The 115,343-nt window shown below is 27.9% G+C and carries 103 protein-coding genes, 3 tRNA genes and 1 other annotated feature (2 of these 107 only partly in view); of the genes, 67 read left to right on the forward strand and 39 right to left on the reverse strand.

Features of this window, described 5'->3' with window-relative positions; all coding sequences use genetic code 11:
• Positions 1-1,807: the 5' portion of a chromosome segregation protein SMC gene (gene smc, locus JRV97_RS06735; RefSeq protein ID WP_280997411.1), read on the reverse strand. It extends 1,736 nt beyond the left edge of the window; the window shows 1,807 of its 3,543 coding nt (coding positions 1-1,807); it begins with the start codon at positions 1,805-1,807; its stop codon lies beyond the left edge, outside the window.
• Positions 1,808-1,939: 132 nt separating this feature from the next.
• On the opposite strand from smc, the gene JRV97_RS06740 reads away from it, so the two are divergent.
• Genes JRV97_RS06740 through JRV97_RS06750 form a run of 3 tightly spaced genes read left to right on the forward strand, consistent with a single transcriptional unit; the run spans position 1,940 to position 4,658 of the window.
• Positions 1,940-2,281: a DUF1292 domain-containing protein gene (locus tag JRV97_RS06740; RefSeq protein WP_280997413.1), complete on the forward strand. Its 342-nt coding sequence runs from the start codon at positions 1,940-1,942 to the stop codon at positions 2,279-2,281.
• Positions 2,282-2,302: 21 nt separating this feature from the next.
• The gene (locus tag JRV97_RS06745; RefSeq protein ID WP_280997415.1) at positions 2,303-3,307 is read left to right on the forward strand and encodes a bifunctional 5,10-methylenetetrahydrofolate dehydrogenase/5,10-methenyltetrahydrofolate cyclohydrolase; all 1,005 of its coding nucleotides are present in this window, start codon (positions 2,303-2,305) and stop codon (positions 3,305-3,307) included.
• A 1-nt stretch (position 3,308) separates the two neighbouring features.
• On the forward strand, positions 3,309-4,658 hold the full coding sequence (locus JRV97_RS06750; protein ID WP_280997417.1) for a hypothetical protein: 1,350 nt from the start codon (positions 3,309-3,311) through the stop codon (positions 4,656-4,658).
• Between the two features lie 354 nt (positions 4,659-5,012).
• On the opposite strand, the gene JRV97_RS06755 is transcribed toward JRV97_RS06750, so the two are convergent.
• From JRV97_RS06755 to JRV97_RS06770, 4 genes are read right to left on the reverse strand one after another with little or no spacing between them, the layout of a single operon-like run.
• Positions 5,013-5,444 carry a hypothetical protein gene (locus JRV97_RS06755; protein WP_280997419.1) on the reverse strand — a complete coding sequence of 144 codons (432 nt, stop codon included), beginning with the start codon at positions 5,442-5,444 and terminating at the stop codon, positions 5,013-5,015.
• 19 nt (positions 5,445-5,463) lie between these two features.
• Entirely contained in the window at positions 5,464-6,573 is a 1,110-nt protein-coding gene (gene prfB / locus JRV97_RS06760; RefSeq protein ID WP_280997421.1) for a peptide chain release factor 2, read from the reverse strand.
• A gap of 4 nt (positions 6,574-6,577) precedes the next feature.
• Complete coding sequence (gene secA, locus JRV97_RS06765) at positions 6,578-9,028, reverse strand: preprotein translocase subunit SecA (protein ID WP_280997423.1); 2,451 nt, start codon at positions 9,026-9,028, stop codon at positions 6,578-6,580.
• A gap of 8 nt (positions 9,029-9,036) precedes the next feature.
• Complete coding sequence (locus JRV97_RS06770) at positions 9,037-10,383, reverse strand: hypothetical protein (protein ID WP_280997425.1); 1,347 nt, start codon at positions 10,381-10,383, stop codon at positions 9,037-9,039.
• Between the two features lie 101 nt (positions 10,384-10,484).
• On the opposite strand from JRV97_RS06770, the gene JRV97_RS06775 reads away from it, so the two are divergent.
• Positions 10,485-11,954, forward strand: a complete 1,470-nt coding sequence (locus tag JRV97_RS06775) for a GGDEF domain-containing protein (protein WP_280997428.1) — start codon at positions 10,485-10,487, stop codon at positions 11,952-11,954.
• A 270-nt stretch (positions 11,955-12,224) separates the two neighbouring features.
• The gene (locus tag JRV97_RS06780) at positions 12,225-12,386 is read left to right on the forward strand and encodes a hypothetical protein (RefSeq protein WP_280997429.1); all 162 of its coding nucleotides are present in this window, start codon (positions 12,225-12,227) and stop codon (positions 12,384-12,386) included.
• An 87-nt stretch (positions 12,387-12,473) separates the two neighbouring features.
• On the opposite strand, the gene JRV97_RS06785 is transcribed toward JRV97_RS06780, so the two are convergent.
• The 4 genes from JRV97_RS06785 to alr are packed head-to-tail and all read right to left on the reverse strand — an operon-like array spanning position 12,474 to position 17,748.
• Positions 12,474-13,367, reverse strand: a complete 894-nt coding sequence (locus JRV97_RS06785; RefSeq protein ID WP_280997430.1) for a D-alanine--D-alanine ligase — start codon at positions 13,365-13,367, stop codon at positions 12,474-12,476.
• Entirely contained in the window at positions 13,357-15,603 is a 2,247-nt protein-coding gene (gene topA, locus JRV97_RS06790; RefSeq protein ID WP_280997431.1) for a type I DNA topoisomerase, read from the reverse strand. Before topA ends, JRV97_RS06785 begins: the two co-directional genes overlap by 11 nt.
• Positions 15,603-16,640: a 3'-5' exoribonuclease YhaM family protein gene (locus tag JRV97_RS06795; RefSeq protein ID WP_280997432.1), complete on the reverse strand. Its 1,038-nt coding sequence runs from the start codon at positions 16,638-16,640 to the stop codon at positions 15,603-15,605. Before JRV97_RS06795 ends, topA begins: the two co-directional genes overlap by 1 nt.
• Position 16,641: 1 nt before the next feature.
• The gene (alr, locus tag JRV97_RS06800) at positions 16,642-17,748 is read right to left on the reverse strand and encodes an alanine racemase (RefSeq protein WP_280997433.1); all 1,107 of its coding nucleotides are present in this window, start codon (positions 17,746-17,748) and stop codon (positions 16,642-16,644) included.
• A gap of 142 nt (positions 17,749-17,890) precedes the next feature.
• On the opposite strand from alr, the gene JRV97_RS06805 reads away from it, so the two are divergent.
• The 19 genes from JRV97_RS06805 (at position 17,891) to fliD (ending at position 40,877) form a co-directional block, all read left to right on the forward strand.
• Positions 17,891-18,220 carry an ArsR/SmtB family transcription factor gene (locus tag JRV97_RS06805; RefSeq protein WP_280997434.1) on the forward strand — a complete coding sequence of 110 codons (330 nt, stop codon included), beginning with the start codon at positions 17,891-17,893 and terminating at the stop codon, positions 18,218-18,220.
• 2 nt (positions 18,221-18,222) lie between these two features.
• Entirely contained in the window at positions 18,223-19,131 is a 909-nt protein-coding gene (locus JRV97_RS06810) for a cation diffusion facilitator family transporter (protein WP_280997435.1), read from the forward strand.
• Positions 19,128-19,769, forward strand: coding sequence for a lactate utilization protein (locus JRV97_RS06815; RefSeq protein WP_280997436.1), 642 nt, complete (start codon positions 19,128-19,130; stop codon positions 19,767-19,769). Before JRV97_RS06810 ends, JRV97_RS06815 begins: the two co-directional genes overlap by 4 nt.
• Positions 19,766-20,257: a hypothetical protein gene (locus tag JRV97_RS06820; RefSeq protein WP_280997437.1), complete on the forward strand. Its 492-nt coding sequence runs from the start codon at positions 19,766-19,768 to the stop codon at positions 20,255-20,257. The genes JRV97_RS06815 and JRV97_RS06820 overlap by 4 nt, the downstream gene beginning before the upstream one ends.
• Positions 20,254-20,754: a hypothetical protein gene (locus tag JRV97_RS06825; protein ID WP_280997438.1), complete on the forward strand. Its 501-nt coding sequence runs from the start codon at positions 20,254-20,256 to the stop codon at positions 20,752-20,754. The genes JRV97_RS06820 and JRV97_RS06825 overlap by 4 nt, the downstream gene beginning before the upstream one ends.
• A gap of 397 nt (positions 20,755-21,151) precedes the next feature.
• On the forward strand, positions 21,152-21,913 hold the full coding sequence (locus JRV97_RS06830; RefSeq protein ID WP_280997440.1) for a flavodoxin family protein: 762 nt from the start codon (positions 21,152-21,154) through the stop codon (positions 21,911-21,913).
• On the forward strand, positions 21,906-22,331 hold the full coding sequence (locus JRV97_RS06835) for a MarR family winged helix-turn-helix transcriptional regulator (protein WP_280997442.1): 426 nt from the start codon (positions 21,906-21,908) through the stop codon (positions 22,329-22,331). The genes JRV97_RS06830 and JRV97_RS06835 overlap by 8 nt, the downstream gene beginning before the upstream one ends.
• Before the next feature lie 23 nt (positions 22,332-22,354).
• Positions 22,355-24,553, forward strand: coding sequence for an ABC transporter ATP-binding protein (locus JRV97_RS06840; protein ID WP_280997444.1), 2,199 nt, complete (start codon positions 22,355-22,357; stop codon positions 24,551-24,553).
• Positions 24,550-26,403 (forward strand): ABC transporter ATP-binding protein, encoded by a 1,854-nt coding sequence (locus JRV97_RS06845; RefSeq protein ID WP_280997446.1) that lies wholly within the window; start codon positions 24,550-24,552, stop codon positions 26,401-26,403. Before JRV97_RS06840 ends, JRV97_RS06845 begins: the two co-directional genes overlap by 4 nt.
• 108 nt (positions 26,404-26,511) lie before the next feature.
• Positions 26,512-27,399, forward strand: coding sequence for a 16S rRNA (cytosine(1402)-N(4))-methyltransferase RsmH (gene rsmH / locus JRV97_RS06850; RefSeq protein ID WP_280997448.1), 888 nt, complete (start codon positions 26,512-26,514; stop codon positions 27,397-27,399).
• A 13-nt stretch (positions 27,400-27,412) separates the two neighbouring features.
• On the forward strand, positions 27,413-27,688 hold the full coding sequence (locus JRV97_RS06855; protein ID WP_280997450.1) for a hypothetical protein: 276 nt from the start codon (positions 27,413-27,415) through the stop codon (positions 27,686-27,688).
• A gap of 4 nt (positions 27,689-27,692) precedes the next feature.
• Positions 27,693-29,396, forward strand: coding sequence for a penicillin-binding transpeptidase domain-containing protein (locus tag JRV97_RS06860; protein ID WP_280997452.1), 1,704 nt, complete (start codon positions 27,693-27,695; stop codon positions 29,394-29,396).
• Complete coding sequence (locus JRV97_RS06865) at positions 29,371-30,333, forward strand: DNA polymerase III subunit delta (RefSeq protein ID WP_280997453.1); 963 nt, start codon at positions 29,371-29,373, stop codon at positions 30,331-30,333. The genes JRV97_RS06860 and JRV97_RS06865 overlap by 26 nt, the downstream gene beginning before the upstream one ends.
• A 4-nt stretch (positions 30,334-30,337) precedes the next feature.
• A complete protein-coding gene (locus JRV97_RS06870) occupies positions 30,338-31,429 on the forward strand; it encodes an HD domain-containing protein (RefSeq protein WP_280997455.1) in 1,092 nt (363 codons plus the stop codon).
• 73 nt (positions 31,430-31,502) lie between these two features.
• Entirely contained in the window at positions 31,503-33,671 is a 2,169-nt protein-coding gene (locus tag JRV97_RS06875) for a sodium-translocating pyrophosphatase (protein WP_280997457.1), read from the forward strand.
• Between the two features lie 29 nt (positions 33,672-33,700).
• Entirely contained in the window at positions 33,701-37,684 is a 3,984-nt protein-coding gene (locus tag JRV97_RS06880) for a GGDEF domain-containing protein (RefSeq protein WP_280997459.1), read from the forward strand.
• Positions 37,685-37,698: 14 nt separating this feature from the next.
• Positions 37,699-38,538, forward strand: a complete 840-nt coding sequence (locus JRV97_RS06885) for a PHP domain-containing protein (protein WP_280997461.1) — start codon at positions 37,699-37,701, stop codon at positions 38,536-38,538.
• Between the two features lie 74 nt (positions 38,539-38,612).
• Positions 38,613-38,993, forward strand: coding sequence for a flagellar protein FlaG (locus tag JRV97_RS06890; RefSeq protein ID WP_280997463.1), 381 nt, complete (start codon positions 38,613-38,615; stop codon positions 38,991-38,993).
• Between the two features lie 18 nt (positions 38,994-39,011).
• Complete coding sequence (fliD, locus tag JRV97_RS06895; protein ID WP_280997465.1) at positions 39,012-40,877, forward strand: flagellar filament capping protein FliD; 1,866 nt, start codon at positions 39,012-39,014, stop codon at positions 40,875-40,877.
• 20 nt (positions 40,878-40,897) lie between these two features.
• On the opposite strand, the gene ribF is transcribed toward fliD, so the two are convergent.
• Complete coding sequence (ribF, locus tag JRV97_RS06900) at positions 40,898-41,788, reverse strand: riboflavin biosynthesis protein RibF (protein ID WP_280997467.1); 891 nt, start codon at positions 41,786-41,788, stop codon at positions 40,898-40,900.
• A gap of 40 nt (positions 41,789-41,828) precedes the next feature.
• Positions 41,829-42,851: a 6-phosphofructokinase gene (locus JRV97_RS06905; protein ID WP_280997469.1), complete on the reverse strand. Its 1,023-nt coding sequence runs from the start codon at positions 42,849-42,851 to the stop codon at positions 41,829-41,831.
• A 180-nt stretch (positions 42,852-43,031) separates the two neighbouring features.
• On the opposite strand from JRV97_RS06905, the gene JRV97_RS06910 reads away from it, so the two are divergent.
• From JRV97_RS06910 to JRV97_RS06995, 18 genes are all read left to right on the forward strand, one after another.
• A complete protein-coding gene (locus tag JRV97_RS06910; protein WP_280997471.1) occupies positions 43,032-43,502 on the forward strand; it encodes a chemotaxis protein CheX in 471 nt (156 codons plus the stop codon).
• Positions 43,499-43,792 carry an AtpZ/AtpI family protein gene (locus tag JRV97_RS06915; RefSeq protein WP_280997473.1) on the forward strand — a complete coding sequence of 98 codons (294 nt, stop codon included), beginning with the start codon at positions 43,499-43,501 and terminating at the stop codon, positions 43,790-43,792. Before JRV97_RS06910 ends, JRV97_RS06915 begins: the two co-directional genes overlap by 4 nt.
• A gap of 286 nt (positions 43,793-44,078) precedes the next feature.
• A complete protein-coding gene (gene atpB, locus JRV97_RS06920; protein WP_280997475.1) occupies positions 44,079-44,903 on the forward strand; it encodes a F0F1 ATP synthase subunit A in 825 nt (274 codons plus the stop codon).
• Between the two features lie 57 nt (positions 44,904-44,960).
• Positions 44,961-45,257, forward strand: a complete 297-nt coding sequence (locus tag JRV97_RS06925) for a F0F1 ATP synthase subunit C (protein ID WP_047267521.1) — start codon at positions 44,961-44,963, stop codon at positions 45,255-45,257.
• Positions 45,258-45,301: 44 nt separating this feature from the next.
• Positions 45,302-45,793, forward strand: a complete 492-nt coding sequence (gene atpF, locus JRV97_RS06930; protein WP_280997480.1) for a F0F1 ATP synthase subunit B — start codon at positions 45,302-45,304, stop codon at positions 45,791-45,793.
• Positions 45,790-46,344 (forward strand): ATP synthase F1 subunit delta, encoded by a 555-nt coding sequence (atpH, locus tag JRV97_RS06935; protein WP_280997482.1) that lies wholly within the window; start codon positions 45,790-45,792, stop codon positions 46,342-46,344. Before atpF ends, atpH begins: the two co-directional genes overlap by 4 nt.
• Positions 46,345-46,349: 5 nt before the next feature.
• Positions 46,350-47,867 (forward strand): F0F1 ATP synthase subunit alpha, encoded by a 1,518-nt coding sequence (gene atpA / locus JRV97_RS06940; protein WP_280997484.1) that lies wholly within the window; start codon positions 46,350-46,352, stop codon positions 47,865-47,867.
• A 14-nt stretch (positions 47,868-47,881) separates the two neighbouring features.
• Positions 47,882-48,718, forward strand: a complete 837-nt coding sequence (gene atpG / locus JRV97_RS06945; RefSeq protein WP_280997486.1) for an ATP synthase F1 subunit gamma — start codon at positions 47,882-47,884, stop codon at positions 48,716-48,718.
• A 17-nt stretch (positions 48,719-48,735) separates the two neighbouring features.
• The gene (gene atpD / locus JRV97_RS06950) at positions 48,736-50,145 is read left to right on the forward strand and encodes a F0F1 ATP synthase subunit beta (protein WP_280997488.1); all 1,410 of its coding nucleotides are present in this window, start codon (positions 48,736-48,738) and stop codon (positions 50,143-50,145) included.
• An 11-nt stretch (positions 50,146-50,156) separates the two neighbouring features.
• Positions 50,157-50,552 carry an ATP synthase F1 subunit epsilon gene (gene atpC / locus JRV97_RS06955; protein WP_280997490.1) on the forward strand — a complete coding sequence of 132 codons (396 nt, stop codon included), beginning with the start codon at positions 50,157-50,159 and terminating at the stop codon, positions 50,550-50,552.
• A gap of 405 nt (positions 50,553-50,957) precedes the next feature.
• Positions 50,958-52,253: a radical SAM/SPASM domain-containing protein gene (locus JRV97_RS06960; RefSeq protein ID WP_280997491.1), complete on the forward strand. Its 1,296-nt coding sequence runs from the start codon at positions 50,958-50,960 to the stop codon at positions 52,251-52,253.
• A gap of 39 nt (positions 52,254-52,292) precedes the next feature.
• Positions 52,293-52,457, forward strand: a complete 165-nt coding sequence (locus tag JRV97_RS06965; RefSeq protein WP_280997493.1) for a hypothetical protein — start codon at positions 52,293-52,295, stop codon at positions 52,455-52,457.
• 103 nt (positions 52,458-52,560) lie between these two features.
• Complete coding sequence (locus tag JRV97_RS06970) at positions 52,561-52,761, forward strand: hypothetical protein (RefSeq protein WP_280997495.1); 201 nt, start codon at positions 52,561-52,563, stop codon at positions 52,759-52,761.
• Between the two features lie 85 nt (positions 52,762-52,846).
• Positions 52,847-55,366 (forward strand): WD40 repeat domain-containing protein, encoded by a 2,520-nt coding sequence (locus JRV97_RS06975; RefSeq protein WP_280997497.1) that lies wholly within the window; start codon positions 52,847-52,849, stop codon positions 55,364-55,366.
• A 166-nt stretch (positions 55,367-55,532) separates the two neighbouring features.
• Entirely contained in the window at positions 55,533-55,742 is a 210-nt protein-coding gene (locus JRV97_RS06980; protein ID WP_280997498.1) for a hypothetical protein, read from the forward strand.
• Between the two features lie 62 nt (positions 55,743-55,804).
• Positions 55,805-58,354 carry a WD40 repeat domain-containing protein gene (locus tag JRV97_RS06985; protein ID WP_280997499.1) on the forward strand — a complete coding sequence of 850 codons (2,550 nt, stop codon included), beginning with the start codon at positions 55,805-55,807 and terminating at the stop codon, positions 58,352-58,354.
• A complete protein-coding gene (locus tag JRV97_RS06990) occupies positions 58,351-59,163 on the forward strand; it encodes an ABC transporter permease (RefSeq protein WP_280997501.1) in 813 nt (270 codons plus the stop codon). The genes JRV97_RS06985 and JRV97_RS06990 overlap by 4 nt, the downstream gene beginning before the upstream one ends.
• Before the next feature lie 11 nt (positions 59,164-59,174).
• Positions 59,175-59,897, forward strand: a complete 723-nt coding sequence (locus tag JRV97_RS06995; RefSeq protein WP_280997503.1) for an ABC transporter ATP-binding protein — start codon at positions 59,175-59,177, stop codon at positions 59,895-59,897.
• Positions 59,898-60,094: 197 nt separating this feature from the next.
• Here JRV97_RS06995 and JRV97_RS07000 read toward each other — a convergent pair whose 3' ends face one another.
• The 11 genes from JRV97_RS07000 to JRV97_RS07050 form a co-directional block, all read right to left on the reverse strand.
• Positions 60,095-64,828 (reverse strand): DNA-directed RNA polymerase subunit beta', encoded by a 4,734-nt coding sequence (locus JRV97_RS07000; protein WP_280997505.1) that lies wholly within the window; start codon positions 64,826-64,828, stop codon positions 60,095-60,097.
• Between the two features lie 23 nt (positions 64,829-64,851).
• Positions 64,852-68,460, reverse strand: coding sequence for a DNA-directed RNA polymerase subunit beta (rpoB, locus tag JRV97_RS07005; protein WP_407081542.1), 3,609 nt, complete (start codon positions 68,458-68,460; stop codon positions 64,852-64,854).
• Positions 68,461-68,571: 111 nt separating this feature from the next.
• Positions 68,572-68,952 carry a 50S ribosomal protein L7/L12 gene (gene rplL / locus JRV97_RS07010; protein WP_407081543.1) on the reverse strand — a complete coding sequence of 127 codons (381 nt, stop codon included), beginning with the start codon at positions 68,950-68,952 and terminating at the stop codon, positions 68,572-68,574.
• Between the two features lie 30 nt (positions 68,953-68,982).
• Positions 68,983-69,531, reverse strand: a complete 549-nt coding sequence (gene rplJ, locus JRV97_RS07015; protein ID WP_280997509.1) for a 50S ribosomal protein L10 — start codon at positions 69,529-69,531, stop codon at positions 68,983-68,985.
• Positions 69,532-69,540: 9 nt separating this feature from the next.
• Positions 69,541-69,681 (reverse strand) — a sequence feature (ribosomal protein L10 leader region).
• Positions 69,682-69,701: 20 nt separating this feature from the next.
• A complete protein-coding gene (rplA, locus tag JRV97_RS07020; RefSeq protein ID WP_280997510.1) occupies positions 69,702-70,403 on the reverse strand; it encodes a 50S ribosomal protein L1 in 702 nt (233 codons plus the stop codon).
• Between the two features lie 14 nt (positions 70,404-70,417).
• On the reverse strand, positions 70,418-70,846 hold the full coding sequence (gene rplK, locus JRV97_RS07025) for a 50S ribosomal protein L11 (protein WP_280997512.1): 429 nt from the start codon (positions 70,844-70,846) through the stop codon (positions 70,418-70,420).
• 47 nt (positions 70,847-70,893) lie between these two features.
• Positions 70,894-71,952, reverse strand: coding sequence for a transcription termination/antitermination NusG family protein (locus tag JRV97_RS07030; protein WP_280997514.1), 1,059 nt, complete (start codon positions 71,950-71,952; stop codon positions 70,894-70,896).
• Positions 71,953-71,975: 23 nt separating this feature from the next.
• Positions 71,976-72,203, reverse strand: a complete 228-nt coding sequence (gene secE / locus JRV97_RS07035; RefSeq protein WP_129408785.1) for a preprotein translocase subunit SecE — start codon at positions 72,201-72,203, stop codon at positions 71,976-71,978.
• A gap of 75 nt (positions 72,204-72,278) precedes the next feature.
• Entirely contained in the window at positions 72,279-72,443 is a 165-nt protein-coding gene (gene rpmG / locus JRV97_RS07040; protein WP_047267463.1) for a 50S ribosomal protein L33, read from the reverse strand.
• A gap of 36 nt (positions 72,444-72,479) precedes the next feature.
• A tRNA-Tyr gene (locus tag JRV97_RS07045) sits at positions 72,480-72,566 on the reverse strand.
• A gap of 19 nt (positions 72,567-72,585) precedes the next feature.
• Positions 72,586-72,661 (reverse strand) — tRNA-Thr (locus JRV97_RS07050).
• A 318-nt stretch (positions 72,662-72,979) separates the two neighbouring features.
• Here JRV97_RS07050 and arcA point away from each other — a divergent pair.
• The 6 genes from arcA to JRV97_RS07080 all read left to right on the forward strand — a co-directional run bounded on the left by arcA (position 72,980) and on the right by JRV97_RS07080 (position 79,530).
• On the forward strand, positions 72,980-74,182 hold the full coding sequence (gene arcA / locus JRV97_RS07055) for an arginine deiminase (RefSeq protein WP_280997518.1): 1,203 nt from the start codon (positions 72,980-72,982) through the stop codon (positions 74,180-74,182).
• Between the two features lie 30 nt (positions 74,183-74,212).
• On the forward strand, positions 74,213-75,622 hold the full coding sequence (locus JRV97_RS07060) for a basic amino acid/polyamine antiporter (protein WP_280997520.1): 1,410 nt from the start codon (positions 74,213-74,215) through the stop codon (positions 75,620-75,622).
• Between the two features lie 82 nt (positions 75,623-75,704).
• The gene (locus JRV97_RS07065; RefSeq protein ID WP_280997523.1) at positions 75,705-77,432 is read left to right on the forward strand and encodes a CehA/McbA family metallohydrolase; all 1,728 of its coding nucleotides are present in this window, start codon (positions 75,705-75,707) and stop codon (positions 77,430-77,432) included.
• Positions 77,433-77,601: 169 nt separating this feature from the next.
• Positions 77,602-78,303 (forward strand): hypothetical protein, encoded by a 702-nt coding sequence (locus JRV97_RS07070; protein ID WP_280997525.1) that lies wholly within the window; start codon positions 77,602-77,604, stop codon positions 78,301-78,303.
• A 22-nt stretch (positions 78,304-78,325) separates the two neighbouring features.
• The gene (locus JRV97_RS07075) at positions 78,326-78,970 is read left to right on the forward strand and encodes a hypothetical protein (protein WP_280997527.1); all 645 of its coding nucleotides are present in this window, start codon (positions 78,326-78,328) and stop codon (positions 78,968-78,970) included.
• Positions 78,970-79,530 (forward strand): hypothetical protein, encoded by a 561-nt coding sequence (locus JRV97_RS07080; RefSeq protein WP_280997529.1) that lies wholly within the window; start codon positions 78,970-78,972, stop codon positions 79,528-79,530. Before JRV97_RS07075 ends, JRV97_RS07080 begins: the two co-directional genes overlap by 1 nt.
• Before the next feature lie 438 nt (positions 79,531-79,968).
• Here JRV97_RS07080 and JRV97_RS07085 read toward each other — a convergent pair whose 3' ends face one another.
• Positions 79,969-81,216 carry an IS256 family transposase gene (locus JRV97_RS07085; protein ID WP_280997532.1) on the reverse strand — a complete coding sequence of 416 codons (1,248 nt, stop codon included), beginning with the start codon at positions 81,214-81,216 and terminating at the stop codon, positions 79,969-79,971.
• A gap of 205 nt (positions 81,217-81,421) precedes the next feature.
• On the opposite strand from JRV97_RS07085, the gene JRV97_RS07090 reads away from it, so the two are divergent.
• From JRV97_RS07090 to JRV97_RS07130, 9 genes are all read left to right on the forward strand, one after another.
• Positions 81,422-82,147, forward strand: coding sequence for a sensor histidine kinase (locus JRV97_RS07090; RefSeq protein WP_280997534.1), 726 nt, complete (start codon positions 81,422-81,424; stop codon positions 82,145-82,147).
• A 4-nt stretch (positions 82,148-82,151) separates the two neighbouring features.
• The gene (locus JRV97_RS07095) at positions 82,152-82,880 is read left to right on the forward strand and encodes a LytR/AlgR family response regulator transcription factor (protein ID WP_280997536.1); all 729 of its coding nucleotides are present in this window, start codon (positions 82,152-82,154) and stop codon (positions 82,878-82,880) included.
• A gap of 13 nt (positions 82,881-82,893) precedes the next feature.
• Positions 82,894-83,646 carry an ABC transporter ATP-binding protein gene (locus JRV97_RS07100; protein ID WP_280997538.1) on the forward strand — a complete coding sequence of 251 codons (753 nt, stop codon included), beginning with the start codon at positions 82,894-82,896 and terminating at the stop codon, positions 83,644-83,646.
• A 10-nt stretch (positions 83,647-83,656) separates the two neighbouring features.
• The gene (locus JRV97_RS07105) at positions 83,657-85,261 is read left to right on the forward strand and encodes a hypothetical protein (RefSeq protein ID WP_280997540.1); all 1,605 of its coding nucleotides are present in this window, start codon (positions 83,657-83,659) and stop codon (positions 85,259-85,261) included.
• Between the two features lie 152 nt (positions 85,262-85,413).
• On the forward strand, positions 85,414-85,956 hold the full coding sequence (locus JRV97_RS07110) for an NUDIX domain-containing protein (RefSeq protein ID WP_280997542.1): 543 nt from the start codon (positions 85,414-85,416) through the stop codon (positions 85,954-85,956).
• 48 nt (positions 85,957-86,004) lie between these two features.
• Positions 86,005-86,937 carry an AAA family ATPase gene (locus tag JRV97_RS07115; protein ID WP_280997544.1) on the forward strand — a complete coding sequence of 311 codons (933 nt, stop codon included), beginning with the start codon at positions 86,005-86,007 and terminating at the stop codon, positions 86,935-86,937.
• A gap of 8 nt (positions 86,938-86,945) precedes the next feature.
• Positions 86,946-88,190 carry a DUF58 domain-containing protein gene (locus JRV97_RS07120; RefSeq protein WP_280997546.1) on the forward strand — a complete coding sequence of 415 codons (1,245 nt, stop codon included), beginning with the start codon at positions 86,946-86,948 and terminating at the stop codon, positions 88,188-88,190.
• Positions 88,191-88,205: 15 nt separating this feature from the next.
• Positions 88,206-89,573, forward strand: coding sequence for a hypothetical protein (locus tag JRV97_RS07125; protein WP_280997548.1), 1,368 nt, complete (start codon positions 88,206-88,208; stop codon positions 89,571-89,573).
• A 174-nt stretch (positions 89,574-89,747) separates the two neighbouring features.
• Complete coding sequence (locus JRV97_RS07130) at positions 89,748-89,885, forward strand: hypothetical protein (RefSeq protein ID WP_280997550.1); 138 nt, start codon at positions 89,748-89,750, stop codon at positions 89,883-89,885.
• Between the two features lie 10 nt (positions 89,886-89,895).
• Here the strand turns inward: JRV97_RS07130 and JRV97_RS07135 are convergent, their stop codons facing one another.
• The 3 genes from JRV97_RS07135 to JRV97_RS07145 are packed head-to-tail and all read right to left on the reverse strand — an operon-like array spanning position 89,896 to position 90,911.
• On the reverse strand, positions 89,896-90,216 hold the full coding sequence (locus JRV97_RS07135) for a DUF190 domain-containing protein (RefSeq protein ID WP_280997552.1): 321 nt from the start codon (positions 90,214-90,216) through the stop codon (positions 89,896-89,898).
• Entirely contained in the window at positions 90,213-90,590 is a 378-nt protein-coding gene (crcB, locus tag JRV97_RS07140; protein ID WP_280997554.1) for a fluoride efflux transporter CrcB, read from the reverse strand. Before crcB ends, JRV97_RS07135 begins: the two co-directional genes overlap by 4 nt.
• A gap of 48 nt (positions 90,591-90,638) precedes the next feature.
• Complete coding sequence (locus JRV97_RS07145) at positions 90,639-90,911, reverse strand: HU family DNA-binding protein (RefSeq protein ID WP_129408800.1); 273 nt, start codon at positions 90,909-90,911, stop codon at positions 90,639-90,641.
• Positions 90,912-91,142: 231 nt separating this feature from the next.
• Here JRV97_RS07145 and JRV97_RS07150 point away from each other — a divergent pair.
• Positions 91,143-91,219 (forward strand) — tRNA-Asp (locus tag JRV97_RS07150).
• Between the two features lie 168 nt (positions 91,220-91,387).
• Here JRV97_RS07150 and JRV97_RS07155 read toward each other — a convergent pair.
• The 4 genes from JRV97_RS07155 to secG form a co-directional block, all read right to left on the reverse strand.
• The gene (locus JRV97_RS07155) at positions 91,388-92,950 is read right to left on the reverse strand and encodes a hypothetical protein (RefSeq protein ID WP_280997557.1); all 1,563 of its coding nucleotides are present in this window, start codon (positions 92,948-92,950) and stop codon (positions 91,388-91,390) included.
• Positions 92,951-93,063: 113 nt separating this feature from the next.
• On the reverse strand, positions 93,064-94,068 hold the full coding sequence (locus JRV97_RS07160; protein WP_280997559.1) for an S-layer homology domain-containing protein: 1,005 nt from the start codon (positions 94,066-94,068) through the stop codon (positions 93,064-93,066).
• A gap of 84 nt (positions 94,069-94,152) precedes the next feature.
• Positions 94,153-95,343, reverse strand: a complete 1,191-nt coding sequence (gene tyrS / locus JRV97_RS07165; RefSeq protein WP_280997561.1) for a tyrosine--tRNA ligase — start codon at positions 95,341-95,343, stop codon at positions 94,153-94,155.
• A gap of 7 nt (positions 95,344-95,350) precedes the next feature.
• Complete coding sequence (secG, locus tag JRV97_RS07170) at positions 95,351-95,590, reverse strand: preprotein translocase subunit SecG (protein WP_280997563.1); 240 nt, start codon at positions 95,588-95,590, stop codon at positions 95,351-95,353.
• A gap of 196 nt (positions 95,591-95,786) precedes the next feature.
• Between secG and JRV97_RS07175 the strand changes: the two genes are divergently transcribed.
• A complete protein-coding gene (locus JRV97_RS07175; protein ID WP_280997565.1) occupies positions 95,787-95,999 on the forward strand; it encodes an FmdB family zinc ribbon protein in 213 nt (70 codons plus the stop codon).
• A 42-nt stretch (positions 96,000-96,041) separates the two neighbouring features.
• Here the strand turns inward: JRV97_RS07175 and JRV97_RS07180 are convergent, their stop codons facing one another.
• The 3 genes from JRV97_RS07180 to JRV97_RS07190 form a co-directional block, all read right to left on the reverse strand.
• Positions 96,042-96,395, reverse strand: a complete 354-nt coding sequence (locus JRV97_RS07180) for a S1 RNA-binding domain-containing protein (protein ID WP_407081577.1) — start codon at positions 96,393-96,395, stop codon at positions 96,042-96,044.
• A gap of 69 nt (positions 96,396-96,464) precedes the next feature.
• Entirely contained in the window at positions 96,465-96,680 is a 216-nt protein-coding gene (gene rpmE / locus JRV97_RS07185; protein ID WP_047265630.1) for a 50S ribosomal protein L31, read from the reverse strand.
• 105 nt (positions 96,681-96,785) lie between these two features.
• A complete protein-coding gene (locus JRV97_RS07190; RefSeq protein ID WP_280997570.1) occupies positions 96,786-97,553 on the reverse strand; it encodes a metallophosphoesterase in 768 nt (255 codons plus the stop codon).
• Between the two features lie 165 nt (positions 97,554-97,718).
• Between JRV97_RS07190 and JRV97_RS07195 the strand changes: the two genes are divergently transcribed.
• Together JRV97_RS07195 and JRV97_RS07200 are read left to right on the forward strand one after the other, a co-directional pair.
• Positions 97,719-98,792 (forward strand): tetratricopeptide repeat protein, encoded by a 1,074-nt coding sequence (locus JRV97_RS07195; protein ID WP_280997572.1) that lies wholly within the window; start codon positions 97,719-97,721, stop codon positions 98,790-98,792.
• Positions 98,761-99,270: a prepilin peptidase gene (locus JRV97_RS07200; RefSeq protein ID WP_280997574.1), complete on the forward strand. Its 510-nt coding sequence runs from the start codon at positions 98,761-98,763 to the stop codon at positions 99,268-99,270. Before JRV97_RS07195 ends, JRV97_RS07200 begins: the two co-directional genes overlap by 32 nt.
• Here JRV97_RS07200 and JRV97_RS07205 read toward each other — a convergent pair.
• Genes JRV97_RS07205 through JRV97_RS07230 form a run of 6 tightly spaced genes read right to left on the reverse strand, consistent with a single transcriptional unit; the run spans position 99,205 to position 106,231 of the window.
• Entirely contained in the window at positions 99,205-99,903 is a 699-nt protein-coding gene (locus tag JRV97_RS07205; protein WP_280997576.1) for a pseudouridine synthase, read from the reverse strand. The two genes, JRV97_RS07200 and JRV97_RS07205, sit on opposite strands and share 66 nt — an antisense overlap.
• Positions 99,903-100,832, reverse strand: coding sequence for an ABC transporter ATP-binding protein (locus tag JRV97_RS07210; protein ID WP_280997578.1), 930 nt, complete (start codon positions 100,830-100,832; stop codon positions 99,903-99,905). Before JRV97_RS07210 ends, JRV97_RS07205 begins: the two co-directional genes overlap by 1 nt.
• 8 nt (positions 100,833-100,840) lie before the next feature.
• Positions 100,841-101,290: an SsrA-binding protein SmpB gene (gene smpB / locus JRV97_RS07215; protein ID WP_280997580.1), complete on the reverse strand. Its 450-nt coding sequence runs from the start codon at positions 101,288-101,290 to the stop codon at positions 100,841-100,843.
• A complete protein-coding gene (disA, locus tag JRV97_RS07220; RefSeq protein WP_280997582.1) occupies positions 101,287-102,378 on the reverse strand; it encodes a DNA integrity scanning diadenylate cyclase DisA in 1,092 nt (363 codons plus the stop codon). Before disA ends, smpB begins: the two co-directional genes overlap by 4 nt.
• 14 nt (positions 102,379-102,392) lie before the next feature.
• Entirely contained in the window at positions 102,393-103,733 is a 1,341-nt protein-coding gene (gene radA / locus JRV97_RS07225) for a DNA repair protein RadA (RefSeq protein WP_280997584.1), read from the reverse strand.
• The gene (locus tag JRV97_RS07230; protein ID WP_280997586.1) at positions 103,733-106,231 is read right to left on the reverse strand and encodes an ATP-dependent Clp protease ATP-binding subunit; all 2,499 of its coding nucleotides are present in this window, start codon (positions 106,229-106,231) and stop codon (positions 103,733-103,735) included. The genes radA and JRV97_RS07230 overlap by 1 nt, the downstream gene beginning before the upstream one ends.
• Before the next feature lie 388 nt (positions 106,232-106,619).
• Here JRV97_RS07230 and JRV97_RS07235 point away from each other — a divergent pair, with 388 nt between their 5' ends.
• From JRV97_RS07235 to JRV97_RS07260, 6 genes are all read left to right on the forward strand, one after another.
• A complete protein-coding gene (locus JRV97_RS07235) occupies positions 106,620-107,885 on the forward strand; it encodes an ArsB/NhaD family transporter (protein WP_280997588.1) in 1,266 nt (421 codons plus the stop codon).
• 15 nt (positions 107,886-107,900) lie between these two features.
• Positions 107,901-108,446: a macro domain-containing protein gene (locus JRV97_RS07240; protein WP_280997589.1), complete on the forward strand. Its 546-nt coding sequence runs from the start codon at positions 107,901-107,903 to the stop codon at positions 108,444-108,446.
• Positions 108,447-108,455: 9 nt separating this feature from the next.
• The gene (locus tag JRV97_RS07245; RefSeq protein WP_280997591.1) at positions 108,456-109,052 is read left to right on the forward strand and encodes a hypothetical protein; all 597 of its coding nucleotides are present in this window, start codon (positions 108,456-108,458) and stop codon (positions 109,050-109,052) included.
• Positions 109,053-109,162: 110 nt separating this feature from the next.
• Entirely contained in the window at positions 109,163-110,512 is a 1,350-nt protein-coding gene (locus tag JRV97_RS07250; RefSeq protein WP_280997593.1) for an FAD-dependent oxidoreductase, read from the forward strand.
• A 501-nt stretch (positions 110,513-111,013) separates the two neighbouring features.
• Positions 111,014-115,240, forward strand: coding sequence for a PolC-type DNA polymerase III (locus JRV97_RS07255; RefSeq protein WP_280997595.1), 4,227 nt, complete (start codon positions 111,014-111,016; stop codon positions 115,238-115,240).
• A gap of 9 nt (positions 115,241-115,249) precedes the next feature.
• Positions 115,250-115,343, forward strand: partial view of a response regulator gene (locus tag JRV97_RS07260; protein WP_280997597.1) — the 5' end (the start) only. 188 nt of this gene lie beyond the right edge of the window; only the first 94 of its 282 coding nucleotides appear in the window; the start codon lies at positions 115,250-115,252; the stop codon falls past the right edge of the window.

Genomic DNA, 115,343 nt, shown 5'->3' on the forward strand with positions numbered 1-115,343 from the left:
ATTTTATAAGGTCGACGATATAACCATAAAAACCAGGTTCGTTTTCCAATTCTTTATATCTTCTAATTCTAGAAGATATCAAATCAAGTGGCAGAAATGTAACTCTACCAGCTTTTTCTGCTTTTAAATAATTTATATATGAAGATATATGACTTGAGTTTTTTACAACAACATTTTGTAATCTATATCCTGCAACCATCGTTACTGCAGTTTCTAATTCTTCTGGAACTTCAATTAAATTTAAAACAACATCAATCAAGTTTTCCTCTTTATGAAATGCTTCAAAAAGTTTCTTTATCGCAAATGAAAATCCTTCATATTCTGTAATTTGTACAGAAAGATTTTGAATTTTTCTTTCAGTTAAATCTTTTTCGTGCTTTAATTTTTGTAGATAATTATAAGTATTGGTTAATTGTGAATGTAAATCTTCGACGAAATTCTTTTTTTCATATATCTGGCTTTTTAGTTCTTCTTCTTTTTTATTCATAGAATCTAATTCTGTTTCAATTTTTCTTAATTCATCTTCTAAAGATTTTATGCGCTTTTCAAGATTTGATTTTTCAGTATGTAAAAACTTTAATCTTTCTTCTTTATCTGCTAATTCATTAATTAATTTATTCTTTTTATTTTCTAAATCTTTTAAATAATGGTTTGCTTTTTTGATATTTTCCTTTAATTCAGTTAATTTATTCATCTCTTCTGAAATAGAATTTTCAATTTTCTTTTTTTCATCTTCTACATTTTTTATTTCTTCTATATATTTTTCAATTTCATTATTATATTTGCTGAGTAAATCTCTAACTTCTTCATACCTTTTTTCATTTTTTTGAAAATCTTCTTCAAATTTTTTCTTTTCCCAGTCTTTTTCAACGATTTTTGAATTTAATTCATTTATTTCTTTCTCAAGGTGAGATTTCATTTCTTCGTAAGACTTTAATCGCTGTCTGAAGTTTTCGATTTTTTCACCGTATACAGAAAGTTGCTCTTCTTTTTCTTCAATTTCTTTTTTTAACTCTTTATATAATCTCTCTACTTCAAAACTTTCAGAAAGATAAATTTTAATTTGTTCTTTATTTTCTTTAATAGAATTTTCAATTCCCTTTATTTTTTTGTCTATATCAAGATTTTTTGCGCCAAAATATTTAATTCCAATGGATTTTAATTCTTCGTTATATTCAACATATTTTTTAGCCCTTGAAGCTCTATTTGAAAGAGAACGGACTCTTTTTTCAACTTCATACAATACGTCGTTTAATCTTTCTAAGTTTTCTTTTGTTTGATTTAACATTTTTAAAGCAATTTCTTTTTTATTAAGGTAGGTTTTGATACCAGCAGCATCTTCTATAATTACTCTTAATTGGTCAGAGGAAGCGGAGACAAGTTCTCTTACCTGGTCCTGAGAAATTATTGAATAAAATGATTTACCTACGCCGGCACCACCAATAACTTCAAAAATATCTTTTAAACGAGCATTCCTATTATCAATTTTATATTGTATTTTTCCATCAGCAGTTAGTATTTTTCCTATAGTTCTAATTTTTCCATTATCGTCTTTTATCTTTAAAAAAACTTCAGCTTTCTTGGCAGGTGGAAATTTTTCTGATCCACTAAAGATGACATCAGCTTTTTCTGATATTCTAATTTGTTTTGAAGACTGTTCCCCCAGTAACCATCTAATAGCATCAACAATATTAGATTTTCCAGACCCATTTGGTCCGACTATACTGACAATATTGGAATTTAAATTTAATGTTGTATTTTTTGCAAAACTTTTAAAACCCTTAATTCGCATTTCCAATAAATTCAAAGCTATGACCCCCTTACATCTTTTTATATTATATCATATTTATACTTTTTAGACACCATAATTTCATATTTATACTTTAAAATTAAAAATATAATATTAAATACGATTATTATCGTATAAGGAGGGTAAATTATGGAAAGATTAGAATTTTTTACAATTACTGGTGAGGATGGAAATGAATATAACTTTATGTTTATTGAAGAGTTAAAAATTGATGGGGAAAAATATTGGATATGTTATGAAGCATTTAAAGAAGAAGATAGCGAAGATATTGTTTTAGGAGATACTGTAGCTTTTAAGGTTAATGAAAATAATGGTGAATTATTCCTTGATGCTGTAGAAGATGATGAAGAGTTAGAAAAAGTAGAAGAAGAATGGAAAAAGATTATGGAAGATATTGATATTGATGAAAATGAAGATTTTATAATGCTTGATTCTGAAAATGATATCATAGAAGAAGATAAAGATAACTGATTGATGATATTTTAGGGGGTGTTGGAGTTAAATAAAGAAAAACTATTTGATATTAAATTTTTAATAGAAAATTTTGATAAACCTATTTTTGAGAAAAATATAGAATTATATAAAAAAAATAATATTAAACCACAACTGGTTTGTATTTTAACATCAGACGATCCAGGAAGTATTTCTTATGCAAAGGGAATAAAAAACATATGTAAAAAATATAATGTTAATTCTATTTTAGAGAAATGCGAGAGTAAAGATGAGTTAGAAGAAAAAATAAATTATTATAACAACGATAATGGCACTAATGGCATTATCATTATGTACCCTACACCATATAATATAAAAGATACATACTTTATGAATCTTATATCTACAGAAAAAGATGTTGAAGGGTTAAACCATGAATATATGGGGTATTTGGTTCAACATGAATTTTATAGCGATAAAGAAAGTTTAAGAAAATTAATTATTCCACCAACTGCAAAAGGGATATTATACGTTTTAAAAAGAAATTATCTTGTATATGAAAATTATTATAAAAGTTATGGAAAGTATCCCGATGATTTAAAAGAAAATCCATTTAAATTAGAGGGAAAAAAGGTTGTAGTTATCAATGATTCATTAGCGGTAGGACGTTCATTGGCTTTAATGATGCTAAATGAAAATGCAAGTGTTAGAGTATGCCAAAAGTATACAGATTATGATGATATTTTAAAGTTTGTATCCATATCGGATATTATAATTTCTGCAGTGCCTTCAGAAAAGTTTAGAATTCCAACAAAATATATTTCAAAAAATTCTATAGTTTTTGATATAGCTTTTGAAGGGAATTTTGAATATCCAGATGTTTTTGATAAGGTGTATAAAATATCTCCAAAATGGAATTTAGTCAAAAAAGGAAATAGGATAAATGATATGACACTACATAGATTGATCTCCAATTTATTTTATCTGGTGAATAGAAAATTACCAAATGATGATTTAATAGAATTGAAAAAATTGGAAAAAAGAGTTCAAGAGGTGGGGGTTTGAGATGAAAAAAATATTTTTAATTATATCAATAACTATAATTTCTTTAATTACATATGGTTTTGGTTTTTCTCTAAAAATAGATGACAATATAAATAATGTAAAAACATATCAGGGAATTACATTTAAAGTTTATCATAATTATGAGGGATTTACATTTTTAGGAGAACTTAATGCATATAATGATGGTAAGTATAAATCATCTATGGGAGATACATATTATAAAGGATTTTATTTTTATATGAAAAATGGTGGAATAATATTAGATTTTGATAGGTATAAATTTTCATTTGGCAGATTACAACATTATGATATTGTAAACACACCTTATTCATTATTTATATCATCAAAAGGGTTACCCGCAGTTATACTTGATTTCAGTTATGAGGATGATAATTTTTTCTATGAAACTCGTTATATTGAATTAAATAGAGAATCAGCTTTTGGCTATCCTGATAGAGGAGCTAATTTGAAAGCTTATGGTATAAAATTTGGAAATTTTAGATTTGCATATGAAGAATCTGCAGTATATGTAAATACATCTTTTGATATTGAATATTTTGTAAATATAATACCAAATTTTTTTGTTCAATATGTTAATATTTCTTATGGAAAACCATGGACTCATGGGTATAATGCAAATTCTATAATGGGATTTTCTCTGGATTATACAGATGAAAACAAGTATTTATATGGTCAAATACTTGTTGATGATATAAATACAAATAGAATATTTGCTCCAGATTCATATCAAAACCCAGATAAAATTGCATGGAGTTTTGGTGGAAATATCCAAACAGAATATGGAAAATTTGGATTGTATAATGCTGGGGCAACAAAATATACATTTCAACCTTCTGGAAACGGCTCTAATCTATATTATGGATACACATATTACCCAGATGTAACCTATAATTATGATGGGGAAAAAGTAATATTGCCTGAAGAAAATTATATAGGATATTATAATGGAGAAAATAATTTAGCTTTTATGGGAACATATATTAACAATATAAAAGGCATTAATATTAATGGCTCACTTGAATATGTTATATCTGGAAGTAAATCTCCAGCAAACCCATGGGGTGAATATGCAGTGTGGAGTGAAGGTGGGCAAGGGACACATTTCTTAGACGATGATATACTTGAAAACAAGTATGATTTCAATCTTAATGTTGATTATATGTTTTATGGATTAAAAATATATAATGGATTGAATTTAAGATATACAAAAAATAAATTGGAATTAGTTGATACTGCCGAAACAGATAATTATGACATGAAGCTATTTAAACCATCAAATGAAAATGAATTTTATTATAATATAAAATTAGGTGTAGAATATAGCTTTTAAAAAAATCCCCTGAGATTAACTCAGGGGATTCAGTTTGTAGACAAAATCAAAAACAAATACAAAGTATTTTCAAAAATAATATTCACTCATACGGAAAATTCTAAAACCTCAAAAATGCTCATGGACATATTTTTAATACGAAGCATTAAAAATAAATAAAGGTTTTTATATTAAAAAAATATAATAATTAATATAGGTTTGAAATAGAGCAATTATTTTAGTTTATAATATTTAAAATTTCGCGAAGCGAAAGTTTGGGAATTTTCAAGTATTCGCTCATATTATTTTTTTAGAAAATACTTTGTCAACAATCTAAATCCCTAAGTATATCAGGGTATTTTTTACTTATTGATTTTATATTGAAAAATTTTTCCAATTTTCTGTTTTCATTCTTTTTTCAATTTCATAAGTATCTTTTATTTTCTTGTGTGTAGGGCTTTTTATAAGATTCCATGTATAATCTATTAGTTTTGAAATTATAAGGAAATATGAAATTTTCTTAGAATAATATTGAGAAATGCCTATTAGATAATAATTTATAACATATACTACAAGGGCAGCTGAAATCAAATTAAGAAAATTTAACAATCGTTGAAATGTTCTTTTTTCTATAGTTATGCTTATTATTTCTTGAAATTTTAAATATGTATAAAATGGAAGAATAAAAAGCATCAAATATAAATAAGTGATATTATTTAATTTAATTTTGAGATAAAATTTATAAAAAATCACTATAAATATATATTCAAAAGCCAAAAAAGAAAGTTTGCTAAAAACTTTTTTCATCCCATCCCCCCAACTGTTTTTATTCTTCTTTATTTAATTTAGCAAAATATAGTAGTTCTGCTTCTATAAATCCGTCTAATTCTCCATCTAAAACAGCATCGGCATTTGAAGTTTCATAATTTGTTCTATGATCTTTTACCATTTTATAAGGATATAACACATATGATCTTATTTGATTTCCCCACGATATATCTTTCATATCACCCATAAGCTTAAGCTTTTCTTCCATTTTTTTTCTCATTTCGAGTTCAAATAATCGTGCTTTTAAGATTTGCATTGCAGTAGCTTTATTTTGGTGTTGTGATCTTTCATTTTGACATGCAACAACTATACCTGTCGGTAAATGTGTAATTCTTACAGCTGAATCCGTTTTGTTAACATGCTGGCCACCAGCTCCCCCTGCCCTGAATGTATCTATTTTTAGATCATCTGGTCTGATTTCTATTTCAATGTCTTCATCTAATTCCGGAGTTACTGAAACAGAAGCAAATGATGTATGTCTTCTGTTAGCGGCATCAAAAGGAGAAACTCTTACAAGTCTATGAACTCCTGATTCATACTTTAATTTTCCGTAAGCAAAAGAACCATTTATTTTTATAGTTACGCTTTTTATGCCAGCTTCATCACCTGGTAAATAGTCTATTATATCTATTTTGTATGAATTTTTTTCAGCCCATCTGGTATACATTCTTAACAACATATCGGCCCAATCATGAGATTCAGTTCCGCCAGCACCTGGGTGTATTGTTAAGAATACATTGTTTGAATCATATTTCCCAGATAATAGCATGGCTAATTCAAATTCTTTAACTTTTTTTTCTATTTCTTGTAGTATTTCAAGTGCTTGATCATCCATTGTAGGATCTTCTTCACCAAATTCCATTGCAACTTCAAGGTCCTCAAATAATCTTTGAAGATTATTAAATTCTTCCCTTTCATTTTTTAAATGCTGCAATTCTCTTGAAATCTTTTCAGCCCTTTTTTGATCATTCCAGAAATCAGGGTTTGTCATTTCATTTTCAAGTTCATTTATTCTATCATTTGTTTTTTCTATATTAAATAGTTTTTGTAAATTTTTGAATTTTTCATGCAATTCTTCTATTTTGACTTTAACTTCGTAATCAAGCATTGTTTCACCTCTTTACTCTAATTCTTTTATGTGTTTTTTTCTTTTCTTTCCTTTTTTCAGCCCTATTAATAACACTGCCGTCATTATGAACAAAATTTAATTGATTAATTTTTTTCTTTGTTTCTTCTTCTTCTTTTGAAGTATCAACTTTTATAATTCTCAATAAATAAGATACTGTATCATCATAAATTGTATTTATTAATTCTTCAAACAAAATATAAGATTCTTTTTTAAATTCCATAGCAGGATCTTTTTGCCCATAGGCCCTTAAACTAACAGCTTCCTTTAGATGTTCAATAGCTTCAAGGTGTTTTCTCCATCTTTCATCAATTATTCTTAACATTATAAATTTAGCAATTTTCTGAAATTCTTCTCCAAATTCGTCCTTTTTAGAATGATATTTATCCCATAATATTTTAAATACCTTATCTTTGCATTCTTCAATATTAGCATAATCAATTTTTTCAACGACACCAAAAGCTAATAATTTTTTTGATAGGTCTTCTTTGTCCACTAACTCCTCTTCATTAATTGAAGATTCTACTAATCTATCTACAACGTCTTCAAATATTTCTTTCAAGTGTTCATCATAATCATCCCGGCCAAGAATCCAATCTCTATGAGAATATATAGAAGCTCTTTGATAATCCATAATTGAATCAAGTTCAAATAATCTTTTCCTTATAGAGAAATGAATTCCTTCAACTCTTTTTTGAGCATCTCTTATTATTTTGCTCAATATCCCATGTTCTATAGGTTGCCCGTCTTCAATTTTTAAAGTATTCATTATATTTTTTAATTTATCTCCGCCAAATAATCTTAATAGGTCATCTTCGAATGAAAGGAAAAATCGTGATTCTCCAGGATCACCTTGCCTTCCCGAACGTCCTATTAATTGATTATCGATTCTTCTACTTTCATGTCTTTCAGTACCAATAACATATAGGCCACCTAATTCAACAACGCCTTCACCTAATTTGATATCTGTACCTCTACCTGCCATGTTTGTAGCTATTGTTATCATGCCTTTTTGTCCAGCTTGAGCTATTATTTCAGCTTCTTTTTCATGATATTTAGCATTTAACACATTATGTGGAATGTTTTCTTTTTTTAGCATATGACTCAATAATTCACTCGTTTCAATAGAAGTTGTACCAACCAACATAGGTTGCCCTTTCTTGAATCTTTCTTTTATTTCATTGATAACAGCGTTCCATTTTTCTTTTTGGGTTTTATATATTAAATCATTTTTATCTTTTCTAATAACAGGTTTATTTGTTGGAATAACTACAACTTCACAATTATATATTTGTTTGAATTCATCTTCTTCAGTTTTTGCTGTACCAGTCATACCTGCTAATTTTTCATACATTCTAAAGTAATTTTGAAATGTAATTGTAGCATAGGTTAATGACTCTTCTTTAACTTTTACACCTTCTTTTGCTTCAATTGCCTGATGTAACCCTTCGCTATACCTTCTTCCGTGCATTAATCTTCCGGTGAATTCATCAACTATAATAACCTCGCCATCCTGAATTATATAATCTTTATCTCGTTTAAAGTAATGTAAAGCTTTTAAAGCATTTAATGTGTGGAATAAAAAGTGAATGTTTTTAGGATCATATAAGTTTTCTATGCCTAACATTTTTTCCAATCTGGATATTCCATCATCAGTGAGGATTACAGCTTTACTTTTTTCATCTAATGTAAAATCTTCATCTCTTCTTAATTTTCTAGCTATTGATGCAAATTTGGTGTATAGATGCGAAGGTGTATCAGATGGACCAGAAATAATTAAAGGAGTTCTAGCTTCATCAATTAAAATACTATCAGCCTCGTCAACTATTGCATAGTGATGCCCTCTTTGTACCTTGTCATTTAAGTCATAAACAAGGTTATCTCTCAAATAATCAAATCCAAATTCATTAGCTGTTCCATAGGTAACATCGCATTGATAAGCTCTTTTTCTTTCCTCATTTTCCATACCAGCTTGAATAAATCCAACGGATAATCCTAAAAATTCATATATTGGTCCCATCCATTGGGCATCCCTTTTTGCAAGGTAATCATTATGCGTAGCTAAATGAACACCTTTTCCAGTTAAAGCATTTAGGTATACTGGTAATGTTGCAACTAATGTTTTACCTTCACCTGTTTTCATTTCAGCAACATTACCTTCATGTAATGCAAGTCCACCCATTAATTGAACATCAAAATGTCTCATTTTTAAAACTCTTTTTGCTGTTTCTCGTACTACTGCAAATGCTTCAACCAGAATATCATCTAATGTTTCACCATCTTTGAGTCTTTTTTTAAATTCGTCTGTTTTTAATTTCAGCTGTTCGTCGCTTAATTTTTCGATTTGTTCTTCTAAAGCATTTATTTTTTCAACGATTTTTTTGTATCTGTTCAGAATTCTTTTATTCTTGTCAAAAATTTTTGTTAAAATACTCATTTGAACACCTACCTTAATATAATTTTCTCAATAAATTTATTATTATCAGAAGCATTTATTATTATAAATTCTCCTGGAACAGAATTACCGATATATTCTTCAAAAAATGAATTAATGTTGGAATACCATAGATATAATATATTTTTAGGTATATCATTTGATTCAAATATTTTTATACTTGAGAATTTCCTGGAATTTACAATTAAATATTTCATTAGTGATGGAGATATTGATGAGATAATCATTTTGTTTTCATTTACATATAAATATAATGGTGAATTGACATTTTTATAGTAAATACTGTAATAATAATAATTTCCCAGAATTTTTTTTTCGATACCCCAATGTTTTATTTTTTCCTCTATTTTTTCCAGATTTACCTTTCCAGGAATAATAACGGATAAACCATCACCTTTTCTGGAAAAATACTCACTTAAATATAAATCGCCATTATTTTTAATAGTAGATAAAATATATTTTAGAGAATCCTTTGAATAATTATCTTCGGGAACGAAAATTTTCGAAATGAAATCATATATTTCAGATGGCGAATTAAGATTTAAGAAAATTAATGAGTCACCAAAAATTTTATATCCACTGTCAAATTTTGAAATATTTATAATTTTTAATGTGCTTTCAATATTAATAATTATCTCTTTATTAGAATAATTAATTCTTATGTTGCCCGAATCATTTTCAGAATATTTTGATATATATATTTTTTGAAAAGGTTCAATTAAGTAATTGAATTTTTTATTTTTAAAAGAAGCATATATACTATCTTTAATTTTTAATTTTAAAGAATTGAAATCATCAAGCAATTTAAATATTTTTTCAAGGGAGATATTATTATTATATAGAATAATATGACCGCCAATAAAATATATTTTTAGATTGAGATCTTTTATAAAATATTCCCCATTTATATATTCTACCTTATAACTAAAAAGATTTTTTATCAAATTAATTAATTTTTCTTGATTATTGTAATCTGTTATTATATAACCATTAAAATTTTTCAAGAATTTGATGATATCCTGTATAGGATTTATCCAGAAAAAATTTTTAATATTAAATGAATTATTGGATATAATCAAAAAATTTGACGAAATTAGATTTTGTGCATCGTTTATTTCATCTTTATTTAAATTTTTAATTAAATAGTCATATAAAGATTCCTGGCCTGCGCCTTCATTTGAATATAAATATCTAAAAAAAGAAACATTATTATATAAATTATGGTAAAATAATTTTGGATTATGAAAATAAAAATAAAAATCATAATTATTTAATAAATTAAAAGGAAAAGTGAATATTTGAAATAGCAAAAATAAAAATAGTAATATTTTTTTCATAGAATCACCCCATTTTCTGTTATAATAAATTATAGCAGAAAAATTTTTTTTAATTATTTTTTTCTTAAAAATTTAATTACAATTTAAATAAGGTGATAATTATGGAGATTGATGTTCAAGAAAAATTAAAATTATATGAAAAACATATAAACAGTACTCAATTTGATATAGGCTTTTATTTTTTAATTGAAAATATCAGTAAGTTTATAGAATCGATAGATGTAAATATTTATATTTGTGAAAATCCGAATTTTGTTCCCGAGAATCTATTCAAAATTATCAGGATATCAAGAATTTTTAATTTTCTTAGAATAAGAAAAATAGTAATTTTAAAAGGGGTTAAAAGGCAGCGAGTAGAATTAATGTATAAAGAAAAAAACTTAAAATTAAATTATGAATTATTATTAAAATCGGAAAGCGAAATAATGTATTATATAATATCAAAAGTATCTCCTTTGATTTCATTAGAAATGGTTTCAACTTTATTAAAAGGCAGTGGATTATCATATATAATGCTTAATTCAAGAACTTTTTTGGAAGAAGCAGCTAAAAAAGAAACAAATGTAGATAAATTAATATATATTTATTTAACAGCAATTACTGTAAATATGGGGGGAGCTTTTAATAGGGCAATATTATTTCGAAAAAAAGGTGATAATTATGAAGTTTTTAGAGCGTTGGGGTTTAAAGATGAAAAAGAAGCACATGAAGTCTGGAGATATATGGAAGAGATTAATATAGATTTTGAAGAAAAAATAAAAAGTTATAAAAGTAGTAAATATTTTAGTTCATTGGAAAAAGAAATAAAAACATTTAAAATAAATAAAAAAATTATATCAAAAAATCCGTTATTTGAGGAAATGTTAAACTCTGGTAAAACCATCCATATTCCTGTATCTGTTTTACCTGTTGAAATTTCAGATGCTTTAAATATTATTGGAGAATGTGCAATTTGTTCTTTAAAAACTGGAAATAAAGATTTTGGTTTCGTGGTAGCAGATAACAGATATAATCTTAAACCTATTTCAAGAGATCAATTATATATTTTAGATTATTTTTCAAAACAAACAGTAATTTTGTGGGAAAATAAATTATTTATCGATGCTTTAAAATTTGAAGCAGAAAAAGACTTTTTAACAGGTTTTTATAATAGAAGAAGTCTTGAAAAATATATAGAAACATTAACCTTATCTGCCAAAGAAGATATAGGAATTGTTTTTATAGATTTAGATGACTTTAAAATGATTAATGATACTTTTGGGCATGATAAAGGAGATGAAATTATACAAATATTTTCTAATATAGTATTGAAAAATATTAGAAGAGAAGATAAACCTTTTAGATATGGCGGAGATGAATTTGTTTTAATTTTTGATTCAATAAATAGTGAAAATTTATTTAACATTATTTCTCGGATAAATAATGAGTTTGAAAAAGAAACAGGATATACATTTTCGTCTGGTGGAACTATTTGCAAAGATTCATCTGAAATATATCAATGTTTGAAAAAATCCGATGACTTATTATATGAAATAAAAAAATCTTCTAAAGGTAAAATATTAATCAAATAACCGGATTTTTGACAAACTTTATATTATACAAAATATTTTATTGATAATTTGAAATAATATTTATTTTTATTAAATATAATTCATCAATCGTTCGATAAATTAATTTGTTATTAAATTATTTTATATATTAAGTAAAATAACTATATATATATATTGATTTATGTTTTTTTTGTTATAATAACATTAAGATTAGAATAATTTAACTTTTAGGAAAGAATATAAGGCCGGCCTCATAACTTACTATTATTATGAAAGAGTGGTGGGGATAAGATGGATTTTTTCTTAACAGGGTTTTTGAATATTTTGAATTTGATTTTTTCCATTGTAATTTTAATTGTAGTAATAAAATTGTCTTATATTATAATGAAACTACCATTAAAAAACAAAAGTGATGAAAACCACAAAATAAAAGATAATTTAGCAAACAAGTGAAATAAATTGATAAAGCAAAAACTCTCTGAAAATCACAGATATTTTAGTCAATAATCAAATAAAAAACAATATCTGACATCCAGGGTGTCAGATATTATTTTTTATCAATATGTCTATTAAATTTTCAAATGATAAACCATAAGCATAAGCGGATTGAGGTAAATCACTCAATTCTGTTAATCCAGGGATAGTATTAGCTTCAAGTATATAATAATCATTTTCTTTCACAATAGCATCTATCCTGGCAAAATCCTTTAATCCTATATCTTTAAATATTTTTTTAAAATCATTTTTGATTTTTTCTTCTAATTCTTTATTGAGATTAGCAGGGACTTCGAATTCAGTTAATCCTTGAGTATATTTTGCTTCATAATCATAAAATTCTTTTTTTGGTTTAATTTCAAGTATTGGTAATACAATAATTTCTTTGTTTTTTTCTATGATACTTACAGATATTTCTCTACCTTTTATGAATTTTTGAACTATCATTTCACCATAATTTTTCAATTCTTCAATAAGAAATTTTTTGTATTCTTCAATATTATGGCAGATATGTATTCCCAAACTTGATCCGCTTTTTCTTGGTTTTATTATTAGTGGAAATTCAAAAGGTGGATCTATATATATTTTAGTTGACACATAATCAGGAATAGAAAAATTTTTCCCGATTTTTTTCATGAAAATCAACTTATCAAATGTTTCTTCAGAAACCTTAGAATTGGAACCAATATATTTACCACCTAAACTTTCCAATTTTTTTTGTAGAGCTCCATCTTCACCTTCATATCCATGAACCACATTAAAAACTAAATCTATTCTTTTGTGTTCTTTTAGAAACTTCTCAAAATCATATTTTAAATCATATTTAAAAAGAGTATAACCAAGATTTTTAATAGCTTTTTCAACATTTTTAGCACTTTCTATTGAAACTTCTCTTTCATTTGAATTTCCACCATATATTAATGCGATATTATAATTCATTCAACTCACTCTCTTTAAAATATTTTTTTTCTTCAGGGCAATATAGCATTTCTTCTTTATTTTTTCTTTTATAGAACAAAGGTCCATTACACGATGGACATCTATAATCAGAAGGTTCATCCCAGAACATTTCACCACATTCTGAACATTTAAAGTATATTTTACCTTTTTTGCTTTTGAGTTTATGAACAACACTGCCACATTTAGGGCATTTTCCTCTTGCTGGCAATGGAGCGGTATATTTGCATTCTGGATAATTTGAACATGCGATGAATTTACCAAATCTACCGCTTTTTATAATCAAATCTCCACCACACTTAGGGCATTTTTCTCCAGTTTTTTCTTCTTTACCTTTTTCAGTAGAAGATATGATTTCTTCATTTATGTATACATTGTTTTTTAAAGTTACACCCAAAGCTCCTTTAGGAATACTTTTGTTATCTCCACATTTTGGACATTTCAAAAACAAACCATATCTTCCAAATTGTAATTCCATTTCAATATTACATTTAGAGCATTTTATATTTGATTTATAGTAAAAATCAAGTGCTTTTTCTTTCATTTTTTTCTCAGTATCACTAAGAAATTTCTCGAAATCTTTATAAAATTCAGTTAATACATCTTTCCAGTTGATTTCTCCTGATTCCACTTTATCTAATTTTTCTTCCATATTAGCTGTAAATTTTATATCAACTATTTCTGGGAAATTCTTTTCAAGTAAATCAGAAACAATGAATCCAACGAGTGTTGGTATAAGATTACTTTTTTCTTTGATAACATATTTTCTGTTTAATAATGTGGTTATAATTGTGGCATATGTAGAAGGTCTTCCGATTCCCTTTGCTTCCATCTCTTTTACAAGTGAAGCTTCTGTATATCTTGAAGGAGGTTTTGTTTCATCTTTATCGAATTTTAATTCAACAGGTTCTAATATACCTATTTCCGGTAATTCATATTCTTTTTCGCTAGTTGAAGATTGCCAAAATTTTTCAAATCCATCGAAAATTCTTTTTCTACCAACTGCTTCAAATGTATATTTTTTTGAATTATCAGTAATAGTGTATGTTTTTTCTATATATTTTGAAGAGGATGATTGAGAAGCTATAAATCTATTCCAGATTAATGTATATAATTTTAATAAATCACCTGTGATTAATTTTTTTGCTTTAGTAGGATCGATAAAAACATCGGTTGGTCTAATAGCCTCATGAGCATCCTGGATTTTTTTCTTTGATTTTTTAACTTTGAAATTACCTGTATAATCTTTTCCAAAGTTAGAATTTAAATATTCAAATGCTTTCTTTTGTGCTTCTTCAGAAATTCGCGTAGAGTCTGTTCTCATATATGTAATAAATGCTATAGGTCCTTCTGAGGTTTCAACACCTTCATATAATTTTTGGGCAATTTGCATTGTTTTTTTAGAAGACCATCCAAATTTTGAAATTGCACTTTGTTGTAAAGTGCTTGTAATAAATGGTTGTGGAGGATTGCGTTTTGTTTCTTTCTCCTCCACTTTATCAATTGAGTAAGTTGCACTTTCTAATTCTTTTAATATTTCATCTTTTTTCTTTTCATTAATGCTTTCTTTTTTGAATTTTTTTCCATTTATTTTTACAAGTGGGATATCTTGATCAGCGTATTTTAAAAAAAATTTATAAAATTCTTTTGGTTTAAATTTAAAAATTTCTCTTTCTCTGTCAACTAAAATCTTTAAAGCAGCAGATTGAACTCTACCAGCACTAGTGTTATAGTCTTTTAATATTCTCCATAATATAGGGCTGATTTTATACCCAACTATTCTATCTAAAATTCTTCTTGCTAATTGTGCTCCAACTTTCTTATCATCTATTTTTTTTGGAGATTTAATAGCTTCTAAAATTGTATTTTTAGTGATTTCAGAAAATACAATTCTATTTTCTTCTGAATCGCTTAAACCCAATATATTACTTAAATGCCACGCTATTGCTTCTCCTTCTCTATCCATATCAGGTGCAAGGAAAACTTTTTTCCCTTTTGTTACTTTTTTAAGTTCTGATACAACTTTTTCTTTTCCGGGCATTAATTCAAATTCTGGTTCAAATCCATTTTCTATATCGACACCAAATTTTTTCTGAGGTAAATCACGAATATGACCTTTTGAAGCAACCACTTTATAATCAGATCCGAGATATTTTTCAATAGTTTTTGCTTTTGCAGGAGATTCAACTATAACAATATTTTTAGCAGTTTTTGGCATTATTTATCCTCCGTTTTTGTAATTTTTATTTTCCTACCAAGATTTTTATGATAATCTGTCCAGTGTTCATTATTTGATTCTTCTATATGACTTCTAACCTGTTCAACTTTTGAGCTCAGGTTATCAGCAAAATGAAGTATAAACGCTTCAATGGTTTTAGGGACAATTGGACTTCCCCATTCTAATTCTCCATGATGTGATGCAATCATATGTAAAATTTCATTTAGTATATGTTTTGGAAAATTACTTATTTTTTTAGCATAATCGGAAACCATATGAATACCTATAGCAATATGTCCAATTAATTCACCTTCGTCTGTTTTTTCTATTCCGGATGGTGTAATTTTATATTCTTTTGTTTTCCCTATATCGTGAAGTAGCGCTCCCGCTATTAATATGTCTTTATTTACCAGGTTTTTATAGTTATTTGCAATGCCATTACATAATTTTGCAACATCGATAGTGTGTTCTAATAATCCATGCTTATATGCATGATGAACATTAATTGCGGCTGGAGCATATGAAAATGAGTCTGCAAATTTTTTATCTTTTATAAAAATATATTTTAATAATTCTTTTATATATTCATTGTTTATACTATCAATTATTGAAAATAATTCATTTTTTAATTGTTGAATATTTTTAGAAGAAGTTTTGATGAATTTTTCTGGATTTATTTCATTTTCATTTAGCTTATAGATTTCATAATTTTTTTCTACATTTAATTGTAATCTACTTTCAAAAACTACAATTTTTCCTTTTACACGAATTATATCTCCAATATTAATTTTTTCTGAATTTTCTCTGGCATTAAACCAATCAATAGCTCTTAATGTGCCGCTTTTATCACCTATTGTGAAAAGTAAAAACTCTTTTCCATCTTTTGTTGTTTGAAGTCGTTTGCTCAGAACTTTACCTTCAATTTCTTTGTTGTCATTCGGTTTAAGGTCTGAAATGTAAACATCTTCAATCATTTTATCGAATATTTGTCCTTTTTCTTTTAACAGGTCACCCAGGTTTACACCGTTATTTTTCATTTTATTCCTCCTCTATATAAATACGTGGAACTCTTTTTGTGATTTTTGACGTAATATCATAATTAATTGTTCTTGATAAATTAGCTAACTCTTCAGCAGATATAAAATTTTCATCTTGTTGTCCTATTAAAACAACGTCTTCTCCAATTTTTACATTTGGAATTTGAGTTGTTTCAACTACGAATTGATCCATACATACTCTACCTATTATATTACATTTTTTTCCATGAATCAATACATAACCCTTATTTGATAATTGCCTGAAATAACCATCAGCATATCCTACAGGAATTGTTGCTATAGGGATATCTTTTTTTGTAAAATATGTTCTTCCATAACTTACACTTTCACCACTTTTTAATATTCCAACTCTTGCAACGGTGCTTTTCCAGGTTAAAACAGGTTTTAACCCTTTTTCGGCTTTTATATCAGATGGTTGTAATCCATATGTAGCAATTCCAGGTCTTACATAATCGAGTGCATATTCAGGGAAATATAAAGAAGCTGCAGAATTACAAATATGTTTTATTGGTATAGAAATATTCGAATTTTCTATATATTTAACAGCTGAGATAAATTTTTCATATTGTTCTTTAACAAAATTATCAAGATTATCTGCTGTAGCAAAATGTGAATATGCACCATGAATATTTATATTATATTCTTTTGTTAGTTTAATAATATCATCAATTTCTTCGGGGTTTATACCCATCCTATTCATACCGGTATTTATATTTAAATGAAATTTGATTTTACTGATATTTTTTCCAAAATAATCAATTAATTCTTTTAATTGATTTAATGAACCAAGCGTATATATATATCCTTCAATATTGTCTTCAATACTTTTTGGAGTAGCATAATTAAATACAAGTGTTTCAATATTTATGCCATTTTTCCTTATTTCAATACCTTCACCTAAAAAAGCTACTGCAATAAAATCAACACCATAATTATAAGCAGCTTTGGCAAGTGGAACAGCCCCATGACCGTAACCATCAGCTTTCAAAACAGGAATTATATTGCTTTTTGTTCTTTGTTTAATTAATTCTAAATTATGAATATAATTTTTAATATTTATTTCTACAAATGTTTTTCTATCAAACATTACTGCACCCCCTGTTTAAATTAAAAGCAATATAATAATAAAGGAAAAAAGTTAAAAAAAAGTTACGAAATTTCTTGACAAATAGAAAAAAAGATGATATAGTTTATATATGTATAAGTGTTCATATATAGGAGGTGTTTATATGGAAGATTGTAATGAGAAAGAGTTTATTAATAAATTACCAGAAAGGGAATTGATTCTAAACGCTGTTGAAATGTATAAAATATTTGCTGATGAAACAAGATTGAGGATATTGTTAGCTTTATTAGAAAATGAACTTTGTGTATCGAAGATAGTATCTATTGCGGGTATTTCTCAATCAGCGGTTTCTCATCAACTTCGTATTTTAAAACAAATGAATATTGTAAAATATCGCAAACAAGGGAAAAATGTATTTTATTCTTTAAAAGATGAACATATAGAAAAAATTATAAATATGGTTTTTGAACATTTAAATGAGAAAGGAGAATGAATATGTCAAATCATAGTCATCATGAACATCATCACCATCATCATGGGAATGATTTAACAGATAAAAAGTTATTATTTTCTGTGGTATTTAATTTTATTATAACTTTATCAGAAATATTAGGTGGTATATTTTCGCATAGTTTAGCTTTAATTTCTGATTCACTACATAATTTAAATGATACTATGGCAATACTTCTAAGTTATGTTGCAAGAAAGATATCAAAAAGACCAAAGGATGAAAAAAGAACATATGGATATAAAAGAGTGGAAATTTTAGCAGCGTTTACAAATACTCTTTTTTTATTTGCTGTAGCAATATTTTTAATAGTAGAAAGTATAAAAAAATTTTATAAACCTGAAATAATAGATGGAAGATTAATGCTTATTATTTCGATAATAGGATTGGCTGGAAATCTGATAACAGCGATATTGTTATTTAAGGAATCAAAGGAAAATTTAAATGTAAAAGCAACATTTGTACATATTGCAAGCGATACATTATCTTCGGTAATGATTATAATTGGAGCTATTTTTATTTATAAATATAATTGGTATATTCTGGATCCGATTTTTACTATGTTGATAAGTGCTTACATACTTTTTGAGGGATATCATATATTAAAGGAAAGTACAAATATTTTAATTCAAGGTACTCCTGATAGTATGGAATTAAATAAAATAAAAGAAGAACTTGAAAAGTTGAATTATGTTGAAGATGTTCATCATATACACGTATGGACAACAGATGGTCAGGATAAATATCTTGAATGTCATATTTCTTTAAAAGAGAATGAGAATTATAATTTAGATGGATATTTAAAAGAAATAAATCATATTTTGAATGAAAAGTTTGGAATAATTCATAAGACAATTCAATTTGAGAAAAAGTTGTGTAAGGAGGGAGAAAAGTGAGAAGAGAATTATGGGATTGGAAATATCAAAAATTAGGGGAGAAAGTTGTTGAAAGTTTGAAAAGAAAAAAACATGAAGCATATTTAGTTGAAAAAAAAGAAGATGTAATTCCATTGTTAAAAAAAATAATGAAAGAAAATTCAACAGTAGCAGTTGGTGGAAGTTTGACATTATCAGAATGTGGAGTTTTAGATTTTTTAAGAAAGGAGAATTTTAATTTTTTAGATAGATATAATGTAAAGTCAAAAGAAGAGTTGGAAGAAATTTATTATAATATGTTTAGAGCAGATTATTTTTTATGCAGTGCAAATGCTATTACTGAGGATGGGAAGATTGTTCAATTGGATGGAAATGGTTCAAGAGTAGCTCCCATGATTTTTGGACCAAAAAATGTAATAATAGTAGCGGGAATGAACAAAGTTGTACCGGATTTAGAAAGTGCAAATAAAAGAATAGAATATATTTCGCCGATGAATTCAAAACGTCTAAATTTTGATACACCATGCACATATACAGGTAAATGTGATGATTGTTTATCGCCAGAAAGAATATGTATTCATAGAGTTATAGTAGAAAGTGGGGTAAGACATCCAGGGAGATTTAAAATCATTTTAGTAAAAGAGGATTTGGGATTATGAGTAATTTGATTTTTGGATTTGGATTATTGATATTTGTAATAATACTTTATGTTTATTTATTTAAAAGCAAAGGAAAAAAGGAATTTAAGAAAGCTGTGAAAAAAGGAAATAAAAACCTTATTCAAAATTCTATTAGAATATTTTCAATATTTTTAATTATAGGAATTTTACAAAATTTTCTCTCTCCAAAACAAGTTGGTGATTTTTTATTGAATTTTTCTGGGGTGAAAGGTATAATAACAGGATTATTTACTGGAGCAATAATGATGGGGCCTCCAGCTTCAGGATATCCTATTGCTCAATATCTATTTGAAAATAATGCGAGTGTATCTCTTGTTTCATCGTTTTTGCTTTCCTGGGTTATGCTTGGAATAATTTTTATAACCTATGAATTGCAAAATTTTGGAAAGAAATTTACTATTGTGCGAAATCTCTATTCAATAATATCAATAATAATTATCGCATATTTAATGGAGTTGATATTATGAAAAATTTTATAAAAAATTATAAAGTAGAAATAATCATTTTTTTAATAGCAATAATACTAATATTTTTCAATCCAGATAAAGCAATACTTGGAATAAAATATGCAGTAAAAACATTTTTATATCTTTTGCCTATTATTGTAAGTGTAGCTTATTTAACAGGTTTTATTTCTGAAATAATACCAAAACAAACAATAAAAAAATTTGTAGGAAAAGAAAGTGGATTTAAAGGAAAATTATTAGGTGGTATTTTTGGTACTTTAATGATAGGACCAGCATATGCTTTTTACCCTTTTTTCGCAGAATTAATAAATAATGGTGCGAATATTGGGGTGATTGCAGTAACAATTGCTGCCTGGTCCATTAAAATTCAATGGTTACCATTTGCATTATCAATATTGGATATAAAATTTGTTTTGTTGTTGAATCTATTTATAATAATTTATGCATTTTCAAGTGGATATATTATGGAGTTGTTTTTTAAAAGTAAAAAATTATAAAAAACTAAAAGCAGACTGTTGACAAAATAAAATATGAAAAAATAATGTGAAAGAATCCTTGAAAATTCCCGAAAAAATGTGAATGGAGCCTGACAATTTTGCATGGATGCAAAATTGAGCGAAACCGAACATGGATGTGAGTTTGAGCGCCAGGCAAGAACGAACATTTTTGAGGAATAAGAATTTTCACTGGATGAATGAATATTATTTTGAATATTTTATTTTGTACTTTGTATACAAACTAAAAGTGATGATATTTTTATCATCACTTTTTATTTTTAATTACAAAGAAATATTTTAGAAATAAAAATAATATAAAATTATTTCGTATGCGAAATATTTCTATACAAAATATTTGAATACAAAATTTATAAAAAAATAATTATAGGAGGTTAATATGAAAATAATTGCTATTAATTCAAGTATGAGAAAAGGAAGAACATACGAATTATTAACTAATATAGGTAAAAAACTTGATTATGATTTCGAAATAATTAATCTTAAAGATTATAAGATTAATTATTGTTTGGGTTGTGAGGTCTGTATAAAAAAAGATTATTGTGTAATCAAAGATGATGTTGAGAAATTAAAAGAAAAGTTAATTAATGCAGACGGGATAATAATTAGTACACCAGTATATATTGAAAATATTTCAGGGGCATTAAAAACCTTCTTTGATAGAAATTGTAAATGGGTACATAGATCTGAGTTAATAGGTAAACCAGTATTATTAGTTTCTACCACTGCAGGTAGTGGTTTAAAAGAAGTTTTAAATTATTTAGAAAGTGTTGTTATTTCATGGGGTATGAAGCCTTGTGGGAAAATCGGTAGAAAAATACAAGAAAAAAAAGATGTGTCATCAGAAGAATTACAACTTTTTATTGATAATATTGAAGGTAAATCTAAAAAAGAAATAATAAAATTATCTAGACTTATTAGATTTCAAGTTCAAAAAGCAATGTCAACAAATTTATTAGATTTAGATAAACATTTTTGGGAAAAAAACGGATTAATAATTAAAAGTTATTTTTATGAAGAAAATACAAAAATCAATCCAATTTCCAAATTTATCTCAAATCAATTTGGAAAATTTTTATCTAAAAAAATAAGGGAAAATGCTCAAAAAGTAAAAATACAAGGCGGTGATAAAATTGGATAAGACGTATGAAATTATTGTCTTATTTAAAGAAATAAAAGAAGCAGTAAAGAAAACGATGGTTACAAGTTTTAAGGATGTTGATATTACATCATCTCAATGGTTGGTATTGGGTGTATTATTAAAAAACGGTAAAATGACTATGAGTAAGTTAAGTAAATATGTTGGCTTATCAAATAGCACTGTTTCTGGTATAGTAGATCGATTAGAAAGACAAGGATACGTTGTGAGAATTCGTGATGAAAAAGATAGAAGAAAGGTTTATGTTAAAGTTACAGATAAGTTTAATGAAGTAGCTAAAAAAAGTCATATGAGTATTGAAAAGAGTATTGAAAAAAAATTAAAAAATATATCAGAGGAAGATATAAATAAAGTAATAGAAGGATTGAAAATTCTTAAGAAAATATTTGAAGAAAAATAAAATAATGAAAAGGAGTAGATAGAATGCTAAAGATTATAAAATATTTAAAGCCATATACATTTTTTCTTATATTAGCGGTTCTATTACTATATATTCAGGCAATGACAAATTTAGCTCTTCCAGATTATATGTCTGAAATAGTAAATGTTGGTATACAACAAAATGGGGTACAAGATACTATTCCTAAGGTTGTTAGAAGCAGTCAAATGAAAAATCTTTTTTTGTTTATGTCTAATGAAGATAAGAAAAAAGTACTTGAAAACTATGAATATATAAAAAAGGGTAGTGAAAAATATGATATATATTCAAAAGAATATCCAATCTTAGAAAAAGAACCAATATATGTTTTAAAAGATACTGTAGATACCAATGGACTTAATAATATATTTGCTAAATCTTTTTTTGCTGTTCAAGCAATAGAAAAAGGTCAAACAGAAGGCTTAAATATTAATAAAAATAGCAAATTAAATATATTTAAATTATTAATATTTGTTCCTCAACAACAAAGATTGGATTTTGTAAATAATATTTATGAAAAAATTAGTGTCATGGGAGACGAAATGATAAGACAATCTTTAATAATGGCTATTAAAGATGAATATGAAAAGGTAGGAATTGATTTATACAAAGTTCAAAGAAATTATATTTTAAAATCTGGTAGCATAATGCTTCTAATAACTTTAATAGGTGCAGTTGCGGCAATATTGGTGGGATTATTAGCCTCAAAAACAGCAGGCGGATTGGCGAGAGACCTTAGAGAAAAATTATTTACAAAAGTTGAAAATTTTGCTGGAGAAGAATTTGATAAGTTTTCTACAGCTTCTTTAATTACAAGAACAACTAATGATATTACACAGATACAAAATGTTATGGTTATATTAATAAGGATAATGTTTTATGCCCCAATATTAAGTATAGGAGGTATTATTAAGGCTTTAGATAAAAGTGTTTCAATGTCTTGGACTATAGCGGTTGCAGTTATTTCTTTGTTGGGTGTTATTTCTGTTATATTTGCATTTGCACTACCAAAATTTAAGTTAATACAAAAATTAGTTGATAAACTAAATCTTGTTTCAAGAGAAAATTTAACAGGTATGATGGTTATAAGGGCATTTAATACAGATGAAAAAGAAAAAGATAGGTTTGATGAGGTTAATAAGGAATTGACAAAAACATCATTGTTTGTTGGAAGATTAATGTCATTTTTAATGCCTGCAATGATGTTTGTACTTAATGGAGTTATGTTGCTGATTATTTGGGTCGGTGCACATCAGGTTAATAATTTTGATATTCAAGTAGGAGATATGATGGCATTTATGCAATATGCTATGCAAATAATTTTCTCATTTTTGATGATGGCTATGATATTTATCTTTTTACCAAGAGCTTCAGTATCTGCAACACGTGTGGCAGAAGTTTTAGAAACTCAACCATCAATAAAAGACCCAGAAGAACCAAAGACTCTAAATAATAAAGTAAAAGGCGTTGTGGAATTCAAGAATGTATATTTTAAATATCCCGGTGGTGAGGATTATGCTCTGAAAGGTATTAATTTTAAAGCTTTACCTGGACAAATGACAGCAATTATTGGATCTACTGGTTCTGGGAAATCCACATTGGTGAATTTGATACCAAGATTTTATGATGTTAGTGAAGGACAGGTTTTAATAGATGATATAGATGTGAGAGAATTGACACAACATGAATTAAGGGAATATATTGGATATGTACCCCAAAAAACAACATTATTTAGTGGAACAATAGAATCAAACATAAAGTATGGTAATGAGAATTTAAGTGATGAAGAAATGGAAAAAGTTGCTGATATAGCGGAAGCTCTTGAATTTATTAATAAACTTCCGAAAAGATTCAAAGAAGAAGTTTCTCAAGGAGGTGTTAATTTTTCAGGTGGTCAAAAACAACGTTTATCCATAGCAAGAGCATTAGCCAAAAAAGCAAAGATATATGTTTTTGATGATAGTTTTTCAGCATTAGATTTCAAAACTGATTTAAATGTGAGAAGAAAATTAAAATCATATACAAAGGATAGCACTATTATTTTAGTTGCGCAAAGAATTTCTACGGTGATTAATGCAGACCAGATAATAGTGTTAGATAAAGGTGAAATAGTTGGAAAAGGAACACATAAAGAGCTTATGAATACATGTCCGGTTTATAGAGAGATTGCCTACTCTCAACTGTCAGAGGAGGAGTTAGCATGAGTGAAAGAAAATCACAACAAAGACATAGAGGTCCAGGTGGAGGTCCAATGATGAGAGGGCCTGTTGAAAAAGCTAAAGATTTTAAAGGAACAATGAAAAGGTTAATAAAATATCTTTCTCCATATAAAATTCCATTAATTATTGCGATTATATTTGCTATGATAAGTGCCACTTTTTCTATAATCGGTCCAAAGATTTTAGGTAAGGTAACAACAAAAATTTTTGAAGGAATTATGGGTAAAATAATGGGAACATCTAATGGTATAGATTTCATATATATAGGAAGGATTATGTTTATTTTATTGGGGATATATACTTTGAGCGCATTATTTGGTTATATACAGGGATGGTTAATGACAGGTGTATCAATGAAAGTTACTTATAATTTAAGAAAGCAAATTATGGATAAAATTCATAAAATGCCTCTAAAGTATTTTGATGGAACAAATCATGGAGAAATACTTTCAAGAATAACAAATGATGTGGATACAGTAAATAATACTTTAAACCAAAGTTTATCTCAGATAATTACTTCTTTGACAACAATTATTGGAGTTTTAGTAATGATGTTGTCTATTAGTTGGCAAATGACTTTAGTTAGCATTATAATTTTACCTATATCTGGATTTTTAATGATGTTTATTATTAAACATTCACAAAAATATTTTAAGAAAAGACAAGACTTTTTGGGACATGTTAATGGTCATGTTGAAGAGATGTATGGTGGTCATGTAATAATGAGAGCTTTTAATGGCGAAGAGAAAAGTATTAAGAAATTTATTGGAATGAATAAGCAACTGTACGATGCTGAATGGAAATCTCAGTTTTTATCAAGTATGATGATGCCATTGATGAATTTTGTGGGGAATCTTGGGTATGTAGTCGTAGCTGTTATGGGAGGATGGTTTGCAGCAAAAAGAATTATAGAGGTAGGAGATATTCAAGCATTTATTCAATATGTAAGATCTTTTACGCAACCAATTGCACAAGTAGCGAATATTTCTAATGTTTTCCAGCAAACGGCGGCAGCTGCAGAACGTGTGTTTGAATTTTTAGATGAAGAAGAAGAAATCGAAGATGCGGAAATTCCATTAAAAATTGATAATATTAAGGGTAAGGTAGAATTTAAAAACGTAAAATTTGGATATAATCCAGAAAAAATTGTTATAAAAAATTTCTCAGAAATAATTCAACCTGGTCAAACGGCGGCTATAGTTGGACCCACTGGCGCAGGAAAAACAACACTTGTAAAATTATTAATGAGATTTTATGATGTTAATGATGGGGTTATTTTAATAGATGACCAGGATATTAGAAAATTTTCAAGAAAAGATTTAAGATCGATATTTGGTATGGTTTTACAAGATACATGGCTATTTAATGGAACTATCATGGATAATATAAGATATGGAAGATTGGATGCGACGGATGAAGAGGTAATTGAAGCTGCAAAAATGGCTTATGTTGATAGTTTTGTTCATGCGTTGCCTGGTGGATATAATATGGTTATAAATGAGGAAATGAATAATATATCACAAGGTGAAAAACAGCTTATAACAATTGCTAGGGCATTTCTTGCAAATCCAAAGATTTTAATATTGGATGAGGCTACCAGCTCTGTGGATACAAGAACAGAAATAAAAGTACAGGAAGCTATGGATAGATTGATGAGAGGTAGAACAAGTTTTGTAATAGCTCATAGATTATCCACAATAAGAAAGGCTAATCTTATTATTGTTATGAATGAAGGAGATGTTATAGAACAAGGTACTCATAAAGAATTGCTAAAGAAAAACGGATTTTATGCTGAATTATATAATTCTCAATTTGAAGTTGCGGAGGAAATATAATAAGGAGCCATATCTGGCTCCTTAATTTTTCCTTAAAATTATTTTGGATTCTTTTGTTTTTTGGAGTATATATGATATAATTTTTAAAAAAGGATTGCGAGGTGTAATATGCGCAAATATGAAGATTTTCATAAGAGTGTAATGGTTAATGAGGTTTTAGAAAACTTAATAACCAAAGAAGATGGAGTTTATGTTGACTGTACCACAGGTGAAGGTGGTCACATTAAAGCAATTTATGAAAAAACTAATGGAAAAGCTAAGATAATAGGTGTAGATTTAGATTATGAGGTTCTTGAAATAGCAGAGAAAAGATTGAAAGAGATTACAGATGATATAGAATTTTTCAAATCATCATACAGAGATATAGACATTGTTTTGCATGGTTTAGGAATAGAAAAGGTTGATGGTTTTTTAATGGATTTAGGCGTTTCAACTTTTCAATTAAAAGGAGAAAATCGAGGTTTTACTTTTATGCAGGATGAACCATTAGATATGAGAATGGATACTGATTCTGATTTTACAGCATGGAATGTGGTTAATGAATATTCGGAAGAACAGTTATCTAAAATTATTTTTGAGTATGGTGAAGAATTTAAATTTGCAAGGCGAATAGCCAGAAGCATAGTAAATTCAAGACCAATTAATACTACATTTGAGCTTGTAGATGCAATAAAAAAAGCATTACCTCCAAAAGAAAGATATAGAAGGAGAAGGCATTTTGCAACAAAAACATTTCAAGCTATTAGAATAGAAGTTAATGGAGAATTTGACAATATTAGAACTGCTCTTGAAAAATTTCCGGAATTTTTAAATGAAGGTGGGAGAATTTGTGTTATTTCATTTCATTCTTTAGAAGATAAAATTGTTAAGAATTTTTTTAGAAATCACGAAAAATTAAAGCTTTTGACAAAAAAGCCGATATTACCTACAGAGGAGGAAATAAATGAAAACCCCAGGGCAAGGAGTGCTCGTATCAGGGTGGCTGAACGGATTTAAAGGGGGCTAAATTATGGAAAAACGTCTTAAGTTTTTACCAGCAATAAATCAAAAAACATTGCAAAAAGCAAAAGGGTTATCCATGACTTTTGTTATTTTTTCTTTTTTGATTATAATGATGATAGGGTTTATAGTCGCAACATTAAATTTTGGTAATAGAATTCAAACTTTGAAGAATAATGTTTCGATTTTGAATTCGCAAATTTCAGATTATCACACCAGAATTCAAACGGTTAATACAGAATTGGATTTTTATAAGCAAGCTCTTCTTGTAATGGAGGAAGATTAATTTTGTGTTTCGCAAACAGATAACCCTTCTCACTATAATAGTTCTATATCTCGTATTAATTTCCTATATTTTATTTTTAAAACCATATGAGATAAATAAAAACTATAAAATAAATGAAAATAGTAAAAAATTAGCGACCTTAATAGATAAAGAAGGTCGCATTATTGCTGTTGACAAAACAATTTATGAAGTCTGGCTGGATTTAAAAACTATGAAAAAAAGAAATAAGTTTGACCAATTAAAGTCTCAATTAGTAACTTTTTTAAAAGAGAGTGATTTTGAAAAACCATATGTTCTTTTAGGAAAATATGATGATATTTTAGAATTAAAAACTTACATACCGGAAAGTATTTTAAGGTATTGTAGAATATATAAAACATATGAAAGAAATTATAATACATCATATGATTTAAGGAAAAATATAGGCGAAAATGGGAAAACTGAGTATGGTATAGAAGCTTATCTATCCAATAATAATTTATTAAATAGCAGGAAAGAAATTAGATTATCATTGGATTTAAGAATGCAAAAAATTGCTTATGAAGAATTGAGAAAAATGATTAAAGTCCAAAATGCTGAGGGTGGGACAGTAATAATAATGGAAACAAAAACAGGAAAAGTAAGAGCTGTTGTTTCTGATTATCCCTGGAATATGGCTTTTATGGGATATATTGAACCAGGTTCTACAATGAAACCTATAATATATTCTATTGCACTTGAGGAAAATTTAATATCACCATATCAAAAATTTTCTTTAACTCCAACAATATCTCCGGTTCCAGGAGTGAATTTTACAATAGGAGAAGCTGAAGGACATCATTTTACCAGTCTTGATGCTAAAGACGCAATAGCATATTCTTCAAATGTTGCTGCTGTTAAAGTGATGAAAAAGATAATGGAGAATTTTTCTGAAGAATGGTTATATAATAAACTTGAACAAATAGGTTTTGGGGAAAAAACAGGAATAGAGTTTAATAAGGAGATTTCGGGTGTTTTTGCCAAGCCAAAAAAGTGGTATAAAATAACTCCTTATCAGATTGCTATAGGTCAGGGAATAGGAGTTACCCCTATTCAATTGGTATCTATTTTTAATGTATTTGCTAATGAAGGCAAATATGTAAAACCAACTTTTTTAGAAAATAAAACTACACAGAGCTATCAGGTGTTTTCGCCTGAAATAGCTAATTTAATGAAAGATTGGTTAAGATATACTATGCTTAAAGGGACTGCTAGAAAAGCATATAAGCCAGGTGTTTTAATAGCAGGTAAGACAGGAACAGCACAAAAAGCTGTTGCTGGAAAAGGATATTCTGATAAGTATTATTCATTATTTGTAGGTTTTTTCCCGGCGTCTAAACCAAAATATACAATTGTCTCTATTATTGACGATCCCAAAAAAGAATATTATGGTGGTGAAGTAGCAGCGCCAGTAGCAACAAATATATTTTTTAGGTTGGAAGAATTTAATTATTCTAATAAAGTAAAAATGATAAAAAATTATTTACCAAATCTTGAAAATAAAAATTTATTAGACGCTTTATTTATTTTGAAATCTCTGGGAGTGAGTGAGGAAAAAATAATATTATCTGGAAAAGGGGATTATGTTGTAAAACAGTTTCCAAATACATCATATGAGATAAATAAATTGGAATATGTAATATTATACCTGGGAGATGGAAAAAATGAAAAAAATATTGATATACGGTGATTCAAATATAAAAAAAGAAATGACTTTAAAAGGTTTGTACAATAAAGAATTAGATATTGTTAAAATTTCTCCTAATTCTCAAGATCCATTGAACGAAATAAAAAGTAACATATTATCAAATTCTTTGTTTGGAGATAAAAAGATTTTAATTATAAAGGATTTTGATAAGTTTAATAAAAAAGAACAGGATGAAATTTTAATGTTATTAAAGGATATATATTCTGATAGTATAGAAAAGTTAATTATTATGAGTAGTACTAAAATAAAATCTAAATTTGATAAAGAAATAGAATGTGTTTTACCAAAACCTTGGGAAGAAGAAAAATGGATGAATTATGTAAAAGAAATTGCACAATTTTTTAACAAAGAGATTAATGAAGACGCAATTCATTATATATTGGAAATATATGGTAAAGATGACAATTATTTATTTGAAGAGATAAAAAAAATATCAATTTATTCAGATGGGAAGATAAAGAAAAAAGATATTAAGGAAATAGGTTTTTTGCATGTAAATGTGGATTTTGAAGAATTTTCATATTTGTTATCTTCTAAAAGAAAAGAGGAAGTAATTGAAATGGCAAAAAGTTTTCTATCTTTACCGGACTTTAATATTATTTTTCTATTAGGCTATCTTTTTAAGTATTTTTTTGATTTATATCGTGTTATAATTAATGTAGAAACGAAAAAAAAATTTAGTTGGCCAGAGGTTCAAAAGATTTCTCAGTTAACAAATGTATCAAAGATGCGGGTAAAAAAGTTTTTAGGAGTAAAATTTAAAAATGAAAAAAATTTTTATGCCAACCATTCTATTTTATACACAAAAAAAGAGATTATGGATATTATAATAAAATTGGAGGAATATGATAGAATGGCAAAAACTGGTGAAAAAAAGGATTTAATTTTATTAAATCTAATTCAGGATATTTGTGGGTGATATTATGAGCCTTGGGGAAAGTATATATGATTTAACAAATTTATTTACGATATACCGTTGGAATAATAGACCAGCATTGCTAAGGTTTACTGAAGCAGATAATGTTTTTCATAGTTTGCTGTTAAATATGATAACAATAGAATTTTTAAACAAAAAAGGGAAAGATTATTCTATTTCAACTAATATAAGAGCAAAAATTTTTAAAGAATTGCCAAAAATTATATTATCGGATATTTCTCTTGATACAAAAAAAAGAATATTATTGAAAAATCAGGAAATGTGGGGAAAAGTACTTGAGAAAAGCTATGAGGAATTAAAAGAAAATAAAATAGTACAATTTTTTGATTCAGAGTATGAGGAAGGGTTTGAAAAATATACTAATTTTATTGATTTGATGGTGTCTTTAAAAGAAATTGAGATTAACAGTAGAATATATCCAGAATATTTTGAGAAACCAAAGCGTGAAACAGAAAAAAAATTAAGAACATTAAGATTAAATTTGCCATATATAAATGAATTGGAAAATATATTAAACTATGTTTTAAAGATATCAACAAGGATGACTACTATGTATAGATGGAACAAAAACCATAGAAATGTAAAAAATTCTGTATCTGCACACACTTTTATGGTTGTTGCAGCTTCAATTATTTTTTATTTTTTAAATAAAAATACAGATGAACAATTACTTGATGAAATAATTATAGCAAGTATATTACATGATTTTCCAGAAGCATTTACAGGAGATGTAATTACACCAACAAAGAAGAAAGTAAAAGGAATGGAAGATATAATTTCAAGAATTGAAGAGGAAATGATTGAAGAATGGCTTAAAGGTGATGAAGATACAGAAAAGATTTTTAAAAGATTTAAAGATTATATGATTAATCCTTTTGAATCAGAATATGGAAGATATGTAAGAGCTTCAGATCTTTTTAATGCCATGCTTGAATGTGCTATTGAAATAAGATCTGGCAATTCACAAATGTTATTTAGAGAGGCATTTTTTAATATGAAAAAAGAATTAAAACAGTTTGATTTTGATTTTATATATGATTTGATAGATGAAATAGAGAAAATAACTTTTTTTAATTAGATTTTATGTTTGTAACTCCCCAATAAAATTGTTTGACATATATAGAAACATAAATAGCGAGGGGAGGGAAATTATGTTATATTACATGCTTATAATACCATTATTGGCATTAAGTTTTGCAGTATTTAATTATTATTCTGTGTTAAAACTTGATGAAGGCACAGAAAAAATGAAAGAAGTTGCTTTAGCTATTCGTGAAGGTGCAAAAACATTTGTAAATCACGAGTATAAAACTGTAGGGTTGTATGTTGTATTTATAACCGTTATTTTGATGATTGTAACAGATATTAATGTTGGAATTGCTTTTATAATTGGAGCAATAATGAGTGGAAGTGCAGGATATGTAGGAATGAAAATGGCTACATATGCAAATGTTCGTGTTTCCAATACGGCAAGAAAAACAAAGAATATAGGAAAAACACTTAAAGTAGCCTTCCAAGGTGGAAGTGTTATGGGGCTTTCTGTTGCAGGATTTGCGTTACTGGGATTAATACTTGTATATATAATTTTTGGTATATGGAAAGGTCAGTTAAATAAAGAAAATATTGTTGTAATCAGAAATTGGTTGGGGATAAGTTACATACCTTTTGCAATGACTATTTCTGGATATGCTCTTGGATGCTCTATTATTGCTATGTTTGATAGAGTTGGAGGAGGTATATATACTAAGGCTGCAGATATGGGGGCGGATTTAGTTGGTAAAACAGAACTGGCATTGCCAGAGGATGATCCGAGGAATCCTGCTACAATAGCGGATAATGTTGGAGATAATGTTGGAGATGTTGCGGGATTAGGAGCAGATTTGTTGGAAAGTTATATAGGTGCAATAATATCATCAGTCATATTGGTATTATATGCAAGCTTTTTAATTTCTAGAGATGTTAAAGAAATTTCATATATAACAACTTTTAAATTAGCATTATATCCACTTTTTTTTACTATATTAGGACTTATTGGTGCAATGATAGGAATATTATATGTAATATTTAAAAAGGGATCTGATAATCCACATAGAGAATTAAATATATCATTATTTTCTTCAGCAATACTTACAATAGTTTTCACATTTTTTTTAAGTATATTGTATTTAAAGGATGTTCCTCATGATGAATTAAAATTAATGAGTTTTAGATATGGTGTTTATTCTCCGTGGTTATCAGCAATAGTGGGTATTTTTTCAGGGATATTAATTGGTTTATTAGCGGAATATTATACCAGCGATAAGTATCATCCAACTAAAGAATTGGCTAAATTTGCTAAAGGTGGACCAGCTATAGTAATATCTAAGGGTATGGCATTAGGTATGAAAAGTGTATTATATCCAGTATTTATGTTGATGTTTGGTATTTTAATAGCAGATTATTTTTCTGGGTTATATGGTGTTGCTATGGCTGCTATGGGAATGTTATCATTTGTTGCGGCAACGGTTTCAGTTGACTCTTATGGGCCTGTTGCAGATAATGCAGGTGGTATAAGTGAGATGGCAGAATTAGAACCTGAAGTTAGAAAAATAACAGATATGTTAGATTCTGTTGGAAATACAACAGCAGCTATTGGTAAAGGATTTGCTATAGGATCAGCAGCATTTGCAGCATTATCTTTGTTTGCATCATTTGTATATTCACAAATAAACCCATCCATGCAAGTGGATTTGAAAAGTTTTTTAAATATTAATTTAATCAGTCCAAGGACTATAGCAGGTGCTCTTTTTGGAGCAGCGTTACCATATTTTTTTAGTGCATATTTAATTGATGCGGTGGTGAATGCGGCTGAAAAAATGGTTGAAGAAATCAGAAGGCAATTCAAAGAAATACCTGGATTGATGGAAGGAAAAAATAAACCGGATTATAATAGATGTATTAAGATCAGTAGTGACGGAGCTTTAAAAGAAATGAAAATTCCTGCTTTAATTGCAGTATTAACTCCATTAATATCTGGATTTATATTTGGAACGGATTTTGTTGGAGGCTTATTAGCAGGAACTACTTTTAGTGGTGTTATGTTAGCAATTTATACCGCAAATTCAGGTGGAGCATGGGATAATGCGAAAAAATATATTGAGAATGGGAATTTAGAAGGCGAGGGAAAAGGAACAGATGCACATAAAGCATCTGTAGTAGGGGATACTGTTGGAGATCCTTTAAAGGATACAGTTGGACCATCATTAGATATATTAATAAAAATAATGGCTGTTACCTCTTTGATTACAGTTTCTATATTTAAAATATATCATTTATTTTAACTTTTATTTTAATTTTGGGAGCGATTGCTTTGGAAGAATTACAGTTTTTTTTGAGAGAAACTCTTTTTGGCAAGGAATATTTAAAGATAATAGATAATAGAACTTTCCGTGTAAGAATCACGGAAAGCTTCTTTTTTCAATATGAGAGATATTTGAAAATATTAAAAACATTAGAATCATTAAATGAGTTTGGAATAAATTTACCAGAAAAAATAGAGTATGATAATGAAAGTTATGCTATAAATTTTGAATATTGGAATGAAGTTCCAATAACAGAAATAGAGATAAATGAAGAAATTTATTATAATATTTTATATACAGTTTTTGATATAGTGGATAGATTGACACATTCTTCTAACCTTATTATTCCATACATTTATTTAGAGGATATATTTATAGATGAAACAAATAATGTTACTATGATTCCATCTATTTTTATTCCTGAAGAAAATGATAAAATAATTATAAATAACAAGAAAAATGAAGATGGAGTTATAGATTTATTGATTAAATTCGCAGTAAAATTATACTCTTTGATGGGTAAAAAATATGAAAAAATCGATAACTTTGTTAATAAGATAAAAAATGAAACCTTTGAATGTGTTCATGACTTGTATAATTTATTAACAAATTCCTTTGATTATACAAATAAAAAAGAGAAAATTAGGATTCCTCATTTTATAAATAGAGATATTGAAAGAGATAAAATTTTAAAAGTTATAGGGAAAAAGCATATTTATATATATGGTAACCAACGTGTTGGTAAAACAAGACTAATAAATTTTATGGAATTTAAGTTTAAAGAATTAGGATATACTGTGATAAAGGCATCTAATATTAAAGATTTATTTCCTGGGGATATTGCTATACCACAAAGCTTAAATGTGTTCTACTTTTTAAAATTGATAGATTTAATGAAAAAAAATCAAGAAGATCTTAAATTAATAATAATAGTTGATGATTATCAGGAGATTGATATTAAATTTAAAAACTTTATTGAAGATATTATTAGTAAAAATTTTGATTTTCCTTTTTCTTTTATTTTACTATCCCACATTTCACCTACTATAAGATTTGAAAACACTGAATATATTAAGTTAAAACCTTTTGATAAGAAAAAAACAGAAATATTATTAAATATATTATTATCGAGTACATTCCTAAAAAAATATCCAGAAATAGTCGATATAGTATATAATTTATCAGAAGGATATCCAGGACATATTTTTCAAATTGTAAAAGATTTGGTAATGTTAAAAATAATAGAAATTGAAGATGGAAAGTATGAGTTTTATCCTGAAAATTTAAAGGATAAAAAACTGATAGATTTAGCTATAGAAAAAATTAAAAGAATTCCTGAAGATATAAGAAAAGACTTAAAATATATTTCTCTCCTGGGTTTTAAATTTAACGAAGATGAAATCAAACACCTTGAAAAATATTTCAAAAAGTCATTTGATATCTCAATTTTATATGCAATTGAAAAAGATATAATTCTTAAAGAAAACAGTGAATATAGATTTTTTAATCTAATATATCAAGATTTATTTCACAATAGTTTATCAGAGGAAGAAAAAAGAATAATTCATGTATATTTATGTCAGAGAAGCGATTCTTTGAAAAAGAAAATATTTCATTTAAAAAGTTCAGGCAAAATAAGAGCAACTATAGCTTTAATTATAAAAAAAATGAAAGAATCTTTATTTAAATGGGAAAATTTGAGTTTTATAGATTATGGTTTTAATGAAATTAAAAATCTTACAGATAATATTCCTTATTCAGCAATAGGAATTTATCTGTCAAAAAAATATTTTTTTAATGAATATAATGAAGATATAAAAAAATATATTGAGTTAATCAGTAAAAGTAAAGTATATGGTTACATAGCATATTTATTCTTAAAGTTTTCAGATAAGAAAACTTTGAATGATATGCTTATTAAGTGGATTAATGATGAAAAAACTACAGACTATAAAAAAGTATTATATATTTATTATTATCTAAATATAAATTTTTCGAAATTAAAAAAAGAAGAAATTTACGATTATTATTTTAAATTTGAAAGTATATTTTCAAAATATGCACACTTAAAAAAATTTAAAACCATTAAAGGTATGCTATTAAATATGCTTGGCATAAAACTTGAAACAGAATTACCGGAACTATCTTTAAAATATTATAATGAAGGGTTAAGTATAGCTTTGGAGGTAAATTATAAAAGATTAATTCAGATAATATATAGTAATATGGCAATACTATATGAAAGTTTAAATTCTAATCTTTCTGAATATTATAATAAGAAAGTTCTTGAAATTTCTGAAGAAATAGGGGATTATCAGACATATAATAGAGTGTTAATAAATATTGCTAATAATAAATTATATAAAGGGGAAATAAAAGAATTTTTTGAAATTGTAAATAGAGCAGAAAAATATTCTAAAATAAATAATGATTTTAATAGTTATATACTTGTAAATGATATAAAAAATTATTATTTTTTATATGCAAAAGATTATTCCAATCTTGATAGTAATATAAGGAAAGTGGAGAATTATATAAAAGATAAGCCATTTTTAAAAAGCAATATAAATGAGGTAAATGATAATATTTACGTATTAAAAGCAATCTTTGAAAAAGATAAAAGCTTTTTTGAGAACAAAAAATATAAAGAATTTATATTAAAAAACGATTTTCTTATTAATCTTTATAAAGTAGTGTTTGAAAGTGATGAAAAAAAGATTTATGATTCATGGATATTTTTTAAAAATAATCCACTGATTTATTTCAAAGAAGAACTAATAAATACAGCTTCTGAAAAAATTGCAAATTATTCTTTTAACGATGAATATGAAAAATGGGCAATAGAATTAATCAAAGAGTTTAAAGATAAAAAACTATCTCTGGCTTTGCTATATGAAGGTTTGGGTTATTTTTATAATGTAAAAAGAGAAAAATTCAAATCTTTAAAGTATATAAGAAAGGCACAAAAAATATATGATGAATTGATGATGAAAAATAAATTTGAAGAAATAAATAAATATTTAATGAATGAATTTAATATTCCAACATTTATATATGAAGAAAATTATTCATTGAAATATAAAAATAATCAGTATAATTATTATAATTTAATTTCAAGGATAAAATCATATGAAAAAATAAATAATCTAATTATAGATTTATTAAAATCAGACTCTCCAAAATATCTTGTGGATAAGATAGGAGAATATTTAAGAGACATATTTCCAATTGATGAAATTTTGATAAGAATAATAACAAATGACTATGAAGTTGAATATAACTTTAATTTTAAAGATGAAAATGAATTGAAAAAAGATCAATTCCTTATAAAACCATTAAAGTTATCATATATATCTGATTATAAAGATTATAAATATTATATATATTTGGCTAATTCTAATATAGAATTGAGTCAAAAAGAAGCTGCAGAAATCCTTGATAATATAATAATTATTGAAGATGTCCTTTACTCTATTCTGGATAAAATAACTCATTATGAGCATAGTATTTTAGATCCATTAACAGCAGCATATACTAGAAGATATATGGAAAATAAATTGAAAGAACTATATGGACTATATGAGAGATATAACTTTGATTTTTCAGTTATATTAATTGACCTTGATGATTTTAAAAAAGTAAACGATGAATATGGACATCAAAAAGGGGACGAAGTATTGGTTGAACTTGTGAAATCTTTAAAAACGCATTTAAGGGATTTTGATATGGTTTGTAGATATGGTGGTGAAGAATTTTTACTTATTTTACCTAATACTAATCTTGATGATGCAAAAAAGATAGCCCAAAGATTATTGAAGGATATAAATAAGGATTTGTTAGAAAACACAAAAATGAATATTACATGTAGTATGGGAGTTTCTTCTATTTCAAATATTACAAAAGAACCAAAATTAAAATTATTAGTGAAAATAGCAGATGAAGCTCTTTACAAAGCAAAAAATAATGGAAAAAATAGAGTTGAAGTTTTATGAGAGGAGTTTAATTTATGTTACTGGATTTGCACTGCCATAGCACTTATTCTGATGGAACGTTATCTCCACGACAACTTATTAAAAAAGCAAAAAATCTGGGAATAAAAATATTTTCTATTACAGATCATGATACCATAAAAGGTCAAAATGAAGCTATTGAATTTGCAAATGAATTAAGTTTAAAATATATTCCAGGGGTTGAGATAAATGCGGAATTTCCAACATTAATGGATATTCTTGGATATAATATAGATATAAAAAACGACTATTTAAATTCAATACTTGAAATTATATATAATAAAAGAATAGAGAGAAATAAATTGATGATAGAATTATTAAAAAAAGAAGGGTTTAAAATAGATATTGAAGATTTAGAGGGTTTATCTTTATATACTATAGGAAGACCACATATAGCAAGAATATTATTAAAGAAAGGATATGGCACATCAGTATCACAGATTATAGAAACATATTTGACAAGAGGGAAATCATGTTATATAGAGAGATTTAAATTTTCGCCTAAAAAAACTATTCGAGCTATAAAAAAAGCTGGAGGATTAGCTGTTTTAGCCCATCCTAAAAAATTGAGATTATCCAACAATCAACTGGAAATACTTGTAAATGAATTAAAAGATTATGGACTTGATGGTATAGAGTGTTTTCATTATTCAAGTGATCCACATTATACAAATTTTCTCATAGATTTAGCAAGAAAAAATGGACTATTAGTTACTGCAGGTAGTGATTATCATGGTTCAAATAAACCTTATGTATCATTGGGTGTTTATGTAGAAAACTTTGTAATTCAAGATACTATTAATTATTTTGTTACAAATTATTATAAAAAAAGCTAATAATTATTCCTTATATGTCCGATATATAAATAGGAAAGTTTTAATCAGGAAAGGATTCCTATGGGGGTGTAATTATGGGAGAAATGAACAGGATAAATGGTGATTTTTCAAGTTTTATAGACTCACTTACTAAAGATGTAGACATTTCAAAAAAAAGCGGTCAAAAAACCACTACAAAGACTAATGTAAACAAAAATCAGGAACATCAAGTATCAAATAATGCTCTCGATACGAGGAATTTATCTAAAGTAATTGAAGAGAAATTAAACAAATTAAAAGAGATATTTAAGGGTGAAGTGAAGTTTGAAGTAAACGATGATATAAATATGATAATTGTTAAAATTGTTGACAAAGATTCAAAAAAAGTTATTAGACAAATTCCTCCAGAAACAGCTGTGAAGATGGCAGAAATGCTGGATAAGCTGGAAGGCATTTTTCTTGATGAACGTGCGTAGATATGGAGGTGAAAAAATATGAGTGAAAATAGTTATCTTGGCTCTTTCCAATTTGGAGGAGTAGCAAGTGGTTTGGATACATCAGCCATTATAGATCAATTAATGTCTGTAGAAAGAAAACCATTAGAAAGACTTCAAAATGAATTCGACACATTACAGCTAAAGCAAAAAGCATGGAAAGAGGTTGACTCAAAACTTAGTGATTTTTGGGACTTCCTTGCAACATTTAAATTAAAAAGTAATTTAATACCTAAAAGTGTTCAGGTAAGTGATGTGAATGTTTTATCTGCTACAGCTTCTACTTCAGCAAGCAATGTTAGTTTTAAGGTTAAAGTTAATTCATTGTCATCCTCAACAGCCCTTACTCCAAATAATACATTAGGAAATATACCTGATTTAACAACACAATACTATCAATTAGATGGTAGAACTACGCCTGTGGCCGGGACATTTACTTTAAAGGCATTGGATTCATCGGGTAATGTATTAGAAAGTACGCAAATTAGTTTTTCTGGTACTGATACAATTGGTGACATAATAAATCAAATAGATACAAATTCAACATATTTTACAGCTTCACTTGATAATGGGAAGTTGAAAATAGAAGAAAAAGCTGGAATGGAAGGAACTGTATCAAAAGTTTTATTGGGAGATTCTTCTGATACAAGTAATTTTGTAGATGTGTTTAATTTAGAGGGTTCAGATTTTGTTCCAGGGGGTGCAACTGCTGGGTATATTGAAAGTACTGTGCACGCTGGTGCAATAAACACATCTAAATTATTATCCGATATAAGTTCAGATGTTGCTTCAGGGATAATAAGGATAAATGGAACAGAAATTACTGTTAGTTCAACAGATACATTGGGAGATTTAATTGCTCGAATAAATGCTTCCAATGCCAATGTAGTAGCATGGTATGATGAAAATGAAGATAAATTGATGATTAGAAATAAAGAGGGTGGCCCCCAATCAATTACTATAGAAGATGGAGATTCAACAGGTAGTAACAAAACTAATCTTTTAGATGATTTATCCTGGGTAGATAATTCAGGGAATTATATGGGGACTATTACGGCAGGTACTGCAGCAAATGTTGGAATTGATTTAGATGGAGATGGAACTGCAGATTTGACAAAAACTACATGGGGAAATACTGTAGAATATAATAATGTAACCTTAAATTTAAAATCAATATCCAGTGGATGGGTGGATGTTCAGGTAACTCAAGATGCAGATGCAACATATGATAAAATAAGTGAATTTGTAGATAAGTATAATGAGGTTATAGGTTATATATATGATAAATTAAATGAAGAACCAGTAAAGGCTGAAAAAGGTCAAACATTATCAGAAGAAGATAAAATGAAGGGTATTTTAAAAGGCGATGAAAATTTACAGGATATTTTTTATAATTTAAGAGATATAGCATATGGGGTTATTTCATGGTCCTCTGATGTGAATGCTGAATATAATTCTTTATATGATATTGGTGTTAATTCTGGTGATGCTGGGGGCTCTTATGAAAATACAATGAAAGGCATTTTACAAATAAATGAAGGCAAACTAAAAGAAGCTATTCAAAATAATGCTGAAGAAGTCTGGAAATTATTCGCTTATGAAGACGATAACAATAAAGGAATAGCAATACAATTTAAAGATTATGTTTGGGATACAACAAAATTTGGTGGAACAATAGATCAAATTTCCGGGACAACTGGTACTATAGGTACCGAAATGAGGGATATTGCGAAAAGAATGACAACTTTGGTTGATCAACTGCAGAGAAAAGAAGCATATTATTGGCAAAAATTTTCAGCAATGGAACAATCAGTGTCTCAGATGCAATCACAAGGTTCGTGGATAGCAAGTGCATTTGCAAAATAAATAAAATAAGGTAGGATTACCTACCTTATTTTATTTATGATTTTTCTTGCATTGTCCTCATCTTTTATCATCTGATTGATAAGTTCTTGCTTTGAATTAAATTTTATTTCTTCTCTAAGGAATTTTAATACCTCAATTTTTACTATTTTATTATATAAATCTCCAAAATAATCTAAAAAATAAATTTCAACTTTAGGTTCAGTTATTTTTTCATTAAAAGTTGGACGAAGTCCAACACTCATTAATCCATAGTATTTATATGAACTATTTTTAATTCCGCCTTTTACTAAATATACACCATAATGAGGATATATTACTTCTTCCTTATATCTTATATTGATATTAGCAGTTGGAAATCCTAATTTGAAGCCAATATGTCTATCTTCATATACAGGGCCTTCGAGTGTCCAATTCCTTCCCAGCAAGTTATTTGCTTCTTCAATATTACCCGATAGCAAAGCGCGCCTAATAAACGTAGAACTTATCCTTGTTTCAGAAGTTTTTATATCTTTTAAAACCTCAACATAATAGTTGTTTTTATGTTGTTCAGCTAGAAGATAGGAAACATCACCTTTTCTTTCTTTCCCAAAAGTAAAATCTTCTCCACAAACAATAGCTTTCATTCCTTCTTTTACGAGAAAATTCAAATATTCTCCATGAGTTATATGTATTACATCAGGTAATTCGAAAATTTCTGTTTCAAAACCCATACTTTGGATTATTTTTTCTCGTTCATATGAAGGTAAAATAACCCCTTTAAAATTCCCAAAGTATTTTGTTGCAGGATATTTCATAATATAAGCTTTTGGGATTAAATTATTTTTTTTAGCAACTTCAAGCGTTTTTTTGAGAATAATTTGGTGTCCTTTATGAACGCCATCGAAAGTACCTATAGTTACTGCATAATTCATTATAAAAATTCACCTCTATAATATAATTTAAATTATCTTATTAATCAAAGAATAATTGAGCTAACTTATAGTATTCAAAAGGTACAAGTTTTTTAGTAGCTACACCATATTCTAGTGGGATAGATACAATTTGATTTCCTTTTAAAGCAACCATTCTTCCAAAATCCTTTTCTTTTACAAGATTCATGGCTTCCACACCATATCTTGTCCCAAGAATTCTATCGAATGCAGTAGGAGTTCCTCCTCTTAATAAATGCCCTAACACAACTGATCTTGTTTCGTAACCTGTTTTTTGTTCAATAATTTCAGCCAAATAATGAGCAATTCCTCCAAGTCTAATATGTCCGAAAGCATCTATAGTAGATTTATCAGCAACCACCTGTTCTAATTCTGTTGGTTTAAATCCTTCTGCTACAGCTATTATCATATATTTTTTTTCTTGCATTCTTTTATTCACATAGTTTACAATTTCATTTATTGTCATTGGAAATTCTGGTATTAATATTAAGTGAGCACCAGCTGCCATACCAGCTTCTATAGTTATCCACCCAGCTTCTCTTCCCATTAATTCAACAATCATGACTCTTTGATGCGATTTTGCAGTAGAATGTAATCTATCAATAGCATCTGCTCCAACATTTACGGCAGTATGAAAGCCAAAAGTATAATCAGTGTTTGAAACATCATTGTCTATCGTTTTAGGAACACCAATAACTGGGTATCCTAAGCTGGACAACCTTGCAGCAACAGACAATGTATCATCGCCACCTATTGCAATTAGTGCATCGAGTTTCATTTCTTTAAAATTTTTTTCAAGTAATTGTCTGCTTTCTTCATCTTTAAAAGGATTAACTCTGGCTGTTCCTAATATAGTTCCGCCTAATATATGAATACCTTCAACATCGTCATTGTCCAATTTTATCATTTCTTTTGTAAGCATGCCTTTCCATCCATTAAGAATACCGTAAGTTTCATAGCCTTCACCTGCAGCATGAACAATACCTCTTATAACTGCGTTTAATCCAGGGCAATCCCCTCCACCTGTCAATATTCCAACTCTCATTTTTTCCCCTCCCTTTTTAAAAAATTTTAAATAAAATAAAGAGATAATAATTATAAAAGATAATAATTATATATATTTAATTATACCAGAAAAATTGTCTATTGAGAAAATTATTATAATGTTGTAATTTAGTTAAAATTATAGTATAATATTTGTGAAATAAATAAAGGAGGATTTTTTATGAATGTAAAAGTTATTAATTCTATATTAGATGCTTTTTCAAAAACCTTTAAAATGGCAACAAATAATATGGATATAGTAATTCAAAAACCTGTTGTAGATAAAGGGGATAATAGATCTTATGAAGTTGTTGTTACTATAGGTTTTATAGGCGATCTTGATGGGAATATTCATATGGGATTGTCTGTTGAATCAGCAAAAGTTATAGTTTCTCAAATGATGATGGGCATGCCTGTTGAAAAACTGGATGAAATGAGTTTAAGTGCTCTGGGAGAATTAGGAAATATGATTTCTGGTTCTATTGCAATAAATTTGGAAAAATTAGGGTATAAGATAAATATTACACCACCATCGATAATGCATGGAAATAACATTATCTTTATAAAAGATGGAATATCGTTGAGATTTCCTATGAATATTGATAATAAATTTTCTGAAGAATTTTTTGTTGTTTTAAAAAGTTCAATATGAAAAATCATAAGATAGATGTTAAGATTTTTGCTAATCTTAACTTAATTCTTTTTTTTGCACTAACGGTATTAGCTAATATATTTATTGGATATTTAATAGGTTATGGGTTATCTTCCTTAACAAATAATGATATTTGGAAGATAGTGTTTTTATTTTTAGGGATAATTTCTGGACTATATAATGGCATAATGGAATTGCTAAAGGAGGCAGAAAAACAGGATAATGAACTCAGAACTAAAAAAGAAGGCAAAAGAGATAATAATAAAAATAATAATTCTTTCGATGATTGAATTTTTAAGTTTGTTATATTTTTATAAAATTACTGCGTTGTTTATTTTTCTTGGTAGTGTCGGAGCGATTGCGGGAATCTTAATGATAACTGAGGAAATTAAAACATTATTAACAAAACCCAAACGTAAAATTTTAAAAGGTTATATAATTAGATACGCTTTTTTTGGTATAATCCTACTTGTTGCAGGGCTTTTTTCAAGTGAAGGTTTATTTTTAACTTTTTTGGGTTTAATGAATATGAAGTTTGCGGCTCTTATTTCACCAAAATAACAGGGAGGAATACATATGACTCAAGGACAGAAAAAGACATTATTAACTCTTTTTTTGATTTATGTGGGATTGGGATTAATTAATTTTATATTTTTCCCTTCAGCAAATTTAGAAGGTGTTGGGTTAAGATGGGTATATTCCTTTGGTGATACTCCAACTTTTTGGAACACTATTAATCCAATGACGGTTATTATGTCAGGTGTTATTATACTAATATTAATTATTTTTGCTGCTGGAGTAAAATTTGAATTAATACCTAATAAAAAACAGGCTTTGGTTGAATCCTTGCTTGGATATTTTTGGGAATTAGTTGAAGATGCTGTTCCAAATCCGAAGTATAGAAAACCGATTTATGTAATTGCGACAACATTATTTTTATACATATTAATAGCCAATCTTTTGTCAGGTATGCCTGGTATAAATGTTTCACCAGTTGGAGACGGATTAAAAGTAGCTTTGTTTACGGATACATGGTATACACCAACATCTGATTTAAATACAAATGCTACATTTGCTGTAATGGTACTTGTTATCAGTCATATTTTTGCAGCATCAGCAAAGGGAATAATTAATTGGTTAAAGATGTTTATTGAACCAACACCATTATTATTACCTTTAAACTTGATTGGTGAATTGGCAAAACCTGTTTCGCATTCGTTGAGGTTGTTTGGAAACATCTTTGGTGGAGGAATATTAGTTTTAATTATTAGTTATATGTTAAAATATTTTGTTTTACCTATATTTTTATGGGGCTTTTTTGGTATTTTTGTTGGATTAATACAGGCATTTGTTTTTTCTTTATTAGCAATAGCATATATGGGGTCTTTGCTTGAAGAATAAATATAGCTAAGAATTTGTAGCATATTATAATAAAATTTTGTAAGGAGGTAGATTAGAATGGCTGTTGAACAAGTAGCACAAGAAATAGTAAAATCTGGAAGTGAGGCTGCATTAGGTACTGGATTGTATTATTTAGGTAAATTTGTAGGTGCAGGTTTAGCTATGGGAATTGGTGCTATTGGACCTGGTGTTGGTGAAGGTACTGTTGGTGCCCATGCTATGGATGCTATGGCAAGACAACCAGAAATGGCTGGTACATTAACTACACGTATGTTATTAGCTATGGCTGTTACAGAATCTACAGGTTTATACTCATTGGTTATTGCGCTATTAATGTTGATCGTATTACCATAATTGTAATTTCGGGGTAAGAATCCCCATAAAAGGGGGTGTAATGAGTGTTAGATTTTAATTTTACATCAATACTTAATTTAGTAGGGTTTACAGTATTAGCATATTTTTTATGGGTTATGCTATATAAACCCTTTTTTGAGATGGCAGATAAAAGAAGGCAAATTGTTGAAAGCGAATTAAATCAATCAGAAAAATTAAGAAAAGAAGCTGAAGAAAAATTACAAAATGCAAATAAGGAATTAGAAGATATAAGAGCGAAAAAAGAAAGTATTATAAAAGAAGCTGAAGAATTAGCAAAAAGCATAGTATCAAATGCTAAAGAAGAAGCAACTGCTGAAAAAGCCAGAATTATAGCTTCGGCAGAAAAAGAAGCAGAGGAAATAAAAGAAGAGGCATTTAAAGATATACAAAATAAAGTGGTTTCACTCTCAATTGCAATTGCTTCAATGATATTAAAGAAAAATGTTGATGAAAAAGTTAATGAGGAAATTGTAAAAAGAGCATTTGAAGCACTTGATAAGGGTGAAAAATTATGAAAAATTCAATATCAGTTGCAACAAGATATGTAGAAGCTTTTTTAGAATATTTATCTGAAGAAAATAAACTGGATAAATTGGATGAATACGTTAATGCTATAAAAAAAGTTATAGATAAAATTCAAGGAGATAAGAAGTTTTATGATTTAATAGGTAATCCTTTGTTGCCAAAGGATTATATTACTATGCAAATTATTAAGGCTTCAGAAATTGAAGATGCTAATTTCAATAAGTTCATTGAAGCTTTAGTATATAAAAAAAGGCAATTAATGTTACCAATGATCTATATATTACTTGAACAAAAGAATAATGAATTAAAGAAATTAATAAAAGTAAAAATGATAACACCATATGAATTAAAAAACAAAACAATAGAAGAATTAAAAGAAATAATCTTCAAAAAAACTGGAAGAAAAGCTATATTGGATTCAGAAATAAAAGAAGATTTAATAGGTGGAATGCAGTTACAATTAGAAGATAAAGTATTTGACTATTCTATAAAAGGTATGCTGGAAAAAATCGGACGCGAGTACGCTTCCAAGCGGGGGTGATTTGTTTGAGAATAAATCCTGATGAACTCGAAAAAGTTATTGAGGAACGTATAAAATCATATGAATCAGGTGAAATAAAGGAAGTTGGATGGATAATTCAGGTTGGTGATGGTATTGCCAGAGCATATGGTTTAAAAGATGCTATGGCAAGTGAATTAGTTGAAATCCATACCGATACTGGTGATGTTGTAAATGGTATGGCATTAAACCTTGAAGAAGATAATGTTGGTATAATAATTTTAGGTGATTATAGGCTTATAAAAGAAGGGAATAAAGTTGTTAGAACAGGTAAAATTGCAGAAGTTCCTGTTGGTGAAGAGCTATTAGGAAGAGTTGTTAATCCACTTGGAGAACCATTGGATGGTAAAGGGCCAATAAATGCAAAACACACAAGACCAATTGAATTTAAAGCCCCAGGTGTTGTTTTAAGAAAACCTGTCGATACACCATTACAAACAGGTTTAAAAGCTATTGATACAATGATTCCTATTGGAAGAGGACAAAGAGAATTAATTATTGGCGATAGGCAAACAGGTAAAACAGCTATAGCCATTGATACAATAATAAATCAAAAAGGTAAAGGTGTTCACTGTATTTATGTTGCTATTGGGCAAAAAGCTTCAGCGGTTGCAAGAACAGTAGCAAAATTAGAAGAATATGGTGCTATGGAATATACAACGGTTGTTGTGGCTAGTGCAAGTGATCCAGCATCATTATTATATTTAGCTCCTTATGCTGGTGCTGCAATGGGAGAATATTTTATGTTTAATGGTAAAGATGCATTAGCAGTTTATGATGATTTGTCAAAACATGCTGCAGCATATAGGGAATTATCTCTTCTTTTAAGAAGACCACCAGGACGTGAAGCTTATCCTGGAGATGTTTTCTATTTGCATTCAAGATTGTTGGAAAGGGCTGCTAGATTGCATGAAAATTATGGTGGTGGATCATTAACAGCTTTACCAATAATTGAAACTCAAGCAAACGACGTTTCTGCATATATTCCAACAAACGTTATTTCTATTACAGATGGACAGATTTATCTCGAACCATCATTGTTCTATGCAGGCCAAAGACCTGCTGTAAATGTTGGTTTATCCGTTTCAAGGGTTGGTGGAGCTGCTCAAATTAAGGCTATGAAACAGGTAGCTGGTAGTTTGAGGCTTGACTTGGCTCAATACAGAGAATTAGAAGCATTCGCTCAATTTGCAACTGAATTAGATGAATCTACAAGAAAGCAATTAATCAGAGGTGAAAAACTTTCTGAGTTATTAAAACAGGGTCAATATGTTCCAATGGAAGTTGAAGATCAAGTAGCAGTTGTTTTTGCAGGTGTAAATGGATATCTTGATGATATACCAACACAAAGCATTAGTAAATTTGAGAAAGAATTCTTACAATTCTTAAAATCAAATAGACCATCAATTTTAGAATCAATAAAGACAAAGAAGAAAATTGATGATGACTTAGATAAGGAGCTTAGAAAAGCTATTGAAGACTTTAAAGCAGCTTTTCAAGCTTAAGGTGGTGACATCTTATGAGTCGTGGAAAATTAAGGATTCTTAAACAACGCCGTGCATCTACACAATCCACAATGAAAATCACAAAAGCTATGGAAATGGTAGCTGCTGCAAAAGCTAATAAAATAGTTAAAGAAATTACGGCGTTAAAGGATTATGCTCATTATGCAGAGAAAATAATAAAAAAAATATCTCCTGTTGAGGATAGTATATATACGTCAAATAATAAAGGAACTTTAATAGTAGTAATAACTCCTGATATGGGATTATGTGGAGCTTTTCCTATTGAGTTGTCCAAAATGGCTATTGATTTATCAAATAAAACAAAAGATTTTGTTGGATTTTATAATATAGGTTCTAAAGGAGAAATAGAGTTAAAACAAACAGGCAATTTGTTACTATCCAGAACTAAATTATATGATGTTCCAAAGCAAGAGGATGCGGAATATATTTTGGATGATATTATAGATATTATAGAAAGTAAAAATATAGGAAAAGTTAAGGTAGTATATGGAGCATTTAAAAATGCTTTGGTTCAAAAACCAGAAGTTGTGGATTTATTACCAATAAGTTTTGAAGGTGCTATGGATCCAAGGGTTGAATATGAACCAGATTCTAAAGAATTGTTCGAAGAAGCTGCATATTTATATCTATTATCAAAAATGTATTTAATTATATATGAAAATAAGATTAGTGAACTGTATGCCAGAAAAAATGCTATGCATAATGCTACAGATAATGCAAAGAATTTAATTGAAAAGCTTACTCTTGCATATAATAAAGCAAGGCAGGCGTCAATTACACAAGAATTAATAGAAATAGTAAACGGTGCTCAGGCATTGCAGGAAGAATAATATTGGGGGTGTAATAAGTGGAAAAAAATATTGGAAAATTAGTAAGTATAATAGGCCCCGTTGTGGATGTTAAATTTGAATCAGGAAAGTTGCCGGAAGTATATAATGCTCTTGAAGTAATTAATCCATATACAAATAAAAAATTAGTATTGGAAGTTGAACAATTAATAGGAGATAACACAGTTAGATGTGTTGCCCTTGATTCAACAGATGGATTAAAAAGAGGCCTTGACGTTGTAGATACTGGTGCCCCTATCAAGGTGCCTGTAGGTGATGTAACATTAGGAAGAATGTTTAATCTTTTAGGTGATCCAATAGATGAAAGAGGCGAAGTAGAAGCGAAAGATTATTGGCCTATTCATAGAGAACCACCATCAATAAAGGATCAATCAACAGATATTGAAATATTAGAAACAGGTATTAAGGTTATTGACCTATTAGCGCCATTCCCCAAAGGAGGTAAAATAGGGTTCTTTGGTGGTGCTGGTGTTGGTAAGACTGTTCTTGTTATGGAACTTATAAGGAATATTGCAATTGAACATAAAGGGTTATCATTATTTGCTGGCGTTGGTGAAAGAACCAGAGAAGGTAATGATTTATGGTTAGAAATGCAGGAATCAGGAGTTTTACCCAATACAGCCTTAGTTTTTGGTCAGATGAACGAACCACCAGGAGCAAGGTTTAGAATTGCATTAACAGCATTAACAATGGCTGAATATTTTAGGGATGTTCAAAAGAAAGATGTATTATTGTTTATAGATAATATCTTTAGATTTGTTCAAGCTGGTTCAGAAGTTTCCGCATTGTTAGGGCGTATGCCATCTGCAGTTGGTTATCAGCCAACATTAGCTACAGATGTTGGACAATTGCAAGAAAGAATTACATCCACAAAAGATGGATCTATAACCTCTGTTCAAGCAGTTTACGTTCCAGCTGATGACATTACAGACCCTGCTCCAGCAACAACATTCTCACATTTAGAAGCAACAATAGTTCTTTCAAGGCAAATAGCAGAATTAGGGTTATATCCAGCAGTTGATCCATTAGACTCAACTTCAAAGGTATTGGATCCAGCAGTTTTAGGTGAAGAACATTATCAGGTAGCTCGTGGAGTGCAACAGGTATTACAAAGATATAAAGATTTACAGGATATTATTGCTATTCTTGGTATTGAAGAATTATCAGAAGAGGATAAATTAACAGTTCAAAGAGCTAGAAAAATACAAAGGTTCTTAACACAACCATTCTTTGTTGCAGAGAAATTTTCCGGTATTGAAGGACAATATGTTAAAATTGAAGATACAGTAAGAGGATTTAAAGAGATTTTAGAAGGTAAATATGATCATATACCAGAGCAAGCATTTTATATGGTTGGAACAATAGAACAAGCAATAGAAAAGGCAAAAAGTATGGGAATTAAAGTATAAGGAGGGGGAAAATGTTTGATTTAAAAATTGTAACCCCCAGAGGAATCAAAGCAGAAATGAAAGCAAATTATGTCGAATTTACTACAGTAGAAGGTGGAATGGGTGTTTTAACGAATAGATTGCCCATAGTTGCTAAGCTTAAGGTTTCACCTTTAAAGGTAAAAACAGAAGATGAAAAAGAGGAATTGTTTGCCATTCATGGTGGTATAATGGAAATGGATGGAAAGGAAATGGTGATTTTAACGACAGCTGCTGAAAAGCCAGAGGAGATAGATGTAGAAACAGCTATGAAATCAATAGAAGCTGCTAAAGCTAAATTGAGTCATGCGGCAAATACAGCAGAAAAAGCAAAAGCTCAGGCAGAAATAGAGAAAAATATGGTAAGAATTTCAATAGTAAAAAAATAAGGGACCGAAAGGTTCCTTATTTTTTTATATAATCTTAAAAATAAACCTAAAAATTAACAATAAAAATATATCATTGATATAATAAATGTGTAAATTTATTAAATTTAAGAAAAGAAAAATTTACCATAAATTTACGTTAATGTTGTTGATTTTTTTTTTTTTTTGATAAAATTATCGTGAATTGAATAAGTGAAAAAAATCTTTATTTATATTTTAATATTAAAAATATTATTCATCAAAAATTTGTGAACTATAAAGTTATAAATTTCACAATATATTTATTGATAATAATAGAATTAAAATTTTTAGTTTATAAAATTTGTTGTATCTACGTAGATATAATTCTAAACCTTAAATATTTAGCCGGCTGATACCTTAATATTGATAAAAGGGGATGGTAATATTATGAATTATAAAGATTTTCACATTTTTGAAAAATTAAATGAAAAAATTATTTTTTTCCCGGAAAGTTTATCCTGTTATAAGTTAGATGAAAATTCATATAATATTTTAAAAAATTATAAAAAAAGGAATATTGATTTACCAACAGAATTAAAAGAATTTATTGAAAATAACAGAATAAAAAATAGTGAATCTATTAATAAAGAAAAAATTTTTTATGATAATATTAATTTTAATACTTTGGTGTTAAATGTAGTACAAGAATGTAATATGAAATGTATTTACTGTTTTGCTGATAATGGTACATATGGAAATACATCTATAATGAAATTTGAAACTGTAAAATTAGCATTAGAAAAATTATACAATAATAAATTTGATCAATTATCCATCTCTTTTTTTGGCGGAGAGCCATTATTAAATTTTAAACTTATAAAAGAAGTTGTCGAATATATAGAAAAAAATTTTGATCAAAAGCCTTCTTATAATATAACAACAAACGGAACGTTGTTAAACGAAGAGACAGCAAAATTTTTAAAAAAATATAATTTTAAAGTAATGATAAGTATTGATGGAAATGAAGAGGAAAATAACCTATTAAGACCATTAAAAAATAACGAAAATTCATTTAGAAAAATTGTAAATGGAATAAAATTGTTAGAAAAATTTGAGATTGACTATTATACAAGAATAACAGTTACAAAATTTAATCAAGAATTTGATGATTTTTGGAAAGTATATAAATTTAAAAATGTGGTTCGTGCATTTGTAGCTCCAGAAGATTATACATTATTACCTGATTTAAAAAAATACAATAAAAAAATAGAATCATATGTTTCTGGAAAAGATAATACAATTTCAGAAATAATATTATCTTCAATAATAGTTAGAAAAAATAGAATTAAAAACAAGAATCAATTGAAGATAAACTGTTTAGGAGGCGTAAGAGAAATTTCGCTCTCCGCTGATGGAAATTTGTATATGTGTCATCGCGCAACAGGAATTGAAAAATACTATATAGGTAATATATTTAAAAATACACATGATGAAATAATAAAATCAGCATACAACTTATTTAATAAAATAATGATAGGAATTGAAAATGAAAGATGTAAAAAATGTTGGGCAAAAAATTTGTGTGGTGGGGGTTGCCATTTAAAAAATGATCTACAAAAAGGATATCCAAAAGAAATTAAAAATTATTTTTGTGAACTTATAAAATTAGAATATGAATGGGCAATGGTTTTATTATCAAAAGAAATAGCCAATAAAGAAACAAGCAACAAAGTTATCATTTGAGGTGGCTTTATTGTAATAATTCTAAAAGGGGGTATTGATATGTCATTCAAAATTATTAGTTTAAATGAACCAGAGATTTTATCAGATTCATCAGATTTAACACCGTGTGATAGTGATCCCGGTGCCGGAGATGGTGGAATGTCCTGTTTATTTATTTGTGCTCCAGGTAGTTGGGATAGAGTTTTAGAAGAAATTATGGTATGAATGGGCAATATTTTATTATCAAAAGAAATAGCTAATAAAAAAACAGCAATAGAGTTGCTATTTGAGGTGACTTTATTGTAATAATTCTAAAGGGGGTATTGATATGTCATTCAAAATTATTGGTTTGAATGAGCCAGGGATTTTATCAGATTCATCAGATTTAACACCATGTGATAGTGATCCCGGTGCCGGAGATGGTGGAATGTCCTGTTTATTTACTTGTGCTCCAGGTAGTTGGGATAGAGTTTTAGAAACTGGAAATCCAGGTGGAGATATATACGCACCATCAAGCGGAGATTGCTAAAATAATTTTTTAATTAAACTCACCTGACACACCTGCATTTATTGATGCAGGTGTGTCAAGTATTAAAAAGGGAGGAAGTATTTTTATGATAAAAAAAAATATATTATTATTAATGTTTATTTTTCTTATAAGTTTAAGCTTTTCCATTAAACTGGATGAAAAAAAAATAAATTCAGCATATGAATATGCTATAAAAAATTATGCAAAATATAATACTAAAAATTTAGAAATATATTTTGAAAAAAATGCTAATTTTTCTCCATATATAGTTAAAATAGCATTATATTACCAAAATGAAATAAATAATTTAATAAAAATTTTTAAAATAAAAATATTCAATAAAAAAATTCCTGTAATTTTATTTGATACTAGAAAAGAAATAGTAGGATTATCAGAATATCAAGTTGGTGGTTTCTGGAATAATAAAGTAGTTTTTGGAACGCCTGTTAATTTAAAACATGAAATTGTACACGCTATTGATTTTTATACCTTTAAAGGAGAAAATCCATTTTTTAAAGAAGGACTAGCAAATTGGTTCAAATATATTAATGATGGTCTTGATCTAGGTTCAAAATATCATTTTTATGTTAAATATATGATTAAGTATTCTCAAGAATATAGGAATCTTAATTATGAAGAATTATATAAAAAAATATTTTTAAACTGGAAAAATGGATATACATTTGGAGCATCTTTTATAGGTTTTTTTATTGAAGAATATGGAATAAATAGATTTAAAAATTTTTATATAAATTTAAATAGTTGGAATAAACGTCAATTAAAAGAAAATATAATACCTTATATGATAAATTGGATTAAATGGTTAAAAGACGAAAATAACACTTTCAATTATTCAGAAAATTTTATTAAATTATGTAATAAAGAAGAAAATAAAAATATAAATTTAAAAAAATTTACATCAATAAAAAACATATATTATAATGATTTTTATTATACATCAAATAATAGAATAATATTAAATAAGAATATAAATGGAAATTTATATTCTTATACTGCTGTATATGATTTAGATTATAAAAAAGTGAAATTATACAAAGGAACTTTTGTAACAGACTCAAAAAATTATTTATTAACAATAAATAACATAGTTAATATAAATTTTTATAATATACAAAAAAAATCTATATTATATAAAATCAATACTGATTTAGAAAATATAAGTAAAGCTTATATCTCTGAAAGTGAAAGAAAAATCTTTTTAGTAAATGGGAAAAAAATTAAAGAATATAAAATAGAAAATGGCGAATACATAAAAACGATAGATTATGACAAATATATATCTACAATAAACGAAATAGATGGAAATATAATATATGGAACAACAGATGGAAATATAATAATGGAAAATAAAATTACAAAAATATCAAATGAGCCTATCAGAAAAATTGTTGAAACGGAAAAATACATAATAATACTTTCTGGAATGGATGAATTAAGTATATTGGAAAAAAATACTTTAAAAATTATAAAAAATATTAATAATAATGAATATATACATGATATATCAATAAACAAGAAAATACAGGCATTATATATATTATATGAAAAAGGAATAATTCAAAAAATAAATTTAAAAGATTTTAAAATAGAATATGAAAAGAATGCAGGATTTGATCCTTTAAAAAATAAGGTAATATTAACAGATAAATACTTCATAAAAAGTGATGAAGATTATATAAACTTTTATCTTTTGGAAGAAGGAAAAAAAGAGAATGAAATAAAATATGAGCAAATAAAATTGAAAAAATATAAAGAATGTGAAGAAAATATAATGTATTATGAATATCAAAATGGATATGAAATAATAGAAAATGAATATGCAGAATTAACAATAAAAAAAGAAGATCAAACAATTTTAAAAAAAGAATTAGAAGATTATTTATCAAAAGTAAAAATAGTAAAAGATAAGTTATTTATCTCATGTGAAAATGGAGTAATTGAAATCTATGATCTAAAAACTGGAGAATTATTATATAAAGATAAAAAAATACAAAAAATAGCTGATTTTGATGGAAAATATATATATTATGGGAATAAAAATAATGAAATAGTAAAATATGATTATAAAAATAAAAAAGAATTAAAAAAGTATAAAGGACATTATGGAATAATACAGGCAATAAATTTAACCAAAGATAACAAATACATAATATCGTATAATGGGTTAAGTGGAAGTATAAACTCAAATCCTGGAAATAGAATATTGATACATACTTTAGGAAAAGAGGCATATATAAGATCAATAACAATATTAAATCCTATCAAAAAAACAATCATTTTAAAAGATGGTTATCAACTATTAATTGAAGATACAAAATCAAATATATTTATATACAATATTTTAAATGGTAAATTAGAAAATATAATAATGCATCCATTAAAAAATATAAAAGCATTAGATATAAATGAAAATAAATTGATAATAACAGATGGAGAAAAAATAATGATATATAATATAACAACTGGTGAAATAGAAAAAGCATTAATTACAAAAGAATTTATAAACAACATGAAATATATAGAAGATAATAAAATAGCAATTATTGTAGATAATATAATTTACATTAATGAGGGAAATAAATGATATAGGAAGAGCCCTTAGAATTTTGAATTATTTTTGTGAACTTATAAAATTAGAATATGAATGGACAATGGTTTTATTATCAAAAGAAATAGCCAATAATGAAACAAACAATAAAGTTGCTATTTGAGGTGGCTTTATTGTAATAATTCTAAAAGGGGGTATTGATATGTCATTCAAAATTATTAGTTTGAATGAACCAGGGATTTTATCAGATTCATCAGATTTAACACCATGTGATAGTGATCCAGGTGCTGGAGATGGTGGGATGTCCTGTTTATTTACTTGTGCTCCAGGTAGTTGGGATAGAATAGCCGAAACTGGAATTTGTGCTGAAGATATTATACCACCTATATTAATTCCAGGTTCATGTAATTAATTCCAAGGGTGTTCATATAATCGAACACCCCTCTTCCTATTAAAATAAAAGGAGTTGATATTTTGAAATACTTAAGAATTTTATTTTTATTGATTATAATCATATTTAGTAATATAATATATGGAATTGTAAAAATCGATAAAAATAAATTACATTCGTTATACGAATATGCACAAAAATATTATGCAAAATATGAAACCAAGAATTTAGAGATTTATTTTGAAAAAAATTCTCCATTTAGAAAACATATTGTTATTTATGCAAAACTATTTCAGGATGAGGTGGATTATTTTATTAAAGCTTTTGAAGAAAAAGAAATCCCAGAAAAAATTATTATTGTCATCATTAATAGTGATTTAGACAAATTGGCATTTTCTAATGAGAATGCATCATTTACTACAGCAATAAAGGATAAAGATAAAATTAAAACCTTTATTTTTTCATCATGGTGGTCTATTCCACACGAAATAGTTCATGGTTTATGTGGTATATTATGGGGCAAAAGCGGAGTTCCCTTTGTAGATGAAGCTTTTGCAAGCTGGTTTAGATGGTATGATAATCCGTATATTATAAATAGTTATAATAAAACAATAAAAAAAATAATAATAGATTCTGATGAATTTAAAGATTTGACATTTAATGAGAAGTTTAAAAGGATTTTCTTTAATTTTAGGAATGGTTATACTTTTGGTATTTCATTTTTTGATTTTATTAGAAAAAAATATGGTTATAGTGAACTAAAAAAATTATATCAGGGATCAGCAATTTTTTCAGAAAAAATGCTGGAGGAAAAATTAAAGGTATATGCTCAAAACTGGTTTAAATGGCTTGAAGAATCAGATTTTGAAGGTAATTATTACTATGTATTGATTTCTAAGTACTATAACCATAATTTAGTAAATAATCTGGAAAAAAATTTATATTCGATAAAAAATATTACAAATGATTTTTATTTTGACTCACAGCTTAATGCATTAATTTTTAATTTTGATTATTCCACAAGAACTGGTTTCATATATTATTTAAATAATGAAAGCATAGAGGTTTATAATTCAATGCCTTTAGCTATTTCTAAAAATTATATAGTAAAATTTGAAGAGTATAATTCATTTTATATTTTAGATAAAAATAACACTAATAAAAAGATAAAATTAAATATAAATTATAAATATATAATTCCATTTATATTTATATCAGAAAATGAAAAAAAATTAATAGTAGTAAACGGAGAAAAAGTAAATGAAATTAATGAATACAGTATTGATACCGGCAAGCACATAAAAACAATGAATTATAATAAATATATATCTACAATAAACGAAATAGATGGAAATATAATATATGGAACAACAGATGGAAATATAATAATGGAAAATAAAATTACAAAAATATCAAATGAGCCTATCAGAAAAATTGTTGAAACGGAAAAATACATAATAATACTTTCTGGAATGGATGAATTAAGTATATTGGAAAAAAATACTTTAAAAATTATAAAAAATATTAATAATAATGAATATATACATGATATATCAATAAACAAGAAAATACAGGCATTATATATATTATATGAAAAAGGAATAATTCAAAAAATAAATTTAAAAGATTTTAAAATAGAATATGAAAAGAATGCAGGATTTGATCCTTTAAAAAATAAGGTAATATTAACAGATAAATACTTCATAAAAAGTGATGAAGATTATATAAACTTTTATCTTTTGGAAGAAGGAAAAAAAGAGAATGAAATAAAATATGAGCAAATAAAATTGAAAAAATATAAAGAATGTGAAGAAAATATAATGTATTATGAATATCAAAATGGATATGAAATAATAGAAAATGAATATGCAGAATTAACAATAAAAAAAGAAGATCAAACAATTTTAAAAAAAGAATTAGAAGATTATTTATCAAAAGTAAAAATAGTAAAAGATAAGTTATTTATCTCATGTGAAAATGGAGTAATTGAAATCTATGATCTAAAAACTGGAGAATTATTATATAAAGATAAAAAAATACAAAAAATAGCTGATTTTGATGGAAAATATATATATTATGGGAATAAAAATAATGAAATAGTAAAATATGATTATAAAAATAAAAAAGAATTAAAAAAGTATAAAGGACATTATGGAATAATACAGGCAATAAATTTAACCAAAGATAACAAATACATAATATCGTATAATGGGTTAAGTGGAAGTATAAACTCAAATCCTGGAAATAGAATATTGATACATACTTTAGGAAAAGAGGCATATATAAGATCAATAACAATATTAAATCCTATCAAAAAAACAATCATTTTAAAAGATGGTTATCAACTATTAATTGAAGATACAAAATCAAATATATTTATATACAATATTTTAAATGGTAAATTAGAAAATATAATAATGCATCCATTAAAAAATATAAAAGCATTAGATATAAATGAAAATAAATTGATAATAACAGATGGAGAAAAAATAATGATATATAATATAACAACTGGTGAAATAGAAAAAGCATTAATTACAAAAGAATTTATAAACAACATGAAATATATAGAAGATAATAAAATAGCAATTATTGTAGATAATATAATTTACATTAATGAGGGAAATAAATGAAAAAAATAAAAAAATTTTTGTATTTTTTAGGTAGAGATATACTCATATGGAAAAGTTATAAAACACAAGCAGTACTGGGAATACTCAGTGGATTTTTAGGATTATTACAATTTGGATTCATGGGAAGGTTCATAGCTCAGGGTAATTACTTTCCAATGATTGAACAATATGGGGGAAATATTCTTGCATATTTCATATCTGGAAGCGTATTTATGAGTTATACTACTCTCTCTCTAACAACATTTAAAAGTGTAATAAGACAGGAGCAGGTAATGGGAACAATAGAATACCTGCTTCTGTCTGAAACACCATTATGGGAAGTGTTTATATACACTATATTCTCAAAATTGATATTTACAATATTAAACACAGGAATTGTATTTGTATTTTTAATATATACATTTAATGTAGAAATAAAAATGAATATAATATCTTCAATAATATTATTAATAATAACAATGATAAGTTTAAGTGGAATAGGATTATTAAGTGCAGGATTTATTGTAATAACAAAAAAAGGTGATCCTGTGAGCTGGGTATATTCATTCTTAACAGGAATGTTTTCTGGTATATATTATCCAGTAGAAATATTACCAAAATGGTTAAGAGGTATATCTTATATATTACCAACAACATATGCAATGGATGGATTGAGAAAAACATTAATAAATGGATATACTTTATACCAAATAAAAGAGGATATAATAATATTGATTATAATGACAATAATAATATTACCAATAGGAATGTACTGGTTTAAAAACAGTTTTGATAAAGCAAGAAAATATGGCACAATATCGCAATATTAGGATGTGAAAAAATGGAAAAAATAATAGAAATAAAAAATCTGACAAAGATATACAAAAATGGGATAAAAGCATTAAAAAACATAAATCTTACAATAAACAGAGGAGAAAAAGTAACAATATTCGGCTCAAATGGAGCAGGAAAAACAACATTAATAAAAACAATAGGGATGTTTATAATACCAGATGACGGTGAAATAAAAATAAAAGAATATGACATAAAAAAAGAATCAAAACAAATAAAAAAATTAATATCAATAGCAACATCAAATGAAAGGTCATTTTACTATAGATTGAATTTAGAAGAAAATTTAAATTTTTTTGGAATGTTAAATAATCTAACAGGAAAAGAATTAAAAAAGAAAGTAGAAAAGGGATTAAAAGAGATGGGGTTATATGAAAACAGAAAAATCAAATATATGGAAGCATCAACAGGAATGAAAAGAAGATTAAATTTAGCAAGAGCATTAATAAAAGAAGCGGAAATATATTTATTAGATGAACCGACAAATGGAGTGGATATAGAAACAAAGATGAAAATATATGAAATAATGGAAGAATTATCCAAAAATGGAAAAACAATAATATTAGCAAGTCATGATGTAAGTGAAATAGAGAAAACCGATAGAATAGTGGTATTAAAAAAAGGAGAAATAACAGCAGACATAAAAACAGAAGAATTACTGGAAAAAACAACGAGAAAAAATGAAGAACGGTTGTTGGAATTAATAAAATGAGACGAAAGATAACACATCATCGGAATTTGACACTGTTTTTTTCAATAAAATTTGAAAAAGCAGAAATAATCTAAAAAATAGATATTGTTAATTTTTTATTAAATGCAAAAGTGTCATTACACTCTTTTTAAACCTTAAATTATAATTTATAAAATAAAACAAGGGACCTGTAAAGACAGGTCCCTTTGTATATTATATTAAGATGCAGCACTTTCTTCTGATTGAGTTTCTTCTGTTGGGAATGTTGGTAATTCGAATACAGAAATTTCTGATTCTAAGAAAGCCTTTAATCCAGTACCAGCTGGAATTGGTTGTCCAACAATTACATTTTCTTTTAGACCCATTAGATAATCTTCTCTTCCTTCTAAAGCAGCTTCTGTCAATACTTGAACTGTTTGTTGGAATGAGGCAGCGCCTAACCAACCTTCTCTTTCCAGAGAGGATTTTGTAATTCTTAATAATTTTCTTTCAAATCTTGCAGGTTCTTTTGGGTTAATTAAATATGCTTTCTTTTCTCCAACTAACCTTATTTCTCCATCTTCTGTTTCTAATAATTGTGGTTCTGTTTTAAATACTTCAACTTCTTTTATACCGACTTCGATTATTTTGTTTAATAGTTCTTCTGTAACTTCATCTCCAACATCACCGATTATTTCATTTCCATCATCATTTTTTATAGAGATTTTTTCAGCCAATTTTTTACCAATAATGTCTTCTCTATTTTCTTCAATCTTTTTGTTTTCTTCATAAATCTTTTTATTCACCTTTTCTACAGCTTTAATGTTTACTAAGTCTTTAGGCATAAAGTCTGTATCTCCAGCATATGTTATTTCAACCTTATTGAACATTTGTTTAATGATAATTTCAAAATGTTTGTCGTGAATTTCAACACCTTGTTCTGCATAAATCTTTTTAATTTCTTTTAATAAGTAATCAAATGTAACTTCTGCACCTAATTCTTCTAATAACCTTCTTGGTTTTATATTACCAGAAGTTAACCTATAACCTGGTTCTACTTTGTCTCCTTCAGAAACTGTTGGTTTAACTTTTGGATCTGCTGTGTATGTGTATAATTCACCTTTTAAATCTTCAACAATAAATACAAGTCTTCCCTTTTCATCTCTGTCGATCTTCCTAACTATACCTTTTACAGTTGAGAACTCTGCTTCAGGACCTTTTAAATTCTTTCTTGCTTCGAATAACTCTTCAGCTCTTGGAAGACCTTGTGTAATATCACCAGCTGTAGCAATACCACCAGTATGGAATGTTCTCATTGTTAACTGAGTACCTGGTTCTCCAATTGATTGTGCAGCTATAATACCAACTGATTCACCAATATTTACTATCTTATGATTTGATAAGTCCATACCATAACATTTAGCACAAACACCATGCTCAGCTTCACAGGTTAATATAGATCTTACATAAATTGAAGGTCTAACTTCGATTTCTGAAATATTATATCTTTCTAATTTTCTTGCTGTATCTTCATCAATTTTTTCTTGATAATTTGCCAATGTAATTAGTTTTCCATTTTCATCTTCGACTTTTAGATTATCGCCTACAAATACAAAATTAACAGCTTTATATTCTTTGATATTAACGGTTTTTACATTGTGTTGCTTTAACGAAAGAATTACATCATTATCAATTTTTGTGCCTTTTGAGAATAACAATTCACCATCAACCAATACATCATTATTTAATATGTTATATAAGTATAGATTAATCTTATCAATTTCAATATTATCAATTGTTTTAACTACTGGAATTTTTGTTTTATAATTTGCTAAGAATTCAGCATCTTCTTCATCCAACATAACATCTTTGACATATTTTTTACCTGTTTCTGGATGTGATATTATTTCATCAGTTTGTGGGTCTAATACATCTTTAGCTAAAACCCTACCGAATAAATAATCAGCAAGTTTTTCAATTCTTAATCCATCAGCTATTAATTCTCTTGCTTCAATACCTTTTTCTGTGCCACAATCTGGTTCAGTTACAGTAATTGATTGTGCAACATCAACTAATCTTCTTGTTAAATAACCAGCTGTAGATGTTCTTAGAGCTGTATCAGCAGAACCTTTCCTAGCTCCGTGTGTAGAAATAAAGAATTCCAATTCTGATAAACCATTTCTGAAGTTAGATTTAATAGGTAATTCTATAACTTTACCTGATGGATCAGCCATAAGCCCCCTCATACCAGCAAGCTGTTTTAATTGGTCAATATTACCTCTGGCTCCAGAATCAACCATCATCCACACAGGATTAAAAGGATATTTTTTGAATTCTTTACTTGTTACTTCTGTAACTGCGGCAATTGTTTTTTCCCAAACTTTAACAACTTCTTTATATCTTTGCTCATCTGTTAGATAACCTTCTTCATAATATTTTTCAATTTCCATAACTGTTTCTTCTGATTTTTTGATAATTTCTAATCTTTCTTTTGATTCAACAATATCTCTTACAGAAATTGTTAATCCTGATACTGTTGCGTAATGGAAACCTAAGAATTTAATATCATCTAATAGGTCAGCTGTTCTGTCAATTCCATGATATTTAAATGTGTCAAATATAAGATTTTTAATTTCTTTCTTTTTATAGATTTTATTGAAATCAGGTTTAAATCTTCCAATTGGTTCAGGAAGTATTTCTTTGAATATTAATCTTCCTACAGTGGTTTTAATAATCTCGCCATTATTATATAAACCAATAGGTTCATGTAGTACGAGAGTTGGTTTTGACCATTTTAATTTTCCATTTTCTACGACTACCTCATGATTTGTTATTTTTTCATATTCATGTACATAAAATGCCTGGAATTCATCTCCAAATATATATTTAATTTTGTTGTTATTTTCTATTAAATCATTTGGATTTTCAGGTAATTTTTTAGAATCAAAATATTTTTGATCAACAGTAGTTAAATAATAAGCACCTGCAATCATATCTTTACCAGGCATGGATATTGGTTTACCATTAGCTGGTGATATGATGTTATATCTTGATAGCATCAAGAATTTAGCTTCAGCTTGGGCTATATTTGATAATGGAACATGAACAGCCATCTGGTCTCCATCAAAATCAGCATTAAATGGAGGACCTACCAATGGATGTAATTGAATAGAATTGCCTTCGATTAGTCTTGGAATAAATGCTTGAATAGAAATTCTATGTAATGTAGGAGCTCTGTTTAACATTACAGGATGCCCTTTAATTACTTCTTCAAGCATTTCCCATGCTTCTGGCATTTCTTTTTCTATAATAGTTTTCTTTAATTTTCTTGCATTTTTGCTTGATGCATTGGAATCTTTTAATAATTTATTTAATACAAATGGCTTGAATAATTCCATAGCCATTTTCTTTGGAAGACCACATTCATGTATTTTTAATTCAGGACCAACAACAATAACGGCCCTTCCTGAATAATCAACACGTTTTCCAAGAAGATTTCTTCTAAATCTTCCTTTTTTACCTTTGATTAAATCTGTTAATGACCTTAAAGGTCTTCCACTTCTATCGGTCATAGCTTTACCTACACGACCATTATATATTAAGGAGTCTACAGCTTGTTGTAGAATTCTTTTTTCATTTCTTATAATTATTTCAGGTGCTTCAATTTCAAATAACTTTTGAAGTCTATTATTCCTGTTTATAACTCTTCTATATAGATCATTTAAATCAGTAGCTGCAAACCTACCACCATCGATTTGAATCAAAGGTCTTATGTCTGGTGGAACTACTGGTAATGCTTCTATTATCATCCATTCTGGTTTGTTACCGGATTTAAGAAAATCTTTTACTACTTTTAATCTTTTAATTAGTTTTAAAGCTTTTGCACTCTTTTTATCTAATTTTGCTAATTCAGCTTCTAATTGTATTTTTAATTCATGTAAATCAATATTTTTAAGTAATTTTTTAATAGCTTCTCCACCATAATCAGCAGTTATTTTATCACCATAAAGTTCATAATATGCTTCATATTCTTCTTGTAATAACGTGCTTCCTATGCCCTTACCAATTTCCTTTTCAACTTCAGGATCTATAGCAGTTATAACTAATATAGGAGTATCTCTTTCAATATCCCTTTCGATTTCTATTGCGGAAGGATAGAACTGTTCAAAAATTAAATATTCACTGGCTGTTAAAATTTCTTCTTCATATAAGAATGTATCAGCTAACTGAGTACCCTCTTCTATTTCATCACCATCTTCAACGAATAATGTGGATCCTTCAAAGATAGGCCATTTTTCTTCTACACCATTTTCGTCTGTAATTTTTACCCATGTAATTTCATGTTTTGCTTGAGTCATTTCTGTTTCTATGCTTACAACACCACTTCTTTTAGCAATTGGTTTATTTTTTACATGTAAAACTTTTACTGCCTGTTCTACTTCGAAATTCATTTTTTCTTTAAAAATTTCATATTCGGTGTTATGGAGCATATCTCCATAATCAAACATATCAGAATCTTTTGGGTCTGTAATTAACCAAATTTTTTCAACTACCCTTTTTGATCCGTAATAAATAATATTTTCTAGTTCTTTTACTGGTATATTTAATAGTATAGATAAAATGGAAGGTGAAGATTTTAAGAACCAGATGTGTACAACGGGAGCGGCTAACTCTATATGTCCCATTTTTCTTCTTCTGGCTTCTTTAGATTCAACTTTAACTCCACATCTTTCACATACTGTACCTTCATACTTTTTACCTTTGTATCTGCCACAAGTACACTCATAATCTTTTACAGGACCAAAAATCTTTTCACAGAACAAACCATCTCTTTCTGGTTTAAAGGTTCTGTGATTAATAGTTTCAGGCTTTTTTACTTCTCCACTTGACCATTCTCTTATCCTTTCTGGAGAAGCGATTCCCACTTTGATTTTTGCGATTTTCCTTTTAAATGATGATGTCATTTTACCCATGCTTTACCCTCCTTGAGGGGATTTTATAATTTATCTACATCTAATTCATTACCGTCTTCATCAAACAAACGAACATCTAACATTAATCCCTGTAATTCTTTTACTAAAACCTTGAAACTTTCTGGGATACCAGGATCTGGCAAATTCTTTCCATTTAATATAGCTTTATAAACTTCATTTCTACCCTTAATATCATCTGATTTATATGTCAACATTTCTGTTAATGTATGTGCAGCACCATAAGCTTCTAATGCCCAAACTTCCATTTCACCAAATCTTTGACCACCAAAATGAGCTTTACCCCCAAGTGGCTGTTGGTGAATTAATGAATAAGGCCCAGTAGAACGTGCATGCATTTTATCTTTAGCAATATGAACTAATCTTAGCATGTACATGTATCCAATAGCAATTGGATAATCAAAAGGTTCACCTGTTCTACCATCTCTTAATACAATTTTTCCGCTTTCTAATTCAGGTGAATCACCTAAGTCTAAACCATATTCTTTACGAACTTTATCTAATTCATCCATTCTATTATTTTTTCTGGCTTCATATAATGCTTTCATTATTTCTTTTTCTTTTGCACCATCAAATATAGGAGTAGCAAAATGTTTTCCGGTTAATTTAGCTAACCAACCAAGATGCATTTCCAATACCTGTCCAAGGTTCATACGTGAAGGAACACCTAAAGGACTAAGTATCATTTCAATTGGCTTTCCATTTGGTAAGAAAGGCATATCTTCTTTTCTCAAAATATTTGAAACAACACCTTTATTACCATGCCTACCAGCTAATTTATCTCCAACATTTAATGTTTTCTTTGAAGCAATATATACTTTAACATATTGATTTACACCAGTTTCAAGATCTGGAATATCTTTTCTTGTATATACTTTTACATCAATAACTCTACCTTCAATACCATGAGGAACAGTTAATGAGGTATCTTTAACGTCTTTTCCTCTATCGCCAAAAACTGACCTAATTAATTTCTCTTCTGGCGATGTTTCAGATTCACCTCTTGGAGTTACTTTACCAACTAAAATATCTCCTGAAGTTACATAAGCACCAACTCTAACAATACCATGTTCATCAAGGTTTCTTAATGATTCTTTTTTAACATTTGGAATATCTGCTGTTATTTCTTCAGGACCCAATTGAGTATCCATTGCTTTTGTTTCGTATACTTCTATGTGTAATGAAGTAAATGTGTCCCTTTCAAGTAATTCCTCGTTAACAAGTATAGCATCTTCAAAGTTATAACCTTCCCATGGCATAAATGCAACAAGAACATTTTTACCTAATGCTAATTCTCCCATATCAATAGCAGGGCCATCAGCAATTGGAGCGTTCTTTTCAACAATTTCTCCCATATCAACAATAGGTCTTTGATTTATAGTTGTATCCTGGTTTGATCTAATAAATTTCCATAATGTATATTTATCTTGAACAGGATTTCCATAGTTATCTAATATTTCTTTTCCACTTTCATCTATTCTATTTATTATAATTGTTTTAGCGTCAACATAGGATACTTTACCTCTATGTTTAGCTTTAATAACGTATCCAGAATCTCTTGCTGCTAACCACTCAACACCAGTTCCAACAAAAGGAGCTTCTGTAATCATTAAAGGAACAGCCTGTCTCTGCATATTTGAACCCATTAAGGCACGGTTAGCGTCATCATGTTCAAGGAATGGAATTAATGAAGTAGAAACACTAACAATTTGTTTTGGTGTAACAGCAATAAATTCAACATCTTCTCTGTGAACATACGTAACTTTACCAGCATGCCTAATTTCAACGTATTCTGCTTTGATCATACCATTTTCATCTATTTCAACAGAAGCAGGAGCAATAATTTTTTCTTCTTCTTGATCAGCAGTTAGCCAATAGGCTCCCTTTTCATATAAAACTTTCCCATTTTTAACTCTATAATATGGTGTTTCTAAGAAACCAAATTCATCAACTCTGGCCAAGATGGCTAGAGAAGTAATCAATCCAATATTTGCACCTTCAGGTGTTTCAATTGGACACATTCTACCATAATGTGAATGGTGAACATCACGAACTTCAAATTTAGCATGCTCTCTTTTTAACCCACCAGGACCAATGGCAGATAATCTTCTTTTATGAGTCAATTCAGATAATGGATTAACTTGATCCATAAATTGTGATAATTGACTGGTTGCAAAGAATTGATTGATTGTTGTCATTATCGCTCTTGAATTAATTAGTGAATTTGGATTTAATTTTTGAATATTTGGTATGATACTCAACTTTTCACTTAAAATAGGTAGCATTTTTGAGAAAGAGCGTTCGAATTCTATTTGCATCAATTCTCCAACGGATCTAACACGTTTGTTTCCTAAATGATCTCTTGTATCAAGTAATTCAGGATTTTCTTTCATTTCTAATAAATGTCTTGACGCTAAAATAAGGTCAAGTTTGGTCAATATTCTTTCTTCTTTGTGAGGATATTCTATATCTTCACCTTTTTCAATGATTTTCCCTTCAACTTCAATTAAATATTTTTTATAAACATCTTCCATTCTATTAACTATTTTTTTTCTACCAATCATTGAGAAGTCGAAAGTATTTGGATTAAAATATAAATTATTAATGTAATCAGTTGCAATATTTACTCTAGGAATTTCACCAGGTCTTAACTTTTTAAATAATTCTTTATAAGCTTCTTCAGGAGTTAATACAGAATCTTCTGATTCATAGCTTTTTTTAAACAGGTCTAAAGTATTTTGTGCGACAATATGTGCAACAGTTATTTCTGATACACCCAAATCCAATAATTCTTCAACGATTTTTTCTGTTAATCTAACTCCTCTATATGTTTTTGTATCTTTGTATAAATCTGAACTTTCTGGAACTGATATATCTGAAAGTATTGTTATATTTTTTTCCAGATATTCAGTTAGGTCATAGTTTAAGTTGATTTTATGAGGGTATAAATCTAAAATAGCAAGGTCAGAATCATATCCTAAAGCCCTTAAGAATAAGAAATAATTAAATTTTCTTTTTCTATCTATTCTGATTTGTAAAAAGTCTTTTCCAGGATTTGGATTATATATTATCTCTAACCAAGCTCCTTTAACTGGTAAAAAGTGAGCTACAAAATATGGTCTTGTCTGTTTAACGCTTTTTTGTTCTTCACTAACAAAATATACACCTGGAGACCTTACCAATTGATTAACAACAACTCTTTCTGCTCCATTGATAATAAATGTACTTCTATCCGTTATTTTTGGAATATTGCCAAAAAATAACGAATCACTGGGTTCAATAATTTCCCCAGTACTGTGATCAGTAATTCTTATTTTAGCTTTTAATGGAACTGTATAAGATAACCCTTTTTCCTTACATTCCATCTCTTCAAATATTGGATCTTCAGTCCAAACTTCTGTAAATTCTAAAGAGATTTTAGCTTTTCTTTTTCCTTTTAATTCAACCGTAATAGGTGAATATTTGTCTAAAACCTCTTTAACACCTTCTTTTACAAACCAATCAAAAGAATCAAGTTGAATTTCCAATAAATCATGGAAAAGCGAAATATCCTCTTTAACCTTACCAAAAAAATGCCTTTCTCTTTTTCCCACCTTTAACACTCGGGTGTTCACAAAGAATCACCTCGTCTTCCTAATTTTTTTATTAGCAAAACAATACCGCATCAGACTATAGTCTGATGCGGATAAATTATATCATATAAAAGTTTATATTTCTTTAAGAAATTACTTCAATTCTACTTCTGCGCCAGCTTCTTCTAATTTCTTTTTAAGTTCTTCTGCTTCATCTTTTGAAGCTCCTTCTTTAACAACTGCATCTGGAGTTCCAGCTTTTTCTACTAAATCTTTAGCTTCTTTTAATCCTAAACCTGTAATTTCTCTAACAACTTTAATTACATTTATTTTTTTAGCACCGAAGCTTTTTAATACAACGTCAAATGAATCTTTTTCTTCTGCTGCTGGAGCTGCTGCTGCTGCTGGAGCTGCTGCTACTGCTACTGGAGCTGCTGCTGATACTCCGAATTCATCTTCTAAAGCTTTTACTAATTCTGCTAATTCTGCTACTGTCATTTCTTTAATTGCTTGGATTAATTCTTCTCTTGTCATTCCAATACACCTCCTGAAAATATTTAAGTATTATTGTTTTTCTTTTTCTTCTCTTATAGCATTTAAAGCATATAAGAATTTTCTTAAAATTCCACCTAATGCGCCAACCAAACCTGAGATAGGAGCATTTAAGCCACCAACCAACATAGCAAGTAACTGTTCTTTGGAAGGCAATTTAGCCAATTCTTCTGCTTCTTCAGCAGTGAATGTTTTGCCTTCTAATATTCCAGCTTTTATAACCGGAACTTCTAATTTATTTTTCTTTTTAAATTCCACCAAAGTTTTTAAAGCTTCGATAGGATCTGCATCTTTAGTATATAAAAGAGCAGTGTTACCTTCTAAATATTTTTCATATTCTTCTAAATTCAAACCTGCATTTTTTATTGCAGTTTTAATCAATGCATTTCTTGTGATTTTAAAATTAACTTTGTTTTCAAAATTTTTATATAATTCACTTCTGAATGCATTTGATTGAGCAACTGTCATTCCTTTAAAATCAACAAAAACAACTATTGAAGAATCTTTAAAAACACTTTCTAATTCTTTCAACAACTCAGCTTTTTGAGCTCTTGTTAACACCGACTCACACCTCCTCTAAAAAAATCTGCGGCCCCGAGGGCCGCAGAAGCACTAAAACATTATTGTTTTATTCTTCAGCGTACCTCGGCAGGCGGGTTTTCACCACATTATATAATTACCTGCTGTCTTCAGTACATATTTTTTACGTGAGTATTATAACACAACATTTATTACTTTTCAGTTAAAAATTCAGAAACGTTTAATTTCAATCCAGGACCCATTGTTGGAGCTAATGAAACTTTTCTTATAAATTTACCTTTTGCTCCAGAAGGTCTCATTTTTTCTATTTGTTGTAAAGCTTCTACAATATTTTCTTTTAATTTATCTGTTTCGAATGATTTTTTCCCGACTGCAATATGTAAATTCCCTGTTTTATCATTTCTTACTTCTATTTTTCCAGCTTTGAAATCTTTTACAGCATCAGCAACATCATTTGTAACTGTTCCTGATTTTGGAGAAGGCATTAATCCTCTAGGTCCTAAGATTTTACCTAATCTACCGATTTCCCTCATCATATCTGGTGTTGCAATAGCAACATCAAAGTCTGTCCAACCACCTTGTACTTTTTGAATATATTCATCAGAACCAGCATAATCTGCCCCGGCATCTAAAGCTTCCTTTACTTTATCGCCCTTAGCAAAAACCAAAACTCTAACTTTTTTACCGGTTCCATGTGGTAAAGAGATATTACCTCTTACCTGCTGGTCGTTTTTTCTTGGGTCAATACCTAAAACCATATGTAATTCTATACTTTCATCAAATTTTGCAGTAGCTAATTTAGGTATTATTTCTAAAGCTTCATCCAATGTATAAAATTTTTCTCTATCAATTAATTTTCTAGCTTCTAAGTATCTTTTACCATGTCTCGACATTCACATACACCCCCTTAACCTTCTACTACTTCAATGCCCATATTTCTTGCAGTACCTTTTATAATTTCCATAGCTGCTTCAATTGTTCTTGCATTTAAATCGGGCATTTTGATTTCTGCAATTTCTTTTACCTGAGACATTGTGATCTTTCCTACAATTTCCCTACCAGGATTTGAAGCACCTTTTTTAAGTCCAGCTGCTTGCAAAATTAAGAAAGAAGCTGGGGGGGTTTTTAAAGTAAATGTAAATGATCTGTCTTCAAAAACTGTAATTTCAACAGGGATAATCATTCCTGCTTTATCAGCAGTTGCAGCGTTAAACTTTTTACAAAATTCCATCAAATTAACACCATGTTGACCTAAAGCAGGACCAACTGGTGGGGCAGGTGTTGCTTTACCTGCTGGCAATTGTAATTTAACCATTCTAGCAATCTTTTTTGCCATAAATTTCCCTCCTTTGTGGTATTAGCGGAGTAATCCTCCCACTATTGTTAATCAATTTTCTCTATTTCTGTTAAACCTAATTCTACTTCTGTTTCCCTTCCGAACATATTAATTGTAACTTTTACTGTTTGTTTATGTATGTCAATATTGGTGATTTTCCCAGTAAAAAATTCAAATGGACCACTAACAATCCTTACATGTTCTCCTACTTCATAATCTGCTCTTAATTTGCTTTCTTTCATTTCGTAGCTTTCTTCTCCAGTTAATCTTAATAATGCTTTTACTTCTTTTGTTTTTAATTGAACTGGAGTGCCACCTATATTAATAAAATTAATTACATAAGGGATGTTTTTCACCATTTCCTGAGTTTCTTTGTTTAAAATCATTTCTATAAACATATATCCAGGAAATAATCTTGAAATTCTTGTTTTTAAAATTATAATTTCTTTCCTACTTGCAAAATCTCTAATTTCAACTTTTCCTGATGATCTAGCCTTATATTGTCTTTTATTACCTAAAATTTGTCCTTTTTCTACATATGTTCCTTTTTTAAAAGCTGCAGAATCAAAATTATCTTTGAATATTAAATATACATCATTTGAATTTGATTCCGTATGAATAACAACTTTTTTCATTTTCTCAATAGAAATAATAATACCATCAAGATCAGCTTCGTATCCGTCAGCTTTAGCTAAAGGAATTCCGGCATGTATCCTTGAATTAACTTTCAAACCACCAATAATCTTAGCACTTTCCGGAATCAAAAAAGTTTTAGTAAACTTTTTATCTTTTGTCTCAACGATTATTTTTCTAAAATTCTTAACTTCGGCAATAGTTCCAGAATTTTTTACAATCACAGGTGGCTCTTCTGCTAGAATATCTCCTTTTTTTATATTTTCTCCATTTTTTACAAAAATATTAGCATCTTCAGAAACCACGAGTCTTTCGATCTTTTTATTGGTTAAGTCAATCTCACTCTCTTCTGGTATTAATATTTTTCCAAACATATTTTCTTTTTCATATAATTTGGCTTTTTCTTCAATTAGTTCTTTAACTTTGTATTCCATTCCGGAAAAAGTTTGTAAAATATACCATTTTTTACGCATGTCTATTCACCTGCTTTTCAACATCATTGAGTAGCACCAGTACCTAAACCGCTTTTAATACCGATTAAAGGATAAATAACTTTTGAAAAGAAATTTAATAATCCATAATCAGCGATGAATAAATATAAAGAAACAAATATGAGTATAGCTAATACTATCAACGTTGAATTTAGAGCTTCCTTTTTGTTTGGCCATTTAACTTTTTTAGATTCTTGCATAACAGAACTTAAAAATAACCAAAATTTCGACATCAAAACACCCCCAAAATTTAATCATGACCCCCTAAATTAGGGGGTTGATTTTCTTTTTTAGAAAACTTTTACATTTTATATTTTTGATTCAACATGTAAAGTGTGTTTATTACAATGAGGACAATATTTTCTAAATTCTAACTTTTTTTTAGAAGTTCTTTTTCTTTGTTTGTAATAATTTCTTCTATTGCATTCAGTACATTTTAGCGATACGGTTAAAACAGGACTTTTTGCTGCCATTTTATTTCACCTCGCATAACATTATAATTAATGAAATGGTGGTGAGGGAAGGATTCGAACCTTCGAAGGCAATCCGCCAGCGGATTTACAGTCCGCCCCCTTTGGCCACTCGGGCACCTCACCACCGGTAAGTAAAAAAATATGGAGCCGACGAAGGGACTTGAACCCCCAACCTGCTGATTACAAGTCAGCCGCTCTGCCAATTGAGCTACGTCGGCAACTCATCCGTGGGTTATTATACCAGATAAAAACCTCGCTGTCAATTACTTAACGATTAAGAAGTTATTACTCATTTGCAACATTATATCACTAATAAATGAACAAGGACTTATTTTATATCAATGAAAAAAATTTCATTGTATATCCGAGCATACTGACGCATACTCATGCATACTCACGTATACTTATAATAATTTTATTTAACAGTGAAAAATTTATCATACTTAAAAAATTTCGTTGTATTTAAGGTTTTTCTTTTTTTGTTACATTAAGTATAATATTATGGGATTTAAAATTTATTTGTAGGAGGTTTTACAATGAGTATTAATGTTTATTCAGAAGTTAAGGATTTAAAAAGAGTTTTATTGCATAGACCAGGTTTGGAATTAGAAAATATGGAGCCAGATTTGTTGGAAGAGCTATTATTTGAAGATATACCTTATTTAAAAAAAGCACAACAGGAACATGATTATTTTGCTGAAATTTTAAGAACAAATGGAGTTCATGTGGAATACGTAACAGATCTATTGGCTACAGCATTAAGTGAAGATGAAATAAAAAAACAATTTGTCAAAGAATATCTTGATTTAAGCGAAGTTAAAAATCAATATATATTAGAAGCATTGGAAGAATACTTGCTGAGTTTTGATACGAAAGGAATGATTAATAAAATAGTTAGCGGGGTTAGGATAAATGAATTTAAATTAAAAAAAGAAAATTTTTCAACAAAAGTAAGGATGAATAAACAGTTTTATTTGTTGCCTTTACCAAATTTATATTTCCAGAGAGATCCTATAGCTTTTGTCGGTAAGGGCATAGTAATAAATAAAATGATGACAAAAGCAAGAAGAAGAGAGTCATTATTTATGAAATATGTTGTAAAATATAATAAAGATTTTGAAGGTACTCCAATATATTATGATATGAATAATCATTTCGCAATAGAAGGTGGAGATGTTCTTGTTTTAACGGATAAAGTTTTAGCAATTGGTATTTCTCAACGTACAGAACCGGAAGCTGTTGAAAAACTGGCAAAAAAGTTATTCTTTGAAACAGATGAAACTTTTGATACAATACTTGCAATTAATATTCCTAAGAAAAGGGCATATATGCATTTAGATACTATTTTTACAATGGTTGATGATGATAAATTTTTAGCTCATTCTAAATTAGAATCCAGCTTATTGGTATATGTTATTAAAAAAGGTGAAAGAGATTTAGAAGTTATAGAAGAAAAAGCTTCTTTAGAAGAGATATTACAAAAATATATGAATAATGGTAAAATAAAAATTTTAAAATGTGGTGGTGAGGATGAAATCGCCGCTAAAAGAGAACAATGGAATGATGGGTCAAATGTTTTAGCTATAAAACCAGGTGTTGTAATAGCTTATGATAGGAATTATGTAACTAATACATTATTGAGGGAAAATGGTATTAATGTTATTGAAATTCCATCAAGTGAATTATCTAGAGGCCGTGGAGGTCCAAGATGTATGTCTATGCCTATGAATAGAGGATAATATTGGTAATTTAAAATAGGAGGTGGTGGTGTGAGTAATAATAAAGTTTTGGGGTTGTTTGCATTGACCATGATTGTTATTGGTTCAATGATTGGGGCAGGAATATTTAATTCTCCTGCAGATTTAGGAAGTGTAGCAAATCCTGGTGCTATTTTAATAGGATGGTTAATTACAGGATTTGGAGTTTTTGCTCTTGCAATGGTTTTTCAATTCTTATCATATAAGAAACCAGAGCTTGAAGGTGGAATTTATTCTTACGCGAAAGAACAATTTGGTGAATTTGTTGGGTTTAATTCTGCATGGGGTTATTGGTGGTCTGCATTACTTGGAAATATAGCATTTTTTGCAGTTATAATGAAAATATTGAGTGGATATTTTCCTGTGTTAGAACAGAATAAATTTGTAGCATTAATATTTTCAAGCATTATTTTATGGGTATATCATTTCTTAATTGTTAGTGGTATAAGAACTGCAGGATTTACAAATGCTATTTTAACAATTTTAAAATTAGTTCCTTTATTTTTAGTTGCAATACTTTCACTTTTTGCATTTAATCCTGAATTAGTAAAAGGAATTTTCTTTTCAACCAAATTAGCAGCAACAGGTGAGACATCCTCAATATTTAATCAAATTAATAATAGTTTTGGTACAATGTTATGGGCATTTATTGGTATAGAAGGTGCTGTAGTTTTATCCAATAAAGCAAAGTCTCAAAAAGATGTTGGAAAAGCAACTGTAATAGGATTTCTTATTACTTTGGTAATATATATTGCTGTCTCAGTATTTACAATGGGAGTTGTTCCACCAAGTGAATTGGTTAATTCAACATCTCCTTTAGGAACGGTTTTAAGTAAAATAATGGGAAAACCAGGGCAATACATTTTAGATTTTGGATTTTTATTCTCAGTATTTGGAGCTTTGTTAAGCTGGCTATTATTAACAGCGGAAATCCCATACATAGCAGCAGTTAAGGATAATGTTTTTCCAAAAAGATTTGCTGAACAAAATGAACATGCAACACCAGTGTTTTCATTAACAGTAACTAATATAATAACTCAAATATTTTTATTAACACTTCTCTCAGACACTTTACAAAATGTATATAACACAATATTCTATATAGCGACAACAACAATATTATTACCTTATTTCTTCTCAGCAGTATTTGGTGTAAGAGTAGCAAATGAAGAAAATAATGGGTTATACAAATTTTTTGGATGGATTGCGGTTATCTATACTGCATGGGTAATTTATGCAGTTGGTTGGATTTATATTATTACAGCATTAGTAATCTATTCATTTGGTATCTTTGCATACCCTATAGCAAAGAAAGAAAAAGGAGAAAGTTTAACAGGAACTCAGAAAACTATTTATGGTTTAATGTGGGTTGTATCAATAATTGTTATAATATTAGTTGCAACAGGAAAATTATCAGTATAATATTCTCAAATTAAACCTCCGGTCAATCCGGAGGTTTTTGTGTTATAATATTATGTTATAGCCATTAAAAGAGGTGATCAAGGTGAAAAAATTTTTATTATTTTTATTATTTATAGTTATATCTTTACTAATTTTTTCATTTCCAAGTGATTTAATTTTATTATTTGGAAATCCACATTCTCATACCGCATTTTCTGATGGAGAACCCGGAACAACTCCTTCAGATGCATATAAACACGCTAGAGATTTAGCTAACTTAGATTTTATAGCTGTAACTGATCACGCTTATTATTTTGAAGCGGATTACAAAGGAAGAGATAAGTTTGAGGTTATGAAAGAGATGGCTAAACAAGAAACAACAGAAAAATTTTCTGCGATAGCTGGATTTGAATGGACTGCAGGAGTTGGTCATATTAATGTTTTTGAAGCATCAAAGTGGACTAGCAGAAATGTTAAAACTACTATTGAAGAATTTTATGATTGGTTAATAAACGAAAAGGTTATTGCACAATTTAATCATCCTATATCAATGTTTGGTACATTTAAAGATTTTGAATACTATCCAGAAGTTGATAATTATATTAATATGATCGAAGTAGGAAATGGTAGTTGGAGTAAAAACGATACGATTAATGAAGAAATGTTTTCTAATTATATAATAGCCTTAAAAAAAGGATGGCATGTAGGGGCTACAGTTGGACAAGATAATCATATTGCGAATTGGGGTACAGGTAATGATTCTAGAACAGCTGTTTGGGTTAAAGAAAAAAGTAAAAATGGAATATTAGAAGGTTTTAAAAATAAAAAAACCTATGGAACAGAAGATAAAAATGTAAAACTTTGGATAGAAACAGATCATGTTTCAATGGGGGATATATATTATTATGATTCTGTTCCAGAAAAAATTCAATTAAAAGTATATTATAATGATCCGGATAATGAAAAAATAAAAACATTAAGTATTTATACTCCCAATAATGTTTATAAATATAATAATTTAAACAATAATTATGAACATGTATTTGAAATACCTGTAGATTCCACATATTCTTTTGTTTTTGTTAGAATAGATCAATATGATGGAAATAGTATAGTTTCATCACCTATTTGGTATGAGCCTAAAGATGGTATTAGATTATTTGAAAAACCAAAAGCAAAAATGTATTCTAATTCAGAAAACAATTTAAATTTTTATATATATAATATTTATGATACCAACTCAAAAGCTAATATTAAAATATACGTTGATGATGAATTATCCTTTAATGATGCATTAGAATTAAGTAGTTATGAAAAAAAGATGGTAAACGCAATTATAAAAACCCATAATACTAAAAGTGCAAATATTAAAATATATATAAATAATATATTATGGAAACATTATGACATAAATTTAGAAGAAAAAATAAAAGTAGGAATTATAAATGTTAATCCAGGATTTTTAAAAGGAAAGTATATATTATCAAATGATATATCAAAAGAAATAAATGCTTTAATAATACCTTCAAGTATTTTAAGAGAAAAATACGAAGAAATTATTGAATTATCGAAGAAAATGAAAGTAGGAATTGTTATAGATGAAATAAATGATCAATTGATTAGTATAATTCCAAATAAATTTGAAATTACCAAAGAAGAAATTAATAATGTAGAATTAAACAAATTATATTATAATAAATGTTATAAAGTATTATATAAAGGAAAAGAAAGAGGCTTTATAATAAATAAAAATGTTATTATATTTCCGGGGAACCCGTTTGTATCTAAAAATAATGAACCATTTATTAGGCGATTACTAAATTTAAAATGAACTGCACTAGCGTTTTATTCAGTTTGGAGACAAAGTCATAACCTCCAGCGTTTGCTGGAGGTTTTTTATATAGAAAAGTGACGGGTTATTTAAAGAGTTTGACTGTTTATCGGGAATTTCTTGAATAAAAAAATAGAAGGGATATAATATAAATTGTGGAGGTGATAATATGAGGGAGTATTGGTATTTTTTGCCATTAGTAGGTGTCATATTTATACTTATGGCATTTCAAATAAGTGACTATAGTATAAAAGAAAATACAGCTATTCCTGATAAAATAACAGATTTAAAAGGAATTACTGAAATAGAGCTTAACGGTTTAAATATTAATATTAAATTTGATCCAGAGTCTGATAGAATTTTTTATTCTAATATTTTAAAAACAAGTATTATAAATGGAAAACTAAAGTTAGATAGTATGGGGAAAGATAAGAATATGGAAATTGTTATTGGTTCAAAAAATAAATTCAATAGGATAAAAATAAATGGTTTAAATATTCAAATTAGCGGAAAACTAAATTCTGAAAATTTTAATGTTGATGGAGCTAATGTTATTTTTAAAGATAATACTTTTTTTCAAGGAAACAAAATAATAGTAAATGGGACAAATGTAATTATCAAAGGAGAATATGACATGAATATTGCTAATATAAGTGGTATTTCTACTAATATCGATATTCAAGTAATTAATTGTAAAGATATTAAGTTTGATGGAATATCAGTAAATGCAAAGATAGAATATAAAGATACATGGGAAGGAGTTAGAACTATTAATTATGATGGAGTTTCAAACAATGTTACTATAAGAATGAGAAAAGATAATAAGGGTGAATTAAAAAGCAATAAAAAGATAAAGATTATAAGGTTTTAAAAAATTTAAGGGAGGTATTGGTATGAAAAAGGTAATTTTAATGATTGTTTTGGTTTTATCGATAACGATGTTTTCGATTAATTTTGGTGGAGGAGGATATTTATTCAACTACATACCTAAAGATCAGGTTTCTCAGATTAACCCTTTAAAAAAATATATAAATTTTGATGAGATTATATTACATGGTGGAGGTGGAATGGGAATTATGCCAAATGGCTCATATATGGGGGGAGAAGGTTATAGTGGAGAAGTAATAAATGGCGATTATAAACTGGTGGTCTCTCAAGGATATTTTACGTTTGGAAAACATATAAATATATTCAAAGTACTTGGCCTTAATATTGGAATGGGAATTGGTGGCGGAGAAACAATTATTAGTAAAAAGGTAGAAGGGTCCAGAAGCAGTAAAAAAATAGATGATTTTGTTAATAATGTAGATTCAGTTCCTTATGTGATACAATTAAAAAGAGATGAATTATCAGTTTCGCCTAAAGCAAGTCTTTATTTTAATATTATGGATTTTGTTAGTCTTTTTGTAGAGGGACGATTTACCTATAATTATTCACCTGAGAATTGGAAAATAGAAGGAGAATATACTGTAACTGATAATATACCAAATTACGATTATTATTACTCATTTGGGGCAGGTATTATGTGGGGGTTCTAATGAGAAAATGGATTATAGTTATTGTTTTATTAATTTTATCAATAAGAATATTTCCGGATAATGTTAATATATTGAATGCATACCTAAAGAATTTTGATTCTTTCACTAAAAAAGAGTTGGATAATATTTTAAAGAATTTCAATAATGCTAAAAATATGGATAATTTGTTGAAAATAGTTCATGGCAGTATATTGGTGAAAAAATCCATCTATGAGTGGTTTTTCCCATTAAAATATTATTATATTTATGCAGGTATGTTGGAAATGAAAGAGGTTGTTAAAAGCGATTTTGACAACCTCCTTTACCGTTATATACGTGGAAAAACAGCATATGAAATTATTAATTATGATTTTTCTAAGGAAATATTTATAAATGATTTTGAATATATATATATTAGGGCTAATGAAAAATTTAAAGAAAAGTATGATTTTGGCGAGATATTATATAAACTCTCAGAAATATATAAGCATAATAATCCAAAAAAAAGTAAAAAATTACTGGAAGAGTTAAAGGAATATAAAGGATCTTATTATTATAGGATGATTTACGATGAAGAATAAGAATTTATATAAAATATTATTAGAAAATCAAATAGGTGCCTTATTCGTGGTATTTCTAATATATATATTTTCTCCATATTTTAATTTATGGTATGGTATTTTAATTGCAGAAATTTTTTCAAATTCCATAGGTATAATTTATTATATTCTTCGGTAGCATGTAAAATTTTGTGTAAATGCCTCTTCTTGGATGGTAATAAATTAATTAAATTGGATTATTATTCTTAAATTATTTTCATATGAATTATCGTCTATATTGTAATATGCTTTAGTAGTAATTTTCAGAAGTTTTTGATGTGATTTTTGGGAATAAACACTCTTTTGCAATTTTAACTGCAAGATTTAACATTATTAAATTGAGAATATATTTTTAGTGTTAGTTTTTAGCATTTAGTTTTATGTATTATTGATTATTTCAGGTTTTTGAATTTAGTTGTATTAAGAATTATAGACGTATTTTGTTATTCTTTCTTTAAAAAAGATGGATAGTTCGTTTAGGACTTTACTCCAGTTTCTATATCGAGCTGTCCATCTTTTTGTTGCATCTATTGTTGCTAAATATAATATTTTTAATAATGCATCATCATTTGGAAATGAAGTTTTATTTTTAGTCACTTTTCTATATTGTCTATTCAATGATTCTATTACATTTGTTGTGTACATTATTTTTCTTACATCATCACCATAATCAAAATATGGCGATATTGTTTCCCAGTGTTTTTCCCAACTTTCTAATGCTAATTTGTATTTTGTCCATTTATTTTCTTTTAAATCCTGTAGATTTGAATAAGCTATATCTTTATTCGGTGCTTTATATACTTTTTTTAAATCATTTACAAGTTCCTTTCTATCTTTGTAATTAACATATTTTAATGTATTTCTTATTTGATGTATTATACATCTTTGTACTACAGTATCAGGAAATGCAGCTTTAATTGCTTGTGGAAATCCAGTTAATCCATCTACTGAAGCTATTAATATATCCTTAACTCCTCTATTTTTTAAATCATTCAATACTCTTAACCAAAATTTTGATGATTCAATTTCCCCTATGTATATACCAAGGACTTCTTTAAATCCATCAATATTTACTCCTATTACAACATATGCAGTCTTTTTAATTATTTCACCATCATCTTTTACTTTAAATACTATTCCATCCATGAAAACAAAAGTATATATCTCTTCTAATGGTCTGCTTTGCCACTCTCTAATTTCGGGTAATATCTTATTAGTTATTTTACTTATCATTTCAGCTGATAATTCTACTCCATATATATCTTCTACATTCTTAGCTATATCTTTCGTACTTAATCCTAAACCATACATTCCTATTATTCTACCTTCAATATCTGAAATATCTCTTTTATATTTTGGTATTATTTTCGGTTCATATTCCCCTTTTCTATCTCTGGGTATTTTTAATTCCATCTCACCCATACTTGATCTTACCTTTTTTGAGCTGTATCCATTTCTAGAATTATCTGTTTCTTTATTTTCTTTATCGTATTTCTCATACCCTAACTCATCTTCTAATTCAGCTTCTAACATTTCTTGTATTATTGGTCCCATCAATTCTTTAATCTTATCATATACATCTTTCATTGTATTTACTTCAGGATCCCTTGCTATTAACTTTGCTAACTTTTCAATGTTACTTTCTTCTTTTTTCTTTCTCTTTGCCATTTTAAAAACCCCCTTCTTGGTTTTATTTTACCATACCAAGAAGAGGGTTCTATTTTTTATTTACACAAAATTTTTTATGGTCTCTATTCTTCAAAAATTTTTAAATTTATTTGTGAGAATAGAAATAAAATTTTTAAATAAAATAATTAACATTTTGATTTTGATTTTTAGTTTTTTTTCTGGTATAGTTATCTCAGAGTATATAATGTCAAATCTCCTTGCTTTTAATATTTTTCCATCTTATAAATATTTATTTTTAATAACCATTATTATTCTTTTATTTTTAATATTTTTAATTATTATAATATATAAAAAGTTAAATGAAGAAATAAGAAAAAATGAACGACTGAAAAATGAAAAATTAAAAGCAGAATTGGTATCATTAAGATCAAAATTAAATCCTCACTTTTTATTTAATACATTAAATACCCTACTGGAAATTGGGCAGGAAAATTCTGAACAAATGGAAAAAATTATAATAAATCTTTCAGATATATATAGAAAAATATTATATTCTTCAGATAAAGATTTAGTATTTTTGGAAGAAGAAGTAAATCTAATAAAAGAATATCTTGAGATAGAAAAAATAAGATTGGGAAATAGACTAGAGTGCGAATTTAGCATAGATAATAATTTAAATAAATTTCAAATACCCCCTTTAATATTGGAGCCTATTGTCGAAAATGCTATAATTCATGGAATCTCAAAGAAAAAAGAAGGCGGAAAAATAAGTGTTTCTGCTTTTAAAAAATCAAATGCAATAATATTTGAAATTATAGATAACGGAATAGGAAAAATTGAAGATATAAATTTAGGTTTTGGGCTTATAAGTATAAAGAATAGGTTGACACTAACATATGATAATGCGAAAATTGAGTTTGAACAAAATAATCCGTCAGGAATAAAGGTAATAATAAAAATCGGGGGATGAAATTATGTTAATAAAAAGTATTATTATTGAAGATGAAGAACATTCCTTAAATAGATTAAAAAAACTTCTAACTAATTTTGATTATATTAAATTAGTTGGAGAAGCAAGATCAGGTAAAGAAGCTATTGACTTAATAGAAAAAAACAAACCAGATTTAATATTTCTTGATATTAATTTGCCAGAAAAAGATGGATTTGACGTATTAAAGGAACTTTCTTATGAACCATTAGTGATTTTTGTCACCGCTTATCAGGAATATGCGATAAAAGCATTTGAAGAGAATGCTGTTGATTATTTATTAAAACCATTTGATTTAAAAAGATTAAAAATGTCTATTGAAAGAGTAATAGAAAGAAAACAAGTAATAAATAAATCTTTATTAGAAAAAATTAGTCATAGTAATTATTTAAGAAAATTTTCAGTAAAAGATAGGAATATAATTTTAATTATCTCAGAAGAAGAAATATATTATTTTAAGGCAGAAGATAAATATGTTTTTTTATGCACTAAAAGTGAAGAATATTATTATGATGAAACATTAAAAAAATTAGAAGAAGTTCTTGATCCGGAAAAATTTATTAGAATTCATAAGAGTTATATAGTTTCTATTGAGCATATAAAAAGGTTTAAAAAGTATTTTACACGTGATTATATTTTAGAATTAGATAATGGTGTAGAACTGAAAATAGGTAGAAGCTATATACATCATATAAAAGAAAAATTTAAATTCTAACGGGGGTGTTTTTGTGATTAAAGCTAAAAATTTAGTAAGAAAGTTTGGTGACTTTGTAGCAGTAAATAATGTAAATCTTGATATTAAAAAAGGAGAAATATATGGATTTTTAGGCCCAAACGGCGCTGGTAAAACAACAACTATAAGAATGCTTACAGGGACATTAAAACCCACATCAGGAGAAATAGAAATATTAGGGTTAAATATGAAAACTGATGAAATAAAAATAAAAGCGAACATAGGAGTAGTCCCCGATGAACCAAAGATGTATGAAAATCTAAAAGGTTCAGAATTTATTGAGTTTATTATGAACATATATGAGGTAGATAAAAAAGAAGCAAAAAATCGCCTTGATGAAATTTGTGAGGCATTTGAAATAGATTATCTTGATTCATTTATAGGTGATTATTCGCATGGTATGAAACAAAAATTAATGGTTGCATCTGTTTTAATGAGAAAGCCGAAAGTTATATTTTTGGATGAGCCAACCGTTGGTCTTGACGCAAAATCAGCAAAAATATTAAAAATGTTATTAGAAAAGTATTCAAAAGAAGGTGCTACAATATTTTTAACTACTCATATACTGGAAATTGCTGAAAAAATGTGTGATAGAATAGGTATTATTTCGGGAGGTAAATTAATAGCAGAAGGTACATTAGAAGAATTAAAATCATTATCAAAAACGGATGAAAAACAATCACTTGAAGATTTATTCCTTGAGTTAACGGGTGCCGGGGAATTAGATGATATTATAAAAGAGCTTTAGGGGTGATTTAATGAAAAGCAAAATATGGCTAATATTAAAATATTCTTATCAAAACAAAGTAAGACCTAAAAAACGAAAAGATGGAACATACAAAAAATCTAATCCTTTTAGTGCGTTAGCAGCATATTTGATTCCTGCAGTGGTTTTTGGAATATCGATTACTCCATTTATGTATTTAATGTTTAAGGACTTAAATATACCATTATCACAATTAGGAATAGATTTACCATGGACAATTTTGGATATAGTGTTTTCAATGTGGTTCTTAATTATGGGGTTTATGTTCTTTCTTAATTATTCACCAGCTATTGTTGCCAATTTATATGAGAGTGATATGACTAAAATATTATTAGCGATGCCGTTAAAACGTTCCGATATATATTTATCTAGTGCTGTAGATAGTTTGATAATGGCAGGATTACCTCTTGGAATGATGATACCTATTTTCTTCGTATATGGAATAATAGCTAAAACAAATATGTTATTAGCAACAATTTCAGGAATAGGTTATATATTATTTTTATTGTTAATATCCAATCTTGGAGGAGTATTATTTTCAAAATTTCTAACTAAAACTTCTGCTAAAAGAATGACAATGATAATGTATTTTATAAGTATATTTATATATGTAGGAATAACAAATATAATCCCAAGAATAATGGAAAATAATTCTATAAATCAAATAACAGAGTCATTAACTAAATTGTCTACATTGTTATTAAATTATGCATGGCCGCATACATGGATAATTTTAATAATGAAAGGTAATATTATAGCATTAACCATACTCCTGGTAACGATAATTATACTTGGTTATATTGTATATAATATCTCCAATTCTTTAGAATTAAGTGTTTCCAGAAAAAAAGGTAAAAAGAAAAATAACGAAATTAATTTCAAAACAACAAAATTCCCAACAATTAAAAAAGATTTTAAATTATTGTTTAGAGATTCTCAAACGTTTTTCCTTATACTATATCCCATATTTTTACCGCTTATTTTTATATTTACAAATTCAGATGCAAATATTATGAGTTTAGTTTTTATAATGATAGCTACAATATATTCTGCAATGTTAGCGATATATTCAATAGCTTATGAAGGGAAAATATGGCCAATGCCAAAATTATTACCTATTACAATGGGAAATATGATATTTTCAAAGATTATTGTTCCGATTTTAATTTTTTCAGCTGAATATATAGGTATTTCATTTTTAGCCTTTTTTTTAGGAAAAGCAACGTGGGTAATCTTTGTAACTATAATTCCTGTAATTATTTTAATTGTATATGCTTCAATATTAGGAGTTAGCATATATTTAAAGAACCCTAAAAGAGATTTATCACAAAAAAACATAATAAAAGGAAAAGAAGTGATGTCGCTCGAAGGGATAGTTATGGGATTTAGCTTTGGTATATTTCTTCCGGGAAATTTATATATGCTTTCAATAAATAACGTTCAAATGAAAAATAAGTTTATTGATTTTCTTTTTGATTCATCTATTTTATATCATTTAGTTGGCGGAGTTTTACCAATATCTTTATTAGTTTTAGCTATATATTTGACTATTAAAGAAATAAATAAAGTAAAAGAAAGAATGTTGAAATGGGAGTGAAACAGTATTCTAAGCAATTTTTAAGGATATTAGGATATAATCTTATTACAACCCCTTAAAATAAATAATAAACAGGCAAATTTAGCTCCCGTAAGGGAGCGTTTTTTTATGATATAATTTAAATGTAAAATTTTTTTGAAAGAAGGGAAGAAATGAAAAAAATAAGAGAAAAGGTATTATATGAAGGAGAATGGTTTAAATTTAAAGAAACAATATGTATTAATAGTAGCGGAAAAGAAATAAGATGGGAGAATTTTGAAAGAAAAAGTAAAATAAAAAAAGCAGTTATAATTATACCAAAATTAATCCCATCAAATAGATATGTATTAATAAAACAATATAGAGCAGCTATAAATGATTACGTAATAGCATTTCCTGCAGGAATTTGTGATAATAATAATACTGAAGAAAATGTGCTAAGAGAATTAAAAGAAGAAACAGGATATAATGGAAAGGTTAAGAGATGTAGTCCGTCATTATATGCTTTTCCAGCAGTTATTGATAGTACTGTAAAAATATGTGAGGTTGAAATTGATGAAAGTTTAGGAGAAAATAAAAATCCAGTGCAAAATTTAGAGCCAGAAGAAGATATTGAAGTTATGTTAAAAACAAAAGAAGAAATAATTAATATGTTTGATAATTGTAAATATAAAATTAGTGCGGCATTATGGTATGCATTTGGAGTTAATTTATAAAATCTATAATTTAATAAAATAAATTACAATAATAGGAAGGGGTGTATTATGGTTACAGCGGAATTGTCTAAGAAGATTGTAGATAATGTGGGGATGGTTATTAAGGGGAAAGAAGAACAAATAAAAATGGTTTTAGCAGTTTTTTATTCCAATGGACATGTTTTACTTGAAGATGTTCCAGGAACTGGTAAAACAATGCTAGCACGTGCTTTAGCAAAATCATTTGATTTAAGCTTTAAAAGGGTTCAATTTACCCCAGATTTATTACCAAATGACTTAATAGGGTTATATATATTCGATAAAAATAAAAATGAATTTATATTGAAAAAAGGTCCAATATTCACCAATATATTATTGGGAGATGAAATAAATAGAGCTACTCCAAGAACACAATCTGCATTATTGGAATCATTAGCTGAAAACCAGGTATCTATTGATGGAATAACACATAAATTAGAGAATAATTTTTTTGTTATTGCAACGCAGAATCCTATAGAATACGAAGGAACATTTCCGCTACCAGAAGCACAATTGGATAGATTTATGATAAGACTTAGCCTTGGATATCCGGATCTTGAAAATGAGATCAATATGTTAATATCACAGGAAAAAGAACATCCAATAGATAAAATAAAAAGTGTTTCTAATAATGAAGAAATAAGAAAAATAAAAACTGAAATAAAAAATGTACATGTTTCTGAAGAAATAAAAAAATATATAGTAGATATAATAAATCGAACAAGAAACCACAAAGATATAAAAGTAGGAGCCAGTCCAAGGGGTTCAATTGCATTAATGCAACTATCAAGAAGTATTGCTGCTATTGAAGGACGAGATTTTGTTATTCCAGATGATGTAAAAAAAATAGCGCCATATGTTTTAGCGCATAGAATAATTTTGAAAGCAGAAGCGAAAATAAAAAAAGTGTCTACATATAAATTAATAGATGAGATTCTTGATGAAGTTAAAGTAATAAAGTAGATGATAGTATGAAATACAAAATTAAGAATCTGGTATTAATGACAATAATATCAATATTATTTAATATATTTTATTTTAGCAATTATACAATATTGTTATTAGCTCTTGTTGGTTTTGGGTGGTTTGAATTTTTTCAAAAGAAAAAAATATTTGAAAATTTAGAAATAAATTATGATTTAGAATATGAAAAATGTTTTATTGAAGAAGAGGTGGAATATAGATTATATATAGAAAACAAATCAGATGAAGAAATTCTTATTACAGTTTCACCATCTAATTTATTAAGCAGATTAAGACCGCCTTTTCAAAAAATCAAATTATCGGCTAATGAAAAAAAGAAATTAGTATTTATTACCTCTTTTGGAACTCGTGGAATAAAAGAAATAGGATATATAAGTGTTAATTATAATACTCCATTGGGATTTGAATTTTGGAAAACAAAAAAGGTGGAAAAAACTATAGAAGTATTGCCAGAATTTATTTATTCTGAATTTAACAAAGAAAGTTTAAAAAAATTATTACCGGGTCAAAAATCTAATATAAGGATATTAGAAGATGTAACATATGTAGAAAATATTGATGAATATAATAATGAACCTATGAACAGAATAAACTGGAAAATATCAGCGAAATATGATAAGTTAATGGTAAAAAAATATTCTCATACATCTACAGGTAAAATATATATGTTTTTAGATTTAAATTTACCAGATGGAATCCCTAAAAATAATCTATTTTGGAAAAGTGAGAGAAAAATATATGAAGAATATGCTTTAAAAGCAGCAGCAAGTATTATCAGATATCAAAAAATAAAACATGAAGATGTAAATCTGGTATTAATAGGAAAAGAAGTAAAAAGATATTCTTCAAAAGAATGGCTTGATTATTTTGATTTGTTGTCTGGTGCAAAAGGCACAAATGATCCAGAGTATAGATTAGATGAAATAATAAAAAAAGATATACCTTATTTTACTTATGAAGATACGGTTATAATAATATCTATTCATTTAACAGATGAGATAATTCCAGACTTAATAAGATTAAGAGCAAAAGTTTCAAAGGTTATAGTATTAATAATGCCATATGGGTTCAGAATTGAAACTGAAGGGAAATTAGATATAAAAGAGCATGATATGTTTAGAGTTGAAGCAATAGATCTTGAAAAAAAAGCCATATTATTAGAAGAAAACCATATAATAGTAAGATTAGTATCTCCAAATAGTTCCTTGACAGAAGTATTTGAAACAATATAAATGGAGGGGGTTTCATTGAAAAAACAAAGGGAATTATATTTATTATCGTTATTTTTAACCTTTGTACCTTTTAATTTACATTCTGGGATAGTAATTTTTTTACTGGGGATTTTATTTTCCTTTTTGTTTATAAGAATAAGAAAATTTGGAATGCCATATTATATAGCCTTTTTATCGTTAATAGGTATATATGCATTAGTATTTTTTCTTTTAAATGCGACAGGTTCAAAAAATTTATTTTATAGTTTTAATTTAATTGCTATTGTGGTATTGTCCTATTTTTTACCACTTAATTCAAGAGATATAATAAAATTTACATTTATATTTTTAATATCTATTATATTATTAAGAGGTCTGATAAATCCAATATTTCCACTTATAGCATTTATTATTTCGCTTATTGAGTTATTTAAGGATCAAAAGAATAAAAAATTAATCATTACTATTTTTTCAATATTTATAATTTTTAGTGTATGGAACTTTAATACATATTATAATCCATTTAAAGAGTTTCATTTATCATCTGATACCCAGTTATTGAATGAAAAGAAGATAGAAAACAAAAAAGTAACTAATCAAAATAAAACGTTAGAAAAAATTCCAAAAGAAATAGAAAAAAATAAAAGTAAATTTATAGGAAATATTACAGTAAAAGAAAAAAAGATGATTAAAAAAAATAACAATATTGTTGATACTATAGTTTTAATAAATATTATTATAGGAGGAATAATAGGTATTATTACAGCTGTAATCACATGGAGATTACTTACAAAAAAAGAAAAGAAAAAAATAATAATATCACTTGTAGTTTTCTTTTCTGCATGGGCGTTAATGGCAACAGGTGTTGCATATATGAATAGAGGAAGACCGCCTATGGTTGATAAAGGTACAATATCTATAAATGATAATATTTCAAATAAATCAATAGATGCTTTATCCTCAGATAAAATATTAGAAACTTTTAGAGAAATAGCAAATTCACCAAGAACAGCTTATATTAAATTATATCAAGAAATAAAATGGATCTTTTTTATAGTATCAAGTTTATTTGGAGTTACTGTTATAATATTCATCAGAAAGTTTTTTGCTAATCAAGAGAAAGATAAAGAAGAAGTAGAAAAATTTTCTATCGAGAAATTTGAACATGAAGATATTCCATATTTAATAGAAGAAGGTTATAAATATATAAGAAAAAGATTTTTCAAGATATTTTCTCATTTAACGCCATATGAATTATTAAAAGAAATAGATTATCCAAAGGAATTTGAACTTTTAACTAATTTATTTGTTTTAAAGGAATATGGGGAAAAAGACTATAAACATACTAAGGAGGAAATAAAAGCCATAATAAATAAATGTATAGAGTTCTTTAAAAATAATTAAGAACCAAGAAATATATTAAGCTAGAATTAAAAAGACATTTCCCTCCCGCTTTGATATTATTAAAGTTAATGAAAGAGAAAAAATAAATGTTAAATAACATAATAGTTCGGATACCGAATTGTATAAATTAAAAGTTATAATATAAATGAAATCATTATAAGGGGAGGGAGAAAAATGAAAATAATAAGAAATTTTTTAAACAAGAAGTTAGGATATATGGAAAGTAAAGTTTCAGAAAATGAGATTGATAACTTAGTAGAGAATTTTAAAGAAGAAGCGTTAGAAATATATATGAGTAATAATATAATATAAGAAGCCCAAATTAAAGGGCTTCTTTTTCTATTCTAACAGTGCTTACATCCCAATAAACAGCAAGACCATCAAAATTACATTTTTTAATTTCTTCTATTAACTTTCTAATTTTCTCCTTTTCATCAATAACTTCTATTATAATAGGTAAATCTTCACTTAAAGTAAAAAAATCAGCTCTATGAACATGATGTTTTTCTCCAAAACCCATAACACCTTTTAATACAGTAACTCCTTTTAGCCCATGATCATAACATAATTTTACTATATGTTTATATGCGGGTTCGTGCCCGCAGTGATCGCTTTCACCTAAATAAATTCTTAAAAAATTCATGATCCCATCCTCCCCAACGAATATCCTAAAAATGCGAATAAAAGCCCTAAAATAATACTTAATGATAAATACAATAAAGAATATAAAGTAAAAGATTCTTCACTTAAAACGATAGTTTCATACATAAAAGTGGAAAAAGTGGTGAAAGAGCCAATAAAACCAGTTGCAAAAAATAACATGAAGCTTTTTGGAAACTCTAGTTTATATATACTTAAAGACATTAAAAAGCTTAAAACAAAAGCGCCTAAAATATTTACAAATAAGGTTCCATATGGCATATTACCAAGAGAAAGAAATGAGTTTATATATTTTGATACTAAATATCTTGAAATAGCGCCTAAAAAGCCTCCAAGACCTATATATATCAAAGTCATAACAAAACCTCCATTAAATTTAAACGGAGCCATTTGGCTCCGTTTAAATTATTTTACTCTGGCTTTTAATTCTTTACCAGCTTTGAATTTAGGTACTTTTCCACCAGGGATTTCAATAGCTTCTTTTGTTTGTGGGTTAACACCTTTTCTTGGTTTTCTTTCTACAACTTCAAATGTTCCAAAACCAACGATTTTAACGCTCTCGCCTTTACCTAAAGTTTCAGAAACAACTTCAACAAAAGAATCAACAAATAAAGCAGCTTCTTTTTTTGTAACATTAACTTTTTCAGCTAATGCACTAACGAGTTCCTTTTTGTTCATACATGCACCCCCTATATATTGATATAAACGCATTTCAAAGGAATTTTACCACATTTTTTGCTTAAAATCAAGCAGTAATGTAAATTTTAGAGATTTTTACTATGTAAAAATTCTTAATTCATGTTCAATTCTTTTGTTTTTTAAAATAATACTAAAAAACACGTCACTATTTAGAAACCACATAGGACTGGAAATGTAATATTTCTTTTGGTACAATATATTCGGTCGGTTGGGGACGTGGTGCAGTTGGTTAGCATGCCGGTCTGTCACACCGGTGGCCGCGGGTTCGAGTCCCGTCGTCCCCGCCAGAAAGAAACTCCTGGATAATTTTCCGGGAGTTTTTTTATTAGTGTTTTGATTGTGCAATAAAATAAGAAAAAATAATATGATCGAATATTATTTTGATTATTTTATGCTTTTTGTCTACAATATAAAAACCCCGGCTTTTTGCCGGGATTTTTTATTTGTAATATTTATTAGAAGTTCATTGAACCTTTTACATATGCGTTCCAATAGAAAGCTTTTCCACCGAATGTAGCATTGCTTAAGTGTAATCCAGCTGTAATAACATCATTTGGTGTGTAAGTTACATCTGCTGAATATAAGAAATCAGCTGGTTCATTAAATGTTTCATCGAAGTAGTTTCCATCGCTATTAGTATCACCACTGAAATTCTTTAATGATAGATCTACAGCGACTTTATCCATAGGTTTAACGGATACTGAAGCCATATAACCTAAATTATTTGTAGCATCTTTTGTAGCTGCATGTAATTTATACCATGTATCAAATGATACTGAAACCATGTCTGCTTCATAACCAGCATTTGCGTGAATATCTACAGCATATTCATCAGAAACTTTATCTAATGCAACTGAGCCTAAAGTAACATCATAGCCTGCTGAAACAGCATCCAATGTTGTAGAACCTGAAACTTTTGCTGATAATTCTAATGGAGATGCGATTTCACTTCCATCTGCTTTAGAAACTTTTACACTTTCGATATTAAATAAATCGTGAATTTTATTTGAATATTCAACTGCATATGTATATGTCATATCACCAGCTAATGGTAATGTAACTGTATCAGTTAATGTTAAGCTTCCAGCTATTCCAAAATCTGATGCTAAATCAGCACCAAATGTAACATCTGACGCATCTGAAACAGGTTTAATAAATTCTGGTAATGTAGCTGATACAGCATAATCAAATGTCATATGAGGTGTTACAGTGAAAATACCTGATTCGAAATCTTTTGAATAGCTTGTAGATAATAAGTATGCTGATGAACCATCATAAGAACCAAAGAATAAATCAGCTGTTAAACCAGCAATAGCATCTTTACCTGTTGTTTCAGCGGAAACTGCAAATCCTGTTTTTGTTGCAGGACCAGCAACTGCTAATCTTGTTGAATCAGCTGACCAAAATGCAGCTGTAACATTTGCGTCAATCATAGAAACAGATAATGATTTTTTAGCTGCTAATAAATCGCCATTTAACATTGTTGGGTTGTCTACGGATGTAGCATCAGCATTAACATCATAGCCAGATGTTAAGTCAACATATAATACTTCTGCATCTAAATTTTTTAAAGTAACTAATGCATATCTGTCACCTACTGCAGGTAACTGTGCATTTCCGTCAGAATCATAAGTGTTGTATAAAATATATGTTGAATAATCTAACATGCCACCGTTATTAAATAAAGCTTTTATCATGCTATCTTCGTATGTAATGCTATCTAAAGAAATGTTTAATGCGGTAGCACCAGGTGTTCCTAAATCTCCACTCAAAGCAACAGTTAGCATTCCTTCTGTTTTACCATTTACTGCAGCTGAGTATTTCCAATCAAATGTTGTTGTAACTGCTAAATCTTTTGTGAAGTTTAAATCCAAACCATTTTCATCAAAACCTACTTCAAAACCAACGCTACCTTCAAAAACTGGGTTAGTAACTGATAATGTTGCTGGCACTTCTGTAGCTGCAAACGCAGATACCAATAAAGCCAATGCCATGACTAAAGCAAAAATCTTCTTCATTCAAACAACCTCCTTAAATATAATTTAATTTGATATAAACTGTAATTATTCTATCATATTCGTAAATAAAAGTCAAGAGTTTTTAACGTTAAATTAATTAATCAAATGATAGATTATTTTACTACAAAAGGAATAACCATTGCTACTCCTGCTAATGCAATTCCCATAATTGCTAACATGTTAGCCTTGTTTACTTTTTCTTCATTAGCTGCAACTTTTCCTTCAACATTTGTTACTCTATCAGATAAGTCATTAGCTAAATATTGAACTTTTAACAAATCGCCAGGAACATTGGATAATTGTGAAGATAAATTATCTAACTGATCTTGAAGGTCTAACATATCTTCTGAAACCATATCAGCATTATTATAAGCTTTATATGCAACTTTTTTAAGAGTAGCAAGTTCATCATTTGCTTTTTTTAAATCTTTTGATAAATTATCAACAGCAGCTGCATCAGCTTTCTTAGCAATTAATGCTTTTATTTCGTTATGTTCTTTAGCATTTTGGCCAGCAACATAATCTAAATCAGATTTTACTGTATCTAACTCTTCCCACAAACCATCAATATTTTCGATATTAACAGAAACATCATCTTTTAATTTTGGTAATGAATTTAATTTATCAGATAAGTCTAATACAGTATATTTTAGTTCCAAATAATTTCTTGAGCTATTAGCTTTTAAAGTGCTTAAATCATTTTCTAATGCATTAACCTTTTTTGTTAAGCTGATTAATACATTTTGATTAGCTGTTACTGCAGATTCAACAGCGCCCAATTTTACACTTAAAGCTTTATTATCTTCCATAGCTTTTGATTCTACGGAAGCTAATTTTTGTTCAAACATTTTCATAACTGTTTCTACTCTTTTTATATCTTCTGCTTTTGCTAATACAGGATCATTTTCAACATAAGTTAATGTGTCTGATAATAATACAGCAATTTCTGCTTTTGTCAAAACAACGTCAGGATTAAAATTATCTTCCATTGGAAGAATACCCCTATTTGCTAAATCCATAATGTACTCATATGCCCAATGATCTTCAGGAACATCTTTAAATGCAAAAGATAATACTCCAAAAAGAACTAATGCCAATACTAAAAGTGTTTTACGCATACGCTCTACCCCCTCTTTTAAATTTTGAATTTTTGGTTATTAAAACGCACTAATTATATTATACTATAAAATGCTAAAATTCTGTCAATAAGTATTTAGTTTAAAAAATCGCCTTTTCCCAATTCTTAAGACTTCATCGCCTTTAATTTCTAATAATTGGAAAGGATCATTGATTTTAATATCATTTATTTTTACAGCACCTTGATTTATAAGTCTTTTTGCTTCACTTCTACTTGAAACGGATTGTGTTTTCATAACTAAATCGATTGCACTAATATTTTTTTCAACATTAATTTCTTTCATCTCATCTGGAATATTTTTTTTCTGAAAGACTTTTATAAATTCATTTTGAGCATATTCCGCCTTTTCTTCACCGTGAAAGAATTTTACAATTTCATGAGCAAGAATCATTTTGATATCTCTTGGATTAATGGAATTATTTTTCATTTTTTCTTCATATTCATTTATTGTATCTTCTGATATATTTGTAGCTAATCGCATATATTTTATTATTAGTGTATCAGGTATAGACATAACCTTACCGTACATGTCAAATGGTTCATCTTCAAAAGCAATATAATTATCATATGATTTACTCATTTTCAAATGTCCATCAGTGCCTTCAATAATAGGCATGGTTAAGACTATCTGTGGTTGCTGTCCATAAGCCTCTTGTATTTTTCTTCCTACAAGAAGGTTGAACAGTTGATCGGTTCCTCCTATTTCAATATCAGCTTCAACCATAACGGAATCATAAGCTTGAGCCAAAGGATACATGAATTCAGAAACACTTATAGGTTCATTATTTGCTAAACGTTTTGCAAAATCATCTCTTTCAAGCATTCTTGCAACAGTATAGTTAGATGATAACTTTATAACATCATAAAAGGTAAGTTTATCCAACCATTCGCTATTAAAACGGATTTCAGTTTTTTCTGGATCTAAAATTTTAAATGCCTGTTTTTTATATGATTCAGCATTTTGTTCAACTTCTTCTTTTGTAAGCATTGGCCTGGTTTTTGAACGACCAGAGGGGTCACCAATTCTTGCAGTAAAATCTCCAATGATTAAAACTACCTGGTGACCTAAATCTTGAAATTCTCTTAATTTTTTCAATACAACAGCATGACCTAAATGTAAATCAGGTCTTGAAGGGTCAACTCCCAATTTAACTCTTAAACTTTTTTTGGATTTTAAACGCTCTTTTAAATCTTCTTCTGATATTAAATCAATTGTATTCCTTTTTATGACATTAAATTGCTTTTCAAAATCCACTATTTAATCACCTCGCAAGGAGCGCTGCTGTTACAAAACATGAAATCATGAATAAAACTCCGGTCCATAATGCCATTTTTGCTGCTGGATCAAACCCTTTTTCTCTACCAAACATTGTATGTGCAGCACCAGAACCGAAAGCACCACCTAATTCTGCGTTTTTTTGCATTCTTTGTAAAGCAAAATAAATTAAAGCAATAGATAACACTACATGAACTATAACGGCTAATATTGTTAAAATTGACACTTCATCTGCCTCCTTTTCCCTTTTTCTGCATACATCTCAAAAAATATTATACACTAAAACTTTTGATAATTCAAGTAAAAAATGAATTTATTGAAAAAGTCATGATATTGTTTTTATGAAATTAAATTATGTGAAATAGATTTTAAATATAATATTGTTAAAATTCATTAGAAATATATGGATGGGAGGTGTATTGATGCCTATATACAGATATATTTGTGAAAAATGTGGACATGAATTTACAGTAATGCATGGGATGAGTGAAACTCCTGAAGTTTTTTGTGAAAAATGTGGAAGTCCAGCAAGAAAAGGAATAGGAAGAATAGGTATTTCTTTTAAAGGAAGTGGCTTTTATATAAATGATTCAAAGAGTTCTGGTAAAACAGTATCATCAAGTGAAAAAAAATAAGGCGGTTTTAACCGCCTTATATCCCCCACAAATTATTAGATATTATCTCTTCCCCTTGCCACCTCTTTTCTTATCGAGTCTTTTTGAATACTCGGATAGCTTTCTGTCGCTGTCTCTTAAGAATCTTGTGAGCTTTTTTTCAAACTCATCATCTTTTTTTTCTTCCTGGACATCTTCAGTTTTCAAGGAGAGTTCTACTTTTCCGTCTTTTGTTTTTCCAATGATTTTTCCTTCGAGTTCTTGACCAACTTTTAAAAAGTCAGAAATGTTTTTTACATAGTCATTTGAAATCTTTGAAATGTGAATAAAACCCTCTTCACCAGATTCTAGTGTAACAAATGCTCCGAATTTTTTAATGTCTTTCACCGTTACTTTCACAGTTTCGCCAAATGCCATACTTTTAGCCACAAATACTACCTCCATAAAATAATTTATATATAACAATATGGGAGGTTATCCTCCCACTTATGAGTTGAGAAATTTTGCGTATTTGTTCTTGAATTTTTGAACTCTACCTTCTGTATCGATAATTTGAGAACTTGTTTCACCCAAATAGAATGGATGACATTTTGAACAAACATCAACACGGAAATTGTCTTCTGTGCTGTAAAGTTGGTGTTCAGCACCGCATGCGCACTTTACAGTGATAAGTTTCATTTCTGGGTGTATTCCTTTTTTCATGTTATTCACCTCTATATTATAATATTTTTGTCTGACAAATTATAACATATTCTCTTTTCTTAGTCAAGAAAGAATTTATATTTTAATAAACAATTATATTAAAATTTAATTATTAGAAATGGTAATAACCAAAATTTCAGGAGACGAAAAAAGACGAATATTAAACCATGCACCGAGTCCGCGGTTTATATACATCAATTTATTATTACTAAATTTTTTTTCTCCACGCAAATAAAATGCATATTTTTTTAAAAATAATTTGGTTATAAAAGGAATATAAACCTGACCACCATGAGTATGTCCTGCTAGAATAAGGTTTGCTTGATCAAAAGCTTCTTTGTTATAAAATATTGTATCAGGGATATGTTCCATTACTATTGTATAACTTGCGCTTGTTGTATCAGTATAAGATAATTTTTTATAAATTGGTAATCCAATGAGTTTTAATGTGAAATTACCATAATATAAACTTATAGAATTATCGTTTATTAAGTGTATATTGTTAGTATTGTATACATCATTTACCATGTTTAAATTGTAATAGTCCCAATTTCCATAAACTGCGTATACTGGAGCAATTTCACTTAATTTTTTAAAAAACTTATTTAAACTGTTTTTATCAGTATTTTTTATAATAGAATCTCCTGTATAAAGGATTAAATCGGGTTTTTCTTTTTTTATTTCATTTAATATTTTTTCATGAAAAAAAATATATTTATATATATGTAAATCAGTAATATCAATGATTTTTATTGGTGTTTTAATATCTTTCTTAATGTTTAAATAGCTTTTTTTTATCGAAAAAGGTTCGATAAAAAAAGCATAAATAGCAATTAAAAAAATTATAAATATAGTTCTTGTAAAAAATTTCATATAATCACCTTTCTAAACAGATGTTTAAATTTTTTAAAATAATTATGAATATTTAATTCTTATTTCATATTATAACAGATTACTATAAGTTATAACATTTATTATTTTATGTTAAAAATGATAAAATGAAATTACGATCATATTAAAGATAGGGAGGAGATACCCATGGAGACAGTGGCCATTTTAAAATTAAAGGATGAAAAGATTGAGATAAATACAAATACAGTTTTTCCAGTAATTTTATCAGATGTTATGTATGAAGGTGACCTTGATTTGATGATGGCAGATTTAAAAAATAAGGCAAAACTGATAAGTGAAGCAAAAAAGATAAAAACTATTTCGGAACATATTTCTGGAATTTCTTCTAATTTTGTTACAAAACCTTTTATATTTTCCGAATTTCTTTCCTACTTAAGAGAGTTTGATTTAAAACCTTCCGATTTTAACCATGCCACATTAAATGAATTATATGATATAATACTGGATTATGCCGATCATCATAATTTTGATGAATTAAAAGAAATAGTTAAATTTATGATAGAAATAGATCCAAATTATACGCCAGCATATGAAATACTTGGCTCTGTGTTGGTGGAAGAAGGAAATTTAGAGGTGGGGAAAAAGTATTTAGAATTAGCTGTTAAACAAGATCCATGGAATGTTGCAGCATTATCAGAATTGGGTGAAACATATTTTAATCTTGGTGAGTTTGAAAAAGCTGCAGAAATTTGGTTAAAAGAAGTTGAGCTGATGCCTGAAAATACGGTTACATACTTTATGATAGCCGATGCGTATAGGCAATCAAAGAACTTTGAAAAATCAGCAAGAATCCTAGAAAAGTTTTTAAATAAATATCCAAAGAGTATTTTAGCGAAATATGAATTAACAGAGATTTATAAAAAATTAGATAGAAACTTAGAAGCAGAAGAATTAAAAGAAGAGATAGCAAATTCACAACCTGAATATGTAAGTGATGTTGAAATATGGGCAAAAATAATGTTTCAAAATAGGAAATATGAAAAGGTTGAAAAGTTCATAAGTAAATTTTTGGATAAAAATAAAGAGTATGAACATTTTAGGATATTATTGACAATTCCGCTTTTGAAATCTGGCAAAAAAGAAGAGGCAAGATTAATGATTAGAGAAGTTAAAGAAAAATTTCCATGGTATTATTACGGAATGAAAAATATTTTAGATGAAATATTAGATGAAGATGAAAAAGATACACTTATTGATTAAAGAAGATTTTGATTTAATAAGAAAAGCATTTATGAAAAATAAAAAAATTATGCTCCCGATATTTTCGGGAGTTATTTTTGCTATAATTATGGGTAAAGTGGATATTATTATAATATTATTAGCCTGCATAGCATTTGTTGATTTTAATACGTTATATATTCCAGATATTTTTAATTATTTAATTATATTGATTGGTTTAATGAAATTTAATAGTTATTTTATACTTCTGGGGATATTTCTTATATCATTTTTATTTTACTATGCCAGGAGAGATGCATTAGGTTATGGTGATATAAAACTTATATTTGGATTATCATTGAATTATGGTTTTAATGTATTTTTTATAATTATTTTTTCTGTTTTGATATCATACCTGTTTGAAAAAAAAGGTAAAATTGCATTTGGCTATTATTTATTCTGGGGAACGATTATTGAAAAGATTTGGTTTTTCAATTTCAATCCATTCACCTTCTTTTAGATTGTCAGGAAGTTGAAGACTTCCTATGGCTATTCTTTTTAAATCAATAACTTCAAGGTTTACAGCTTTCATCATTCTTTTTATTTGATGAAATTTACCTTCCGAAATTTTTATTACAATAATATTCCCCTTTACTTTTTCTACAATTGCAGGTTTTGTTTTAAAATCTTTTAACTGAATACCGATTTCTAATTTTTTAATCTTTTCTTTTGTAATGTTGCCATCCACTTTAACTTCATATGTTTTATATATATTTTTCTTTGGTGAAATGATTTTATGAATTAATTCTCCATCATTAGTTAAAAACAATAATCCATGAGCATCTTTATCTAATCTTCCAGCAATACTCAATTCATCTTTATATTTATGATCTATTAGTTGTAAAACATATTTATCTTTCGAATCATATGTGGAAGATAGGTACCCAACTGGTTTATTAATAATAATATATATTAGTTTATGTCCTTCTATTTTTTTATCTTTAAATTCAACAATGTCATGTTTAGTAACTTTAAAATCGACTTTTTTTATAATATTACCATTTACTTTTATTAATCCGTTTTTTATCAATTTTTTTACTTCGTTTCTTGAACCTATTTTTGCATTGGCTAAAAATTTATCCAATCTCTCCATTACAATCTTCCTTTTATTATATAGGAATAAACATCTTCCAAAGATATTTTCATATTTCTGTATGAGCATTTTATATTATATTTTTTTGTAAGTTCTTCAAAATGTTCAATTTTTAATTGAGTTTCTATTATGGCTGTTGTTGAAGAAATGATTTTTAGTCCTGATATTATTTTTTCATCTTTTAAAGCTTCTAAATTAGAAAGATATTCAGGACTTTCTAATTCAACTTCTATTATAGACAACTCATTTTCAAATTTTTTCATAATATTTATCATTTTATCCTGAGCAATAATTTTTCCATCAACCAATATGGCGATTTCTGAAGCGATTTGTTCGACTTCCCACATATAATGCGAGGAAATAAGAATAGTTTTTTCATTTTTTAGATTTTGATCTAATATATATTCTCGTATAAATCTGGATGTTTCTACATCTATGGCAATTGTTGGTTCATCTAATAATAGTAATTTAGGATTTTTTATAAGAGAACGTGCAATATTCAATTTTTGTTTATTTCCTGAGGAAAGATTTTTAGTTAATCTATGTTTATATTGTGATAATCCAAAATCTTCTAAAAGACTTAGGGCTTTTGATTTTAAATCTTCTTTCACATTACTAATTTTTCCAAATAATATTAAATTTTCGTATGGTGTTAATTCATCTTCTAAAACAGTATAATCTGATACCAAACTGATAAGATTTCTAACCTTGCTCTTTTCTTTTACCACATCAATTCCAAATGCTTTTACTTCACCTGCAGATGGTAGTATCAATGTAGAAATTATTTTCATTAAAGTTGACTTTCCAGCACCATTAGGTCCTAATAATCCAACAATTTTTTTTGCCTCTATTTCAAAATCAATATTATTTAAAGCAATAACATTACCAAATTTTCTAGTAACATTTTTCATTTCAATAGCTTTATTCATAATGCACCTCACATATCATATTTAATACTTTTTCTTATTCTTCTTTCAATATCCCGTTTTGCAATGTCTTCCCTTTTATCATATAGTTTTTTCCCTTTAACTAAAGCAATTTCTACTTTAACAAGACCTTTTTCGTTAAAATACATTTTTAATGGAACAATTGTTAATCCTTTTTCTTTCACTTTTTGATCTAATCTTAAAATTTCATATTTATGCATTAACAATCTTCTAGGTCTTTCTGGGTCGTGATTAAATAATGATGCATTTTTATATTGGCTAATATGAGCATTATATAAATATATTTCACCTTTTTCTATTTTGCAAAATGCATCTTTTAAATTAACTCTACCTTCGCGTAAAGATTTTACTTCTGATCCTCTTAATTCAATTCCAGCTTCGTATTTTTCTAAAATGTGATATTGATATGTAGCATGTTTATTATTAGTTATTATTTTCATTCAAATTCCTCCATTTCAGAAGAGAGTTTTTCTGAAAATTCGCTCTTCCTTTTTATAGCTCTATTAATTCTTTCAGCACGTTTTTTACCTATTCCAGGAACATTAATTAATTCTTCCATGTTTGCTTTCATTAGGGTATCTAAATTTTTAAATGTTTCAACAACATTTCTTACGATAATTGATGGTATTCTTGTGGAATACAATAATCTAAATCCTCTAGGTGAAACAAAAAATTCTTCTAAATCATTTTCCGTTTCAATTTCATAACCCAATTTTTGGGCGATTATTTTCATATTTAAAAAGTCTTCTGTTTTCAATCCATCGAATAAACTTAACGAATCTTGCGGATATTGATAATCCAATAAATTTTTTGAATAATCCATAATTAAAGCGCCAAGGTATCTTGGAGTAATTCTATAAATTTCATTTATTTCAAGTCGTGAGCTTTCTGCAGCTTCACCTAATTCCAATAAATATTTTTCAGCTTTTTCTGCAACTTTTAAAGTCATGAAACCTTTAGATATAGCTTCAACTACATTTGATAATATGACCCTATTTTCCATTTCAGCTATATTAATTTCTGACAATAATTCAAAAAAACTTTGTTTATAACGTTGAGCAACAGCAATTTCCTGATTTAATCTTGGTAGAATTATAATTTCTGGATATAGAACTCTGCTATTATTTCCTTGATATATTGAAACCTGGTTTCTTCTTTTAGATACAGCTATAAGTATTTCATTAGTTTGTTTAGCCATTCTTTCAGCAGTTCTATGACGCATTCCTGTTTGAAAACTTGGAATGTTACTTGATGGGTTTAATTGGGCGTTTGCATATAAAATTTTAGTAGCATCTTTGTTTAAGACAATTGCACCGTCCATTTTGGCTAATTCATATAACCTTTCAGGTTCAAAATCTGTATCTATAATAAAACCGAGTTGGATTAACCCTTTTTCTAAGTGTTCATCGGCATTATCGGTTAAGAATATCAATGCCCCGAGGTTTGCGGAAATTATTAAATCTATGCCTGTTCGCAATTTTTTGCCCGGAGCCAACGAACTGAGTATTTCTGAGAATGTATCTTTCATAATATCACCTCGTTCTATGAAAAGAATTTTTTAACTAAGCTGCTTAAGTTACTAATTTTTAAGGTGTTTGTTGCTGCAATTTTTGAAGTTGGAATAACAATGTTTTCTACACCTAGTTTTTTAGCAAAATCAATTCTTTTTTCCAGATCTCTTATATTTCTAATATTTCCGTCTAAACCGATTTCACCTAAAACAACTATAGATTCATTTGTTGTTATATCAAATAATGATGAAAGTAATGCATAAGCAATAGCAAGATCACTTGAAGTATCAGAAATTTTAAAACCACCAGATGTACTTAAAAAAATATCTTTCGATTCAATAGGTAATCTTAATCTTTTGCTTAAAACAGCTATTATCATGAGTAATCTATCAAGTGGGGCACCTGATGTTACCCGGCGTGGGTTACCATATACTGGTTTGCTCACTAAAGCCTGTATTTCTATAGGAATTAATTTACTTCCTTCTTTAACTATAGTTAAAACATTTCCTGATGCATTTTTATAATCTTTTAAAAAATAATGGGTATATTCAGAAATAGGTTTAAGTCCTTTTTGAGTCATTTCAAACATTAAAATTTCATCTGTCGGCCCATATCTATTTTTTAAAATACGCATCATACGTAATCCAGATGTTTTTTCTAATTCAAATTGCAATACAGCATCCACCATATGTTCCAAAATTTTAGGTCCAGCTATAATACCACCTTTTGTTACATGACCAACTATTATTAAGGTAATTCCTCTTTTTTTACAATATTCTGAAAGATATCTTGTGACTTCTTTTACCTGTAAAACACTTCCAGCGTAAGAAGAAAAATTATCTGATTTAATTGTTTGTATAGAATCAATAATTAAAAAATCTGGTTTTTCTTCAAGATTTTCCAGTAAAGCGACTATTTTTTCCAAGGAATTCTCGAAAACCAACCCTATTTTATTTTTATCCGATTTCACATTAAGTCTTTTAAATCTCTGAAACACCTGTTCTGCAGATTCTTCTCCAGAAACGTATATAACGAAATTTTTTTGACTTACATTTGAAGATATTTGGGTTAAAAAAGTGCTTTTTCCGATTCCCGGTTCTCCTGCTAATAAATATATAGCTCCTTCAACAAATCCTCCATACAAGATTTCATTAAGTTCTTTGAAACCAGTGTTAATCTTTTTTGGTTCTTTTATATTATCGGTTAAAAACAAAATTTCTGATGGGGTTGATTTTACTTTATTATCAAAAATATCCGCGGTGAATTCCACCGCGGTATTCCATTCGTTACATGAAGGGCATTTTGCAAACCATTTGGTGCTTTCATACCCACATTCAGAACATACAAAATAGTTTTGTTTCTTTTTAGACATTATAACACCTTCTGCTTAGGTGAAGCTTTTCTGCCTTTTTTAAAGTGTATTTTATTATTTTTAACATCTATAATTATTTTATCTCCCTCTTTAAATCTGCCTTTTAATATTTCTTCGGATAAAGGATCTTCTAAATGTCTTTGAATAGATCTTTTTAAAGGTCTAGCTCCGAATATAGGATCAAATCCTTTTTCAATGAGAAAATCAATAGCTTCTTCTTTAAATTTTAAATGCAAATCTTTTTCTTTTAACCGTTTTTCAAGATCTTTTAGCTGTATTTTTATGATTTCTTTCATATCATTTTTGGTAAGTGGATGAAATACGACTGTTTCATCTAATCTGTTTAAAAATTCAGGTTTAAAAGCTTTTCTGACTTCTTCCATAACGGATAATTTTATTTCTTTATATTTTTTTTCTTCAGACTCATCATCGACAAATCCCATAGAACGTTTAGTTTTATTTATAGTTTCACTACCTAAATTACTTGTCATAATGATAATAGCATTTCTAAAGTCAACAATTCTTCCCTGTGAATCGGTTAGACGTCCATCGTCCATAATTTGTAATAATATGTTATAAACGTCTGGATGTGCTTTTTCTATTTCATCGAGTAATATAACAGAATATGGTCTTCTTCTAACAGCTTCAGTTAACTGGCCACCTTCTTCATAACCAACATAACCTGGAGGTGCTCCAACCAATCTTGAGACATTAAATTTTTCCATATATTCAGACATGTCTATTCTAACTAATGCTTTTTCGTCACCAAATAAATATTCTGCAATAGTTTTAGCTAATTCTGTTTTTCCAACGCCTGTAGGTCCAAGGAATAAAAATACACCTGTTGGTCTTCTTGGATCTTTTATTCCACTCCTGGCACGTCTTATTGCTCTTGATACAGCTTTTATAGCATCATCTTGTCCAATAACTCTTTCGTGTAATACGGCTTCAAGATTTAGTAGTCTTTCCATTTCAGACATTTCTAATTTTTTCAATGGTACTCCTGTCCAATCAGAAACAACTTCTGAAATATGTTCTTCTGTAATTTCTATAATTTCTTTTTCAGCTTTTTTTCGCCATTCGCTATATTTTTTTGTATATTTTTTCTTCAAATCACTTATTTGTGATTTTATCTCATCGATTTCTTCATATTTGTTGTTTTGAATAAGATAATCCTTTTTATTTTCTAATTCAGTTATTTTATTGAGTATTTTCTTTAAATTATTTGGTAGAGTAAGAGCGTTTAAACGAACTCTTGCGCCAGCTTCATCAATTAAATCAACGGCTTTATCGGGTAAAAATCTATCTGTTATATATCGTAAAGATAAATTGACTGCTGCTTCCAGAGCAGAATATGTATATTTAACTTTATGATGCTCTTCATATTTTGATTTTATACCTTTTAATATTTCCAAAGCTTCTTCATATGTTGGTTCATTAACATAAATCTTCTGGAACCTTCTTTCTAATGCAGGATCTTTTTCTATAAACTTTCTATATTCTGAAGGGGTTGTTGCTCCAATTACAGTAATATTTCCACTTGCTAATGCAGGTTTTAAAACATTTGCAGCATCCATAGAAGAACCTTCTGCAGCACCTGCTTCGACTATCATATGTAATTCGTCAATAAATAATATAATATCCTTATTTTTTTCCAGAATTTGCATTAATTTCTTCATTCTTTTTTCAAATTCACCACGATATTTTGTTCCGGCAACTAATGAGGTTAAATCTAGAGAAAAAATGCATTTATTTTTTAGTACTTCAGGGACATCGCCGTTGATAATTTTTTCGGCTAAACCTTCAACAATAGCACTTTTTCCAACGCCAGCCTCACCTATAAGTACAGGGTTGTTCTTTTTTCTTCTGGCAAGTATTTCCATTAATCTTCTGATTTCAACTTCTCTACCAATAACAGGATCTAATTCTTTTTTTGCAGCTTTATCAGTTAAATCCGTTCCATATCCTTCAAGCTGCTTTATAGCATTTTGCCTTTGTCTAATCCTTTCTTCATCCTCTTCTGCAAATGAAGAGTGTTCCCCTTTTATGTTTTCGCTTTTATTTAACATGAGATCTGCAAGCTTTTTTCTCATTTCAACAAGATTTATTCCCAATCTTCTTAATACATGAGCCGCAATTCCTTCCCCTTCTCTACAGATTCCAAGAAGCAAATGTTCAGCATCAATTTGTGAAGTACCAAGTATTTCAGATTCGTCATAAGCTAATTCTATTATCCTTTTAGCTCTTGGTGTTGGTTGTGGTGAGGAACCAACAATGTTATGTGAGGCATTAACGCCTACAATGTTTGTTATTTCAGATTTTATTTTTCCATATGTTAGATTATAGTATGAAAATATTTGAGATAAATATTTTCCATTTACCTTTAAAAGGCCTAACAATAAATGTTCTGTTCCCACATAAGGATGCCCCATAAACCGTGCTTCATTTTGTGCTTCGATGAAAACTTTCGCTGCTCTATCTGTAAAGTTATCAAACATATTATCACCTCCACGAATACCTATCAATATTTTAACACATTTTCACTAAATTATGAAGAATGTAGTTTTAAAATTAAAAGAATAGGTTGTCCAAAAAGTTAAAATCATTCAGACAGCTCGATTGCAAATCTTTAAAAATTATTCATTCCCAGCCGCCGCTCAGATTTTGCATCCATGCAAAAGCTTCACTCAAAAAAACATCCTGTTTTTTTGACGGCTTTCATTCATAATTTTTAAAGGCAATCTTCGAGTCTTCACTTCTTTTAAACTTTTTGGACAGAATAATTAAAAGAAAAACGTTTTTAAAAATTAAAATACTTTTCAAGATAACTTTAAAGAAAAAGAGTTTAATTAGTGTGTTAAAACTATCTAAATTGGAGGCGGTCTTATGTCAGAGTTATTGGTTTTGGGTATAGCTATAGTGGCGTATTATTTTATTATTTTTGCGAGAAGGATTAAAAAGTCTATTATTACTTTCTTTTTTGGTATTTTGCTTTTTATTCTTAAACCTGTAGAGGGTCTGGAATTTGAAAATCTTGGTAGAATAGTTAGTTTTGAGACACTTGGTATTTTGCTTGGGATGATGATAATTGTTGAAATACTTAAAGAAAGTGGTTTTTTTACATTTACTGCTGTTAATGCTATTAAATTAAGTCGTTATAAATTTTGGATAGTTTTAACTTTGCTTATGCTTATAGTAACATTATTTTCGGCATTTTTAGATAATTTGATTACAATAATGCTAATAGCTCCAATTATATTTTTGGTTGCAGATACACTTGAAGTGGATCCGGCACCTCTTTTGTTATTAACAATATATATTGATAATATTGGTGGAATGAGTACCCTAATAGGTAGTCCATTGAATATTGTTTTGGGATCTATAGGTCATCTGGATTTTGCTAAATTTTTAACTGTAATGTTGCCAATTACGGTTTTATCTTTTATAGCGGTTCTTTTAATGTTTAAAATAAATAATAAAGTTGATACAAAAACTTTCAATGAAAAGCTTAGAAAATTATCGGATATGGATCCTGAAAAAGCTATTGAAAATAAATCATTGATGTATAAAGGAGTATCTGTGTTTGCAATAGTTTTAACCGGATTTATGTTTCATTCTGTTATAAAAATAGATTTGGCATTAATAGCTATCGCAGGTGCATTAATCTTAATGTTGTTAACACAAAAAGATTTTGAAAGTATGTCAAAAGATCTGGACTGGGATACTATGTTTTTTTATGGTGGTTTATTTACAATAGCTTTTTCTTTAGAAGAAATTGGTGTAACTCAAGCGATAGCAAATCTTTTTAATCCACTATTACATACACCATTTTTATTAATGATTGTAATTATGTGGGTATCTGCATTTATTATTCCATTTTTGAGTGCTGTTCCTGGAACATTAATTTTGGCTCCTGTTATTAAACTTTTAGTATTGCATGGAGCACCATTTGAATTATGGTATGCTTATGCAATAGGAGCAAATTTAGGAACAAATTTAACTCCACTCGGAGCTGTTCAAAATATCGTAGGAGTATCTTTACTTGAGAAAAACTACAATCAAACAATATCTTTTGGAGAATATATGAAAAAATCATTTTTACCCGTATTAATTCCCATGGCGTTAGGAACAGTGTATCTTTTTTTCGTTTAAAATTGAGGTGAAATCATGAATAAAGTTATTTTTGAAAAAGAGATAAATAATATTATTTTGAAGATTGTGGTTGGTGATTTAACAAAAGAGAATGTAGATGCTATTGTAAATGCAGCAAATTCATATCTTGCACATGGTGGTGGGGTCGCGGCGGCTATCGTTAGAGCTGGTGGAAGAATTATTCAGGAAGAGAGTAATGAATATATTAAAAAAAATGGTATAATAAAGACAGGCGAAATAGGGATTACTTCAGGAGGTCGTCTTAAAGCAAAATATGTAATTCATGCTGTAGGACCTGTATGGAATGGCGGAAATTCAAATGAAGAAAAACATTTATACAGTGCAGTATATAAATCTCTTGAAAAGGCAGATGAAATGAAATTAAAAACGATCTCTTTACCAGCAATTAGTTCTGGGATTTTTGGTTATCCTTTTGAGAAAGCATGTGATGTTTATTCTAAAGCTATTAATGACTTTTCCAAAACCGCAAAATCTTTAAGAGAAATAAGATTCTGCTTTTTGGAAAAAAAGAAAGCTTTGGAATTCTCAAGAAAAGTTTAGGAGGACAAAATGGCAACATTAAAAATACATAATGAAAAGAAGAAGAAAATAGAAAAGAAACATCACTTATCAGAAAAAGTTAATCCTGTAAGAATATATAATAAACCAGAATATGAAAAACAACAGGAAATAGCCGGAAAATTTTCTTCTGGTAATGCTGGAATAGGTTGGTTAAAAATTGTTTTTTCCAGTTTTAATTTTTTAATTTCATTAATATTAACTTTGATGGTAGGAATTGTATATTTTCAAAAACCATTAATTCAAAGTATGCTTGGAAATCAATTTACTTTAGATGTAGTCAATATAATATTGCTCGGTATATTATATTTAAGTTATAGCATTTTTGAGCAATTTAACGCTATATATTATTTAAAAGGTAATCTTAGGGCCACAAGGATTACGGCGTTTGTAAAATTTTTAATATCTATGATTATGATTTTTGCTATACTATATCTGATTTTTAAACATGGAATACAATGGTTTGGGGCGTCGTTATTTGGAAATACCAGTTTAGGAAAAAATCAAGTATTTTATATTCCGAGTATAGTTTATTTGACATATTCTGTATTTTTGTCATTGTTATCATATTACGATATTTTGAAATAGGAGCAAAGCTCCTTTTATTTTTGATAATAATGTTAATAATTACACCATTTGATTAATATAGAATATCAATTAGAATATCAAAATTAAATAGAGTTTTTGGAGGTGTGAAAATGGAAAAGATGGAATATGATGTGGTTATCCTTGGTGGGGTCGCGGCTGGTACGAGTGCAGCAGCAAGTGCTAAAAGAATAAATAAAAATTTGAAAATTGCAATATTTCAAAAGGAACCATACATATCTTATGGTGGATGTGGATTACCATATGTAATAAGTGGAGATGTTTCTTCACCAGAAGCGGTTATAGCATTAACACCAGATATCTTTAAAGAGAAAAAAGGTGCTGATGTTTTTGTTAAACACGAAGCATATGAAATAGATTTTTCAAATAAAATCGTTTATATTAAATCAGAAGAAGGTGAAAAGGAAGTTTCTTATAACAAATTGGTAATTTCAACAGGTGCTTCACCCATTATTCCACCGTTCCAAGCATGGGGAGAAAAAGGGATTTTTAAATTGAGGAATCCAGATGATGCAAAGAATATTTTAAATTTTATAAAAGAAGAAAATCCTGAAAAAGCAATTATTATTGGAGGAGGATTTATTGGTATAGAAACTGCTGAAGCTTTAAAAAAACATGGAATAGAAATTACTATTATTGAAGGTATGGATCATATACTTGGAAATATAGAACCGGAAATTCATGAAGAATTTATACATGGCATAAGAGAAAAAGGAGTCAATGTTGTATTTAATACATTTGCAAAAGATGTTATAAAAGAAAATGGGGTTTTTAAAGTAATTACAGAAGATAATGAATATACTGGGGATATGGTAATTATATCTATTGGGGTAAAACCAAATACATTATTTTTAAAGGACAAAGGTTTAAATTTAGCAAAAAATGGAGCTATTATAGTTAACGAAAAAATGGAGACAAATATTAATAATGTATATGCAGCAGGAGATTGCGCTACGGTAAATCATTTTATAACAGGTAAAAATGTATATATTCCTTTAGGGACAACTGCCAATAAGCAGGGAAGAATAGCTGGTAAAAACTTAGCAGGTGGGAATGATTCTTTTATAGGAGTTGTTGGATCATTAATTACAAAATTCGAAGATATAGAGTATGCTAAAACAGGATTAACTTTACAAGAAGCTATAAATGAAGGATTTAATGCAGAAGCGGTATTTATTAAATCTGGAAGTAAAGCACATTATTATAAAGGTTCCAAAAAATTAAAGATAAAACTTGTTTTTGAGAAAAAAACTGGTAGAATTTTAGGAGCACAATTTGTTGGTGGGGAAATACATCCAAGATTAAATGCAATAACTTCTCTAATATATACTAATGGAACTGTTGATAAATTAAGAAATATGGATTTAGCTTACTCTCCGCCATTTTCACCAGTATGGGACATAGATTTAGTAGCTGCAAATCAAGCAATAAAGAAGATCTAAAAACAAGCATCTGAAAGATGCTTGTTTTTTTAAAAGGTTAGTAAGTTTAAAAATTTCGTTTTTTTAACTTTTTTATAGATTTTATAGAAACTGAGACATCTTTTAAGATGTCTCAGTTTGTAGACAAAGTGCAAAATAAAATATTCAAAATAATATTCGTGTCTAAGGTGAAAATTCTTATTCCTCAAAAATGCTCATGAACATATTTTTAATGCGCAGCATTAAAAATAAACAAATGTTTATATATTAAAAAAATACAATAATTAATATAGGTTATAAATAAAGCAATATTTTAGTTTATAATATTTAAAATTATAATATTTAAAATTTCGCGAAGCGAAAGTTTGGGAATTTTCAAGGATTCTCTCATATTATTTTTTCATATTTTATTTTGTCAACATTCTGAGACATCTTTTAAGATGTCTTTTTTTAAAATTGACATATTAATTTTAAAATTAATATGGTATAGTTAATGATGATATTCTTTCAGGAGGTCTTTCGATGAAAATTTCAGATTTTTTGCTTTCAAAATTAGGGTTTGACCCTTTTAATCTTCAAGGTGAAATAGAAATAAATGAATTTCTTCTTCTAAAGCTTTATAATCCATTAAGTGAAAATGAAGAAAAAAATATAAAAAGGTTTTTTTCAAGGCTTATGAAAATGCCGGTTAAATTTGTCTTGCTTATAAAAAAGGATTTAAACTATATTCTGGAAAATTGGATAGATTTAATAAAGGGTAATGAAGAAGAAAATTATCTTCGTTTTTTGTTACCTGATGTTTCTGATAATGAACTAATATTTAGAGTTTCAAATAGATTTGCTCTTGAAAGAATAAAGAAAAACAAAGAAATTATAGATAAAATACTGAATAGAAGTTTGGGATATTCGCCAAACTATGAATTCCTTTTTGATGAATCCTTGAATATTGATTATACTGAAATAGAAAATAACGATTATGAATTAATTGAGGATTATGATGAAGAGGCTAATGATAAAAATCTTAAATCAATAATTTCTATGGGTCATAATACAGAAAGTAATGAAAAAAGTGATTTAAATAATGATGAAATTATCTTGGGAAATAATTTTAAAAAAGTTTCTATTCCTCTTGAAAGGCTAAGTGAAATAATGTATCAAACTTCAAAAGTAGTTGTGGAAGGTGAAGTGTTCTATAAGGAATATAATGATAGAGCTATTATTTTAACAATGTTTATTACTGATAATACAGATTCTATTACTATAAAAGCATTTAAAAATTCTGCAGAAAAACTAAATGCAAATATAAAAGAAAAAGACTTTATAAAGGTTGAAGGAAGAATAACCTATGATGAATATCAGAAGGAATATGTAATAATTCCAGATAATATCATAAAAATACCACCTAAAGAAAGAATAGATGATGCAGAGGTAAAAAGAGTAGAATTACATGCACATTCTAAATTTAGTGCACTTGATTCCGTTTTAGATGTTGAAGAATTGGTAAAAACGGCGGCAAAATGGGGGCATAAAGCTGTAGCTATTACAGATCATGAGGTAGTTCAATCTATACCTGTTTTTTATAATGTAGCGAAAAAAAATAATATAAAACCAATATATGGTTGTGAAATTAATGTGGTTAATAACAAAGTTTCGATTATAAACAATTTTTCAAAAGAAATAAAATTTAATTCTAAATTTGTAGTTTTTGATTTTGAAACAACAGGATTTGACCCAAATGTTGAGGAGATAATTGAAATTGGTGCTGTTAAAATAGAAAATGGAGAAATTAAAGAAGTTTTTCATAAAATGATAAAACCAAATAAGAATGTTCCCCAAAAAATTCAAGAAATTACTGGAATTACGAACGAAATGTTGGAAAATTCTCCTTCAATTGAAGAAATTTTACCAGAATTTATGGAATTTATAACTGATTCTGTCTTGGTTGCACATAATGCCAATTTTGACTATAGATTTTTAAGAAGGTGGGCTAAAGAAGTTTTAAATATTGAAATAAAAATGCCATATGTCGATACTCTTGCAATGGCAAGAGCTTTATTAAATTTAAAAGGTGGTCATTCACTTGATAAAGTAGTAAAAGCATTGGGATTAGGAAATTTTGAACATCACAGGGCACATGAAGATGCCAAAGTTACAGCATATGCGTTTTTAAAATTATTGGAAAAAGCTAAAGGAAGAGGCATTAAAACATTAAATGAATTAATTAATTTAGAAAAAATGATAGATTTTAAAAAATTAAGGAAATATCATGCCGCTGTCCTTGTTAAAAATAGAACGGGATTAAAAAACCTATACAAATTGATATCCAAAGCCCATACAGAATATTTTTATAGAGATACTACAATTTTATTAAATGAGTTGCTTGAAAATAGAGAAGGACTCTTAATAGGTAGTGGCTGTACCAAAAATATAATATTTGAAGAATACTCTAAGGGAGCATCTATTGATGAAATAAATTCATTAATTAGTTTATTTGACTATATTGAAATACAGCCTCTTGATAGTGTTGAACATAATGGAGTCGATAAAAATAAAATAAAAGAATTTTATAAGCTTTTGTATAATTCTGCAAAAAGCTATAATATTCCAGTAGTAATGACGGGGAATGCTCACTATTTAAATAAAGAAGATAAAAAAGCTAGAGATGCATTAATAATAGGTTCAGCTACTAAAGGTAAAAAGAAAAAAATATATGATTCTAATAAATATTTTAGAACAACTAAAGAAATGTTGGAAGCAGCTTATGAAATATTTGAGGATGAAGAAATTGCTAAAGAAATAGTGATTGAAAATACCAATAAAATAGCAGATTTGATAGAAGAAATTAAACCATTAGAAGGGAAATTGCATCCACCTATAATAGAAGGTGCAGATGATACAGTAAGAGAATTATCCTGGAAAACAGCAAAAGAGATATATGGTGATCCCCTGCCAGAAATAGTGAAATCTCGAATAGAGAGAGAATTAAAATCTATTATTAATCACGGTTATGCAGTATTGTATTTGATGGCACAAAAAATAGTAAAAAAATCTAATGATGATGGATATCTTGTTGGTTCGAGAGGATCTGTAGGATCTTCCTTAGTTGCAACAATGATGGGAATAACAGAAGTTAATCCGTTGCCACCTCACTATGTATGCCCAAAGTGCAAATATAGTGAATTTATTACTGATGGATCATACGATTCTGGTTATGATTTGCCTGATAAAAAATGTCCCAAATGTGGAATGGAAATGAAAAAGAATGGTCAGGATATACCTTTTGAAACATTTATGGGTTTTGAAGGAGATAAGGTACCCGATATTGATTTGAATTTTTCTGGTGAATATCAATCGCGAGCACATAAATTTATTGAGGAATTGTTTGGTGTTGATCACGTATTTAGAGCAGGTACTATATCAACAGTTGCAGAAAAAACAGCATATGGATATGTAAAAAAGTATGCAGAAGAATATGCAGGAGATTTGAAAAATCCAGAAATAATAAGATTAGCTAAAAAGATTGAAGGGGCAAGAAGAACTACAGGACAACATCCAGGCGGATTAATGATTGTCCCTAAAAACATGGAGGTTTACGATTTTACTCCTGTTCAATATCCTGCGAATGATAGAAAAGCGAATACTATGACGACTCATTTTGATTATCATGTTATTCACGATGATTTAGTAAAGTTAGATGCATTGGGACATGATGATCCTACGTTTTTAAAAATGTTGAGCGATTTGACAGGTGTAGAATACAAAAATATAAAAATGGATGATAAAGAAACCATGTCGATTTTTTCATCATCAAAGGCTTTAGGTGTAGATTTGAGTTCTGAATTAAGAACAACTGTTGGAACATTGGGAATACCAGAATTTGGAACACAATTTGTTAGAGGAATGCTTGAAGAAACTAAGCCAAAAACTTTTGCAGCACTTGTAAGAATCTCAGGTTTGTCCCATGGAACAGATGTGTGGTTAAATAATGCGAGAGATTTAATAGCTGCAAAAAAAGCCACGGTTGACGAGGTTATTGCATGTCGTGATGATATTATGAATTATTTGATACAAAAAGGATTGGATAAAAAACATTCATTTTTTATAATGGAAAAGGTAAGAAAAGGTAAAGGCTTAGCCTCAGAAGATGAAGATGAAATGAAAAAAAATAATGTTCCAGAATGGTTTATCAATTCATGTAAAAAAATAAAATACTTATTTCCAAAAGCTCACGCAGCAGCATATGTAAGTATGGCATTTAGAATTGCATATTTTAAAGTGCACTATCCATTGGCATTTTATGCTACATATTTTTCAGTTAAAGGTGATGAATTTAATACAGAAATAATATTGAAAGGTAGAAATTCTATTAGAGCAAGAATTTTTGATTTGAAATCATTAAAATCTCTAGATGTAAAAGAAAAAAACGAATTAACTGTTTTGGAATTAGCTTATGAAATGCTATTGCGTGGCTTTGGATTTTTGCCTCCTGATATATATAAATCAGATGCTAAAAACTTTATCATTGAAAACAATAAACTAAGAATACCTTTTATAAAAGTTCCAAATTTAGGAGAAAAAGCTGCTATAAGTATAGTAAAAGCAAGACAAGAGAAGGAGTTTTTATCAGTTGAAGACTTATTAAAAAGAACTGGTATTAATAAGACAACAGTTGAAACGTTTAGAAAACTAGGTATGTTAAAAGGATTGCCTGAAAAAAATCAGGTTAATTTATTTGAGGGATTAATGTGAGGTGATATTTTGTATAACATCCTTATTGTTGATGATTCGAGATTTGATAGAATAATTATCAGAGATATGATTGAGGAGATTGGATATAATGTTATTGGTGAAG

Source organism: Marinitoga aeolica, from assembly GCF_029910535.1.
GTDB lineage: Bacteria > Thermotogota > Thermotogae > Petrotogales > Petrotogaceae > Marinitoga > Marinitoga aeolica.

Coding starts and splice junctions, on each gene's coding strand:
- JRV97_RS06750 (WP_280997417.1), top strand. CDS start 3,309: ATGAAAAAAATATTTTTAATTATATCAATAACTATAATTTCTTTAATT.
- JRV97_RS06785 (WP_280997430.1), bottom strand. CDS start 13,367: ATGAATTATAATATCGCATTAATATATGGTGGAAATTCAAATGAAAGA.
- JRV97_RS07030 (WP_280997514.1), bottom strand. CDS start 71,952: ATGCGTAAAAAATGGTATATTTTACAAACTTTTTCCGGAATGGAATAC.
- JRV97_RS06990 (WP_280997501.1), top strand. CDS start 58,351: ATGAAAAAAATAAAAAAATTTTTGTATTTTTTAGGTAGAGATATACTC.
- JRV97_RS06905 (WP_280997469.1), bottom strand. CDS start 42,851: ATGAGAGTTGGAATATTGACAGGTGGAGGGGATTGCCCTGGATTAAAC.
- JRV97_RS06890 (WP_280997463.1), top strand. CDS start 38,613: ATGGGAGAAATGAACAGGATAAATGGTGATTTTTCAAGTTTTATAGAC.
- JRV97_RS06855 (WP_280997450.1), top strand. CDS start 27,413: ATGGAAAAACGTCTTAAGTTTTTACCAGCAATAAATCAAAAAACATTG.
- JRV97_RS07000 (WP_280997505.1), bottom strand. CDS start 64,828: ATGGGTAAAATGACATCATCATTTAAAAGGAAAATCGCAAAAATCAAA.
- JRV97_RS07230 (WP_280997586.1), bottom strand. CDS start 106,231: ATGTTTGATAACTTTACAGATAGAGCAGCGAAAGTTTTCATCGAAGCA.
- JRV97_RS07120 (WP_280997546.1), top strand. CDS start 86,946: ATGAAATACAAAATTAAGAATCTGGTATTAATGACAATAATATCAATA.
- ribF (WP_280997467.1), bottom strand. CDS start 41,788: ATGAATTATGCAGTAACTATAGGTACTTTCGATGGCGTTCATAAAGGA.
- topA (WP_280997431.1), bottom strand. CDS start 15,603: ATGCCAAAAACTGCTAAAAATATTGTTATAGTTGAATCTCCTGCAAAA.
- arcA (WP_280997518.1), top strand. CDS start 72,980: ATGAGTATTAATGTTTATTCAGAAGTTAAGGATTTAAAAAGAGTTTTA.
- JRV97_RS06740 (WP_280997413.1), top strand. CDS start 1,940: ATGGAAAGATTAGAATTTTTTACAATTACTGGTGAGGATGGAAATGAA.
- alr (WP_280997433.1), bottom strand. CDS start 17,748: ATGTTTGATAGAAAAACATTTGTAGAAATAAATATTAAAAATTATATT.
- JRV97_RS06825 (WP_280997438.1), top strand. CDS start 20,254: ATGAAAAATTTTATAAAAAATTATAAAGTAGAAATAATCATTTTTTTA.
- JRV97_RS06885 (WP_280997461.1), top strand. CDS start 37,699: ATGTTACTGGATTTGCACTGCCATAGCACTTATTCTGATGGAACGTTA.
- JRV97_RS07085 (WP_280997532.1), bottom strand. CDS start 81,216: ATGGCAAAGAGAAAGAAAAAAGAAGAAAGTAACATTGAAAAGTTAGCA.
- JRV97_RS07250 (WP_280997593.1), top strand. CDS start 109,163: ATGGAAAAGATGGAATATGATGTGGTTATCCTTGGTGGGGTCGCGGCT.
- JRV97_RS06795 (WP_280997432.1), bottom strand. CDS start 16,640: ATGAAAAATAACGGTGTAAACCTGGGTGACCTGTTAAAAGAAAAAGGA.
- JRV97_RS06960 (WP_280997491.1), top strand. CDS start 50,958: ATGAATTATAAAGATTTTCACATTTTTGAAAAATTAAATGAAAAAATT.
- JRV97_RS06980 (WP_280997498.1), top strand. CDS start 55,533: ATGTCATTCAAAATTATTAGTTTGAATGAACCAGGGATTTTATCAGAT.
- rplL (WP_407081543.1), bottom strand. CDS start 68,952: ATGACAAGAGAAGAATTAATCCAAGCAATTAAAGAAATGACAGTAGCA.
- JRV97_RS06840 (WP_280997444.1), top strand. CDS start 22,355: ATGCTAAAGATTATAAAATATTTAAAGCCATATACATTTTTTCTTATA.
- JRV97_RS06775 (WP_280997428.1), top strand. CDS start 10,485: ATGGAGATTGATGTTCAAGAAAAATTAAAATTATATGAAAAACATATA.
- JRV97_RS07075 (WP_280997527.1), top strand. CDS start 78,326: ATGAAAAAGGTAATTTTAATGATTGTTTTGGTTTTATCGATAACGATG.
- JRV97_RS07115 (WP_280997544.1), top strand. CDS start 86,005: ATGGTTACAGCGGAATTGTCTAAGAAGATTGTAGATAATGTGGGGATG.
- JRV97_RS06870 (WP_280997455.1), top strand. CDS start 30,338: ATGAGCCTTGGGGAAAGTATATATGATTTAACAAATTTATTTACGATA.
- JRV97_RS07180 (WP_407081577.1), bottom strand. CDS start 96,395: ATGGCATTTGGCGAAACTGTGAAAGTAACGGTGAAAGACATTAAAAAA.
- smpB (WP_280997580.1), bottom strand. CDS start 101,290: ATGAAAATAATAACTAATAATAAACATGCTACATATCAATATCACATT.
- rplK (WP_280997512.1), bottom strand. CDS start 70,846: ATGGCAAAAAAGATTGCTAGAATGGTTAAATTACAATTGCCAGCAGGT.
- JRV97_RS07070 (WP_280997525.1), top strand. CDS start 77,602: ATGAGGGAGTATTGGTATTTTTTGCCATTAGTAGGTGTCATATTTATA.
- fliD (WP_280997465.1), top strand. CDS start 39,012: ATGAGTGAAAATAGTTATCTTGGCTCTTTCCAATTTGGAGGAGTAGCA.
- JRV97_RS07205 (WP_280997576.1), bottom strand. CDS start 99,903: ATGGAGAGATTGGATAAATTTTTAGCCAATGCAAAAATAGGTTCAAGA.
- JRV97_RS06780 (WP_280997429.1), top strand. CDS start 12,225: ATGGATTTTTTCTTAACAGGGTTTTTGAATATTTTGAATTTGATTTTT.
- JRV97_RS07095 (WP_280997536.1), top strand. CDS start 82,152: ATGTTAATAAAAAGTATTATTATTGAAGATGAAGAACATTCCTTAAAT.
- disA (WP_280997582.1), bottom strand. CDS start 102,378: ATGAAAGATACATTCTCAGAAATACTCAGTTCGTTGGCTCCGGGCAAA.
- JRV97_RS06820 (WP_280997437.1), top strand. CDS start 19,766: ATGAGTAATTTGATTTTTGGATTTGGATTATTGATATTTGTAATAATA.
- atpB (WP_280997475.1), top strand. CDS start 44,079: ATGACTCAAGGACAGAAAAAGACATTATTAACTCTTTTTTTGATTTAT.
- JRV97_RS07240 (WP_280997589.1), top strand. CDS start 107,901: ATGAATAAAGTTATTTTTGAAAAAGAGATAAATAATATTATTTTGAAG.
- JRV97_RS06965 (WP_280997493.1), top strand. CDS start 52,293: ATGTCATTCAAAATTATTAGTTTAAATGAACCAGAGATTTTATCAGAT.
- secA (WP_280997423.1), bottom strand. CDS start 9,028: ATGAGTATTTTAACAAAAATTTTTGACAAGAATAAAAGAATTCTGAAC.
- JRV97_RS07200 (WP_280997574.1), top strand. CDS start 98,761: ATGAAGATGAAAAAGATACACTTATTGATTAAAGAAGATTTTGATTTA.
- JRV97_RS07080 (WP_280997529.1), top strand. CDS start 78,970: ATGAGAAAATGGATTATAGTTATTGTTTTATTAATTTTATCAATAAGA.
- JRV97_RS06875 (WP_280997457.1), top strand. CDS start 31,503: ATGTTATATTACATGCTTATAATACCATTATTGGCATTAAGTTTTGCA.
- JRV97_RS07130 (WP_280997550.1), top strand. CDS start 89,748: ATGAAAATAATAAGAAATTTTTTAAACAAGAAGTTAGGATATATGGAA.
- JRV97_RS06770 (WP_280997425.1), bottom strand. CDS start 10,383: ATGAAAAAAATATTACTATTTTTATTTTTGCTATTTCAAATATTCACT.
- secE (WP_129408785.1), bottom strand. CDS start 72,203: ATGTCGAAATTTTGGTTATTTTTAAGTTCTGTTATGCAAGAATCTAAA.
- JRV97_RS06975 (WP_280997497.1), top strand. CDS start 52,847: ATGATAAAAAAAAATATATTATTATTAATGTTTATTTTTCTTATAAGT.
- atpG (WP_280997486.1), top strand. CDS start 47,882: ATGAGTCGTGGAAAATTAAGGATTCTTAAACAACGCCGTGCATCTACA.
- JRV97_RS07235 (WP_280997588.1), top strand. CDS start 106,620: ATGTCAGAGTTATTGGTTTTGGGTATAGCTATAGTGGCGTATTATTTT.
- rpmG (WP_047267463.1), bottom strand. CDS start 72,443: ATGGCAGCAAAAAGTCCTGTTTTAACCGTATCGCTAAAATGTACTGAA.
- JRV97_RS07155 (WP_280997557.1), bottom strand. CDS start 92,950: ATGAAGAAGATTTTTGCTTTAGTCATGGCATTGGCTTTATTGGTATCT.
- JRV97_RS07195 (WP_280997572.1), top strand. CDS start 97,719: ATGGAGACAGTGGCCATTTTAAAATTAAAGGATGAAAAGATTGAGATA.
- JRV97_RS07145 (WP_129408800.1), bottom strand. CDS start 90,911: ATGAACAAAAAGGAACTCGTTAGTGCATTAGCTGAAAAAGTTAATGTT.
- JRV97_RS07210 (WP_280997578.1), bottom strand. CDS start 100,832: ATGAATAAAGCTATTGAAATGAAAAATGTTACTAGAAAATTTGGTAAT.
- atpH (WP_280997482.1), top strand. CDS start 45,790: ATGAAAAATTCAATATCAGTTGCAACAAGATATGTAGAAGCTTTTTTA.
- JRV97_RS07255 (WP_280997595.1), top strand. CDS start 111,014: ATGAAAATTTCAGATTTTTTGCTTTCAAAATTAGGGTTTGACCCTTTT.
- JRV97_RS06755 (WP_280997419.1), bottom strand. CDS start 5,444: ATGAAAAAAGTTTTTAGCAAACTTTCTTTTTTGGCTTTTGAATATATA.
- JRV97_RS06925 (WP_047267521.1), top strand. CDS start 44,961: ATGGCTGTTGAACAAGTAGCACAAGAAATAGTAAAATCTGGAAGTGAG.
- rplA (WP_280997510.1), bottom strand. CDS start 70,403: ATGTCGAGACATGGTAAAAGATACTTAGAAGCTAGAAAATTAATTGAT.
- JRV97_RS06995 (WP_280997503.1), top strand. CDS start 59,175: ATGGAAAAAATAATAGAAATAAAAAATCTGACAAAGATATACAAAAAT.
- JRV97_RS06865 (WP_280997453.1), top strand. CDS start 29,371: ATGAAAAAAATATTGATATACGGTGATTCAAATATAAAAAAAGAAATG.
- crcB (WP_280997554.1), bottom strand. CDS start 90,590: ATGACTTTGATATATATAGGTCTTGGAGGCTTTTTAGGCGCTATTTCA.
- prfB (WP_280997421.1), bottom strand. CDS start 6,573: ATGCTTGATTACGAAGTTAAAGTCAAAATAGAAGAATTGCATGAAAAA.
- JRV97_RS07245 (WP_280997591.1), top strand. CDS start 108,456: ATGGCAACATTAAAAATACATAATGAAAAGAAGAAGAAAATAGAAAAG.
- JRV97_RS07090 (WP_280997534.1), top strand. CDS start 81,422: ATGTCAAATCTCCTTGCTTTTAATATTTTTCCATCTTATAAATATTTA.
- JRV97_RS06805 (WP_280997434.1), top strand. CDS start 17,891: ATGGAAGATTGTAATGAGAAAGAGTTTATTAATAAATTACCAGAAAGG.
- atpC (WP_280997490.1), top strand. CDS start 50,157: ATGTTTGATTTAAAAATTGTAACCCCCAGAGGAATCAAAGCAGAAATG.
- JRV97_RS07160 (WP_280997559.1), bottom strand. CDS start 94,068: ATGCGTAAAACACTTTTAGTATTGGCATTAGTTCTTTTTGGAGTATTA.
- JRV97_RS06810 (WP_280997435.1), top strand. CDS start 18,223: ATGTCAAATCATAGTCATCATGAACATCATCACCATCATCATGGGAAT.
- JRV97_RS07110 (WP_280997542.1), top strand. CDS start 85,414: ATGAAAAAAATAAGAGAAAAGGTATTATATGAAGGAGAATGGTTTAAA.
- rsmH (WP_280997448.1), top strand. CDS start 26,512: ATGCGCAAATATGAAGATTTTCATAAGAGTGTAATGGTTAATGAGGTT.
- JRV97_RS07105 (WP_280997540.1), top strand. CDS start 83,657: ATGAAAAGCAAAATATGGCTAATATTAAAATATTCTTATCAAAACAAA.
- JRV97_RS06830 (WP_280997440.1), top strand. CDS start 21,152: ATGAAAATAATTGCTATTAATTCAAGTATGAGAAAAGGAAGAACATAC.
- JRV97_RS07190 (WP_280997570.1), bottom strand. CDS start 97,553: ATGAAATTTTTTACAAGAACTATATTTATAATTTTTTTAATTGCTATT.
- rpmE (WP_047265630.1), bottom strand. CDS start 96,680: ATGAAAAAAGGAATACACCCAGAAATGAAACTTATCACTGTAAAGTGC.
- JRV97_RS06910 (WP_280997471.1), top strand. CDS start 43,032: ATGAATGTAAAAGTTATTAATTCTATATTAGATGCTTTTTCAAAAACC.
- radA (WP_280997584.1), bottom strand. CDS start 103,733: ATGTCTAAAAAGAAACAAAACTATTTTGTATGTTCTGAATGTGGGTAT.
- JRV97_RS07175 (WP_280997565.1), top strand. CDS start 95,787: ATGCCTATATACAGATATATTTGTGAAAAATGTGGACATGAATTTACA.
- JRV97_RS07135 (WP_280997552.1), bottom strand. CDS start 90,216: ATGAATTTTTTAAGAATTTATTTAGGTGAAAGCGATCACTGCGGGCAC.
- JRV97_RS06915 (WP_280997473.1), top strand. CDS start 43,499: ATGAAAAATCATAAGATAGATGTTAAGATTTTTGCTAATCTTAACTTA.
- JRV97_RS06970 (WP_280997495.1), top strand. CDS start 52,561: ATGTCATTCAAAATTATTGGTTTGAATGAGCCAGGGATTTTATCAGAT.
- JRV97_RS06845 (WP_280997446.1), top strand. CDS start 24,550: ATGAGTGAAAGAAAATCACAACAAAGACATAGAGGTCCAGGTGGAGGT.